At 71.6% G+C, this 107,795-nt stretch carries 112 protein-coding genes, 2 tRNA genes and 5 pseudogenes (1 of these 119 running past the window's edge); 65 read left to right on the top strand and 54 right to left on the bottom strand.

Features of this window, described 5'->3' with window-relative positions; all coding sequences use genetic code 11:
• Nucleotides 1-439, bottom strand: the 5' portion of a protein-coding gene (locus AC067A_RS07750) for a YdcF family protein (protein ID WP_478615950.1). 161 nt of this gene lie to the left of the window's left edge; 439 of the gene's 600 nt are visible here — the first part of the coding sequence; its start codon is at nt 437-439; the stop codon falls past the left edge of the window.
• A gap of 236 nt (nt 440-675) precedes the next feature.
• The gene (locus AC067A_RS07745) at nt 676-2,151 is read right to left on the bottom strand and encodes a TerD family protein (RefSeq protein ID WP_478615947.1); all 1,476 of its coding nucleotides are present in this window, start codon (nt 2,149-2,151) and stop codon (nt 676-678) included.
• Between the two features lie 400 nt (nt 2,152-2,551).
• On the opposite strand from AC067A_RS07745, the gene AC067A_RS07740 reads away from it, so the two are divergent.
• The 3 genes from AC067A_RS07740 to AC067A_RS07730 all read left to right on the top strand — a co-directional run bounded on the left by AC067A_RS07740 (nt 2,552) and on the right by AC067A_RS07730 (nt 8,805).
• A complete protein-coding gene (locus AC067A_RS07740; RefSeq protein WP_478615944.1) occupies nt 2,552-4,366 on the top strand; it encodes a ricin-type beta-trefoil lectin domain protein in 1,815 nt (604 codons plus the stop codon).
• A 41-nt stretch (nt 4,367-4,407) separates the two neighbouring features.
• Nucleotides 4,408-7,500, top strand: a complete 3,093-nt coding sequence (locus AC067A_RS07735) for a glycoside hydrolase family 3 protein (RefSeq protein ID WP_478615941.1) — start codon at nt 4,408-4,410, stop codon at nt 7,498-7,500.
• A gap of 405 nt (nt 7,501-7,905) precedes the next feature.
• The gene (locus AC067A_RS07730; protein WP_478615939.1) at nt 7,906-8,805 is read left to right on the top strand and encodes a GNAT family N-acetyltransferase; all 900 of its coding nucleotides are present in this window, start codon (nt 7,906-7,908) and stop codon (nt 8,803-8,805) included.
• Between the two features lie 121 nt (nt 8,806-8,926).
• Here the strand turns inward: AC067A_RS07730 and AC067A_RS07725 are convergent, their stop codons facing one another.
• Nucleotides 8,927-9,325 carry an NTP pyrophosphohydrolase gene (locus tag AC067A_RS07725; protein WP_478615936.1) on the bottom strand — a complete coding sequence of 133 codons (399 nt, stop codon included), beginning with the start codon at nt 9,323-9,325 and terminating at the stop codon, nt 8,927-8,929.
• Here AC067A_RS07725 and AC067A_RS07720 point away from each other — a divergent pair.
• Together AC067A_RS07720 and AC067A_RS07715 are read left to right on the top strand one after the other, a co-directional pair.
• Complete coding sequence (locus AC067A_RS07720) at nt 9,324-9,629, top strand: excalibur calcium-binding domain-containing protein (RefSeq protein ID WP_478615934.1); 306 nt, start codon at nt 9,324-9,326, stop codon at nt 9,627-9,629. The genes AC067A_RS07725 and AC067A_RS07720 overlap by 2 nt on opposite strands.
• Nucleotides 9,630-9,697: 68 nt before the next feature.
• On the top strand, nt 9,698-10,816 hold the full coding sequence (locus AC067A_RS07715) for an NADAR family protein (protein WP_478615932.1): 1,119 nt from the start codon (nt 9,698-9,700) through the stop codon (nt 10,814-10,816).
• A 119-nt stretch (nt 10,817-10,935) separates the two neighbouring features.
• Here AC067A_RS07715 and AC067A_RS07710 read toward each other — a convergent pair whose 3' ends face one another.
• A complete protein-coding gene (locus tag AC067A_RS07710) occupies nt 10,936-11,493 on the bottom strand; it encodes an SMI1/KNR4 family protein (protein WP_478615929.1) in 558 nt (185 codons plus the stop codon).
• Between the two features lie 113 nt (nt 11,494-11,606).
• Nucleotides 11,607-13,238: an amidase gene (locus AC067A_RS07705; RefSeq protein WP_478615926.1), complete on the bottom strand. Its 1,632-nt coding sequence runs from the start codon at nt 13,236-13,238 to the stop codon at nt 11,607-11,609.
• 272 nt (nt 13,239-13,510) lie between these two features.
• Here AC067A_RS07705 and AC067A_RS07700 point away from each other — a divergent pair, with 272 nt between their 5' ends.
• Entirely contained in the window at nt 13,511-14,056 is a 546-nt protein-coding gene (locus AC067A_RS07700; RefSeq protein ID WP_478615923.1) for an EF-hand domain-containing protein, read from the top strand.
• Between the two features lie 114 nt (nt 14,057-14,170).
• Here the strand turns inward: AC067A_RS07700 and AC067A_RS07695 are convergent, their stop codons facing one another.
• The 8 genes from AC067A_RS07695 to AC067A_RS07660 form a co-directional block, all read right to left on the bottom strand.
• Nucleotides 14,171-15,199, bottom strand: coding sequence for an aldo/keto reductase (locus AC067A_RS07695; protein WP_478615920.1), 1,029 nt, complete (start codon nt 15,197-15,199; stop codon nt 14,171-14,173).
• Nucleotides 15,196-16,167, bottom strand: a complete 972-nt coding sequence (locus AC067A_RS07690; protein WP_478615917.1) for a Gfo/Idh/MocA family oxidoreductase — start codon at nt 16,165-16,167, stop codon at nt 15,196-15,198. Before AC067A_RS07690 ends, AC067A_RS07695 begins: the two co-directional genes overlap by 4 nt.
• A 1-nt stretch (nt 16,168) precedes the next feature.
• Complete coding sequence (ligA, locus tag AC067A_RS07685) at nt 16,169-17,479, bottom strand: protocatechuate 4,5-dioxygenase subunit alpha (RefSeq protein WP_478615914.1); 1,311 nt, start codon at nt 17,477-17,479, stop codon at nt 16,169-16,171.
• Nucleotides 17,480-17,504: 25 nt separating this feature from the next.
• A complete protein-coding gene (locus AC067A_RS07680) occupies nt 17,505-18,506 on the bottom strand; it encodes an amidohydrolase family protein (protein WP_478615911.1) in 1,002 nt (333 codons plus the stop codon).
• A gap of 2 nt (nt 18,507-18,508) precedes the next feature.
• On the bottom strand, nt 18,509-19,198 hold the full coding sequence (ligK, locus tag AC067A_RS07675) for a 4-carboxy-4-hydroxy-2-oxoadipate aldolase/oxaloacetate decarboxylase (protein WP_478615908.1): 690 nt from the start codon (nt 19,196-19,198) through the stop codon (nt 18,509-18,511).
• A gap of 17 nt (nt 19,199-19,215) precedes the next feature.
• Nucleotides 19,216-20,241, bottom strand: coding sequence for an amidohydrolase family protein (locus AC067A_RS07670; protein ID WP_478615906.1), 1,026 nt, complete (start codon nt 20,239-20,241; stop codon nt 19,216-19,218).
• Between the two features lie 25 nt (nt 20,242-20,266).
• Nucleotides 20,267-21,478: a 4-hydroxybenzoate 3-monooxygenase gene (locus AC067A_RS07665; RefSeq protein ID WP_478615903.1), complete on the bottom strand. Its 1,212-nt coding sequence runs from the start codon at nt 21,476-21,478 to the stop codon at nt 20,267-20,269.
• 321 nt (nt 21,479-21,799) lie between these two features.
• Nucleotides 21,800-22,567, bottom strand: a complete 768-nt coding sequence (locus tag AC067A_RS07660; protein ID WP_478615901.1) for an IclR family transcriptional regulator — start codon at nt 22,565-22,567, stop codon at nt 21,800-21,802.
• Nucleotides 22,568-22,641: 74 nt separating this feature from the next.
• Here AC067A_RS07660 and AC067A_RS07655 point away from each other — a divergent pair, with 74 nt between their 5' ends.
• Nucleotides 22,642-23,340, top strand: a complete 699-nt coding sequence (locus AC067A_RS07655) for a substrate-binding domain-containing protein (protein ID WP_478615898.1) — start codon at nt 22,642-22,644, stop codon at nt 23,338-23,340.
• Nucleotides 23,341-23,492: 152 nt separating this feature from the next.
• Here AC067A_RS07655 and AC067A_RS07650 read toward each other — a convergent pair whose 3' ends face one another.
• The 3 genes from AC067A_RS07650 to AC067A_RS07640 form a co-directional block, all read right to left on the bottom strand.
• On the bottom strand, nt 23,493-24,149 hold the full coding sequence (locus tag AC067A_RS07650) for a DUF1326 domain-containing protein (RefSeq protein ID WP_478615895.1): 657 nt from the start codon (nt 24,147-24,149) through the stop codon (nt 23,493-23,495).
• A 201-nt stretch (nt 24,150-24,350) separates the two neighbouring features.
• Nucleotides 24,351-25,187 carry a DUF2182 domain-containing protein gene (locus AC067A_RS07645; protein ID WP_478615892.1) on the bottom strand — a complete coding sequence of 279 codons (837 nt, stop codon included), beginning with the start codon at nt 25,185-25,187 and terminating at the stop codon, nt 24,351-24,353.
• Between the two features lie 220 nt (nt 25,188-25,407).
• A complete protein-coding gene (locus AC067A_RS07640; protein ID WP_478615889.1) occupies nt 25,408-26,124 on the bottom strand; it encodes a TetR/AcrR family transcriptional regulator in 717 nt (238 codons plus the stop codon).
• A gap of 117 nt (nt 26,125-26,241) precedes the next feature.
• Between AC067A_RS07640 and AC067A_RS07635 the strand changes: the two genes are divergently transcribed.
• Nucleotides 26,242-27,462: a saccharopine dehydrogenase family protein gene (locus tag AC067A_RS07635; RefSeq protein WP_478615887.1), complete on the top strand. Its 1,221-nt coding sequence runs from the start codon at nt 26,242-26,244 to the stop codon at nt 27,460-27,462.
• 326 nt (nt 27,463-27,788) lie between these two features.
• Here the strand turns inward: AC067A_RS07635 and AC067A_RS07630 are convergent, their stop codons facing one another.
• Nucleotides 27,789-29,177: a glycosyltransferase 87 family protein gene (locus AC067A_RS07630; RefSeq protein ID WP_478615884.1), complete on the bottom strand. Its 1,389-nt coding sequence runs from the start codon at nt 29,175-29,177 to the stop codon at nt 27,789-27,791.
• Nucleotides 29,178-29,290: 113 nt separating this feature from the next.
• On the opposite strand from AC067A_RS07630, the gene AC067A_RS07625 reads away from it, so the two are divergent.
• Together AC067A_RS07625 and AC067A_RS07620 are read left to right on the top strand one after the other, a co-directional pair.
• Nucleotides 29,291-30,481, top strand: a complete 1,191-nt coding sequence (locus AC067A_RS07625) for a molybdopterin-dependent oxidoreductase (RefSeq protein WP_478615881.1) — start codon at nt 29,291-29,293, stop codon at nt 30,479-30,481.
• 11 nt (nt 30,482-30,492) lie between these two features.
• Nucleotides 30,493-30,900, top strand: a complete 408-nt coding sequence (locus AC067A_RS07620; RefSeq protein WP_478615878.1) for a hypothetical protein — start codon at nt 30,493-30,495, stop codon at nt 30,898-30,900.
• Here the strand turns inward: AC067A_RS07620 and AC067A_RS07615 are convergent.
• From AC067A_RS07615 to AC067A_RS07605, 3 genes are read right to left on the bottom strand one after another with little or no spacing between them, the layout of a single operon-like run.
• Complete coding sequence (locus tag AC067A_RS07615) at nt 30,873-31,535, bottom strand: class I SAM-dependent methyltransferase (RefSeq protein ID WP_478615875.1); 663 nt, start codon at nt 31,533-31,535, stop codon at nt 30,873-30,875. The two genes, AC067A_RS07620 and AC067A_RS07615, sit on opposite strands and share 28 nt — an antisense overlap.
• Nucleotides 31,532-32,164, bottom strand: coding sequence for a TIGR04282 family arsenosugar biosynthesis glycosyltransferase (locus AC067A_RS07610; protein ID WP_478615872.1), 633 nt, complete (start codon nt 32,162-32,164; stop codon nt 31,532-31,534). The genes AC067A_RS07615 and AC067A_RS07610 overlap by 4 nt, the downstream gene beginning before the upstream one ends.
• Nucleotides 32,161-32,838 (bottom strand): glycosyltransferase family 2 protein, encoded by a 678-nt coding sequence (locus tag AC067A_RS07605; protein ID WP_478616693.1) that lies wholly within the window; start codon nt 32,836-32,838, stop codon nt 32,161-32,163. Before AC067A_RS07605 ends, AC067A_RS07610 begins: the two co-directional genes overlap by 4 nt.
• Before the next feature lie 134 nt (nt 32,839-32,972).
• Between AC067A_RS07605 and AC067A_RS07600 the strand changes: the two genes are divergently transcribed.
• Nucleotides 32,973-33,701: a response regulator transcription factor gene (locus AC067A_RS07600; RefSeq protein ID WP_478615869.1), complete on the top strand. Its 729-nt coding sequence runs from the start codon at nt 32,973-32,975 to the stop codon at nt 33,699-33,701.
• On the top strand, nt 33,698-34,810 hold the full coding sequence (locus AC067A_RS07595) for a sensor histidine kinase (protein WP_478615866.1): 1,113 nt from the start codon (nt 33,698-33,700) through the stop codon (nt 34,808-34,810). The genes AC067A_RS07600 and AC067A_RS07595 overlap by 4 nt, the downstream gene beginning before the upstream one ends.
• 86 nt (nt 34,811-34,896) lie before the next feature.
• On the opposite strand, the gene AC067A_RS07590 is transcribed toward AC067A_RS07595, so the two are convergent.
• Entirely contained in the window at nt 34,897-35,988 is a 1,092-nt protein-coding gene (locus AC067A_RS07590; protein ID WP_478615863.1) for an NAD-dependent epimerase/dehydratase family protein, read from the bottom strand.
• Nucleotides 35,989-36,144: 156 nt separating this feature from the next.
• On the opposite strand from AC067A_RS07590, the gene AC067A_RS07585 reads away from it, so the two are divergent.
• Nucleotides 36,145-36,561 carry an alpha/beta hydrolase gene (locus AC067A_RS07585; protein WP_478615860.1) on the top strand — a complete coding sequence of 139 codons (417 nt, stop codon included), beginning with the start codon at nt 36,145-36,147 and terminating at the stop codon, nt 36,559-36,561.
• A gap of 219 nt (nt 36,562-36,780) precedes the next feature.
• On the opposite strand, the gene AC067A_RS07580 is transcribed toward AC067A_RS07585, so the two are convergent.
• Nucleotides 36,781-37,692, bottom strand: a complete 912-nt coding sequence (locus AC067A_RS07580; RefSeq protein ID WP_478615857.1) for an ADP-ribosylglycohydrolase family protein — start codon at nt 37,690-37,692, stop codon at nt 36,781-36,783.
• 151 nt (nt 37,693-37,843) lie between these two features.
• Here AC067A_RS07580 and AC067A_RS07575 point away from each other — a divergent pair.
• Nucleotides 37,844-37,920: transfer RNA gene (locus AC067A_RS07575), tRNA-Trp, on the top strand.
• Between the two features lie 386 nt (nt 37,921-38,306).
• Nucleotides 38,307-38,966: an HAD family hydrolase gene (locus AC067A_RS07570; RefSeq protein ID WP_478615855.1), complete on the top strand. Its 660-nt coding sequence runs from the start codon at nt 38,307-38,309 to the stop codon at nt 38,964-38,966.
• A 99-nt stretch (nt 38,967-39,065) separates the two neighbouring features.
• Here the strand turns inward: AC067A_RS07570 and AC067A_RS07565 are convergent, their stop codons facing one another.
• Nucleotides 39,066-39,539 (bottom strand): HEAT repeat domain-containing protein, encoded by a 474-nt coding sequence (locus tag AC067A_RS07565; RefSeq protein ID WP_478615852.1) that lies wholly within the window; start codon nt 39,537-39,539, stop codon nt 39,066-39,068.
• A 470-nt stretch (nt 39,540-40,009) separates the two neighbouring features.
• Here AC067A_RS07565 and AC067A_RS07560 point away from each other — a divergent pair, with 470 nt between their 5' ends.
• Nucleotides 40,010-40,243 carry a hypothetical protein gene (locus AC067A_RS07560; RefSeq protein WP_478615849.1) on the top strand — a complete coding sequence of 78 codons (234 nt, stop codon included), beginning with the start codon at nt 40,010-40,012 and terminating at the stop codon, nt 40,241-40,243.
• 389 nt (nt 40,244-40,632) lie between these two features.
• On the opposite strand, the gene AC067A_RS07555 is transcribed toward AC067A_RS07560, so the two are convergent.
• Nucleotides 40,633-41,148, bottom strand: coding sequence for an N-acetyltransferase family protein (locus AC067A_RS07555; protein WP_478615847.1), 516 nt, complete (start codon nt 41,146-41,148; stop codon nt 40,633-40,635).
• Nucleotides 41,149-41,477: 329 nt separating this feature from the next.
• Between AC067A_RS07555 and AC067A_RS07550 the strand changes: the two genes are divergently transcribed.
• The 3 genes from AC067A_RS07550 (at nt 41,478) to AC067A_RS07540 (ending at nt 42,925) form a co-directional block, all read left to right on the top strand.
• Nucleotides 41,478-41,996: a hypothetical protein gene (locus AC067A_RS07550; protein WP_478615844.1), complete on the top strand. Its 519-nt coding sequence runs from the start codon at nt 41,478-41,480 to the stop codon at nt 41,994-41,996.
• A gap of 417 nt (nt 41,997-42,413) precedes the next feature.
• Nucleotides 42,414-42,647, top strand: a complete 234-nt coding sequence (locus AC067A_RS07545) for a hypothetical protein (protein WP_478615841.1) — start codon at nt 42,414-42,416, stop codon at nt 42,645-42,647.
• On the top strand, nt 42,647-42,925 hold the full coding sequence (locus tag AC067A_RS07540) for a hypothetical protein (RefSeq protein ID WP_478615838.1): 279 nt from the start codon (nt 42,647-42,649) through the stop codon (nt 42,923-42,925). Before AC067A_RS07545 ends, AC067A_RS07540 begins: the two co-directional genes overlap by 1 nt.
• Here AC067A_RS07540 and AC067A_RS07535 read toward each other — a convergent pair.
• The gene (locus tag AC067A_RS07535) at nt 42,922-43,425 is read right to left on the bottom strand and encodes an HIT family protein (protein WP_478615835.1); all 504 of its coding nucleotides are present in this window, start codon (nt 43,423-43,425) and stop codon (nt 42,922-42,924) included. The two genes, AC067A_RS07540 and AC067A_RS07535, sit on opposite strands and share 4 nt — an antisense overlap.
• A 238-nt stretch (nt 43,426-43,663) precedes the next feature.
• Here AC067A_RS07535 and AC067A_RS07530 point away from each other — a divergent pair, with 238 nt between their 5' ends.
• Nucleotides 43,664-44,035: a VOC family protein gene (locus AC067A_RS07530; protein ID WP_478615832.1), complete on the top strand. Its 372-nt coding sequence runs from the start codon at nt 43,664-43,666 to the stop codon at nt 44,033-44,035.
• Between the two features lie 940 nt (nt 44,036-44,975).
• Here the strand turns inward: AC067A_RS07530 and AC067A_RS07525 are convergent.
• Nucleotides 44,976-45,743 carry an SDR family NAD(P)-dependent oxidoreductase gene (locus AC067A_RS07525; protein ID WP_478615830.1) on the bottom strand — a complete coding sequence of 256 codons (768 nt, stop codon included), beginning with the start codon at nt 45,741-45,743 and terminating at the stop codon, nt 44,976-44,978.
• A 395-nt stretch (nt 45,744-46,138) separates the two neighbouring features.
• Between AC067A_RS07525 and AC067A_RS07520 the strand changes: the two genes are divergently transcribed.
• Both AC067A_RS07520 and AC067A_RS07515 read left to right on the top strand, forming a co-directional pair.
• Complete coding sequence (locus tag AC067A_RS07520) at nt 46,139-46,603, top strand: hypothetical protein (RefSeq protein WP_478615827.1); 465 nt, start codon at nt 46,139-46,141, stop codon at nt 46,601-46,603.
• Nucleotides 46,600-47,304 (top strand): NAD-dependent epimerase/dehydratase family protein, encoded by a 705-nt coding sequence (locus AC067A_RS07515; protein WP_478615825.1) that lies wholly within the window; start codon nt 46,600-46,602, stop codon nt 47,302-47,304. Before AC067A_RS07520 ends, AC067A_RS07515 begins: the two co-directional genes overlap by 4 nt.
• Nucleotides 47,305-47,454: 150 nt before the next feature.
• Here AC067A_RS07515 and AC067A_RS07510 read toward each other — a convergent pair whose 3' ends face one another.
• Nucleotides 47,455-47,913: a group II truncated hemoglobin gene (locus tag AC067A_RS07510; RefSeq protein ID WP_478615822.1), complete on the bottom strand. Its 459-nt coding sequence runs from the start codon at nt 47,911-47,913 to the stop codon at nt 47,455-47,457.
• Between the two features lie 736 nt (nt 47,914-48,649).
• On the opposite strand from AC067A_RS07510, the gene AC067A_RS07505 reads away from it, so the two are divergent.
• From AC067A_RS07505 to AC067A_RS07495, 3 genes are all read left to right on the top strand, one after another.
• Entirely contained in the window at nt 48,650-48,874 is a 225-nt protein-coding gene (locus AC067A_RS07505) for a DUF6479 family protein (RefSeq protein ID WP_478615819.1), read from the top strand.
• 37 nt (nt 48,875-48,911) lie between these two features.
• Nucleotides 48,912-49,151 carry a hypothetical protein gene (locus AC067A_RS07500; RefSeq protein ID WP_478615817.1) on the top strand — a complete coding sequence of 80 codons (240 nt, stop codon included), beginning with the start codon at nt 48,912-48,914 and terminating at the stop codon, nt 49,149-49,151.
• Between the two features lie 132 nt (nt 49,152-49,283).
• A complete protein-coding gene (locus AC067A_RS07495; protein WP_478615815.1) occupies nt 49,284-49,457 on the top strand; it encodes a CsbD family protein in 174 nt (57 codons plus the stop codon).
• A gap of 217 nt (nt 49,458-49,674) precedes the next feature.
• Here AC067A_RS07495 and AC067A_RS07490 read toward each other — a convergent pair whose 3' ends face one another.
• Complete coding sequence (locus AC067A_RS07490) at nt 49,675-50,730, bottom strand: SRPBCC family protein (RefSeq protein WP_478615812.1); 1,056 nt, start codon at nt 50,728-50,730, stop codon at nt 49,675-49,677.
• A 3-nt stretch (nt 50,731-50,733) separates the two neighbouring features.
• Nucleotides 50,734-51,735: a histone protein gene (locus AC067A_RS07485; protein ID WP_478615809.1), complete on the bottom strand. Its 1,002-nt coding sequence runs from the start codon at nt 51,733-51,735 to the stop codon at nt 50,734-50,736.
• A gap of 241 nt (nt 51,736-51,976) precedes the next feature.
• Between AC067A_RS07485 and AC067A_RS07480 the strand changes: the two genes are divergently transcribed.
• From AC067A_RS07480 to AC067A_RS07445, 8 genes are read left to right on the top strand one after another with little or no spacing between them, the layout of a single operon-like run.
• Nucleotides 51,977-52,411 carry a gas vesicle protein GvpO gene (locus tag AC067A_RS07480; RefSeq protein ID WP_478615807.1) on the top strand — a complete coding sequence of 145 codons (435 nt, stop codon included), beginning with the start codon at nt 51,977-51,979 and terminating at the stop codon, nt 52,409-52,411.
• Between the two features lie 29 nt (nt 52,412-52,440).
• Nucleotides 52,441-52,899, top strand: a complete 459-nt coding sequence (gvpJ, locus tag AC067A_RS07475; protein ID WP_478615804.1) for a gas vesicle protein GvpJ — start codon at nt 52,441-52,443, stop codon at nt 52,897-52,899.
• A gap of 3 nt (nt 52,900-52,902) precedes the next feature.
• Complete coding sequence (locus AC067A_RS07470) at nt 52,903-53,613, top strand: GvpL/GvpF family gas vesicle protein (RefSeq protein ID WP_478615801.1); 711 nt, start codon at nt 52,903-52,905, stop codon at nt 53,611-53,613.
• Nucleotides 53,614-53,669: 56 nt separating this feature from the next.
• Nucleotides 53,670-53,936, top strand: a complete 267-nt coding sequence (locus AC067A_RS07465; RefSeq protein WP_478615798.1) for a gas vesicle protein GvpG — start codon at nt 53,670-53,672, stop codon at nt 53,934-53,936.
• Nucleotides 53,933-54,409 carry a gas vesicle protein gene (locus AC067A_RS07460; protein ID WP_478615795.1) on the top strand — a complete coding sequence of 159 codons (477 nt, stop codon included), beginning with the start codon at nt 53,933-53,935 and terminating at the stop codon, nt 54,407-54,409. The genes AC067A_RS07465 and AC067A_RS07460 overlap by 4 nt, the downstream gene beginning before the upstream one ends.
• On the top strand, nt 54,406-55,290 hold the full coding sequence (locus AC067A_RS07455; protein WP_478615792.1) for a GvpL/GvpF family gas vesicle protein: 885 nt from the start codon (nt 54,406-54,408) through the stop codon (nt 55,288-55,290). The genes AC067A_RS07460 and AC067A_RS07455 overlap by 4 nt, the downstream gene beginning before the upstream one ends.
• Nucleotides 55,287-55,499 carry a gas vesicle protein gene (locus tag AC067A_RS07450; protein ID WP_478615790.1) on the top strand — a complete coding sequence of 71 codons (213 nt, stop codon included), beginning with the start codon at nt 55,287-55,289 and terminating at the stop codon, nt 55,497-55,499. The genes AC067A_RS07455 and AC067A_RS07450 overlap by 4 nt, the downstream gene beginning before the upstream one ends.
• Nucleotides 55,496-55,894: a gas vesicle protein K gene (locus AC067A_RS07445; RefSeq protein WP_478615787.1), complete on the top strand. Its 399-nt coding sequence runs from the start codon at nt 55,496-55,498 to the stop codon at nt 55,892-55,894. The genes AC067A_RS07450 and AC067A_RS07445 overlap by 4 nt, the downstream gene beginning before the upstream one ends.
• A 100-nt stretch (nt 55,895-55,994) precedes the next feature.
• Here the strand turns inward: AC067A_RS07445 and AC067A_RS07440 are convergent, their stop codons facing one another.
• From AC067A_RS07440 to AC067A_RS07430, 3 genes are all read right to left on the bottom strand, one after another.
• Nucleotides 55,995-56,255, bottom strand: a complete 261-nt coding sequence (locus AC067A_RS07440) for a GlsB/YeaQ/YmgE family stress response membrane protein (protein ID WP_478615784.1) — start codon at nt 56,253-56,255, stop codon at nt 55,995-55,997.
• 89 nt (nt 56,256-56,344) lie between these two features.
• A complete protein-coding gene (locus AC067A_RS07435) occupies nt 56,345-56,761 on the bottom strand; it encodes a hypothetical protein (protein WP_478615781.1) in 417 nt (138 codons plus the stop codon).
• Nucleotides 56,762-56,903: 142 nt separating this feature from the next.
• Entirely contained in the window at nt 56,904-57,539 is a 636-nt protein-coding gene (locus tag AC067A_RS07430; protein WP_478615779.1) for a TIGR03086 family metal-binding protein, read from the bottom strand.
• Between the two features lie 561 nt (nt 57,540-58,100).
• Here AC067A_RS07430 and AC067A_RS07425 point away from each other — a divergent pair.
• Together AC067A_RS07425 and AC067A_RS07420 are read left to right on the top strand one after the other, a co-directional pair.
• Nucleotides 58,101-58,496, top strand: coding sequence for a GNAT family N-acetyltransferase (locus tag AC067A_RS07425; protein WP_478615777.1), 396 nt, complete (start codon nt 58,101-58,103; stop codon nt 58,494-58,496).
• A 370-nt stretch (nt 58,497-58,866) separates the two neighbouring features.
• Nucleotides 58,867-59,187, top strand: a complete 321-nt coding sequence (locus AC067A_RS07420; protein ID WP_478615775.1) for a hypothetical protein — start codon at nt 58,867-58,869, stop codon at nt 59,185-59,187.
• A gap of 15 nt (nt 59,188-59,202) precedes the next feature.
• Here the strand turns inward: AC067A_RS07420 and AC067A_RS07415 are convergent, their stop codons facing one another.
• Entirely contained in the window at nt 59,203-59,598 is a 396-nt protein-coding gene (locus AC067A_RS07415) for a hypothetical protein (RefSeq protein WP_478615773.1), read from the bottom strand.
• 81 nt (nt 59,599-59,679) lie between these two features.
• Nucleotides 59,680-60,075 carry a cupin domain-containing protein gene (locus AC067A_RS07410; RefSeq protein ID WP_478615770.1) on the bottom strand — a complete coding sequence of 132 codons (396 nt, stop codon included), beginning with the start codon at nt 60,073-60,075 and terminating at the stop codon, nt 59,680-59,682.
• A 52-nt stretch (nt 60,076-60,127) separates the two neighbouring features.
• Between AC067A_RS07410 and AC067A_RS07405 the strand changes: the two genes are divergently transcribed.
• Nucleotides 60,128-61,135 carry a GlxA family transcriptional regulator gene (locus AC067A_RS07405; RefSeq protein ID WP_478615767.1) on the top strand — a complete coding sequence of 336 codons (1,008 nt, stop codon included), beginning with the start codon at nt 60,128-60,130 and terminating at the stop codon, nt 61,133-61,135.
• Here the strand turns inward: AC067A_RS07405 and AC067A_RS07400 are convergent.
• Nucleotides 61,077-61,979 (bottom strand): oxygenase MpaB family protein, encoded by a 903-nt coding sequence (locus tag AC067A_RS07400; RefSeq protein WP_478615764.1) that lies wholly within the window; start codon nt 61,977-61,979, stop codon nt 61,077-61,079. The two genes, AC067A_RS07405 and AC067A_RS07400, sit on opposite strands and share 59 nt — an antisense overlap.
• Nucleotides 61,980-62,085: 106 nt before the next feature.
• Between AC067A_RS07400 and AC067A_RS07395 the strand changes: the two genes are divergently transcribed.
• The 5 genes from AC067A_RS07395 to AC067A_RS07375 all read left to right on the top strand — a co-directional run bounded on the left by AC067A_RS07395 (nt 62,086) and on the right by AC067A_RS07375 (nt 66,998).
• On the top strand, nt 62,086-62,652 hold the full coding sequence (locus AC067A_RS07395) for a Chromate resistance protein ChrB (protein WP_478615761.1): 567 nt from the start codon (nt 62,086-62,088) through the stop codon (nt 62,650-62,652).
• A 41-nt stretch (nt 62,653-62,693) separates the two neighbouring features.
• Entirely contained in the window at nt 62,694-63,839 is a 1,146-nt protein-coding gene (locus tag AC067A_RS07390; protein ID WP_478616691.1) for an MFS transporter, read from the top strand.
• 67 nt (nt 63,840-63,906) lie between these two features.
• A complete protein-coding gene (locus AC067A_RS07385) occupies nt 63,907-64,965 on the top strand; it encodes an SDR family NAD(P)-dependent oxidoreductase (protein ID WP_478615758.1) in 1,059 nt (352 codons plus the stop codon).
• A gap of 13 nt (nt 64,966-64,978) precedes the next feature.
• Nucleotides 64,979-65,425, top strand: coding sequence for an SRPBCC family protein (locus AC067A_RS07380; RefSeq protein ID WP_478615755.1), 447 nt, complete (start codon nt 64,979-64,981; stop codon nt 65,423-65,425).
• On the top strand, nt 65,418-66,998 hold the full coding sequence (locus tag AC067A_RS07375; RefSeq protein WP_478615751.1) for a phytoene desaturase family protein: 1,581 nt from the start codon (nt 65,418-65,420) through the stop codon (nt 66,996-66,998). Before AC067A_RS07380 ends, AC067A_RS07375 begins: the two co-directional genes overlap by 8 nt.
• Before the next feature lie 71 nt (nt 66,999-67,069).
• On the opposite strand, the gene AC067A_RS07370 is transcribed toward AC067A_RS07375, so the two are convergent.
• Together AC067A_RS07370 and AC067A_RS07365 are read right to left on the bottom strand one after the other, a co-directional pair.
• Nucleotides 67,070-67,576: a DinB family protein gene (locus AC067A_RS07370; protein ID WP_478615749.1), complete on the bottom strand. Its 507-nt coding sequence runs from the start codon at nt 67,574-67,576 to the stop codon at nt 67,070-67,072.
• Nucleotides 67,577-67,845: 269 nt separating this feature from the next.
• Nucleotides 67,846-68,724: an AraC family transcriptional regulator gene (locus AC067A_RS07365; protein ID WP_478615747.1), complete on the bottom strand. Its 879-nt coding sequence runs from the start codon at nt 68,722-68,724 to the stop codon at nt 67,846-67,848.
• A gap of 296 nt (nt 68,725-69,020) precedes the next feature.
• Here AC067A_RS07365 and AC067A_RS07360 point away from each other — a divergent pair, with 296 nt between their 5' ends.
• The gene (locus AC067A_RS07360) at nt 69,021-69,749 is read left to right on the top strand and encodes a dienelactone hydrolase family protein (protein ID WP_478615744.1); all 729 of its coding nucleotides are present in this window, start codon (nt 69,021-69,023) and stop codon (nt 69,747-69,749) included.
• A gap of 219 nt (nt 69,750-69,968) precedes the next feature.
• A tRNA-Ala gene (locus AC067A_RS07355) sits at nt 69,969-70,042 on the top strand.
• A 325-nt stretch (nt 70,043-70,367) separates the two neighbouring features.
• Here AC067A_RS07355 and AC067A_RS07350 read toward each other — a convergent pair.
• Both AC067A_RS07350 and AC067A_RS07345 read right to left on the bottom strand, forming a co-directional pair.
• Nucleotides 70,368-70,802, bottom strand: a complete 435-nt coding sequence (locus tag AC067A_RS07350; RefSeq protein ID WP_478616728.1) for a hypothetical protein — start codon at nt 70,800-70,802, stop codon at nt 70,368-70,370.
• Nucleotides 70,803-70,983: 181 nt separating this feature from the next.
• Nucleotides 70,984-71,103, bottom strand: a pseudogene (locus tag AC067A_RS07345) (IS5/IS1182 family transposase); the annotation flags it as partial.
• Nucleotides 71,104-71,198: 95 nt separating this feature from the next.
• On the opposite strand from AC067A_RS07345, the gene AC067A_RS07340 reads away from it, so the two are divergent.
• From AC067A_RS07340 to AC067A_RS07325, 4 genes are all read left to right on the top strand, one after another.
• The gene (locus AC067A_RS07340) at nt 71,199-71,579 is read left to right on the top strand and encodes a DUF6221 family protein (RefSeq protein WP_478615741.1); all 381 of its coding nucleotides are present in this window, start codon (nt 71,199-71,201) and stop codon (nt 71,577-71,579) included.
• A gap of 121 nt (nt 71,580-71,700) precedes the next feature.
• On the top strand, nt 71,701-72,660 hold the full coding sequence (locus tag AC067A_RS07335; RefSeq protein ID WP_478615738.1) for an MBL fold metallo-hydrolase: 960 nt from the start codon (nt 71,701-71,703) through the stop codon (nt 72,658-72,660).
• Nucleotides 72,661-72,883: 223 nt separating this feature from the next.
• Nucleotides 72,884-73,324 carry a nuclear transport factor 2 family protein gene (locus AC067A_RS07330; protein ID WP_478615735.1) on the top strand — a complete coding sequence of 147 codons (441 nt, stop codon included), beginning with the start codon at nt 72,884-72,886 and terminating at the stop codon, nt 73,322-73,324.
• 238 nt (nt 73,325-73,562) lie between these two features.
• The gene (locus AC067A_RS07325) at nt 73,563-75,017 is read left to right on the top strand and encodes a hypothetical protein (RefSeq protein ID WP_478615732.1); all 1,455 of its coding nucleotides are present in this window, start codon (nt 73,563-73,565) and stop codon (nt 75,015-75,017) included.
• Nucleotides 75,018-75,096: 79 nt separating this feature from the next.
• On the opposite strand, the gene AC067A_RS07320 is transcribed toward AC067A_RS07325, so the two are convergent.
• Entirely contained in the window at nt 75,097-76,224 is a 1,128-nt protein-coding gene (locus tag AC067A_RS07320) for an NADH:flavin oxidoreductase (protein WP_478615729.1), read from the bottom strand.
• Nucleotides 76,225-76,340: 116 nt separating this feature from the next.
• Between AC067A_RS07320 and AC067A_RS07315 the strand changes: the two genes are divergently transcribed.
• Complete coding sequence (locus AC067A_RS07315; RefSeq protein ID WP_478615726.1) at nt 76,341-76,775, top strand: MarR family winged helix-turn-helix transcriptional regulator; 435 nt, start codon at nt 76,341-76,343, stop codon at nt 76,773-76,775.
• Between the two features lie 143 nt (nt 76,776-76,918).
• On the opposite strand, the gene AC067A_RS07310 is transcribed toward AC067A_RS07315, so the two are convergent.
• Nucleotides 76,919-77,539, bottom strand: a complete 621-nt coding sequence (locus tag AC067A_RS07310; RefSeq protein ID WP_478615724.1) for a TetR/AcrR family transcriptional regulator — start codon at nt 77,537-77,539, stop codon at nt 76,919-76,921.
• An 83-nt stretch (nt 77,540-77,622) separates the two neighbouring features.
• On the opposite strand from AC067A_RS07310, the gene AC067A_RS07305 reads away from it, so the two are divergent.
• Nucleotides 77,623-78,060, top strand: coding sequence for a DUF4345 domain-containing protein (locus tag AC067A_RS07305; RefSeq protein WP_478615721.1), 438 nt, complete (start codon nt 77,623-77,625; stop codon nt 78,058-78,060).
• Between the two features lie 135 nt (nt 78,061-78,195).
• On the opposite strand, the gene AC067A_RS07300 is transcribed toward AC067A_RS07305, so the two are convergent.
• Nucleotides 78,196-78,576: an FKBP-type peptidyl-prolyl cis-trans isomerase gene (locus AC067A_RS07300; protein ID WP_478615719.1), complete on the bottom strand. Its 381-nt coding sequence runs from the start codon at nt 78,574-78,576 to the stop codon at nt 78,196-78,198.
• Between the two features lie 184 nt (nt 78,577-78,760).
• On the opposite strand from AC067A_RS07300, the gene AC067A_RS07295 reads away from it, so the two are divergent.
• On the top strand, nt 78,761-79,495 hold the full coding sequence (locus AC067A_RS07295; RefSeq protein ID WP_478615717.1) for an SOS response-associated peptidase: 735 nt from the start codon (nt 78,761-78,763) through the stop codon (nt 79,493-79,495).
• Nucleotides 79,496-79,584: 89 nt separating this feature from the next.
• Here the strand turns inward: AC067A_RS07295 and AC067A_RS07290 are convergent, their stop codons facing one another.
• Nucleotides 79,585-81,909 carry a SpoIIE family protein phosphatase gene (locus AC067A_RS07290; protein ID WP_478615714.1) on the bottom strand — a complete coding sequence of 775 codons (2,325 nt, stop codon included), beginning with the start codon at nt 81,907-81,909 and terminating at the stop codon, nt 79,585-79,587.
• A gap of 385 nt (nt 81,910-82,294) precedes the next feature.
• On the opposite strand from AC067A_RS07290, the gene AC067A_RS07285 reads away from it, so the two are divergent.
• Nucleotides 82,295-82,777 carry a DedA family protein gene (locus AC067A_RS07285; protein WP_478615711.1) on the top strand — a complete coding sequence of 161 codons (483 nt, stop codon included), beginning with the start codon at nt 82,295-82,297 and terminating at the stop codon, nt 82,775-82,777.
• Between the two features lie 165 nt (nt 82,778-82,942).
• On the opposite strand, the pseudogene AC067A_RS07280 reads toward AC067A_RS07285, so the two are convergent.
• The 3 genes and pseudogenes from AC067A_RS07280 to AC067A_RS07270 form a co-directional block, all read right to left on the bottom strand.
• Nucleotides 82,943-83,367: pseudogene (locus tag AC067A_RS07280) on the bottom strand (RICIN domain-containing protein); the annotation flags it as partial.
• A 381-nt stretch (nt 83,368-83,748) separates the two neighbouring features.
• Complete coding sequence (locus AC067A_RS07275; RefSeq protein WP_478615709.1) at nt 83,749-85,113, bottom strand: ricin-type beta-trefoil lectin domain protein; 1,365 nt, start codon at nt 85,111-85,113, stop codon at nt 83,749-83,751.
• 561 nt (nt 85,114-85,674) lie between these two features.
• A complete protein-coding gene (locus AC067A_RS07270; RefSeq protein ID WP_478615706.1) occupies nt 85,675-86,241 on the bottom strand; it encodes a TetR/AcrR family transcriptional regulator in 567 nt (188 codons plus the stop codon).
• A 99-nt stretch (nt 86,242-86,340) separates the two neighbouring features.
• Between AC067A_RS07270 and AC067A_RS07265 the strand changes: the two are divergent.
• The 4 genes and pseudogenes from AC067A_RS07265 to AC067A_RS07250 form a co-directional block, all read left to right on the top strand.
• Nucleotides 86,341-87,501: pseudogene (locus tag AC067A_RS07265) on the top strand (CocE/NonD family hydrolase); the annotation flags it as partial.
• Nucleotides 87,502-87,523: 22 nt separating this feature from the next.
• A complete protein-coding gene (locus AC067A_RS07260; RefSeq protein WP_478616689.1) occupies nt 87,524-88,270 on the top strand; it encodes an ABC transporter permease in 747 nt (248 codons plus the stop codon).
• Nucleotides 88,267-89,262 carry an ABC transporter ATP-binding protein gene (locus tag AC067A_RS07255; RefSeq protein ID WP_478616686.1) on the top strand — a complete coding sequence of 332 codons (996 nt, stop codon included), beginning with the start codon at nt 88,267-88,269 and terminating at the stop codon, nt 89,260-89,262. Before AC067A_RS07260 ends, AC067A_RS07255 begins: the two co-directional genes overlap by 4 nt.
• On the top strand, nt 89,255-90,043 hold the full coding sequence (locus AC067A_RS07250; RefSeq protein WP_478615704.1) for an ABC transporter ATP-binding protein: 789 nt from the start codon (nt 89,255-89,257) through the stop codon (nt 90,041-90,043). The genes AC067A_RS07255 and AC067A_RS07250 overlap by 8 nt, the downstream gene beginning before the upstream one ends.
• A gap of 60 nt (nt 90,044-90,103) precedes the next feature.
• On the opposite strand, the gene AC067A_RS07245 is transcribed toward AC067A_RS07250, so the two are convergent.
• The 3 genes and pseudogenes from AC067A_RS07245 to AC067A_RS07235 all read right to left on the bottom strand — a co-directional run bounded on the left by AC067A_RS07245 (nt 90,104) and on the right by AC067A_RS07235 (nt 93,879).
• Nucleotides 90,104-90,520: a hypothetical protein gene (locus AC067A_RS07245; RefSeq protein WP_478615701.1), complete on the bottom strand. Its 417-nt coding sequence runs from the start codon at nt 90,518-90,520 to the stop codon at nt 90,104-90,106.
• Nucleotides 90,521-90,758: 238 nt separating this feature from the next.
• Nucleotides 90,759-92,194 (bottom strand): annotated as a pseudogene (locus tag AC067A_RS07240) (amidase).
• 44 nt (nt 92,195-92,238) lie between these two features.
• Entirely contained in the window at nt 92,239-93,879 is a 1,641-nt protein-coding gene (locus tag AC067A_RS07235) for an ABC transporter substrate-binding protein (RefSeq protein WP_478615699.1), read from the bottom strand.
• 170 nt (nt 93,880-94,049) lie between these two features.
• Between AC067A_RS07235 and AC067A_RS07230 the strand changes: the two genes are divergently transcribed.
• From AC067A_RS07230 to AC067A_RS07220, 3 genes are all read left to right on the top strand, one after another.
• Nucleotides 94,050-94,553 carry a DUF3237 domain-containing protein gene (locus AC067A_RS07230; protein ID WP_478615697.1) on the top strand — a complete coding sequence of 168 codons (504 nt, stop codon included), beginning with the start codon at nt 94,050-94,052 and terminating at the stop codon, nt 94,551-94,553.
• A 136-nt stretch (nt 94,554-94,689) separates the two neighbouring features.
• Complete coding sequence (locus AC067A_RS07225) at nt 94,690-95,190, top strand: hypothetical protein (protein WP_478615694.1); 501 nt, start codon at nt 94,690-94,692, stop codon at nt 95,188-95,190.
• Nucleotides 95,191-95,379: 189 nt separating this feature from the next.
• Nucleotides 95,380-96,147, top strand: a complete 768-nt coding sequence (locus tag AC067A_RS07220; protein WP_478615692.1) for a class I SAM-dependent methyltransferase — start codon at nt 95,380-95,382, stop codon at nt 96,145-96,147.
• A 128-nt stretch (nt 96,148-96,275) separates the two neighbouring features.
• On the opposite strand, the gene AC067A_RS07215 is transcribed toward AC067A_RS07220, so the two are convergent.
• Nucleotides 96,276-96,851 carry a TetR/AcrR family transcriptional regulator C-terminal domain-containing protein gene (locus tag AC067A_RS07215; protein ID WP_478615690.1) on the bottom strand — a complete coding sequence of 192 codons (576 nt, stop codon included), beginning with the start codon at nt 96,849-96,851 and terminating at the stop codon, nt 96,276-96,278.
• On the opposite strand from AC067A_RS07215, the gene AC067A_RS07210 reads away from it, so the two are divergent.
• On the top strand, nt 96,823-97,929 hold the full coding sequence (locus tag AC067A_RS07210; RefSeq protein WP_478616684.1) for a serine hydrolase domain-containing protein: 1,107 nt from the start codon (nt 96,823-96,825) through the stop codon (nt 97,927-97,929). The two genes, AC067A_RS07215 and AC067A_RS07210, sit on opposite strands and share 29 nt — an antisense overlap.
• 185 nt (nt 97,930-98,114) lie before the next feature.
• Here AC067A_RS07210 and AC067A_RS07205 read toward each other — a convergent pair whose 3' ends face one another.
• Entirely contained in the window at nt 98,115-98,855 is a 741-nt protein-coding gene (locus AC067A_RS07205; RefSeq protein ID WP_478615687.1) for a class I SAM-dependent DNA methyltransferase, read from the bottom strand.
• Nucleotides 98,856-99,221: 366 nt separating this feature from the next.
• Between AC067A_RS07205 and AC067A_RS07200 the strand changes: the two genes are divergently transcribed.
• A complete protein-coding gene (locus tag AC067A_RS07200; RefSeq protein ID WP_478615684.1) occupies nt 99,222-100,439 on the top strand; it encodes an alpha/beta hydrolase family protein in 1,218 nt (405 codons plus the stop codon).
• Between the two features lie 443 nt (nt 100,440-100,882).
• A complete protein-coding gene (locus tag AC067A_RS07195; protein ID WP_478615681.1) occupies nt 100,883-102,334 on the top strand; it encodes an RNB domain-containing ribonuclease in 1,452 nt (483 codons plus the stop codon).
• A 70-nt stretch (nt 102,335-102,404) separates the two neighbouring features.
• On the opposite strand, the gene AC067A_RS07190 is transcribed toward AC067A_RS07195, so the two are convergent.
• The gene (locus AC067A_RS07190) at nt 102,405-102,779 is read right to left on the bottom strand and encodes an FKBP-type peptidyl-prolyl cis-trans isomerase (protein ID WP_478615679.1); all 375 of its coding nucleotides are present in this window, start codon (nt 102,777-102,779) and stop codon (nt 102,405-102,407) included.
• Nucleotides 102,780-103,548: 769 nt separating this feature from the next.
• Here AC067A_RS07190 and AC067A_RS07185 point away from each other — a divergent pair.
• Entirely contained in the window at nt 103,549-104,085 is a 537-nt protein-coding gene (locus AC067A_RS07185) for an N-acetyltransferase family protein (RefSeq protein WP_478615676.1), read from the top strand.
• 310 nt (nt 104,086-104,395) lie between these two features.
• Entirely contained in the window at nt 104,396-104,845 is a 450-nt protein-coding gene (locus tag AC067A_RS07180) for a GNAT family N-acetyltransferase (RefSeq protein ID WP_478616682.1), read from the top strand.
• A gap of 402 nt (nt 104,846-105,247) precedes the next feature.
• Here the strand turns inward: AC067A_RS07180 and AC067A_RS07175 are convergent, their stop codons facing one another.
• Nucleotides 105,248-105,688 (bottom strand): VOC family protein, encoded by a 441-nt coding sequence (locus AC067A_RS07175; protein WP_478615674.1) that lies wholly within the window; start codon nt 105,686-105,688, stop codon nt 105,248-105,250.
• Nucleotides 105,689-106,141: 453 nt separating this feature from the next.
• Here AC067A_RS07175 and AC067A_RS07170 point away from each other — a divergent pair, with 453 nt between their 5' ends.
• Complete coding sequence (locus tag AC067A_RS07170; RefSeq protein ID WP_478615671.1) at nt 106,142-106,879, top strand: VOC family protein; 738 nt, start codon at nt 106,142-106,144, stop codon at nt 106,877-106,879.
• A 148-nt stretch (nt 106,880-107,027) separates the two neighbouring features.
• On the opposite strand, the gene AC067A_RS07165 is transcribed toward AC067A_RS07170, so the two are convergent.
• Nucleotides 107,028-107,450 (bottom strand): MerR family transcriptional regulator, encoded by a 423-nt coding sequence (locus tag AC067A_RS07165; protein WP_478615668.1) that lies wholly within the window; start codon nt 107,448-107,450, stop codon nt 107,028-107,030.
• A gap of 127 nt (nt 107,451-107,577) precedes the next feature.
• Between AC067A_RS07165 and AC067A_RS07160 the strand changes: the two are divergent.
• Nucleotides 107,578-107,703: pseudogene (locus AC067A_RS07160) on the top strand (oxidoreductase); the annotation flags it as partial.
• Between the last annotated feature and the right edge of the window lie 92 nt (nt 107,704-107,795).

Raw genomic sequence — 107,795 nt, 5'->3', positions numbered from 1 at the left:
GAGCCTTGAGCGCATGAGCCGGCTGAGAGACGATCTTGATGCGATCGGCGTCCTCGATCAGCGGGATCACGTTCGAGACGTTCTCCCACGTCGTCGTGCTCTCCTCCTCGAGGACCACGACCCCCTCGAACCCGAGCACCGCCCTCGCATGGTCGGCCATCACCCGGGCCTCCGTCACGCCACCCCCGACCGCACCGCCGCTGAAGACCACCCGAGCCCCCCGCACCCCCTCCGCCGAGATCGACCTGATCCCCGCGCGCACCCTCCACCGGTTGACGACGTTCGCCGTCTCCCGACGATTCCGGTACCCCAGCACGACCACCACCTCGTCACCGCCCACCCGCCTCCCCACAACCGCCCGCGACCACCCCCGGTTCACCCACTCGCCCCAGACCAGGACCGCCGCCCCAGCCACCACCACCTTCGTCCTTCGCCGCATCCGGCGACTCTAGGGCGTTCACCGACGCTCCCGCAGAAGCCACGGACGACGCGGGGCCGCCGGCACCGGCCTCTCCGGCGCCGCAGCCCGCGGCTCCCCGTGCGATGACCACGGCTGCCGCGGCGGCCCACGTCGTACGGTGCACAGTCCGTTCGTGTCCTTGCGGATTACGGGTGCCTTGTGGAGGCTCCCGTGCCGTTGCTTGCCCTGCCCATCATGTCCCTGCTCCGTGGGGGTCAGCGAAGGGGGAGTGGGGCGAGGGTGAACTCCCACTGGTGTCGGCCCTTGTCGATGACGAGGAGGAGGGGGCCGTCGGGGATGCGGACCTTCTCCTTGACGCGGCGGCCGTTCCAGGCGTGGACGAGCTCTTCGTCGGGGCGGCGGAGTTCGTCGGGGGTTTCGCCCCGGTACTGGTTGAGCTGGAACCAGCCGTTGTGGCGGTCGCTCGCGCGGACCTTGAGGTCGGCCGCGGTGCCCGTGTGGACGAAGATCTCACGGCCGCTGCCCTGGATCGTGCCGGGGCCGATCGGGCGGGCCGCCGTCAGGGGGAGGACGGTGAGTTCCCACTTTCCGGTCTGCCGCACCTTGAGTTTCAGGGGGCCGCCCTTGCGAGGCGGTACGAGCAGGGCGCGGCCGTAGAAGTCGGGCAGGTCGGTGCAGAAGACGTCCTCGGAGCGGCCGGGGACGGCGACATGGAGGAAGTGGTACTGGTCGACGCGTGCTTCCAGGATCACCGGTGCCGAGTCCTGGGGGAACGGCAGGTCCACGGTGATCGTCTTCTCACCCTTGCCGCTGTAGGTGAGCGGTTCGAATTCGAAGAGGCCGGCTCCCCAGGAGGGGGCGGCCGGGGTGCTGACGAAGACGGGTGCGCCGGTGTGGGACCAGCCCGGTCCCGCAGGAACGGGTATGCCCGCGGCCACGCCGGGCCCCGCGAGGGGAGCGGCAGCCGTCACGGCCGGCCCTTGCATCGGAGGTGCGATCGCTTTCCCGGGCACCGAACCGGACTTGGCCACGCCCGTCAATGCCGACGGCCCCGACGCAGGCACACTCGCCGGAGCAGCCGGAGCAGCCGGAGCAGCCGGAGCAGCCGGAGCAGCCGGAGCAGCCGGAGCAGCCGGAGCAGCCGGAGCAGCCGGAGCAGCCGGAGCCGCCGCCTCCCCGTCCTTCGCCACCACGACGCCGAAGTCCGTCGCCAGCCCCGCGAGGCCTGACTCGTAGCCCTGGCCCACGGCGCGGAACTTCCAGGCGGCGTCGCGGCGGTAGAACTCCCCGAGGACGAAGGCGGTCTCGCTGGAGGCGTCCGTGATGTCGTAGTGCGTGACGATGGAGCCGTCGACCGACGCGATCTGTACGTACAGGCCGGGGACCTGGCCGAAGGAGCCGTCGTCGCAGGACGCGGCGAGCAGGACCCGTTGGACGGCCGGTTCGATGCGCAGGAGGTCCAGTTCGAGCCATTCGGCGAGTTGGCCGGCGCCTTCTCCCGGGCCGACGTGGCGCACGGCGCCGGACGGGTGGGCGGGTTGGCCGTGGAAGACGATGTCGGCGTCGCCGCGGACCTTTCCGGTGGCGTCGAGGAGGACGGCGGAGGCGTCCACGGCAGGTGCCCCCGGGGTCAGGTGCCGGCCTACGGCGATGCGCAGGGGGGCGGTGGGGACAGGGGTGTTGGCGCCTTTGGTGAGGTGCGTCATGCGGCACATGGTGACAGTGGACATGGTGTGAAGGAAAGATCGTCAGAGTGGATCAGGACGGGCGAGAGGCTTCCGTGGCCCTTGGCGATCGCGCTCCTTCAGGTCTCCTGGGACTGCCCCGTGGTGCCTCCAGTGAACCGTCCCCGGCTCTGAACCCGTAAGTCGTGTTCAGGAGTTGAAGCGCTGGAGGGGTTGACGGTCGTCTTCCGCCTCCATAACTTCACACCTTGATGTAAGCCTTGCCGTCCTGTGGTGTGTCCGGCGGTCCGGATGTGCCGGTCCGAGGTGTCGGTGGGGCGGAGTCCTCTGATGAAGGGTCTGTCAGGTGCACTACAAAGCTTGGTTGTCCGGGCGGCACGGAAGGTCGCGACGGCGACGCCTGGCCGCGTTCGTGAGCGGGGTTCTCGTGGCGGGCGGACTGGTCATGACCGGTCCTGGCGTCGCGCAGGCCGCCGGGGAACGGGTCGACGTCTGGCTGACGACGACGTCCGATGCCGGTGGGCGTACCGTGACCAGGGGCCTCGCCCCGCAGCCGGCGATCGCGTTCGGGGCCGGAGGGGGCAGCGCGGGGCACACCATCGCGGTCGACGATGCCACCACCTACCAGCAGTTCGAGGGCGGCGGGGCGTCGATCACGGACACGACCGCTCATCTCCTGCGGGGCGGGGCGGTCAGCGCCGCCACCCGTGACGAGGTCATGCGCAAGCTGTTCTCGCCGACGGAGGGCATCGGGCTCTCGTTCGTCCGTAACCCGATCGGCGCCTCCGACCTGTCCAGGCCCGGGAACGTCTCCCTCGACGACACGTGTTGCGATCTCGCCGACTTCGGAGCGAACGGCTACGACGCGAACGTGCGGCTGCTGACGGTCCAGGCCAAGCAGCTCAACCCGGCACTGCGGGTGAAGGGGGTGCCGTGGAGTGCGCCCGGATGGATGAAGGACAACGGCCGGATGGACCAGATGGGCTGGCTGAAGTGGGAGTACTACCCGCTCTACGCCCAGTACCTGGTCAAGTACGTCCAGAGTTATCAGGCGGCCGGGGTGAAGGTCGACTACCTGTCCGTCCAGAACGAACCGAACTGCTGCCAGGCCGGCAACCCCACCGCCATGAACTACCCGGGGATGAGCTGGAACCCCGCCGGGCTGGTCGAGTTCACCAAGAACCACGTCTATCCCGCCTTCCGGGCGGCCGGCATCACCACCAAGGTCCTCGTGCACGACTGGAACTACGGCGACTACGCGAACTTCGGCGCGGCCGTCCTCGACGACGCGGGGGTGCGCAACGACCCCCTGTTCGGCGGGATCGCCTGGCACGGCTACTTCGGTGATCCGGCCGTCGGCAGCCAGGTCCACACCCAGTACCCGTCGGTACGGCAGTTCAGCACCGAGCACTCCGGCGGTACGTGGATCGGCAACCAGCACAACGAGGACCTGAAGGACATCGTCGGCTACGCCCGCAACTGGAGCAGCAGCCTGGTGAAATGGAGCCTGGCCCTCAACCAGGACATGGGCCCGCACAACGGAGGCTGCGGCACCTGTACGGGTCTGGTCACCGTGCAGGAGGGCGGCGCGCGCGCAGGACAGGTCGACTACACGATCGAGTACTACACGACCGGGCACCTCACGAAGTTCGTCCGGCCCGGCGCGTACCGCATCGCCTCGACCGACGACGCCGGCCTCCCCAACGTCGCCTGGCGCAACCCGGACGGCTCCAAGGCCCTCATCGCCCACAACGGCGGCGCGTCGGCCCAGTCCGTCCGCGTCGACTGGGGCGGCCAGTCCTTCACGTACACCCTGCCGGCCCGTACCACCGCCACCTTCACCTGGTCGGGCACGACGGGCGGCACCGCCCCCACCGGCGTGCTGACCGGGCTGGCCGGCAAGTGCCTCGACGTCGCCGGGGCGGCCACCGCCGACGGCACCCCGGTCCAGCTCTACACCTGCAACGGGACCGCGGCACAGCGCTGGACGCTCGGCACCGACGGCACCGTCCGGGCCCTCGGCAAGTGCCTCGACGTCACCGGAGCCGCGACCGCCGACGGCACGAAGGTGCAGCTCCACACCTGCAACGGGACGGGCGCACAACGCTGGACGTACGACCCGGGGACGCACGACGTCGTGAACACGGCCGCGAACAAGTGCCTGGACGTCACAGGCAACTCCTCGGCCGACGGCACCCGCGCCCAGATCTGGACCTGCACGGGAGCCGCCAACCAGAAGTGGACCCACCAGCCGTCCTGAACCAGCCACCATCTCCCGCAACCCCCGTCCGAGGAGCCCGCATGCCGCACCCGTACCACCGGAGAAGGGCGAGCGCCGCCGCGCTCGCCGCCACCGCAGTCCTCGCCGGACTGCTCGCCGGAGCCGTGCCCAGCGTCGCCGCGCCCGGGGCGGAAGGCGACCCGGCGCCCCGGGCCGTCGACCGCTTCGAAGGAGAGGTCCCCTTCACCGGACCTCCCGCCGAAGGCCTCTTCACCTGGGGCAGCGACACCGACGACCACCCCGCCCTCACCCTCGCCGAGCGCGCCGACGCACCCGAGGGCACGAAGGTCCTCGAAGGCCGCTACGACATCAGCGGCTGGGGCGGATTCACCCACGACTTCGCCTTCGACCGGCCCGCCCAGGACTGGACGGCCCACAAGGGCATCCGCTTCTGGTGGTACGGCCAGAACACCGCCCCGCTGCCCCCCGGCTCCGGAAAGCGCGTCAACTTCGAGATCAAGGACGGCGGAGCCAACGGCGAGGCGTCCGAACTCTGGACGACCTCCTTCACCGACGACTGGGAGGGCTGGCACCTCGTCGAGATCCCCTTCTCCGAGTTCCACTACCGCGCCGACTACCAGCCGGTCGGCGGCATCGACCAGGTCCTCGGCCTCGACCGCATGTGGGGGTACGCGCTCACGCTGCCGACCGGCGCGCCCGGCCGCTTCGCCCTCGACGGCGTCGAGCTGTACGGCAAGGCGGAACCCGCGCTCAACACCCGGGTCGTCACCGGCGCCGTGGTCCACCCCGTCGACGAGGGCGGCACCGCCCGCATCGACGTCTCCGTGACCACCACCGGCTCCGCACCGACCGGGGAACCCGTCACCGTCACGTACACGACGGACGACAGCGGCCCCGCCGAGCCGGGGAAGGACTACGCGCCGGTGTCCGGAAGCCTGGAGTTCCCGGCCGGGACGCCGTCCGGAACGACCCGCTCGATCACCGTACCGACCCTGAAGGACCGGGTCGCCGAGGAGGCCGAGACAATCCCGGTCAAGCTGACCGTCGACGGCGCGAAGGCCCCCGCCGAGACACCGGCCGTCGTCGTCGACGCGCACGGACTGCCCTACCTCGACCCGCGCCTGCCCGTGAAGAAGCGGGTCGCCGACCTCCTCTCCCGCATGACGCTCGCCGAGAAGGCCGGCCAGATGACCCAGGCCGAGCGCAACGCCCTGCGCTCACCCGGCGACATCGCGGGCTACGCCCTGGGCTCCCTGCTCTCCGGCGGCGGCTCGGTCCCCACCCCCAACACCCCGGAGGCGTGGGCCCGGATGGTCGACGCGTACCAGCTGCGCGCCCAGGCCACCCGGCTGCAGATCCCCCTGATCTACGGCGTGGACGCCGTGCACGGGCACAACAACGTCATCGGTTCGACGATCATGCCCCACAACATCGGGATCGGCGCCGGACGCGACCCCGGCCTCGCCGCCCGGACCGGCGCCGTCACCGCGAAGGAGGTCCGCGCCACCGGGGTCCCCTGGGACTTCGCGCCCTGTGTGTGCGTGACCCGGGACGAACGCTGGGGCCGCTCGTACGAGTCCTTCGGCGAGGACCCCGCCCTCGTCACCGCCATGGAGACCGTGATCGACGGAATGCAGGGCGCGCGCGACGGCCGCGACCTCGACCGGAACGACAAGGTGCTCACCACCGCCAAGCACTTCGTCGGCGACGGCGGCACCGCCTTCGGTTCCTCCACCACCGGTTCGTACACGATCGACCAGGGCGTCACCCGCGTCACCCGTGAGGAACTGGAGGCCGTCCACCTCGCCCCCTTCACCGAGGCCGTGAAGCACGGCGTCGGCACGGTCATGCCCTCGTACTCCTCGCTCGACGTCCTCGGCGACGACCAGGGCCCCGTGAAGATGCACGCGCACGCCGAGATGATCAACGGCGTGCTCAAGGACCGGATGGGCTTCGAGGGCTTCGTCATCAGCGACTGGCAGGCCATCGACCAGATCCCCGGCGACTACCCGAGCGACGTACGGACCTCCGTCAACGCCGGCCTCGACATGATCATGGTGCCGACGAACTACCAGGAGTTCACCCGCACGCTCGTCGCCGAGACGGAGGCCGGCCGCATCCCCACCGCCCGCGTCGACGACGCCGTCGCCCGCATCCTCACCCAGAAGTTCCGCCTGGGCCTCTTCGAGAAGCCCTACGCGGACCCCACCCACCTCTCCACCGTCGGCTCACCCGAACACCGCGCGGTGGCACGCGAAGCCGCCGCCGCCTCCCAGGTGCTGCTCAAGAACGACGGCGCCGTGCTGCCCCTCAAGCCCACCCAGAGCGTGTACGTCGCCGGCTCCAACGCGGACGACCTCGGCAACCAGGCCGGCGGCTGGACCGTCACCTGGCAGGGCGCCTCCGGCCCCACGACCACCGGCACCACCATCCTGGAGGCCATGCGGAAGTCCGCCGACCCCGGCACCACGCTCACCTACTCACAGGACGCCTCCGCACCCACCACGGGACACGACGTCGGTGTCGTCGTCGTCGGCGAGAAGCCGTACGCCGAAGGCATGGGCGACGTCGGCAACGGCCACGACCTGGAACTGACCGCCGCCGACAAGGCCGCCGTCGACCGCGTCTGCGCCGCCATGCCCTGCGCCGTCCTCGTCGTCTCCGGCCGCCCGCAACTCATCGGCGACCGCCTGCCCGCCATCGACGCCCTCGTGGCCTCCTGGCTCCCCGGCACGGAAGGCGACGGCGTCGCGGACGTCCTCTACGGACGCCGCCCCTTCACCGGCCAACTCCCCGTCAGCTGGCCCAAGTCCGAGACCCAGCTCCCGCTGAACGTGGGCGACACCCGGTACGACCCCCAGTTCCCGTACGGCTGGGGCCTCACCACGCTCCGCGGCACCCCCCAGGGCGGCGAGCCCGCCCTGCGCGCCATCGGCCTCGCCGCCCGCGCCCTCCAGAAAGCCGGGCTCGGCGACTCCGCCGCCTCCCGGCGACTCGTCGGCCGGGCCCGGCTCATCGTCCAGGACCGCATCGGCCACGACATCACGCAGAACACGGCCAAGCCCTTCGCCGAGGCGGACCACCTCCTCCTCAGCGGTGACCCCACCGCAGCCGTCGCCAAGCTGACCGACGCCTTCCGCGCCGCCGGCTGACCTCCCGTCACGGTCCCGCCCCCCACCACCCGTGGGGGCGGGACCGTGACGGCCCCCTGGAACGAGTCAGTAGCGATGACCGGGCCGGTACGGACTCCGGAACCGCTGGGCTCCCGCCTCCGAAGATCACCCGCTCACCCGCCTCGTCCGGATCGTCCAGCGCTCCCGCCGGTCGCTCCCGCACGTTCTCCGGCGACAATGTCCCCCCGCGAACCCGCCTTCGCGGAAATCCGTGGACGGTCCCGTGCAAGACCACGTACTGTGTGGCTCCACGCCTTGAGACGAACGGAAGGAGGCGAGTGCCGTGCAGTCCACACCTTTCCAGCGCTCCCTCTTCCGCTGCCCCGGCGTGGCTCGTCAGTTCTGACCGGGAGCGCTCCAAGCAGCCGTATCCCGGAGGAATCCATGACCGATCCGGTCATTCGCACGCTCTCCCCGAGCGACGCTCATCTCTTCGACGCACTCCCCGACCCCCTGGGCGCTCGTGAAGGCCATCGGCGCACCCGGTTCCGCCCCGAGTGGAAGCGCGTCGCCCTGCGCGACGGCGAGGTCGTCGCACGCGGCGCCTGGTGGGGCGGTCCCGACGACTCGGAGCCCGTCAACATCAACTGGTTCGACGTCGCCGAGGGCGAGGAGGGAGCGGGGACCGAACTCCTGCGGTCCGCTCCCTGGCAGGTCGAACTCGAGATCAACCTGCCTGGCGGTTGGCGGGAGAAGGCCGGCCTCCGTGCCTGCGCCGAGGCCCGCTTCTCCGCCGCACGAGCCGCAGGGTACGAACTCCTCGTCGAACGCTTCCAGTACCGCTGGACCCCGGAGCGAGGCCTCCCCGAGCGGCCCGGCCGCCTGCGCTTCAGCCCCGAACCCGACGACGGCGTGTTCTTCGACGCGCTCCGCCGCATCCACTCCGTCACCCTGGACGCCCACGCGCTCAAGGCCATCGAGACGGGCGGCCTCGACCAGGCCGCCCAGGAGGAACTCGACTTCTTCCACTGGTGCCCCTCCCCGCGCGAGTGGTGGCAGACCGCCCACACGCCCGAAGGCGACCTTGTCGGCATCCACATCCCGGCCCACAACCCCTCCGGTCCCACCATCGGCTTCATCGGCGTCCTCCCGGAACAGCGCGGTCACGGCTACGCCTACGACCTCCTCGCGGAGTGCACCCACTTCCTTGCCGAGCAAGGCGCCGAGTTCATCGGCGCTTCCACGGACCAGGGCAACTTCCCCATGGCCGCGAACTTCGCCAAAGCCGGCTTCCCCGTCGTCACCGAACGCATCAACTTCCACCCGGCGAGCGCATCGGCCTAGCGAGAAGTAGCACGCAGCGAGCGGCCTGATCCGGTCCGGCCCCGGTCCGGCCCCGGCCCCGGCCCCGGCCTGAGGCCAGGGCCGGGGCCGGTCACCGGTCGTACCTGCCGGACACAACGGCTCAGCCGGGTGCAAGAGGGAGGCTGCGGGGGCCCAGGCACTGGGCGCCCGTCTCCTCCACGCGCCCGCGTAGCTCGCGGTCCGCCGTGACGACGAGGCAAGGGCGACCGCTCGCGCTCCGGGCCAGCTCGACGATGGTGTCGTCGCCGTTGCCGGGAGCGTCCTCGACCCGTACGCCGGGCACTGAGGCGACGCCACGAGCGCGGCCCTCGACGACCAGGACGATCTCGTACGGCCCCGCATACGGGCCGGCGGCCGGCCCTCCGGCGGCCGCGAGCCGATCCCTCAGGCGTTCAGCCGCCCCGCGCCGGTCCCGCCACCAGCCGTCCGGCACCGATCCCACGACGTTGGCCCCGTCGACGACGAGAAGGGGAAGCGTGGGGTGGTCCTCCGGAGTCATGGCCTCAGGATGTCAGCCGGGCCGAGATACGGCGCCCCCGCCCACACCGGAGGAGCTCACGCTCGAGGAGCCGACACCGCAGGAGCCCACGATCGAGGAACCCGTCCCGGAGGCCGGCCCGTCCGACGAGACCGAGCCGGTTCCCGAACCCGAGCAGACGACCGGCGGCTGGACCTACTACGACAACTGCGACGCGGCCCGCGCGGCCGGTGTGGCACCGCTCCACCGAGGGGACCCGGGATACCACGACGGTCTCGACCGTGACGGCGACGGCACCGCGTGCGAGCCGTACCCAGGGCAGTGAGGTCGGGGAAAGATCAGTTCCGAGGGAAGGACGAGGCCCACGGCCGGTCTCTGCGGCACAATCACCGGATGATCGGCAGACGGATCACCTATCGCACCGTGGACGGCGTCCGCATACCCGGAACCTGGCGGCACGCCTTCATCCGGAACGGCCGCTACTTCCTGACGGACCTCTTCATCTACGCCGACGGTCTCATCGACTGCTGGGGCCTCGTCACGGTCGAGGAGTTCGAGGAGAAGCTCAGGACCGGCTGGGTGGCCACGACCTTCCCGGAGGGCGCGGAGGCGTCCGCGCACGATCTGGCGCGGTGGAAGTTCAGCGCGCCGCGGAGTCGGCTGACTCCCGAACTGGTGGTCGCGGAGGTCCGGGACACGATCGACCGGCTGAATCAGCGGCCGGATTCGACCGGGCGGTGTCTGGCCGCCGTGGAGACCTTCCTCGCCGATCGGACGGAAGAGAACCGGGCCGCGGCACGCGCCGCGTTCCTGGCCATCCCGTCGTCACGGCGCCGCTACGCGCTGGGCGACATGGACAGCAAGGACGGGCCGCTGCGGGTCCTGGTGGCGGGGCCCGGAGGCCGGACCTACCTTCCGAACGACCCGCCGGTCTCACAGGCGCGCTACGACAGGGCCCTCGCCTATTTCGAGGAGAACTCCCACTGGCGGGCGGAGCACGACGCAGGCCCGCCGGCAGACGGGCCGACGGTCCCGCACGCCGCGTTGGTCCATCTTCACCACGCGCAAGCGGGCGAGCCGGTGGCCCATCCCGGCCGCCGGGGACTGCGCAACGACTACCCCGCTCCCCTCACCGTCGGGGAGGTCGTCTACCCCTCCGTCACCCACGCCTACTGGGCCCTGTCGGTCACCCAGCCGGAGGCCCGCAAGGCCATCACGGCGGCGGACACCGCCGCCGCGGCGCTCGAACTCGCGGCCGCGGCGTCTCGCCGCGAGGGCTGGGAACATGTGCGCACCGCCGTCATGACCAGTCTGCTGCGCGCCAAGTACGACCAGCATCCCGAGCTGGCCGAGATCCTGCTGGCGACGGGCGACGCCACCTTGGTGTACCAGGATCTGAACTCGACCTTCTGGGGTGACGGCGCCGGCCACGGCCGCAACTGGGCCGGCCGTCTGCTCGAACTCGTCCGCTCTGAACTGCACGTGCGGCGACACGGGATCCCAGGTCTGTAAGCGGCGCAGCGGTGTGACCTCCTGCGGGGCCGGTGCGACCCGGAGCCGATGGTGAGGAAGGGCCCGGCCGGGGCCGATCACGAGGTGAAGGAGGTCACCTCGGAATGGCTCGGCACGCCCTACGCGGCGGAGGCCAGTCGGTCTGTCGCCCCGGTCCAGGGCTGTGGTTCGGCGACGTCGTCCCGGTACGCGGCGTCTTCGTCGAACCAGCCCGTTCCCGAGAGCCAGGTCTCCAGCCAGGCCGCGAGACTGGTGGAGTCGAGGAACCAGCAGGGGGCCCACGAGCCGCCGTCGTAGGGGTTCGGCTCGAAGAGCAGGACCTGGCCGTCCTCGTCCAGGCAGTCGACGCCGGCGTACATGCCGCAGCCCCAGGTGAGGATCGGTACGACGCCGTCCGGCCACTCCGGGTGTTCCGTACCGGTGGAGGCCGCACGGCGGGCGAGGAACTCGGTGACGACCGAACCGCCGGGTCCGAGCAGGGGCAGGAGCCGGTAGTCCGGGCCGAAGCCGCCATCGGCGATCTCGCGGTACAGGCGGGTGAGGAGGGGGTGGAGGGAGAAGCCCAGTCGTGCCTCGGCCTGGGTGAGGAGGTCTTCGCTGACAGGCGTGGGCAGGTCCGCGTTGTCGGCGGCGGCCCGTGGGGCGATGCGTCGGAGGAGGTCGTCGGTGTCCGTCATGAGCGTGAGGATGGCAGAGGCCACTGACATCGCGGGGACGACGGCCGGGGGAGGGGGGAACGGCCCCCGCAAGCGACTCCCCGCCCGGCCCCGCCTCCCGGCGCTCCCTTCGATCAGTCGGTCGTGTCGAGCGGCATCGACGGCAGGTAGCGCGGTGCGCGCCACGCGTGCAGTCGTTGCTCGATGGCCGCGCCCAGGGACAGGAGTCGGGCGTCCTGGCGGTTGCCGGCCATGAGGAGGAGGCCGACGGGGAGTTCGCCGACGGAGCCGGCGGGGAGGGAGAGGGAGGGGTATCCGGAGACGGCGGCGGGAGTGGAGGAGGGGATGACGTCGTTGTCCCCGCGGGAGCAGTCGGTGGTCCAGGCGGGCGGGTTGGTGGGGGAGGCGATGGCGTCGAGGTGGTGGGTGGCCATGGTCTCGTCGATGGAGCGACGGGAGAGGTCGTCGAGTTCGGCGCGCATGGCCTGGTAGCGCGGGTCGGCGGTGGAGGGCGCGTCGAGGGCCGTCTCGAAGAGTTCCTGGCCGGCGAAGCAGGTCTGTTCGGCGGGGTGGGTGCGGTTGAACTCGACGAGGGCGGCGAGGTCGCGGGGGCCGTTGCGGGTGGAGAGGTAGGCGTCGATGTCGCGGTGGAACTCGCTGAGGAGGGCCGGGAACTCCAGTTCGGCGAGCCTGGCCTGGTAGGGCGGGGTGACCTCGACGACCGTGGCGCCGGCCGCACGGAGTCGGGAGGCGGTGCGGGTCATCAGGGCGTCGACGTCGGGGCCGAGGGAAGGGAGCCGCCACAGGCCGATGCGCTTGCCGTGCAGGCCGCCGGGGTGTGTGGCCGCCGCTGTGAGGGCGGAGGCGGCAGGGGCGCCCGCGGTGTCGGTTCCGCTGATCACCGAGAGGGTGAGGGCGGTGTCGACGACGTTGCGGGCCATGGGGCCGGCGGTGTCCTGCGCGGCGGAGATCGGGACGACGCCGGACTGGCTGACGAGCCCGAGGCTGGGCTTGTGGCCGACGACGCCGTTCATGCCGGCCGGGCACACGATGGAGCCGTCCGTCTCGGTGCCGATCGCCACCTGTGCGAGGGACGCGGCGAGCGCGGCGGCCGAACCGGCGGAGGAGCCGCAGGGGTTGCGGTCGAGGACGTACGGGTTGTGGGTCTGTCCGCCGACCGCCGACCAGCCCGATGTCGGCTTGGCGGCACGGAAGTTGGCCCATTCGGACATGTTGGCCTTGCCGAGGATCACGGCCCCGGCCGCGCGCAGCCTCGCGACGAGGTCGGCGTCCGTGCCCGGTGGATTCCCGGCCAGAGCCAGTGAGCCGGCGGTCGTCGGCATGTCGCGGGTGTTCACGTTGTCCTTCAGCAGGACGGGAATGCCGTCGAGCGGCCCGCGGACCTTTCCGAGGCGGTGCCGGACGTCGCTGGCGAGTGCCTGGCTCAGCGCCGTGGGGCTGGTGCGAAGGACGGCGTTGATCTTCGGGTCGACGGTTCTGATCCGCTGGAGGTACGCGAGGGTCAGCTGCGAGGAGGTCAGGTCGCCGTGCTTCATGCGTGCCTGAAGCTCGGGGATCGTCACCGTGTCCAGGTCGACCCCGCGCAGGACCGCCGATCCGGCGCGGGGGAGGGAACTGCCGGCACGGGGGAGGGAACTGCCGGCGCCGGATTCGGCGGCGATGGCGTGCGTATCCGGTACGCCGGCTGCCAGAAGGGGTGCCACGGCCAGGGCCGCAGTCAGTGCCGCAACACTTCTCTTCTTCATGGCGGACAGCCCACTGCAGGAGGACGGCGGGACACAAGACACTTCTCCGCCTCTCTCCACGTCTCTCCGAACCTCCGTCCAGCACCGGAACGTGCCCGTCCCCGCGGGGTTGCCGACGACGCCGGACGGGTGAACCGCGCCCGCCAAACCGGGGCGCGCGAGGCGTCGGGTGCACGGAAGGCTGCCGGGGGCGCCGTTGCGTGCTGTCAGGCGCCGTTGGAGCGCGGGTGGCCACGGGCAGGATCGCCGGGATCCCGACAGAAGGGCCGACCATGGCCAGTGAGTTCCAGCGCGACAAACTCGTGAACATGTTCAGGGCGTTCGACGCCGACGGAAACGGCTACCTGGACCAGAGCGACTTCCAGGCCCTCGCCGAACGCTGGAGAGGTCTGCCTCGCGTGCGACCGGGGTCCGAACTGGCCGCACGCGTGGACGCGGTCATGCTCGGCTGGTGGGACCTCCTCGCGGCCCATGTGGACACGGACGGCGACGGCATGGTCGATCTGGACGAGCTGCTCGCCATGGTGGACCTCCTCCCCACCATGCGCGAGGCCGTCGCCGCCACCGCCGAGACCGTCTTCGACGCCGTGGACGAGAACGGCGACGGCCGCATCTCGCCCACCGAGCACCGCAGGCTGGTCGACACGTGGCACGGCGGGACGGTCGACATCACCGGCGTCTTCGAGCACCTCGACGGGGACGGGGACGGATACCTGGACCGCCCCGAGTTCACCGACCTCTGGATCCAGTTCTGGACCAGCGACGATCCGACCGAACCGGGCAACCAGCTGTGCGGTCCCGTGCCGACCCCACGGTGACGCTGGAGGCCGGACCCTCCGTCCCGTCGTCGGCCCCGCTGTCGCCGCGAGACTCCATGGGGCCGGTGCCGACCCCGGCGCCGAGCCCGGGGCCGGCACCGGACCGGGCTCGGTTCAGCCCGCGGGCCCGCAGCGCTCGGTGTCGATCTCGGCGAGGGTGGCGTCGTTGTATCGGGGCCCGTGCACGGTCGAGGCGTTCAGGACGCGGCCCGCCGCGTCGAGGACGTCGGCGGGCACGGAGGCGTCCAGCGCCGCCAGGTTCTCCCGCAGGTGGGCCACCGACCGTGTCCCGGGGATGGCGACGACGTGCGGACCGCGGGAGACGACCCACGCCAGCGCCAGCTGTGCGAGGGTGACGCCGGCCTTGCCGGCGATCCGCTCCAGCTCGCGCCGCAGGACGAGGTTGGCGGGGTAGTGGCGGTCGTCGAAGCGGGGCATGCCCCGCCGGATGTCGCCGGCGGGAAGCCCGCCGGGGTCCGGAGGGGCCGAGGTGAGGAAGCCGCGGCCCAACGGGCTGAAGGCCACCAGGGCGACGCCCAGCTCGCGGGCCGTGGCCAGGGTGCCCTGCTCGGGATTGCGTGACCAGAGGCTGTACTCGTTCTGCAGCGCTGCGATCGGATGCACGGCGTGCGCACGGCGCAGCGTCGGGGCGGACACTTCGGAGAGGCCCAGTGCGCGCACCTTGCCGGCCGTCACGAGGTCGGCCATCGCCCCGACGCTCTCCTCGACCGGGACCGCCCGGTCGAGACGGTGGAGGTAGTAGAGGTCGATGACATCGGTGCGCAGTCGTGCCAGCGCCTCGTCGGCGGTACGCCGGATGGTCTCCGGCCGCCCGTCGATCACGCGCCGGCCGTCGACGCCCGTCATGCCGCACTTGCTGGCCAGCACGATCCGCTCGCGGTGGGCGGCGAGCACCCGGCCGACCAGCTCCTCGTTGGCGCCGAAGCCGTAGAGCGCGGCCGTGTCGAAGTGGGTGACGCCCTCCTCCAGCGCCGTCCGGAGGAGGTGCTCGGCCGCCTCCGGAGTCGCGGGGACGCCGTAGGCGTGGCTGACGTTCATGCAGCCAAGGCCGATCGCCGGGACCTCGAAGGGTCCGATCCGGCGCGGTGTACGGCCCGGGCCCGCCGTCGGGGCCGTGCTCATGAGCCCGAGGCGGCGGTGAGCTGTTCCTCCAGGGCCGCCAGCGTCCGGTAGCAGGGGAGGACCTGGGCGATCGAGGAGTTCGGCTCACGGCCCTCGCGGATCGCCGCGACGAACTCGCGGTCCTGGAGCTCGATGCCGTCCATCGAGACGTCGACGCCGCTGACGTCGATCGGCTCGTCCTTGCCGGTGAACAGGTCGTCGTAGCGGGCGATGTAGGTGCCGGTGTCGCCGATGTAGCGGAAGAACGTGCCGAGCGGTCCGTCGTTGTTGAACGACAGCGACAACGTGCACAGGGCGCCGCTCTCCGCCCGCAGCTGGATCGACATGTCCATCGCGATGCCGAGCTCGGGGTGGATCGGACCCTGCATCGCGTGGGCCTGCACGATCGGCGAGCCCGTCTGGTACGCGAACAGGTCGACGGTGTGCGCCGCGTGGTGCCACAGCAGGTGGTCCGTCCACGAGCGCGGCCGGCCCAGCGCGTTGAGGTTGGTGCGGCGGAAGAAGTACGTCTGCACGTCCATCTGCTGGATGCCGTACTCACCGGCCTGGATCCGGCGCCGCACCCACTGGTGGCTCGGGTTGAAGCGCCGCGTGTGTCCCACCATCGCGACGAGCCCGGTGCGCTCCTGCGCGGCCTGGCAGGCCTCCGCGTCGGCGAGGGAGTCGGCCAGCGGGATCTCGACCTGGACGTGCTTGCCGGCGTCGAGACAGGCGAGCGTCTGCTCGGCGTGCATCTGCGTCGGCGTGGCGAGGATGACGGCGTCGACGTCGTCCATCGCGAGCACCTCGTCCAGGGACGCCACGCCGCGGCCGACGCCCTGCTCCGCGGCGAACTTCTGGGCCCGCTCCAGGGTGCTGCTCACGACGGCGGTCACCTCGACGCCGTCGATCCGCCGGAGCGCGGCCGCGTGCTTCGCGCCGAAGGCTCCGCCGCCGGCCAGGGCGACCCGCAGGGTTCGGTCGGTCATGTCAGTTCACTCCTTCGGCGGGCGGCTCGGCCCGCGGGTGGTTTTCGAGGATCAGGTGGCCGACGGCCGTGTTGGAAGCGGGCACATGGTAGAAGCGGTGCTTGACCTCGACGCGGCCGGAGCCGTCGACGTCGCTCATCGCGCCGCGGGCGATCAGCCACATGACCAGCTCGATGCCCTCCGAACCGGCCTCCTCGACGTACTCCAGGTGCGGCACGCGCGCCAGACCGGCCGGATCCTCGACCAACCGGTCGAGGAACGCGTTGTCCCACTCGCGGTTGATCAGGCCCGCGCGCGGTCCCTGCAGCTGGTGACTCATGCCTCCGGTGCCCCAGACCTGGACCTTCAGCGGCCGGTCGTACGACTCGATCGCCTTCCGCAGTGCCTGGCCGAGGGCGAAGCACCGGGCGCCCGACGGCACCGGGTACTGCACCACGTTGACGTGGAACGGGATCACCTTGCACGGCCACTTCTCGACGTCGCCGAACATCAGCGACAGCGGCACGGTCAGACCGTGGTCGACGGTCATCTCGTTGGCGAGCGTCAGGTCGAAGTCGTCCCTGATGAGCGAGTGCGCGATGTGCGCGGCGAGGTCCGGGTCGCCCTCGACGCCGGGGACGGGGCGGGGGCCGTACCCCTCGTCGGCGGTCGGGTACGCCGCGCCCGTACCGAGCACGAACGTCGGTATCAGGGACAGGTCGAACGAGGAGGCGTGGTCGTTGTACACCAGGAAGATCACATCGGGGAGGTTGTCCCTCTCCCACTCCTTGGAGAAGTCGTACCCCTCGAACAGCGGCTTCCAGTACGGCTCGTCGGTCTTGTCGTGGTCCATCGCCGCGCCGATCGCCGGCACGTGCGAGGTGAAGACGGCACCGGTGATCGTGGCGTGCTCAACCGGGGGCCTCCGGTCCGCGTGGGCGGCGTCCAGTACGGCGTGGTCGATCCGGTTCCCCTCGACCGAACGGCCGCCGCCGACCATCATGTCGCGGTACTCCTGTTCGGTCATCCCGGTCATCGAGCCCGCCATCTGCTGGAAGGAGAAACCCAGCGTCGCACCCCACTTGGCGAGGAAGTAGATGTTCCCCCCCTCGCGCATCGCGGCGTTGAGGTCGCGGTCGAGCAGCGCCTGCTTCTGCTCCTCCCGCAGCGGCCACGCGTCCAGGTAGCCGCGCTCGTCGGCGAGGTAGGCCGCGCGGTTCTCCGCCGTCATCAGCGACATGCAGAACTGGTTGAGGTGGTAGCCCTTGGCGGACTGCTCGGCGTCGAAGACGGTCGTCCCCGGAACCAGCCGGTAGGTCTTGTCCAGTGACATGGTCAGGTTCCGATCGTGAGGGGGGTCATCCGGCGTCCGGCCAGTACAGGCGCATCGGGTTGTCGACGAGCAGCTTGCGCTGGAGCTCCGGCGTCGGCGCGATGTGCGGGACGAAGTCGACGAGCAGCCCGTCGTCGGGCATGTGGTCGGTGAGGTTGGGGTGCGGCCAGTCGGTGCCCCACAGCACCCGGTCGGGGAACTCCTCGACCACGCGCCGGGCGAAGGGGACGACGTCGCGGTAGGCCCGCTGCTCCCCGTCGAGGGCCGGTGGGCCGCTCACCGAGAGGCGTTCCGGGCACGTCACCTTGCACCGGATGTCGGGCCGGGCCCGCATGAAGTCCAGGAACGCCTCGAAGTCGGGGCCGTCCGGGTCCTTCGCGGTGTCCGGCCGGCCCATGTGGTCGATGACCAGCGGGACCGGGACCGAGAGGAGGAAGTCCCGCAGGTCGGGGAGGTCGGCCGCCTCGAAGTAGACGACGACGTGCCAGCCGTACGGCGCGATCTTCTCGGCGATGTCCAGCAGGTCCTGCTTCGGCGCCGCGTCCACCAGCCGCTTGACGAAGTTGAACCGCACCCCGCGGACGCCCGCCTCGTGCAGCTCCCGCACCTCGGCGTCGGTGACCTCGGGCCGCAGCGTCGCCACGCCCCGGGCAAGACCGCCGGAGGCCCGCAGGGCGTCGACCATGGCGGAGTTGTCCGAGCCGTGGCAGGTGGCCTGCACCACGACGTTGCGGGCGAAGCCGAGGTGGTCGCGGAGCGCGAAGAGCCGCTCCTTGGACGCGTCGCACGGCGTGTACTTGCGCTCGGGCGCGTACGGGAACTCGGCGCCCGGCCCGAAGACGTGACAGTGCGCGTCGACGGCACCGTCGGGGAGCCGGAACCGCGGCCTGCTCGGATCCGCGTACCAGTCCAGCCAGCCGGAGGTCTTCTCGAAGCCCGCCGGACCGGGGGCCTCCCCGGGGCTCGCGGAGCCGGGGCGCGCCTCGGAGCCCGTGGCGCCCAGGGCCTTCTCGGAACTCGTCGTCATCGTCAGTCCTCGTACCGCAGTCCGAGCTCGGCCAGCGGGCCGCGCATGCCGTAGACGTCCAGGCCGAGCGTGCCCGCCCGGAACTGCGCGCGCTTGCCCTCCTCCTTGGCCTCGCGCGCGGCGGAGGCGGCCGCCACCTCGGCGGCCCGCTCGCGCGGCACCACGACGACACCGTCGGCGTCCGCGACGACCACGTCACCGGGCCGTACCAGGGCGTTGCCGCAGACCACCGGCACGTTGACGGAACCGAGGGTGGCCTTGACCGTGCCCCTGGCGTTGACCGCACGGGAGAAGACCGGGAAGTCCATCCCCTCCAGGTCGGTGACGTCGCGGACACCGCCGTCGATGACCAGGCCCCGGCAGCCCCGGGCGCGGAACGACGTGGCGAGCAGCTCGCCGAAGAAGCCGTCCTCGCTCTCGGTGGTGCAGGCGGCGACGACGACGTCCCCGTCCTGGATCTGCTCGGCGGCGACGTGGAGCATCCAGTTGTCGCCGGGCTGGAGCAGTACGGTCACGGCCGTCCCGCACATCCGGGCCTTCGGGTAGACCGGACGCAGGTAGGGGCGCATCAGCCCGACCCGGCCCATGGCCTCGTGGATCGTGGCGACGCCGAACTTCGACAGCGCGGCCACGGCCTGCGGATCGGCGCGTTCGGTCCTGGTGCGGACGATGCCGAGCTCGGTGTGTTCCATGCGTACTCCTCCTGGGTTCAGCGGCCGGCCGCGGCGAGGCGGGCGGCGAGGCGGGGGTAGACGCGCAGGGCGTTGCCGGAGTAGACGGCGGTGCGCTCCTCGTCCGACAGGTGCGGGGTGGCGTCGACGTACCGCTTCGTGTCGTCGAAGTGGTGGCCGGTGCGCGGGTCGACGTCGCGGACCGCGCCGATCATCTCGCTGGCGAACAGCACGGACCGGCTGGGGACCACCCGGGTCAGCAGGTCGATTCCCGGCTGGTGGTAGACGCAGGTGTCGAAGAAGACGTTGTCGAGGAGCGCCTCGGGATCCGGCTTGCCCAGCGCCATCGCCAGGCCGCGGAACCGGCCCCAGTGGTACGGCACCGCGCCGCCGCCGTGCGGGATGACGAACCGCAGCGTCGGGAAGTCGGCGAACAGGTCGCCCTGGACCAGCTGCATGAACGCCGTCGTGTCGGCGTTGAGGTAGTGGGCGCCGGTGGTGTGGAAGGCGGGATTGCAGGAGGTGCTGACGTGGATCATGGCCGGGATGTCGTATTCGACCATCGCCTCGTAGACCGGGTACCAGCTGCGGTCGGTCAGCGGTGGCGCGGTCCAACCGCCGCCTGACGGATCGGGGTTGAGGTTGACCGTCACCGCGCCGAGCTCCTCGACCGCGCGGCGCAGCTCGGGCACGCAGGTCGCGGGGTCGACACCCGGGGACTGCGGCAGCATCGCGCCCATCGCGAAGCGGTCGGGGTACAGCGTGCTGACCCGGTGGACCAGGTCGTTGCAGATCCGCGCCCAGGTCGAGGAGACCCGGAAGTCGCCGATGTGGTGGGCCATGAAGCTGGCCCGCGGCGAAAAGATTGTCAGGTCGCTGCCGCGCTCGTTCATGAGCCGCAGCTGGTTGCCCTCGATCGCCCGGCGCAGGTCGTCGTCGGTGATGACCAGGTCGCCGGGGTCCGGCGCGTCCGCGGGCGACCCGACGGCCGCCACCTGCCGGTCCCGCCACCGCTCCAGCTGCGGCGGCGCCGTCGTGAAGTGACCGTGACAGTCGATGATCATGGGTTGTCTCCTGAGGTCGTCGAGATCAGGCCCGTGCGCTGACGGGCCAGCCGGTGTACTGCTCGGCAAGATAGGCGCGTCCGGAGCGCGTGCCGACGACGTTGTCGAGCTCGCCGAGCTGGCGGCGCAGGTCGAACGCCGAACCGCCGGGCGCCGTGTGCAGCAACTGCGTCATCCAGTGGGAGAAGTTCTGCGCCCGCCACACCCGCTGCAACGCGCGCGGCTGGTAGTCGTCGAGCGCCGCCTCGCCCTCTGCCCCGAGCGCCCGCAGCAGTACGTCGGCCAGCACCTTCACGTCGTGCAGCGCGAGGTTGAGCCCGCGCGCACCCGTCGGCGGCACCGTGTGCGCGGCGTCTCCGGCGAGCAGCATCGAACCCCAGCGCATCGGCTCCTGCACGAACGACCGGAACCGCAGCACCGACTTCTCGAGGATCGCGCCCTCCTTGAGGCGGAAGCCGTCCTCGCCCGCGACCCGCGCCTGCAGCGTCTCCCACACGCGGTCGTCCGGCCAGGCGTCGACGGACGCGTCGGGGGAGCACTGGAAGTACATCCGCTGCACGCTCTCGGTGCGCCGGCTGATCAGCGCGAAACCGTGCTCCGAGTGGGCGTACACCAGCTCGGGCGCGCTCATCGGCGCCTCGGCCATGATGCCGAACCACGCGAACGGGTAGTCCTTGCCGTAGCGCACCCGCCGGTCCTCGGGCACCAGGTTGCGGCACATGCTGCGCGAACCGTCCGCACCGACCACGTACCGTGCGCGGATCTCGTGCCGGGAGCCGTCCGCCGCGGTGTGACGCACCCGGGGAGCGCTGCTCGTGACGTCGAGGACCTCGGTGTCCCTGACACCGAATCGCACCGTCCCGCCGTCCCGGTCCCGCGCGTTCGCCAGGTCGACGAACACGTCGGTCTGCGGGTACAGCCACACCGACTCGCCGACCAGCGCCTTGAAGTGGATTCGGTGCGCCCGCCCGCCGAACCGCAGTTCGGTGCCTTCGTGCTCGTGCCCCTCGCGCAGAATCCGGTCGGATACGCCGGTCTCCACCAGGTCCCGGGCCGCGTCGGCCTCCAGGATGCCCGCGCGCTGCGTCGTCTCGATCTCCCGCCGGGTGCGGGTGTCGACCACGATCGTGTCGACACCCGCGCGCCCCAGCCGGTGCGCCAGCATCAGCCCCGCGGGGCCGGCACCGACGACAGCGACGGGAACCGAGGCAACGGTGTCGACGACGGCATCAGCCATGGCATCTCCTGAGCAACTGTGAACGTTCCGAACACGTCGAACGTTGACACCCAGGGCCGCCACCGGTCGCCCACGTTTCCGTCAGGCGGAAGCCGCCCCGATACGGGCGGGACTTCCCGCGGCCCGGCGCGTACGCGCACCTGTCGCTCCCGCGGCGCCGCACGTACGCCCGCCAGGGACCCCGCCGGCCGTCAGACGTGGTGCGCGTACGCCCGCCGGAGGCCGCCGGCACGTCAGGCGGTCGTGCGCGTACGCCCGCCGGGAGCCTGCCGGCACGTCAGGCAGTCGTCCGCGTAGGCCCGTCAGGGCCCCGCCGGCACGTCAGGCAGCCGTGCGCGTACGCCGCCCGAGCTCGTCGGAGATTCCGTGCGCGGCCCTCAGGAGCGGCTCCCGCAGTCGGCGCGCGCGGCTCGCGCCGTCCGCCGTGATCACGATGCCCAGCGAGGCGCTGACGGGGCCCGTCCGGCCGATCCGCACAGGCGTGGCCACCGCGACCGTGCTCTCCGAGAGCTGGCGGTTGCTGACGAAGACCTGCTCGCGACGGATCCGGTCCAGCTGGGTGCGCAGCGCCTTCGGGTCGACGACGGTGTGGGGAGTCCAGGCCCTCAGGGGCGCGTCGAGAACCTCCTCCTGGATCTCCCGCGGCGCGTGCGCCAGCAACACCCGTCCCATCCCGGTGGAGGCGATCGGAAAACGGGTCCCGACCATGGTCATCAGCTCCACCGACCGGTGCCCGGCGATCCGTTCGACGAACACCAGCTCCGTGCCCTCGCGCACCGCGAGCTGGACGTTCTCGTGGGTCACCTCGTAGAGGTCCTGCATGAAGGGCAGCGCCACATCGCGCAGGATCTGCGTGCGCGGGCACCCCGAGGCGATCTCCCAGAGCCGCAGCCCGACGTGCCACGCCCCGTCCTCGCCGCGCTCCAGGACGCCCCAGCTCGCGAGCTCCGCCACCACCCTGTGCGTGGTGCTCAGCGCGAGGCCCGTACGCTGAGCGACCTCCGACAGGGTCTGCGAGGGATGCTCACGGTCGAAGGCCGAGAGGACCTTGAGGACTTTTCCTGCCGCCGAGATCTGGGTCGCGCTCACGCGGCCAGTCTCGCAGACCGGCGCCGAGCAGCCCGACTGCCGCCGGACCACCCGCCGCACTCCAGGGAGGCTTTGTGAACCGAGAGATCTCCGGACTCTCCTCGATGGCGACCCGACCGATCCTCGCCGAGCTGTCCGAGCACATCCGGAACGCCCACGGCATCCCCGTACGGTTCGAGGCCGCCGGCGGCGTCGAGACCGCACGCCGCGTACGCGAGGGTGCGCAGGCCGACCTCCTCGTCCTCGCCGACGGGGCCCTGGCCGCCCTGGCCGGGGAGGGACACCTCCTGCCGGACACCGTGCGCCCCCTGTGGGTCTCCCAGGTCGTCGCCGCCGTGCCGGAGGGAACCCCGGTGCCGGCCCTCGACACCGCGTCCGACCTGCGCGCCGCCCTCGTCTCGGCACGGAGGATCGCCTACTCCACGGGTCCCAGCGGCACCGCCCTCGTCGACCTGATCAGCCGCCTCGACCTCACCGACACCCTCGCGGGCCGCCTCGTCCAGGCGCCGCCGGGCGTGCCCGCCGGCAGCCTGCTGTCCTCGGGACAGGCCGACCTCGCCTTCCAGCAGCACAGCGAACTGATGGACCTCCCGGGCGTCGCCGTCATCGGCCCCCTCCCCGGCGACACCGCCATCAGCTCCCTCTTCAGCGCGGGCGTCCTCACCGCCTCCACCCAGCCCGCCCGGGCCCTCGACGTGCTCGGACTCCTCGCCTCCGACGCGGCGACGAAGACCGCCCGGGGCCGCGGCATGCGGGCGCCGGGAGACGGGTGACCCGGACGCGCCCCACGTCGCATCAGAGCCCGGCACGTCCGTCGGGCCCGCCCGGGTGACGGCGCCTCGGTCGGGGCAGGAGCCGCATGACGTCGGCTTCGACCAGGGCCCCCTGAGACCGGCGTCAGCGACGGGGCCTCCCGGGGCCGGCGTCAGCCGGGGCCGCTCCAGTCGAACGGGAAGTACTTGCTCGACTTCCCGGAGCGGTCCCAGGAGAAGCCGAACGCGTCCGCGCGGTCGACGGTGGCCCGTCCCCACGTGGCGACCTGGCCCGGCCCGACCTCGGCGCCCGGGGCGTTGTGCACCTGGACGCGGGCGCCGTCCGGGGTGGTCGGCCCGGTGAGGGCCTCGGCGGTCGCGGTGACACGGCCGGGGATCTCGGCGCGCCAGTTGGCGAGGTCCTCGTCGATCTCCACGTGGATGGGAGCGACGTCCATGCCCCTCATCTCCGGGTGGAACATCTGGCCGAACTCCGCCGGCCACCCGCCCGCCTCACCTCCGAACACCGCCCCGAGCGCGGCTCGCTGCTCCTCGTCGGCGCGTTCGTCGAGGAAGACCGCGGCGTAAGGCTCGGTGTGCGTACCGGCCCACGGGTTGCCCTCGAAGGAGCCGAGCATCAGGACGTTGAGGTCGTCGAGCCGTACGTCACCGAAGCTGCCCTCCCGGATGTGCCACACCAGGACGCCCTCGCAGTCGCCGTAGGTCGGGGGCTGCGCGAACGTGCACGGGCAGGGAATGGCGCACTTGCACACGTCGAACCAGTCTCCGACCAGGTGCCAGCGCGGGCCGCCGGTGGCCTGCTCAGTCATCTCGCTTCCCTCCAGCCGAGCTCGGAGGAGCTCACTCGGAGTGGCGAGACCGCGTGCCCCGAGCCCGTTCCCGGGATCGGCGAACGGTCTCCCTACCAGCTTGCACCCACGGAACGGCCCGCGGAACCGTCACCCCGCACCCGCTTGCCCGGACGACACGCACGGGCACGAGCGGTCACGCACCGGCACGCCCCCGGCGCCTCACATGTCGCCCATGGACGGCATCGAGCCCTGCAGCCCCGGCAGCATCCAGTCCTGGAACGGGGCGAGCACCGCCAGGACGAGGAAGGCGACGCCCACGACCGTGCCGAGCAGCGCGCCCCGGGACCACAGCTTCTCCACGAAGATCACCAGCGCCAGTCCGGCCATCGCCGCGACGTTCATCATGCCGAGCGGGACGAAGACGACCATCAGCCCCGCACAGCATCCGACGCAGTACGCGCCGTGATGGAGGCCCACCCGGAGGTCACGGGCCGGCCGCCGGAAGCCCGCGTACCGCACCAGATGTCCCAGCGGGTCCCGGCAGTGCCGCAGGCAGACGTGCTTGAGGGGACCCAACTGGTACAGGCCCGCGAGCAGGAAGGCAACCGAACCGATCCAGCGCCCGGCGGTGGGACGGTCCTCCACCAGACCGCCGGTGAACGCCAGGGCCGCGTAGGCGAGCAGTCCGAACGCGGTCCACACCAGCAGGTACCCGCCCACGAACTCCGCGGTCCGCACGGCCCGCGCCCAGCCCGACGACCGCCTGCCGATTCCCCGTACCCACGTGATCGCCACCGGCGCCATGGACGGCAGCATCATCGCCGCCATCATCGTCACCCAGAGCAACAGGAACAGGGGCAGCGCCATTCCCATCGTGCCGGGCTCGATCCCCATGCCCCGGGCCTGCCCGATCGTCAGCACCCACGCGGGCACGGCGATGAGGACGACCAGCAGCCAGGCGCCCGCGAGGTCCCGCGCGGGCAGCAGCCCCCCGCCGACTCCGGTCGGGGCGGGCGGCCGGGCGGTGACGAAGGCGGAGATCCGGCTGCGAAGCATCGGCGTGCCTTCCTGCTGCTGTTTCCAGCACAGCACACGGCCCCTCGCCACGCGACCCGGCCCCGAGGGCACCCGAGGAACGTCACCGTCGCCGGCCTCGTCGGCGCCCTCGACGTGTCCTGACCCGCCCTCACCACGGAGCCCCGGACACGAAATCGGTCGTCCTCAGCCCCGTCTCCCTGACGCGATCCGGCCGTGACCACGCGGGTCCGCCGGACGGTCACCGGCGCAGGCCGCGCGTCGCGGTCAGGCGGGCGTCCGCCCCGTTCAGGAGGGTGTCGAGGAGGACCGGGTAGGCGCTGTGGTTCATGCGGTCGGCCAGAAGGGGAGCGGTGGCGGCGATGTGGGGATGGGTGGTCGCGGGGAGGTGCGCGTAGGTGGAGGTCCACATGTGTTCGTCGGCCTCGCGGACCTCGTCCTTGATGGCGAGTGCGCCGGCGTCGAGAGCGGCGAAGGCCAGGGCGAGGTCGATGAAGGCGTGGTAGACGCCGACGGCGTCGGTGTCGCTGAAGCCGGCGTCGCGCAGGATGCCGAGGATGGTCTCGTCGACCTCGATCTCGCGGGGGCGGCCGGTGACGCGGCTGGCGGTCAGGACGGCGGCCTGCGGGTGGGCGAGGTAGGACGCGTGGATCGCGAGGCCCAGCGAGCGGAGGTCGGCGCGCCAGGCGCCGGTGGCCGTCCAGCTGTCCAGGGCGCGGCCCATGAGCTCTTCGCCGATGGCCCGGGTGAGGCCGTCCAGGCCGGCGAAGTACCGGTAGACGGTGCTGGGGTCGGCGCCGAGAGCGGCGCCCAGTCGGCGGGCGCTGAGTCCGGCGGCGCCGTGCTCGTGCAGCATGCGCAGCGCCGTCCGCACGATCAGTCCCTCCGACAGCACGGTGCCCTGGCGCGTGGGGCGCCGCCTGCGCCGTTCCGCCTCCGTGACGACCTTCTTCGGCATGACGCCACCGCCTCCCCGGTCCTTATGCCAACGCCGTAGACCTTAACGCGGGGTGTCGTGTTGCATCGGGACGTCCCCGGCCGCCGCCGGGGCCGCCTCGACGAAAGGGTGTGTGACATGCGTGTGCTTCTGGTGGGTGCGGGCGGCGTCGGAACGGCCGTCACCCGTATCGCGGCCCGGCGTGACTTCCTGACCCGCATGGTCGTCGCCGACTACGACCTGGCCCGCGCGGAGGCCGCCGTGGCGGCGCTCGGTGACGGGGAGGACCGGTTCAGCGCCCGCCGCGTGGACGCCTCCGACGAGACGGCGGTCCGCCGCCTGCTCGTCGAGGAAGGCTGCGACGTCCTGCTGAACGCGACCGACCCCAGGTTCGTGATGCCCCTGTTCAACAGCGCGCTCGCCGCCGGCGTGCACTACCTCGACATGGCGATGTCACTGTCCGTGCCGCACCCCACCGCTCCGTACGAACAGTGCGGGGTCAAGCTCGGCGACGAGCAGTTCGCGCTGGCGGTGGCCTGGGAGAGCGCCGACCGCCTCGCCCTGGTCGGCATGGGCGTGGAGCCGGGCCTCTCGGACGTCTTCGCCCGGTACGCGGCCGACGAACTCTTCGACGAGATCGAGGAGCTCGGCGTCCGCGACGGCGCGAACCTCACCGTCGAGGGCTACGACTTCGCGCCGTCCTTCAGCATCTGGACCACCATCGAGGAGTGTCTCAACCCGCCCGTCGTCTACGAGGAGGGCCGCGGCTGGTTCACCACGGCACCCTTCAGCGAACCGGAGGTCTTCGAGTTCCCCGAGGGCATCGGCCCCGTCGAGTGCGTGAACGTCGAACACGAGGAGGTCCTCCTCATGCCCCGGTGGCTCGACGCCCGCCGGGTGACGTTCAAGTACGGCCTCGGCGACGACTTCATCACCAAGCTCAAGACCCTCCACGAACTGGGCCTCGACTCCACTGCCGGGGTCACCGTCCCCGGCGCGGACGGACCGGTCCAGGTCTCCCCGCGCGACGTGGTCGCCGCCTGCCTGCCCGACCCCGCCACCCTCGGCGACCGCATGAAGGGCAAGACCTGCGCGGGCACCTGGGTCAAGGGAACCAAGGACGGATCACCGCGCGAGGTGTACCTCTACCACGTCGTCGACAACGAGTGGACCATGCGCGAGTACGGTTCCCAGGCCGTGGTCTGGCAGACCGCCCTCAACCCCGTCGTCGCCCTGGAGCTGATCGCCACCGGCGCCTGGAAGGCGAGCGGCGTCCTCGGCCCCGAGGCCCTCCCGCCCCGGCCGTTCCTCGACCTCCTCGGCGTGTACGGGTCCCCCTGGGGCATGCGCGAGGACTGACCCCCGCCCCACTCCGCCAGGGCCGCCGACGACACCACGTACGGGCCCGCCGGCGGCAACGACCGCATCGAGGGCGACCCCGGCGACGACCGCCTCGACGACGGCGGCGCCCTCGCCCACCGGATCGTCCACGACCGGCGTGCCCAAGGGGTCGCCGAACGCCCGCCCTTCCAGCACGGCGTGGCCGACCGTGGAGCCACCGGGCCGCAGGACCAGGGTCATCGACCCCGGTTTCCACGTCGTCCGGGGCGCCGGCCGATTCCACCCCTCGTGCCGTACGTGCGTCCAGGGCCGTCGGCCGTGCGCGGTGTCGTACAGGCGGACCATCATCGTCCGAGGGCCGCTCGCGGAGAAGCCGTGGACGCCCGGGACCGCCGCCCCGGAGACCTCGCCCACCGCCGCCTGGCCCACCACATCGCGCAGACCACGCCCCCCGCCACCCCGTACGCGACGGTCACCCCCGTGGTGCCCACGACCGGACCGGCCAGGTACGCCACCGCACCGGCCGCGGCGACGCCGAGCCACTCCCAGCGGCCGTCCAGGGCGACGAGGGCGATCAGCAGCAGGGCGTACCAGGAGTAGCCGGGAGTCAGGAGGAGGAACGCGGTGCCGGTGGTCGACAGGGCGCCCTGCCAAGGGCGTTCGGGGTCGCCGCGCCACCACACCGCGGCCGATGCCGCGGCGATGCCGAGGACGGCCGCGGGCAGCGCCCACGTGTCGGGCAGGACGAGACGGAGCAGGGCGTAGCGGCCGCCGGCGTCCGGGTCGTCGTAGCCCTCCTCCCGGGCGTAGCCGCCGAGGTAGCCGAGGACCGAGGAGTGGGAGACGAGGACGTACGGGAGGTAGAGGAGCCCGACCGTGGCGGCGACGGGGCCGAGCACCGGCAGGGCGGCGCGGGGCCGCCGCCTGCCGGCCAGGGCGCCCGGCAGCAGTACGGCCGGCAGGAGTTTCGCCGCGATCGCCGACCCCAGCAGCACGCCGCCCGCCACCGGCCGGCGTGCCACGGTGAGGAGGGCGGCGACGGAGAGGAGGACGGCGAGGGCGTCGACATGGGCGTTGTCGACGGCCTCGACGGGCACGGCCGGGCACCAGGCCCAGTACGCGGCCCGGCGGGGATCTCCACGGCGGCGCAGGCCCACGAGCAGCACGCCGGTGACGGCCAGGGAGAGCAGGGCGCCGCCGAGCTGGAGGGCCTTGTGGCGGGCACCGGCCGGTGAGAACGCGTGGACGAGGACGAACCAGCCCTCGGCGACCGGCGGGTAGACGGTGTGCACGGCGGGCCGGTTGATGCGGGTGCAGCCGCCGCCGGGAAGGGGGGACAGCAGCGGATCCGGTCGTGAGCACGTCTCCGGTCCGGGGAACAGCCAGCCGTCGCGCAGGGCGTCGAGCTCCGCGTCGGCGGGAGCGTGGTCGTACGGCGAGATGCCGGCGGCCTGCACCCGGCCGTCCCACGCGTACCGGTAGGAGTCGGTGCTCGTGCGGGGCGCCGCGAGCAACCCCGTCGCGGTGACGGCGACCGCCCCGGCCAGGACCAGCGGGACCACCGCCCGGCCGGGGACGCGGCGCAGGGCGACGACCGCGACCGCGAACAGGGCCCAGGCCGACGCGTAGCCGGTGAGGAATGCCGTGCCGGTCGCGTCCCCGCGGACCAGGACCGCGAGGGACACGGCCAGCAGAGCGACGGCCGGACAGGTGACGACGAGGACGCGGGTCATGGGCGCAGCCTGCCAGCGCGTCCCGCACCCCTGAGGGCGACCCGTCGGGGCGTTCGGGTTTCGTAAGGTGTCGGACCGCCCACGGCGACGGCCGCGGCGGTGTCATGGACGGCATGACCTCTCGCCCGCCCGAGCCCCCTCCGCACCCGGCCGCCCCGGCCTCCCGGTGGCGCCCGCCCCTCGGCCCGCCCGCCTTCACGGGGCGGCTGCACGACGCCAGAACGGCGACCGCCGTCGGCCGGTGGCTGGGCGCGGCCTTCGCCGTGTGCCTCGCGACCGGGCTCGTCAGCCACTACCTCCAGCGCCCCCCGGAGTGGCTGGCCGACCGCCTGCCCACCCGACCGGTGTGGGGCTACGCGTTCACCCAGGGCCTGCACGTCGCCACCGGGCTGGTCGCGATCGTGCTGCTGCTGGTCAAACTGTGGGCGGTGTACCCCCGGTTGTTCGTGTGGCCGCCGGTCCGGTCCGCGCGGCACGCGCTGGAGCGGCTGTCCGTGGCCGTCCTCGTGGCCTCCGCGGTCTTCGAGGTGCTCACCGGGTTGCTCAACATCGCCGAGTGGTACCCGTGGCCCTTCGCCTTCGTCCCCGTCCACTTCGCCGTCGCCTGGGTGGCGACCGGCTCGATCCTGCTGCACATCGCCGTCAAGGCCCCCGAGATCAGGGACCACTGGGGCCGGCGCTCGCCCGGGACCCGGACCCTGCCGGCCCAGGACGCGGTGGACCGCCGCTCCCTGCTCCTCGCCACCGGCGCCGCCGCCGGCGTCGTGACGCTGACGACCGTCGGCCAGTCCTTCACTCCGCTGAAGGCCTTCGACCTGCTCGCGCCCCGGCACCCCGACCACGGCCCCCAGGCCCTGCCCGTGAACCGCACCGCCGCGGCGGCGGGCGTGACCGCGGGCAGCCTGGCGGGCTGGAGCCTCGAGGTCACCGGGCCCCGGCCGTACGACCTCGCCCTCGACGCCCTGCGGGCGATGCCCCGGACCGGCGCCCGGCTGCCCATCGCCTGCGTGGAAGGGTGGAGCGTCGACGCCGACTGGGGCGGGGTACGGATCCGCGACCTGGTCGCGCGCGCCGGCGGGCGTCCCGGCCGGGACGCCGTGCGGGTGACGTCGCTGGAGGCGAGCGGGGCCTACCGGGTCATGGACATGGGCGCGGAGTACGCGGACGATCCGCTGACCCTCCTCGCCCTGACCCTGAACGGGCGGCCGCTCGACCTCGACCACGGATTCCCGGCGCGGATCATCGCCCCCAACCGCCCCGGAGTCCTGCAGACCAAGTGGGTGCACCGGTTGGAGGTGCTGTGAGGACGACGAGCGTGCTGCGATACGCCGTCGGGGCGCTCGGTGTCGCCCTCGTAGGGCTCGGCGCGTGGCTGGTGTCCGCCGGGCCCGATCCGCTCGGAGTGCTGGTGTGGCTGGCGGGCGCGCTCGTCCTGCACGACGGGATCATCGCCCCGCTGGTGCTCGCCGTGGGGCTGCTGCTCGTCGGCCGCCGCCTGCGGGGCCCGCTGCGCGGAGCCCTGCTGGTCGCGGGCAGCGCGGTCCTCGTGACGCTCCCCCTCCTCGTACGACCGGGTGAGCCCCCCAACCCCTCGGCGCTGCCCCTCCCGTACGGCCGGAACCTCGCGATCGTGCTGGCGGCCGTCGCCGTGGCGACCGGAGCGCTCATCGCCGTACGACGACGACGGGAGCACCGTCAGCGGCGGGCGACGGCGGACGACTGAGGGACGAACGCCAGGAAGGCACGCCCGTCCAGGGCCCATTGCCCGGAGACCTCCCAGCCCGCGCCCCGCGCGTGCGCGACCAGGGCGCGGGCGCCGACCCGGGCCCAGGGGAACGGCGCGCCGTGGCCGCCCCGCCCGTCGTCGACGCGGACCTCGCAGGTCTCGTCGACGTCCACGGGCGCGCATTCCGCGAGGAGGCGCCCGGCACGCGACACGACACGCCGGAGCCGGCGCAGCAGCGCGGCCGGGTCTCCGCCGATCCCCACGTTGCCGTCGATCAGCAGTGCCGTGTCCCAACGGCCCTCGGCCGGCAGCGGCTCGAACACCGACCGGCACAGAGCCGCCCCGCCCAGCCGTACGGTACGGGCGACGGCCTCCCGGCTGATGTCGATGCCCAGCGCGCGCCGCCCGTCGGCGGCCAGCGCGGCGACGAACCGCCCCGGCCCGCAGCCGACGTCGAGGACCGTGCCACGGCAGCGTGCGAGGACGGACCGGTCCGCGCGGTCCGGCGCCTCGCACCAGCGCTCGATCTCCAACGGCAGCAGCCGGCCGTCGTGCCGGCGCAGGAACAGCGGCCCCCTGCCCGTCCGCAGGGCGCAGTCGTACGGGCCGGCCCGCCATGCCGTCGTGGTCAACGCCCCGCTCCCGTCGTCGTGGCGGTCAGCTCGGCGTACCGGGCGGCGAAGAGCGTGCCGGGCGCGGCCTCCGCGACCCGCCGCGCGTCCGACGCGGTGTCCACATCCCTCAGCACGGGCAGTTCACCCACCCGCAGCCCGGCCGCCCGCAGCCGCCCGTACTGCACCGCGCCCGTCTCCGGCCTGGACATGGGGACCCCGAGCAGGAGGCACGGGTCGGGACGGCACAGGCCGAGCGCCCAGAAGCCCCCGTCGGCGGCCGCGCCGAACCAGGCGTCGTACGCGTCCCAGCACAGCGCGGGAGCCAGGAGCGCCGGCGTGACGTGGGGGGTGTCCATGCCGATGAGCAGGGCCGGTCCCGAGCAGGCGGCGAACGCGGCGGCCAGCCGCGCGTCGAGTCCGCCGCTCGCCTGCGGGACCACCTCGAAACCCGGAGGCAACCACGGGCCGGGCCGCCCGTCGAGCACGAGGACGTGCCGGTCCGCGGGGACACGGGCGGCGGCGCACAGCGTGTCGGCGAGGGCCGCCTCGGCGAGCACGGCCGCCTCCTCCGGGGTGAACGGGGGAGTGAGCCGGGTCTTCACCCGGCCCGGCCGGGGCTCCTTCGCGATGACGAGCAGGGCGGTCACGGGCGGCCACCGCCCACCGGCGCCGGCTCGTCGAGCACCTTGCGCATGTCGTGGACCGCCTGCCACGTGCCCCTCCACGTGCCCGTGACCTTCGACCGGCCCGCCCGCGGCAGATACGGCACGTCGACCTCGCGCACCCGCCACCCGGCATCCGCGGCCCGCACGACCATCTGCAGCGGATAGCCGCTGCGCCGGTCGTCGAGCGCCAGACCGAGCAGCGCCTCGCGGCGGGCCGCCCGCATGGGCCCGAGATCACGCAACCGCAACCCGGTGCGCCGACGCAGCAACCAGGACAGGGCGACGTTGCCGGCCCTGGCGTGAGCCGGCCACGCGCCCCGCTCGGTCGGGCGACGGCGGCCAAGGAGGAGATCGGCGGAACCCTCGGCCACCGCACCGACGAGACCCGGCAGCAGCCCCGGGTCGAGAGAGGCGTCGCAGTCGCAGAAACAGACGAACTCGGCCTCGGAGGCGAGCAGTCCGGCATGGCAGGCGGCGCCGAAACCGCGCCTCGGCTCGCGCACGACGGTCGCGCCGAGACCCTCGGCGATCCCGGCGGACCCGTCGGTCGAACCGTTGTCGACGACGATCGCACGCCAGCCGGCGGGCACCCGGGCCAGCACCCAGGGCAAGGCCTCGGCCTCGTCGAGGCAGGGAAGGACGACATCTACGCTCATGGCTGTCACATGACCCACCGTAGGAACCGCACGGCCTCCCGAGGCCGTTCCACTCCTTACGAAACGCGGACGTCCACCTCCGTCCCCCCAGCCGGCCGTGACCGCCGGCCCCGACGGATGCCACCCTGTGCGGCATGACCGAGCACAGCGCCCCGCCGCTCCCGGCCCGCGTCCTCGTCGTGGACGACGACCCCACCGTCGCCGAGGTGGTCACCGGCTACCTCGACCGGTCCGGCTTCACCGTGGACCACGCGGCCGACGGCCCCGACGCCCTGCTCCGCGCCGCGGAACGACGTCCCGACCTCGTCGTCCTCGACCTGATGCTGCCGGGCCTCGACGGCCTCGAGGTGTGCCGGCGGCTGCGGGCCACCGGCCCCGTACCGGTCATCATGCTGACCGCGCGGGGTGACGAGGAGGACCGGATCACGGGCCTGGAGGTGGGCGCCGACGACTACGTCACGAAGCCGTTCAGTCCGCGCGAGCTCGTCCTGCGCGTCGAGTCCGTCCTGCGCCGCAGCCGCGCCGCCACCCTCGCGACGCCCACCCGGATCCTGCGCGACGCGGGCCTCACCATCGACCCGACCACCCGCAGAGCCACCCGACGAGGCACCGAACTCGCCCTCACGCTCAGGGAGTTCGACCTCCTCGCCTACTTCCTCGAACACCCCCGCGCCGCACACACCCGAGAGGAACTGATGCGGCGCGTGTGGGGCTGGGACTTCGGCGACCTGTCCACCGTCACCGTCCACGTCCGCCGCCTCCGCGCCAAGATCGAGGACGACCCGGCACAACCGAGACTCATCCGCACGGTCTGGGGCGTCGGATACCGCTTCGAGCCCCACCGGGAAGAGGAGACGGCATGAAGGACGTCCTGCTCATCGCGGGCTTCGCCCTGGCGGGAGCCGTCTGCGCCGGCATCGCCGGAGCGATCGTCCTCCGTCTCGTACGACACCGCTCGGTCGCCGTGTCCCTGACCGTCGTCGCCGCCGTCACCGTCACGGCGATGCTCGCCGGAACACTCGCCGTCGCCCAGGCGATGTTCCTGTCCTCCCACGACCTGTGGGTGGTCACGGTCGTCGCCGCCATGGCCGCCCTCGTCTCCCTCGGCACCGCCGTCGTCCTGGGCCGCTGGGTGGTGGCCCGCAGCAGGGCCCTCGCCCGCGCCGCACGCGACTTCGGCGACGGCGGCAGCTTCTCCGCCCCCGACGGTGCCGCCACCGCCGAACTCGCCGCCCTCAGCCACGCCCTGGCCGCCACCAGCGCCACCCTCGACGCCTCCCGCAAGCGCGAGCGCTCCCTGGAGGCCTCACGCCGCGAGCTCGTCGCCTGGATCTCCCACGACCTGCGCACCCCACTGGCCGGACTGCGGGCCATGGCCGAGGCCCTGGAGGACGGCATGGCCCCCGACCCCGCCCGCTACCACCGCCAGATCCGCACCGAGGTCGACCGCCTGACCACCATGGTCACCGACCTCTTCGAACTCTCCCGCATCCACGCCGGCGCCCTGACCCTCAGCCCGAGCCGCATGTCCGTGTACGACCTCGTCGGCGACGCCCTCAGCGGCGCCGACCCCCTCGCCCGCGAGCACGGCGTCCACCTCGTCGGCGACCGGGTCGCCGCCGTACCCGTCGAAGTCGACGGCAAGGAGATGACCCGGGTCCTCGCCAACCTCCTCGTCAACGCCATCCGCCACACCCCCGCCGACGGCACCGTCGCCGTCGCCGCCGAACACCGCCGCGACGCCGTCGTCCTCTCCGTCACCGACGGCTGCGGCGGCATCCCCGACGCCGACCTCACCCGCGTCTTCGACACCGGCTGGCGCGGCACCGAGGCCCGCACCCCACCCGCCGGCGCCGGCCTCGGCCTCGCCATCGTCCGCGGCATCGTCGAGGCCCACGCGGGTCGTGCCGAAGTCCGCAACGTCCCCGGCGGCTGCCGCTTCGAGGTCACTCTGCCGACGGCGGCACACTGACACCGACACCGGCACCGGCACCGGCACCGGCACCCATGCGGGTCGTGCCGAAGTCCGCAACGTCCCCGGCGGCTGCCGCTTCGAGGTCACTTCGCCGACGGCGGCACACCGACACCGACGCCCACCGACGCCCGCTGCTCGGCGAGGGCGAACTCCGCCATCCCCTCCTCGAACCCGACCACCGGCCGCCACCCCGACTCCTTCCGCAGGCGGGTCGAGTCCGCCGTGATGTGCCGCACGTCCCCCAGCCGGTACTCGCCCGTCACCACCGGTTCCGGACCACCGCACGCCCGCGCCAGAGCGGTCGCCATCTCGCCGACCGTCCGAGGGTCACCACTGCCGGTGTTGTACGCGGTCACCCCGCCGCTCGCCGGCCCGCCCGTCGCCTCCAACGCGACGACGTTCGCCGCCGCCACATCCCGTACGTGCACGAAATCCCGACGCTGACCACCGTCCTCGAACACGCGCGGCGCCTCACCCCGCGCCAAGGCCGAGCGGAAGAGGGACGCCACCCCGGCATAGGGCGTATCGCGCGGCATCCCCGGCCCGTACACGTTGTGATACCGCAACGAGACCGCCGTGCCACCCACCGCACGAGCCCACGCCGCCGTCAGGTACTCCTGGGCGAGCTTCGTCGTCGCGTACACGTTGCGCGGGTCGACCGGCGCGTCCTCGCCGACCAGGCCCGAAGCGAGCTCGGCACCGCACGCGGGGCAGCGCGGTTCGAAGCGTCCCGCGTCGAGATCCCCCGGCACGCGGGCCCCCGGTCGTACGACCCCGTGCGCGCGACACTCGTACCGCCCCTCCCCGTACACCACCATCGACCCCGCGAGGACGAGCCGCCGCACACCGGCCTCCGCCATCGCGGCCAACAGGACCGCCGTGCCGAGGTCATTGCACCCCACGTACTCCGGCGCGTCCGCGAACTCCTTCCCCAGACCGACCATGGCCGCCTGATGACACACCGCGTCGACCCCCCGCAGCGCCGCCCTGACCGCCACCGCGTCCCTCACGTCCGCGTGCAACCACTCCCCGTCGGGGCCCTCGGGCGGCGCCGCCACCCCGTGCGCGCTCGGCAGCAGCGCGTCGAGCACCACCGGCTCGTGCCCGGCCCTCCTGAGGGCGACGACGATGTGCGAGCCGATGAACCCGGCTCCTCCAGTCACCAGTACACGCATGACCACGACGCTACGGGCCCCTGCCCTCCCCGCACCGCGCCCACGCCGCCCCGTAAGACTTCCGTCATCCCGCCGGGGTTTTCTCGGGGGAGGCCCTGAGCCGTTTCGGGGGTTTCCCGGAGTGAACGGACACCGCCGCCGACCTAGCGTGATGGCATGTCAACTTCCCGACGAATCACGTTGTTCGCGGCATGCGCGGTGGTGCTCGCCGCCACAGCGACGACCACGGCCGCCGGCGCCACCACGACCCCCGACACGACCTCCCTTCTCACCGGACCCCTGGCCAACAACATCACCCCCTGCGAGTTCTGGGACCGCCCCGCCGAGGCCCCGACCCGACTCGACAACGACACCCCAGCCCTCTTCGTCAACGCCACCGGCGACCCCCGCACCCTCTACTCAGGCGCCACCGCCGTGCGCCACCAATGGCAGAGCTCCCGCCTCCTCACCGTCCAGGGCGCCCGCCGGCACGGCCTGTACGGCGAGTACGGCAACACCTGCGTCGACGACCGCGTCGACGCCTACCTGCGCACGGGACGACTCCCTGCCCACGACATGACCTGCCAGTGGTAGCCCTCGCCACAGGAACCACCTGACGACGACGGCACCGCGAACGACACCGACGAGGGCCTCATGGGGTGAGTCGTGCCACCGGACCACCCGCCGCTGCCCACCACCGGGTAGGCGCAGGAACTTCGGTGACTCCGGCCTCCGGTCACCCCGACAATTACTCCCGCCCTAGCTCGTCCCTGACCTCGCCCTCGCCCCTCACCACTGCCACCGTCCTCGCCCTCATCCGGACACGATCGGTGGGAGCGGCTCGCGGGCCGCGTGCCATTCCGGAGGAAGGTCGGCCACACCGGTACGTGCAGCGATCACACCGCCCGCGATGGCGCAGGTGGTGTCGATGTCACCACGTCCGGCCACCGTGAACCACAGGCCCTCGTGCAGGTCGTCGAGGTGCCCGGCGGCGCACCACAGGGCAAACGGAACGGTGTCGGGTCCGGACATGCGGTACCCGGACCCGAGTACCTCCGCGGCGTGCCGGACCGAGGCGCGTTCCGGCATCCGAGCCGCGATCCGCACTCCCGACCGGACATCACTGTCGGGCAGCTGCGCGGCCACGGCCCAGAGGAAGTCCTCCCGCGCCGGAGCGTTACCTCCCCGGCTACGGGCCGCCAACGCCGCACCCACGGCGACAGCCACCGCCCCGGCGACGGCTTCCGGATGGTGATGCGACACCGCACTCTGACGCGCGGCCTGTTCCGCCGCCTCCGCCAGGTCGTCGGCATGCCACGCACCGAGCGGAGCCACCCGCATGGCTGCCCCGTTCCCCCAGGAACCCTGACCCTCGAACTGCCCGGCGACCACTCTCCGCCATGGCTCACCCGCCCCGATCCGCCGCAGCACGTCGTGCATCGACGCCCCGTACCCACGGTGCGTGTCCTCGGCATACGCCCCAGCCAGACCTACGGCGAAGCGATCAAGGTCCACGATCCCGTCGCCCTCGGCGAGCTCCCGCACGAGAACCAGCGCCTGCGCCGTGTCGTCGCTCCACCTCCACAACGCCTCCGTCGGCAACGCCCGCCCCTCCAGCCGCTCCACGCCCTCCCGGCGCAGAATGCCGAACCAGCGGTCACCGAACGCGTCCCCGAAGGCAAGCCCGTTCAGCGAATCCCCTACAGCGAGTGGCAAGTCGATCATCGGATCAGTATCACCACTCGGCCCCACCCCGGACACTTCATTCCGCCGCGAACCGGCCTCTGGCAAGAACAACCCACGTGCCCCGCGCCGGCCGGCCGACATATCAACTGGCATCCGAAGCCGCCGCTGTGTGAAGCTGTCCCCACACCAAAGGGGTGTAGCTCAGATGGCCAGAGCGCCGGTCTCCAAAACCGGATGTCGCAGGTTCGACTCCTGTCACCCCTGCCAAGCACCATCACTTGCCGCACACCCAGCAGCGGCCGCGCCCACAGCCGCGGAGGCCCCGGATTCGGCCTTGCCGCGCCGCCCGGGCTCCCACGCCCGGCTCCTCCCACGCACTCTCGCTCCCAGGTGGGCGACCTCGCCGATCGCCTTCATCCGGCCGAGACGACTGCCCACCCCAGCCCATCGGCTCGTCGAGCCAGCCGAGCCAGCCGAGCCAGCCGAGCCAGCCGAGCCAGTCGAGGCATCGAGGCATCGAGTTTCGACAGGCCTGTCACAAGCCTCCAAGATCGCTTGACCTCGCCACCGGGGGAGAGACGACAGTGTCTCCGCCGACCACACCACCGCGGGACCACGCTCGCCGGTCGGCCGGACGAAGAGGGGGGAGTTCGATGACCACGACCACGACCACGACCACGACCTGCGTCATTCTCGACATCGGCGGCGTACTGGAGTTCACACCGGACACAGGTTGGGTGCAACGCTGGGAAGAAAGGCTGCAGTTGCCATCCGGCACCGTGAACGCGCGCATGCACGACGTGTGGCGTGCCGGAAGCCTCGGAAACATCAGCGAGCACGAGGTGCAGGAGCAGGTAGCGGCTCGCCTGGGTCTGGACGCCCACGACACCGACGCCTTCATGGCCGACCTCTGGTCGGAGTACCTGGGGACGCCCAACGACGAGCTCATCGCCTATGTCCGCGGACTGCACGGCCGCTGCCGACTCGGCATCCTCAGCAACAGCTTCGTCGGTGCCCGAGAGCGCGAGGAAACGCTCTACCACTTCGACGACCTCGTCGAGAAGATCGTCTACTCACACGAGATCGGCATAGAGAAGCCCGACCCCCGCGCCTTCGAAACCGTCTGCTCCACCTTGGACGTACTCCCGCAGCACTGCCTGTTCATCGACGACATCCCCGTCAACGTCGCCGCCGCCCAATCCGCAGGCATGCACGCCCACCTCTTCGAGGACACCCCCAGCACCATCAGCCGCATCGCAGCTCACCTAGCGTCCGGGAACGTGGCTCCAGGGCATGCGTCGGCAGTGCACTAGGTTCCTGCCGTGCATACGCAGGGCGCGGGCACCTAGGTTCTTCCCCGAGGCGCAAGCCCTGTCGGCCCGCACGCGGTCGAGGCGAACGCGTGCGGGTGGCTACGTGGGGCCCCTTTCCCCTGCGGACTCGCGGCTCCAAGTCAGCTCGTGCACGGCGTCCTTCGCCGCCCTGTGCACGTCATCGTCAGGATGCTGCAGAAACCGCTCGACGATCGGCATGGCCGCCTGGTCGTAGGTCGCGCTCAGGATGGCCAGTACGTATTCCAGGAGTACCGGTTCGCAGATGCCTGAGGCGTCTGCGAGCGGCTCCACCATGCTGGTGGAGAGTCTGTACGGCGTGGAGGCGGTGCAGATCGCGTTCAGTGCTGACTCGCGCACCTCGAAACTGCCATCGTCGAGAGCGACTGCGACAAGAAGTTCGACGATCCGCTCGGCATCGCTCTGCGCCGGACGGCCCGCCTCGAGTACGTCGCTGACGCCATCGAGGCGTTGGTCCCGGCTGTCCGTGTCGAATCCGTGCTGCTTGCCCCAGGCCGATTCGACGTACGTCATCAGTCGCTGGTATCCGTCCACGACACGAGCATAGGGGTACGGCCGGCGGCCGGGCACAGGGATAAAGGCATTCGGAACTGGTTGGCGAACCAGTGGTGCCGGCCGTCGGGCACGTCAGACAACTCCCCGTCGCCACCTGTCGTTGAAGCCCGGCCCTGAGAGAGAACGACGACGTGGGGTCGCGAATCCGATGCTTCGAGTGCGCGTACCCCCCTCTGATCACGCCAATGGCGTAGTCACAAATTCTGGCCCAGCAGTGTGTGCAAAGAGGGGCAGGCGCAAGGTGGTAGCGGCACGGGGAAAGGTGACCGACTCGCCGAGGCGGGGAAAATCACAACGCGCAATTGAAGAGCATCGTTTCTGCAGGTCGGCGGCTGAGTAATCCCTTGTCCGGCATTGGGGTGAGATGCCGTATCTCGTTGCCCGCTGTCGCGTTTGACCGCGCGACGGGCACTATCCGGCACGTCATTCGGAGATTCTGAGGAGTGGTTATGCGTTCTCTCGTCGCGTCTGTCCTGGCCGTGGGCATCGTGTTGGTCGGCGCCGGCGGCGCTCTCGCCCACGACGGTGTCGGAATCGGCAGCTACGACGGTGGCGGCGCCGGCTTCACCTCCCACTGTTCGGCGACCGGTGTTCCGTCCGTTTACGGAACCATCTTCACCGGTTCCTGCTCGGACAGCGGCTGGGAGAAGGGCGAGGAGTTCACCTTCCTCGGTGCCCACTGACCTCCGACGCCCACTGACCTTCGGCCCGCAAGGCAGTAGGTATCGCTGAGCAGGTCTCACCCCGTGCTCGCGCACGGCCTGCGGCAACGGCCCGTCCTCGCACGCGAGGGCGGGCCCGATCATTTCGACGGACGCGGGCCCGATCATTTCGACGGACGCGGCCACGTCTCAGGCGGGCCATCGGTTAGTCGGTCCAGCCGGCCGCGATCGACGAGTCCGACCAGTTCCGCGTACTGCGCCGGGCTTCCTTCCGGCAGCTCCGGATCCAGTACGCATCGGATCCTGGGACGCGGCCCGGGCACCGTGGAGGCATACCGGCAGGCTGTTCCTGGAGCGAGAGAGGGCGGTCGGTCCTCGAACCGGAAAAACTGCTTCAAGCGTGGCTCGAGTCAAAGCATGCGGTGGTAGCGGAGCTCCGTGAGCGTGATCTGGTCGTAGACATCGTCCTGAGCCGTACCGTCGGCCTGGTAGCCGGCCTGTTCGTAGAAATGTTGGGCTCGTTCGTTGTCGCGTAGAACCCACAAGGCTGACGCCTCGAAGCCCTGGTCCTTCATCTGGGCATGAGCCTCATCCAGGAGGATCCGGCCGATGCCCTGGCCGAGCAGATCCGGTGAGATGTACAGGGCGTGGATCTCGCCGACCCGTCCCGGAGCGGGCGCCTCGCTTCGACACGGGCCGAAGCAGATCCACCCCACCGGGCCGCGGTCAGCGAGCGCCACGAGATCGTGGGACTTTCGTCCGGGTTGCGAGAACCGCTGCCGCAGCCGCAGCGCACCATCTTCCACCGTCATGGCATCCAAATACGTCTGGGGAACGACGCCGGCGTACGCCGCCTGCCACCCTCGGACTCGGATCGTCGAAACGGCCTCGATGTCGGCCGCATCCATCTCCCGCACGTACACCATCGCGCCACCGTAATGGCGCAGGGACCTCTGGACGAACTGCTTTACCCCGCCGCCGGCGCCTCCTCGTACGCAAGTGGTTCCTGGTGAACGATCTTTCCGTAGGCTGCCGCCCACGACCTGGGTGAGCCCGATCAACGGCATCACGACGCTGGGGAGCCGGTGCAGGGCGCTGAAGTACGCACCGCTGATCTACCCGACGGGCGAGCGCGCCGCCGACCACGCCGACGAGTACGCCGCCGGGCCGGTCGCTCGATGGCGCTCTCACTGTTCGGAGAGCGGCCCCTGTGAGCCTCTTCCCTTGTGTGGCAAGGGCGTTGGAAGATCCATGCATGAACGCACATGGGTCCAAGCCGTCCGCCGACGCGGCGACCACGTATCTCGCGGCACTCCACCGACGGCTCGCGGCCGATGGCTGCACAGTCACCTCGCCGACTTGGAACGACTACCAGGTCGTGGCCGCCGCCCGGGGCGACCGCAAGGCCCGATGGTTCGGGACGAAGGTGGAGCTCTTCGTCTTCGCGGCAGCCGTACCGGAGGTCGACGTGGCCACCCTGGGGGAGTTCACCGCGTGGGCCATGCGCTACGCGAAGAGCCTGCGCGGGGGCATACCCGGTGCACGTAACGCGGCGACGGTGCTCCCCGCGCTGGTGAGCGCGCGCGTCCGGCCCGAAGCGGCACAGTGGGCCGCTCAGGACGCACGGATCCTCGGCACGACGCTGATGAGCCGCCCCCTCACGGTCGAGGTCGCCCCGGCTGCGGTGCGGACCACGATGTACCGGGGGCAAGTGGTCTGGGGCGGCATGTTCACGGGTCACGTACTGGAGAAGGCCGCCCTGTACTTCCGCTGACCTGAGCTTCTCCTGATTGGACCTTCCCCTGATTGGAGCTTCCCCTGATTGGAGCTTCCCTTGATCTGAGTCGCGGGTTCCTGCGGGTGCCCCTGCCGAGTGCCAGGGCAGGGATCCTCGGGGGAGGCGTCCTGGGGGTGCGCGGCAGGTGGAGGCATAGCAGGGGAGGAGGGCCCAGTCGTGGCGGAGATCGTGGCCTTCCCCCTCACGACGAGGCCATTCGTCCCGCAGGCCCATTCCTCAGCGGGCTGCGCCCGCCTCCACAAGGTTTGACGGCTGTCTCACAAGGCAGACCTCGTCTCACAGGCGCCCGCGAGGCCTCCGGAGAGCCCAGGGATTTCGGAGAGTGGTCCCGGCCCCGCGGGTACGGCGATACCGTGTCGGAAGACGACCGTTCCGCATCCCAGGGAGCCCGCGATGAGCGACCCGCAGGCCTTCGCCGAGCCGATCCGGCAGCAACTTCCTTCCGAAGCGGCCGACGGACTGCGTGCGTACGCCGCCCGCACCCGCGCCCAGGCGGACCAGCTCGCCGCGATCCTGGAGGACATCGCCACCAACGGCCTGCCCGCAGCCGACGACTGCACGCCGTGGGAGGACCTGCGGGATACCCACCTCGCGCGCCTCACCGCCCATCGTCCGGCCGTGGTCTGATGGCTCCGCAGCACGACCCTCACCGTCGCCGCGCGCGTATCGCGTTCTCCGATGCCGCCGCCAAGCAGCTTGAGGAGATCACCAGCGAGGCCGAACTCCACGCCCTCGACCGTGCCTTGGTCGTCATCTCCGTCGACCCCGAAGCCGGTGACCCGCTGCCCGGCACCACCGACGGCGTCCCCCTGCGCCAGTACACCGACGACGTCGAGCAGGTCCGCGTCCTCTACTTCGTCACCGCGCTGCGCACCGTCGTGGTCGTCGCCTACATCGAGGTCTAGAGCTCCCGGGCAGGATCGGGGAGCGGCGCCACTGGCAGCCGGTCCAGCTCGCCGCCGATCGCCTGACGCAGCCCGTCGTGGTGCGGACCGAGTCCGAACCGCTCGGCACGCCACCGTTCACGCGGATACAGCCACACGGGACGACCCACCATGTCTTCCGGCTCCCACTCGAACCGAGGCCAGACGTGCGCGTGCAAGAAAGGGTCCGAGTTCCCCAGAATCTCGAGGTTGACCCGCCGGAAAGCCGGATCCAGCCGCTGACACGCGCGCTCGACCGCCTCACCGAGCCGGTCCATGTCCGACAGGAACGAGAGGCGCTTCGCCCTGGGTAGATCGGACAACCGCTGCACATGCGGTTCGTCGACGAGGAGAACCGAGTATCCCGGGAGGAACTGCACATCCCCGATCACCGCGAACCCCGACGTCATGCGTCGCAGCACCGTCGGGTTCTCGCCCCTCAGCGCGCTCCCGATCCGATCCGTCCGCCAGCTGCCAGTCACAGTCGGAACCTACAGTCTCGTGAACAGGGATCGGTGGGTGTTGCGGGCCCCGTCCTGAAGAGAACGGTCGGCGTCAGTGGGTCGGAGGCGTGACCCGTTCCGTAGTGCTCGTGGTCGTGCGGTTGTGGCTGCGTGGGCCGTCCGGGCGGCAATGTCAGGGAGGGCGACCGGCCGACCGATGAGTTCGCCGCATGCGGACGGTCCACCTACGGACGCGACCGTTTCCGACAGGAGTGCCATGTCGACCATCCAGCCAGTGATCCTCACCGCCCACTACGACGTGCTGCTTGGCTTCTATACGAAATTGTTCGGTGCCGAAGAAATCTTCCGGGTGCCGGAGGAGGGCCCGCCGTTCTACCTCGGCTTGCGCATCGGTGACACCGACCTCGGCTTGGTCGCCAAGGCGGATTCGGGGGGAGACGAGGCGCCACCGCGGATCCTGCTGAGCATCGGTGTCGACGACGTCGACGAGACCCTCGGCCGGGTGACGGCGCTGGGTGGCTCGGTCACCGGCGGTCCCAGCGATATGCCGTGGGGACAGCGTGTCGCCCACATCCAGGACCCCGACGGCAACCCGGTGAACCTCACCCAGCCGATCCCGGCCGGATGACTTGGGTTCGAGCCTGTGGGGCGGAGCCGTTTCAGAGCTTGGTGGTGATCTACCCATCACATCAGGCACAGAAGCGGCGTGAGCCCGTACGCCAAGTGTCGCGGCCTGTAGCACGTGATACGCCGACGGCAGTCCCAGGCCCAGCCGCGCGGCAGGAGCGCGACCTCAGTCGAGGAAGTCCTTCCGGAAAGGCATGGAGGCCACCGGCGCCCAGGGGGTCTCCTTCTCCGCTTGGGGGAACTCGCGGTCGATGTAGTCGGTCAGACCCTGGCCGTAACAGACGATGTCGGTTCCCCCAGCGACAGGACGGGATGTCCCCAGCTGTCGCTGCCGGCCGGCAGGAAACGATGTGCGTGGAGGGGAACGAGGCGGGCCGGCGCGGTGGTCCTCGAGTCACCGGCCGGCCGGCGTGGAGCCGAGAAAACGCTGGAGCAGCTCGTGGGCCGGGGCGCTCTCCGCGTCGATGCTGTGGATGCGGTTCAGCTTGCCGTGTACGCCAGGTCCCCAGAGCCGGGTGCCATTGCATCGGAAGCAGAAGGCGATCTGGAAGAGCAGGTCGGTGGAGCTGTGACACGGATGCCCCAGCCGGGAAGAAAGCGGCGGGGCGGGTCGCCGTCGGGCAGCGAGCGGATCAGTCCGAGGGCGTCGTCGGCCTCAGTCGCCTCCCGGATCGCGATGTCGTCACCTGCCAAGTCAAGGGCGCTGCGATGCCACAAGGGATCGGTGATGCGGACGACTTCGATGCGGCGGGCGAGCGGGCTCCCGGGGTGACGGCATCAGTCGACCTCCGCGCCCATGCCTCCGCCACGGTGGGGTGAGCTGAGCAAGACCGGCTCCCCGCACCCCTGGAGGTTGTCTTTTCGGGGCGGGAGCCGGGAGCCGGTCGGGTCTTGTCGGGGGTGTCGGGGAGACGCGCAGAATGCACTCGTGTGAGTGATCGTCAACTTCGGAGGTGAGAAGCACCGTTGAGGTCGAGGATGGTGCCGGAGGACCATTCGGCGGCGGGGGAGGCGAGCCAGAGGACGGATGCGGCGATCTCTTCGGCGGTGCCGACTCGGCCGAAGGGGCTTTGCTCGCGGATCGAGTCGCCTTCGGGGCCTTGGAGGCGGGGGGCGACGCGTTCGGTGGCGAAGAAGCCGGGGGCGACGGAGGCGACGCCGATGCCGTAGGGGGCGAGGGAGACGGCGAGGGACTGGCCGAGAGAGTGGACGGCGGCCTTGGTGGCCCCGTAGGCGGGGTGGTCGGGTTCTCCGCGGAAGGCGCCTCGGGAGCCGATGTTGACGATCCTGCCTCCCGTGCCCTGCTTGATCATGTGGCGGGCGGCGAGATGGCTCAGGTTCGCTGTGGCGAGCAGATTCACTGTCACGTGCTGCTGCCATGCCTCGACCCATTCCTCGTACGAGGTCTCCGGGAGAGGGTGGCGGATGTTCACTGCCGCGTTGTTCACCAGGACGTCGATCCCGTCGAGTGCTTCGGTGACCATGTCCATCACGACGGCGGCCCCCGACGGGTTGGCGAGGTCGCCGCCGACCAGTACGTGTCCCGTGCCGGCAAGGGACTCGAAGGTCGCGCGCGCCTCGTCGGCGCGCGAGCCGAAGTGGACGGCGACCCGGTCGCCGTTGGCGGCGAACGCCAGGGCCACCGCGCGCCCGAGACCACGTGACGCGCCACTGACCAGGACGCGCCTGCCTGCGGCAGGCAGATTCATGGGAGTTCCTTTCGAACGGTCACGGAGGACAGGGACCTTGAGGTCCCTGTCCTTGCCGTCACAGCGGTCGTTGATCTCCAAGCCTAGAAGATCCGCAGGGCGTGCTCGGCACCGTCGGAGTCGTCGGAGGTACTGGTGACGGCGCGGGTGAGCCGTGATGAGGGTGGCCGGTCGTGGCGTCAGCGGTGTGCTGCTTCGTCGGCCCGTGCTGCTCCGTCCGTCAGCCTGGGCCCGTGCTTCAGGGTTTCGCTTGCCCCTCGATGCCGTCCAGGACCCGGTCGAGCCCCCACGCGTACTGCTCGTCCGAGATGAACTGCGCGATCGTGTCCGCCGCTTCTGCCGTACGGGGGTAGGGGGCTGCGGGGACGGCGCGGAGCTGTTCGCGGCGGGCGGCGATGCGTTCGGCGAGCGGTGTGACGGGGGCGGTGATCGGCGCCGGTCAGGCGCTGGTGTCCTCCGGCCGGCTGAGCGTGCCGCGCTGGTCCGCCGCCACGGCGGCAGGCGGCGGGGTCGGGCTCCTGCTCGGTGCCGTGCTGGTCGGCTATCGCACCGATCTCGGTTCACTGGCGGTCATGGGCGCGGTCGAAGGCGTCCTGCTCGGCGTGGCGCAGGTCCGTGCGCTTCCACGTGCGGCGCGCCTGCCGTGGCTCTGGGCGGCCGCGATGCCCGTCCTGTGGGCGGCGGGCTGGACCGTGACCACCCTCGCCGGCGTCGGGGTGGACGTACGCTTCACCGTCTTCGGTGCCACCGGCGCGCTCACCTTCTCCGCCCTCTCCGGCGTCCTGCTCCACAGACTCCTGCCACCCGCCGTCTCCGGCCGAGCCGCCCGCTCGGCCTCCCCCGGCGAGGTCGACGCATGAAGCGCACCACCACCCCCCGTCACGTGGTCTTCGGCTCCGGCGCCGTGGGCACGGCCATCGCCGAGGCACTGGTACGTCAGGGGGAGTCCGTCAGGATCGTCAACCGGTCCGGTCGCGGCGATGCCCCGGAAGGCGTGGAGATCGTGGCCGGCGACGCGGCCGATCCCGCTTTCACCACCGCCGTGGCGGACGGCGCGGCCGTCGTCTACCAGGCGCTCAACCCGCCGTACCACCGCTGGCAGCAGGAGTTCCCCGCGCTTCAGGCGGGAGTGCTCGCCGCGGCCGAGGCGGCCGGCGCCCGCATGGTCTCGATGGACAACGTCTACAGCTACGGCCCGCCAGGGGGCCGGCCGTTCACCGAGGAGACCCCCGACGCCGCGACCACCCGCAAGGGCCGGCTTCGCGGCCGGATGGCCCGGGACCTGCTCGCCGCGCACGAGGCCGGGCGCGTGGAGGTGGCGATCGGGCGCGCCTCCGACTACTTCGGGCCGCGCGGCGGCGCCCAGTCCAACCTCGGCGACCTGGTCTTCCCCGCCCTCCTGGCCGGCCGCACCGCCACCGTCCTCGGCGATCCGGACCAGCCGCACACGTACACCTACATCCCCGACATCGGAGAGACCCTCGCCCTCCTCGGCCGCCACCCCGACGCCCCCGGCATCCTCCTCCTCGGCCTACTCCGACTGCCGGCCGCCCGGCGCTGAGAGGCCGGTGGCCTGGCCCACACGGCTGCTTCCTGTCCTGCGTGCCGCCGGCGCGGCAGCAGCCGTTCCCGAGTGCCGTCCGCCGGCCACGGCCGATGGCGCTCGTGGGCCTCTTCCGTGACCGTCTTCCACGGCCCGGTTCCCGGCAAGTCAGGCGAGGCCGTCCCAGCCCCAGCGAGGGGTGGGGCCGGGCTCGCCGAGATCCGTCCCCGGGGCGGACGCCGACACGTCCTTGGCGATGCGCGTGCCCCAGTCGAAGTACTCCAGGACCCGGCGGCGCAGCAGGGCGTCGTCCGGCAGTTCCTTGTCCACGGCTGCCGACATCAGCTCCATCCAGCGCGAACGCTGTTCCTCCGTGATGCCGAGCCCGAGGTGGGCACGGAGCAGCGCCTGGTGGCCGCCGAGCTCCGCCGTGAAGTCGGCCGGCCCCGAGAAGACCTCGGCCAGCCATACGGCGACGTGCTCCACATGGGTGGCCGTGAAGTCGGCGAAGACGGGTGCGAGGAGGGGGTCGGCCAGCACCCCCTGGTAGAACGTCTCGGAGAGCCGGCGCAGCGCGTCGGCGCCGCCCACGGCCTCGTAGAGTGTGTTCGTGTGTTCGGCGCTCACGGGGGCCTCCGGGATCCGGGGTGTGTTCGCCCAGCTTTCCCGCAACACGCTCTGAAGCCAAGGATGTTCGCTGTCGGCGGGGCGGCGGGGCGGCGGGGCGGCGGGGCGGCGGGGCGGCGGGGCGGCGGGGCGGCGGGGCGGCGGGGCAGCGCGGCGGCGCGGCGGCGCGGCGGGGCAGGCCAGTGGCCGCGGTCGCTCCGGGGGCCGTGCGCGGTCCGGTGGCTTCGGGATCAGCGCCTGGGGGAGATGGGATGAGGTTCGAGGAGAACGAACCACCGTCTGTTCGCGAGGAGCGCTTCGCCGCAGAACGGGCAGCGAGCAGTGAGGCGCGAAAGGCCGTCTCGCTGGACTTGCGGGGAGCATATGTCGGGGCGTCCGTCGTGACCATCGCCCTGGTCCTCCTCGGCTGGTTCGGCAAGCCGGTGGCCCTCGGCGTCGTCAGTGGCGTCTTTCTCCCCTGGTTCGTGGCGGCCCTTGTGGGGGTCCACGTCGACAAGGATCACGGTCGGCATGCTCTTCAGCGCGCGTACAGCGTCACATGTGGATGGGGCGACGGCTTCCGAGTGCGGGTCTCTCGGTCGTCCTGTTCCGCCGCGCGCTGGTGCCGATCCCTGAGTCCGCTGGGCAATGAATTCGGCGGGGAGCCGGAGTGCTCTCTGATTGGCTTGGCTGAGTCGGGGTAGCAGTCGAATCGCAACGATATGCACCACTTCCGATCCGGAGGGAAGGTTGATTCATGCCTCTCTCGAGTGTGACCGCTTCAGATCTGGCCGCGAGCGGTTCCTCCTCGCTTCTCCTCATCCTGGTGGGGGTGGTGCTGGTGGCGGTGCTGATCGCGGCGTTCTGGTGGGGTACCCGGCGTGTCGCCCGGGGCCGAAGGACCGCGCGCGTCGCCCAGCCACCGGCTGCGGAAGCCAGGCGGGACTCATGGAAGGCGCCGGAAGAGCGGCCGGACCGATGACGAGTGCTCCGCTACGGCGCCTCGCGAAGGAGGAAGCATGAACGAGAAGCGGCACGACGACGGGCGCGGAAGCGGTGCGCGGGGCCGGCAGGCCCGTACCACTCCGGCGCAGGCCGAGGGCGAGAGCGGCGACGAGGCGGCCCGCGAGGAGGCGCGCGATGCCGTTTCCGGCCGGGCGGGCGACGCCGATCCCCAGGGCGCTCACGGTCATACCGCCAAGCGCCAGCGCCCCGGCATAGGCCGGGAGGAGCAGACGGAGGAGCGGGAGCGCCACTGACGTGCTCCGGTGTTCTCCGGGCCGCCCGGGAGGCCTTTCGTCTCCCGAAATACCAGGAGAGACGTCATTCTGTGTGCTTTATTCCGTTATCTGTGGGTAACGAACCCATAGCTCTCTTTGGAGGTGACTGAGATGGCCACTGGGAAGAAGGCCAAGAACATGGGCAAGTCCGTCAAGGGCAAGGCGAAGGAGGCCACCGGCAAGGCCGTCGGGAACGAAAGCCTGGAGGCGAAGGGCCGCGCCGAGCAGATCGCGGGCGATGCGAAGCAGACCGCGCAGAAGGCGAAGGACACCCTCAAGCACTGATCGTCGACAGGCTACGGCGAAGGACACCCTCAAGCACTGATCATCGACGAGCTACGGCTCGGAACGGCCGGCGGCGGGAGCCGTCGGCCTCTCCGTGTCCGGGGCGCCTTTCCCGGCTGGAGCGGTGGACGGGCGGGCGGACCGGGCGGACCTGGGCGCACGCGACAGCGGCCGTGCCGGGGAGGCACGGCCGCGCGTCCCGGCGGCCCGGGGAGCCTCAGCGCCGGCGTCCTGCCAGGCTGGGTTCCTCGTCCTCGTCCTCGTCCTCGTCCTCGTCGTAATCCTCCTCTTCGTACTCTTCTTCCTCCTCGCCGCGGGGTTCCTCCTCCTGCTCCTCCTCCTGCTCCTCGCCCTCCTCCTCGTCGCCGTCCTCGGCTTCCTCGTCCCACTCCTCCTCGGGGGATTCGTCGTCCTCGGTCGCTCCCTCCCCTTCCTCGCCCTCGTCGCCCTGCTCGGCCTCTTCCTCTTCGAGAGCCTCCTCGTGGGTGACGACGACCTCGCCGTCCTGGATCTCGCCGCGCCAGCCGTCCGGCTCGTCGTTTGTGAGGGTGACGTAGCGATCGAAGTTCTTCAGGTCCAGGCGCATGCGCCTGCCCTGGGCGCGCCACACGTTGCCGGTCTTCTCGAAGAGTCCGGCCGGGTAGTACTCGACGACCAGGAGGATCCGTGTGAGGGAGGGTGCGAGTTCGTGGAAGCTGACGCATCCGCGTGTCGATCCCTTGGGTCCCTGTGAGGACCAGACGATCCTCTCGTCCGGTATCTGCTCCTCGACGTTGGCTTTCCAGCCGCGGGTGGACGGACCGACCTTGACTTTCCAGTCGGTGGTCGTGTCGTCACTCTGCGAGACGCTCCGCACTCCCTTGGCGAAGCTGCTGAAGTTCTCGTACTGCGTCCAGTGGTCGTAGGCCGTACGGAGAGGCACGCCGACGTCGATGGTCTCGATGATGTTGATCGCCTTGCCGCCGCCCTTGCGGTTCTTCTTGCCGCCGCCGAGCAGTCCGGATCCCACGTCTTTCACCTTGTCCTTGAGGCCGCCGAGAGTCTGGCCGACAACGGCCTTCACCGGGGAGTCGCCCTTGAGCAGGCGGCCACCGATGTCCCCGAGACGGCCGCCGTTCTCGGCGACGTCCTGGAGGCCGTCGGTCAGGTCGCCCAGCTTGTCCACGGCCTTGTCGGCGATCTTGTCGGCGCGAGCGGTCAGATACGAGGAGGCTTCCTCCATCAGCCGGTCGAACCCGGACTGGGCGCCGTCGGCTGCACGATTGGTGGCCATGGTTCACCTCCGCGCGGTGGACTTGCGGCGGGCCGTCTTGGTGGCGGCGGTCTTCTTCGCCGCGGGCTTGGACGCCGGAGAGCGCCCCGAACTCGCCGACTTCTTCGCCGTGGTCTTCTTCGCCGCCGTCTTCTTCGCGGCCGGCTTCGCCGCGGTCTTCTTGGCAGCGGTCTTCTTGGCCGGGGCGTTCCGTCCGCTCGTGGTCGAAGCACGCTTGCCCGCGTCGGCGCCTCCCTTCCGCGACGATGCCTTCGTCGCTGTGCTCGAGGTCTTCTTGGCCGGAGCGGCCTTCTTGGCGGGTGCCGACTTCTTGGCGGGTGCCCTCTTCTTCGCCGGGGCGGCCTTCTTCGCCGGGGCGGACTTGCGGGCCGGTGATCGGCGCTCGGCGGCCTTGGTCGAAGAAGCGGGGGCGGAACGGCGGGCAGGGCGACGGCGGGCGGGCGGCTCCTCCTCTTCCCCTTCCTCCTCCTCTTCCTCTTCCTCTTCCGGTTCGTCCTCGGCCGTGGGCTCCTCGGGACCTGGCTCTTCGCCCTCCTCCTCTTCGGGTTCCGCCTCTGCTTCCTCCCCCTCCTCCTCGCTCTCGTCCTCGTACGGCTCCTCGTCCTCCTCGGGCTCTTCCTCGGGCTCTTCCTCTTCGGGCTCCTCCTCGTAGTCGCCTTCCTCGTCCTCGTACTCCTCCTCGTCCTCGCCGCTCTTTCCGAGGGAGAGTGTGCGCTCGCGCAGGGAGTCGGCGAGGCCGGCCATCCGGCGGTTCGCGGTGGCTACCAGGGCCTTGCGCCCCGCGTCGAGCGCCTCGCCCTTGATCTGCTCGCCGAGCTCCGCCACCTGCGGCATCTCGCTCAGCCTCTTGAGGCCCTCGGTCGCCAGTTGTTTCGGGTCGAGGCCGAGACGGCGGCCCGCGGCGTACGTGATCAGGCTGAAGGCCAAGCGTCCCTTCTTCGCTCGCCCGAGTACGTAGCCTCCGGCGACCGCGGCCGCCAAGGCGATCTTGGTCGTGTCCTCCATGAGCCCTTCCCTTTCACCAGGTGCCGACGGCCCGCCGCTGCCCTGGCAGGTCCACGCGCCGTTGCGGACGCACGGGCTGGGCGACGGGATGACACCGCTCGCACGGTTACTACGGGACTGCTCGATCGAGTGCCTGATATGCATGGAATGCGAAGAGAGTAGAAATGTTGCGACAATCATGGTGTTTGTCGCGTATGTGGCGGGGCAGGCGTACGGGTCAGTTCCCGAGGGGAGCAGGTCCATGACCGCAGCAGAGCCGGCTCGGGGGCGACGCCCTCCGCCGGACGACGAGGAGGTTCAGGACCGTGAGGTACGGACCGGCAGGCCCGCCCGTAAGTCCGCGGCTCGCAAGACGCCGACGCGCAAGGCCTCGGCCCGCAAGGCCCCGCCCCGCAAGGTCGCGGCGGAGGGCCGGGTGACCGGCGCGGCCGCGGCGATGCGCGCGGCGGCGGAGCAGCTCGCCGAGCTGCTGGGACGCGCCCCGGAATCGGTTTCCTCCCTCCGACCGAGCGAGGACGGCTGGGAGGCTCAGGTGGAGGTCCTCGAACTCGAGCGGATCCCGGACACCACCAGCATCCTGGCGAGCTACAAGGTCACCATCGATGCGGAGGGCGAGTTGATCTCGTACGAGCGCACCCGGCGCTACAGCAGGGGCATGATCGACCGGCCGACCTGACCGGGCCGGCCCTGTGAAGGGAAGCGGCCATGACCGTGGTGCCGCAGGGTGGAAGTAACGTCAGCAGAAGTTCCGGTGGTGGAGGCACGAGTCTCTATGACGTCCTGGAGTTGATCCTCGACCGCGGTCTCGTGATCGACGTGTTCGTGCGTGTCTCCCTCGTCGGCATCGAGATCCTGAAGATCGACGCACGGATCGTCGTGGCCAGTGTCGACACCTACCTGCGCTTCGCCGAGGCCTGCAACCGCCTCGACCTGGAAACGGGCCGGAAGGCCCCGGCCCAGTTGACCGACGTCGTCGGCGACGCGGTGGAGAGCGGAGCGCACGGCAAGTCCAAGGGCGCCATCGGCGGCGTCGTGGACGCCGTGACACAGTCGATCACCGGCAAGTCCGACGACGAGGAAGAGCCGGAAGAAGAGGCGGAAGAGGAAGAGGCTCCCCGCCGCCGCCGGCCCGCACGGCGCCCCGCGCGCCGAGAGAGGGAGTAGACGATGCCTGTCTACGTGTACTCCATCACCCCCGCCGCACACCCGTGCCGCCTGGAAGGGCTGAACGGCGTCGGCGCCGAGCCCGCCCCCGTACGGGCCGTCACCGCAGGGCAGCTGCGCGCGATCGTCTCGGACATCGACGAGGAGATCCGCCCCAAGCGCCGAGACCTGACCGCCCACCAGGCGGTGCAGGACCGGCTCATGAGCGATGGAACGATCCTTCCCCTGCAGTTCGGATACACGGCCCCCGACGACGAGGCGGTCACCCAGGTGCTCCAGGAGCGTGCGGACGGTTACCTGGACGCGCTGGACCGGCTGCGTGGCTGCGCCGAGTACCACGTCAAGGCCTCGCAGGACGAAGACCACCTCCTTCGGGAGATCCTCCAGGACTCGGACCGGGCCCGGCTGCTCAACGACCGGATCCGGGCGGGCGACGCCGATCCGCGGCTGCCGCTGGAGCTGGGGGAGATCGTCGCCGGCGAGGTACAGGAGAGGCAGGAAGGGCTGGCCGCCGAACTGGTCAACTCCCTGGTCTCCCTCGCGGAGGACCACAGCGTCCACCCTCCCGCCGCCGGTGACCTCCTCAGCATCTCCCTGCTGGTCCAGGACGACAAGAAGGACACCTTCCTGAAGGCGGAAGACCGCCTCGCCGAGCAAATGGAGGGCGTCCGTCTCCGCTTCAGCGGGCCACTGCCCCCTTACAGCTTCGTCTAGCAGGGCCCCGGTTTCAGGAGCTCGGCCCAGGAAGCGCCAAGGGAGGAGCCATGGGGATGCTGACCAAACTGCTGACCGCACCGCTGATGCCCGTGCGGCTCGTCGTGTGGGCCGCGGAGCGAGCCCTGGACCAGGCCACGGACGAGTACTACGACCCGGCACCCGTCTATGCCGCCCTGGGCGAGCTCGAACGCATGCTCCGGGACGGCGAGATCGACCAGGCCACCTTCGACCAGCAGGAAGACGAACTTCTCGATCGCCTCGACGAGATCGCGCAGTTCCGACAGGACCCCCGCCGCGACCCAGGAGGTCAGACACCGTGACCGACCCACTGGCCCATCGGGTCGCCCCGGTGCCGTCCCGGGCGACGCCCGCCTCCTACCCGCCGTCCTCGTCGGCGAGCCTGGCCGACATCCTCGAACGTGTCCTGGACAAGGGAATAGTGATTGCCGGCGACATCCGCATCAACCTCCTCGACATCGAGCTCCTGACCATCAAGCTGCGGATCCTGATCGCGTCGGTGGACAAGGCCAAGGAGATGGGCATCGACTGGTGGGAACACGACCCGTCGCTGTCCTCCCGCCACAGCGGAGACCCGCTCGCGGAGGAGAACCGCCGCCTGCGCGCCGAGCTGGACGCCCTACGTCGCGACCGGGCGGAAGCCGTCGAGCCCGGCCGTGCCGAGGGCACCCCGGAACGCCACGGCACGACCCCACACGGCCGTGCCGAGGAGAGCGCGGAGCGACAGGGCACGACCCGGGCCGGGCGCCAGAAGCGGGAGAGGCCCGAACCGTGAACGGCGAGCCGAACCTCATCTACGTGTACGCCGTGACCCTCCCCACCACGGAACTCCACGGGCGTCTGGCCGACGTCCACGGAGTCGGCGACGCGCCGGTGAGCCTCCTGCCCTCCGCCGCCGCCCCGGCCGGTCCGTCGTTCGTCGTCAGCCGGGTCCCCACCGGCCAGTGGGCCGAGGAGGCCCTCAGGTCCCGCTTCGAAGACCTCGCCTGGCTCGAGGACACCGCCCGGGCACACCACCACGTCATCCAGTTCCTCACCGAGTACGCGACCGTCCTGCCGCTGCGGCTGGCGACCCTCTACCAGGACGCCGACCGCGCCCTGGAAGCCCTGCGCGAGCAACAGGACACCTTCGCGGCCCGGCTGGCCCTCCTCGCCCACCACACCGAGTACGGCGTCAAGGTCTACCTCGCCACCGACACGGCACCGGCCGACGCCTCCGCCGCCGGAAGTCGTACGCAGCCCGCGTCCTCCGTCCCCGCATCCACGCCCGCGACCAGTCCCGGCAAGGCCTACCTGCAGGCCCGCCGAGCCCAGCACCACGCCCAGGAGGACCGCTACCTGCAAGCAGGAGAAGCGGCGGACCGCATCGCCGCCGTAGCGGCCCGGCACGCCACCCACACCGTCCGCCACCCCGTGCAGACCGGACCGCTCACCCGCGGCGAGAACGGAGAGAACCTCCTCAACGACGCCCACCTCGTGCCCGACGACCAGGCCGAGGCATTCCGCGCCGCGCTCCAGCAGGCCGGCCAGGACCTGCCTGGCATCCGTATCGAGGTCACCGGCCCCTGGGCGCCCTACTCCTTCGCGATGCCACAGACTCCGCCGGCGGACTCGGAGGCGGATACGGACACGGACGCCCCTGGCGCACGATCATGACCCCCGCCGAACGACACGAACGTCCCCTGCCCGGCCGACAGGTCGCCCTCGTCGACCTCCTCGACCGGCTCCTTGCCGGCGGCGTCGTCATCACCGGCGACGTGGTCCTGTCCATCGCCGACATCGACCTCGTACGCATCTCCCTGCGCGCCCTCATCACCTCCGTCACGGCCTCCGACGACCCCTTCGTCCCCCGGAGCAGGCCATGACCGAGGAACCCACGCCGCAGGAGTCGCGCCCCGAGCTCGAAGGACTCGGCGCTCCTCTCGCCCATGCCTTCCGGCTGCTCCAGGCACCGCCGGAGACACCCGGCGCGACCGCCTCCCCGGCCCACCGCATGCGCACCGACCCGGAGACCGTCGGCGAGGACCTTCTGAAGCTCGTCCTCACCGTCGTCGAGCTTCTGCGCCAGCTCATCGAACGCCAGGCGCTGCGCCGGGTCGACGCGGGCGACCTGACCGACGCGCAGGAGGAGGAGCTCGGCGCCACCCTCCTCGCCCTGCACGAGCGCATGACCGACCTGTGTGCCGAGCACGGCTACCGTCTCGAAGACCTCAACCTGGACCTCGGCCCGCTCGGTCACCTCCTTCCGCCCGCGCACTGACTCGGTGCTTGGACCGGGTGTCACGGCCCCGCGGGCGCAGACGGGAGTGGCTCCCCCTCGTACTTGAGGGGGAGCCACTCGTCCGTACGTGCTCGGCCTGTCACCTGCGGCGCGTGAACAGGCGATAGACCGCGAGGAGGATGATCGACCCGACGATGGCGGCGATCCAGGTGGAGAGTTCGAAGAACCCGTCGACGGAGTCGACGCCGAAGATGACCTTGCCGAGCCATCCGCCGAGCAGGCCGCCCGCGATACCGATGAGCGTGGTGAGGATGATGCCGCCCGGGTCCTTCCCGGGCATCAACATCTTGGCGATGATGCCCGCGAGAAGCCCGAGGAGGATCCAAGCAAGTATGCCCATGATTCCTTCCTGTCTCCTGCTGTGGAATGTTCGTCCGTGCAGCGTGTTTACCGCCGCGGCGTTCGTAAACCCCCGTCTTCGCCGTCAACTCAGGAAAGCTTGTCTTTCGCCTTCTCCTTCAGGTGCCGGGCCTTGCCACGCGTTTCCAGCGCCCCGCCCTTGACCGCCAGCTTCTCCTTGCCCATCGCGTGCGCGGACTTCCTGACGGCCTTCCCGGCCACTTCCTCCAACTGGGCCTTCGCCTTCTCCCACGTACCCATCTCGCGTCCTTTCCCGAGGCCTGGTCGATCGGTCACGTCGCCGCCCTCCACCACGTACGGGAGAACTGTCGGCATCATCGCGCGCAGCGCCCGGCGGAGGGCGTGGCGCACTCCCCACACCATCAACCGAAGCCCCCACTTGCTCAGACGGACCAGGGCCCGGTGCATGAGCGCTTTGGGCGTCCAGCGGGCGAGCGCCCGGCGTCTGCCCCAACGGTGCCGGTGACGCCCCACTCCGAGCTTCACGCACATCTCCTGCCGCCGGCAGGGCATCGAGGCACACGCGGCCCGGAAGGGAGATCCCTGCGGCTTTCCATGTCCATCTGTGCGTCTTCGCCATAGATTCGATTTCAAACATCGAAGGCGCTGCGGGAGCCCGTGTGCGTGGTCAGCGCATCCGTGCCGGCCGCCAGTCGGGCCGACGACCGCTGAGGCCGATCACGCGGTCGAGGAGGGGCGCGCCGTCCGGTACCGCGACGACGGGGCCGAAGAATCCTCCGCCGGCGTCGTCGGTCGGTGTCAACAGGGCCTCGGACACCCGCAGTTCCTCGTCGCTCGCGCCGTACGCCTGACCGGTCGCCCGTGCCAGGTCCCAGCCGTGGATCAGCAGCTCGTCGAGCGCGACCCGGCCCATGACGGCGGCCGGCAGGTCGATGCCGCCCGCCTGCGTGTCCCCCTCCCAGGCACCCGGCTCACGCCAGGCGGCGGCCAGCTCGTCCAGCACCTCCGGCAGGGCGGTCCGCCAGTCGTCGGCCAGTACCGGACGGGACGAGCCGGGCGGCGTGCCGGTCGTCGGCCCGAACCGCTTGCGGGCCGCGTCGCGAAAGGCGACGCTCAGCCCGGCGAGATGAGCGAGCACCTCCCGCACCGCGTACTCGGGGCAGGGCGTCGGGTCGCCCAGCCACTCGTCCTCGATGCCCTCCGCCAGCCGGGCGACGCGCTCCGCGGCCGCACCCAGGTCGACCGGCTCCATGCCTGAAGTGTTCTCCATGCAGGGCAGACCGCCGAGCCACCCGGAACTCATCGCTCCCCGGTGGGTTCGGTTCTCCCGCCGGTCCGCGCCGGGGTAGGGCTGCGCGCGCTTGAAGGCGACGGCGAAGGCGCGCCCGGAGGCCGGTGTCGGCCGGGAGGCCGTCTGTTGTCCCGCCCTTTACCGGCACCGCCTCGTCGGGACTTCGTGTGGCTGCGCCCGCCGGAGCCCCCGAGGAACGCGTCGCGCAGCGCGGCCCGGGTGGTGATCAGCAGCAGGGCCCGGAGTTCGTGTTCCCCGGCGTACGCGTACTGCTCGACGACCGCTTCGGTCACGGCCTCGGCGAGGCGCGTCCCCACCGCCCGGACGGCGACCCCAGGGACGATCTGGATCGGCCGGCCTCGGCGTCGTCAAACTCCTGGAAGGGCGACACGGGCACACGTACCCCGACATGCAGTGGGAACCCAAGGCCGCCTTCGGGGCGGTGGCGGGGCGGTATGGGAGGTGACGGGCCAGGTGCGCCTGACCGGTGCCGGAGCGACTCTGATCGGGACCGTCCGGGACCTCGCTCCACCATCCGACGGCCAGGCCTTGTCCGGCCCCTACGATCGACGGATGACGATCACGTACGAGTGGCGCGGCGAGTTCGACAACGCCGCCCTGAACGCGCTGCACGCCGACGGCTTCGGCCACCCGGTCGGTCGGACGGACTGGCGAGCACGACTCGAACGTCACAGCCTCGGCTGGGTCTGCGCGTGGGAGGACGGTTCGCTGGTCGGTTTCGTCAACGTCGTCTGGGACGGCGGAGTCCACGCGTTCCTTCTGGACACGGTGGTCGCCCGGAAGCGGCAAGGGGCGGGCATCGGCGGCGCCCTGGTCGCGGCGGCGGCTCGTGAGGCCCGCGCCGCGAACTGCGTATGGCTGCATGTCGACTTCGAGGAACACCTGAGTTCCTTCTACTTCGAAGCCTGCGGCTTCAAGGAGACGACTGCCGGTCTGATCGCTCTGTGACCGAGCGCCAAGCCGTTCGCCGGGGCCGCCCACGCCCTTCGCCTCAGATCATCGGATCACTCGTCCGGCGCGTCGTCGACCGACGCCGAGTGGGCTCGCCTCAGAACGCACCACCCCTTGTTCCACTCTCTGCCGGGCGCACCCCGAAAACAAGACCGCAATTTCTTTCCGCGAACGAGCACACTCACTCCCGGGTGGCCGTGCGCGCCGCCTGCTCGCAGGAGGACTCATGGCCCGAGGAGGTCTGGACGGAGCGAAGCCCAGAGGAGATGGCGGCCGAGACACTGGCCGGTTTCCCGTTGCGGTTCGAGTGGGCCCTGGACGACCTGCGCGCCCTCCCGGCCGGCCGGCGATCGCCGAGGGATGGGGGTTGCGGCCCGAGCTCGTGGCTCCGCTGCTCGACTCCGTCCGGCGGATGGTCGTCCTCGTGCCCACTGAGGACTTCCGGCAGCACCGAATCCGCACCCTCCCGCGCGCGGGCGCCCTGGGCGTGCCGGTCGGCGACCCGGCACGTGCCCAGGCCGACCGGATCGCCCGCGACCGTCTGGTCGCCGCGGACGCGGTGCGCGGCGCCCGGCGGCTGGGCGTCCGCGTGATCGAGGTCGACGGGACACGGGACGCCGCGGCCGTGACCTCGCTGGTCGCCGAGCAGTTCGCCCCCTGGCTGGGTGCGCCGGTTCAGGCCGGGTGAGGCCTGCCCTTCGGATCAGGCCAGGCTCGCGGCGTCTGATCCGGAAGGCACGACCTGTCCCAGCGGATCCACCCGCCCGAGCATCTCCGCGAGCGGTGTGCCGGTCCGCGCGGCCGCGATGCGCCGGGCACGGAGCTGTGCGCGCGTGCGCGGCCGGAACTTCGGTTCCCGTCCGCAACCGCACCCTTCGAAGCCCTCGTAACGCAGCCCGGCGTCGAGGACGGCGGCGACGACTGTCCACGCCTTGCGATTGCTCCGGCGCGGCGCGGCGAAGTCGTGCCCGGCGCACAGCAACGGCGCGGCGCAGCGCGGGCAGGTGTGCCGGGTGCTCGCGGGATGCCGCTTGAAGCTGATCCGGCACGATACGCACGCGTAGTGCAGCTTGTAGTGGACGAACGCGTAGGTGCACATGGACCGACCGTACCGAGAGGGCCTCGTCGCAGACCAGCGGATTCCACGGTGGGGCGGAGGTCTGCGGAGAGGAGCGGCCGCTCACACGTCGAGCGTGAGTCCCGTCGTCGCGTCCACGTGGCCCGGGATCTCGTCGTGACGGTCGCCCACGGTCGAGGTTCCGGTCGGTTCGAACATGAGGATCGAGGCTCCGGAAGGTGCGTACGGCTTGTGTTCCGTACCTGCCGGGACGGTGAAGACCGCGCCTCGGTGCAGGACGACCGTGCGCTCGCCGTCGGACTCGCGCAAGGAGATGTGCAGCTCGCCGTCGATCACCAGGAAGAACTCGTCGGTGTCGTCGTGGGCGTGCCAGACGTGTTCGCCGTCGACCTTGGCGATGCGGACGTCGTAGTCGTTGACGCGCGTGAGGATGCGCGGACTCCACAAGGCGTCGAAGGAGGCCAGGGCGTCGTGGAGGGAGATCGGTTGGTTGTTCATGGCCTCATCCTCGGAGGTTTCGCGGGGGAGGAGTGAGTGCTAGGAATCGCACATGGCGAAAGAATCCTCGCACCGGGGTACCCGTACCGCCGGCGTGCACCGGGTCGTCGTGATCGTGGACGAGAACTCGAACCCGTTCGAACTGGGGTGTGCGACCGAGGTCTTCGGCTTGCGCAGGCCGGAGACAGGTCGTGAGCTCTACGATTTCCGGCTCTGCTCCCCGCAGGCGTCCACCGCCATGCGGGACGGGTTCTTCACCCTCGCGGGGGTCGCCGGCTTGGAGGCGGCCGATGCGGCGGACACCTTGATCGTCCCGAACCGGCCCGACGTCGAGGTGCCCCGCCGCCCCGCGGTGCTCGACGCCGTCCGGCGGGCCCACGCGCGCGGTGCACGCCTGATCGGTTTCTGCAGCGGCGCCTTCACCCTGGCCGAGGCGGGTGTCCTCGACGGGCGCCGGGCCACGGCGCATTGGCAGTGGGCGGGCGACTTCCGGGCCCGCTTTCCCGCTGTCCGTCTCGAATCGGACGTGCTGTTCGTGGACGACGGCGACATCCTCACCTCGGCGGGAAGCGCCGCCGCGCTCGACCTCGGGCTGCACGTGGTGCGCCGTGACCACGGTGCCGAGGTCGCCAACTCCGTCAGCCGGCGCCTGGTCTTCGCGGCGCATCGCGACGGCGGGCAGCGGCAGTTCGTGGAGCGCCCGATGCCCGACGTGCCCGACGAGTCCCTGGCGCCCGTCCTGGCCTGGGCGCAGGAACGGCTCGACTCGCCGCTCACCGTCTTGGACCTCGCGGGGAAGGCGGGGGTCAGTCCGGCCACGCTGCACCGCCGTTTCCGGGCGCAGTTGGGGACGACCCCGTTGGTGTGGCTCACGGGGGAACGGCTCGCCCTGGCCTGTCGGCTGATCGAGCGTGGCGAGTCGCGGTTCGAGGTGGTCGCACGGCGCAGCGGGCTGGGCACCGCGGCCCACCTGCGGACGTTGATGCGCCGCGAGACGGGCATCACTCCGTCGGCGTACCAGCGGCGGTTCGGGCCCGGGGCGGGGGAGTGGCGAGGATGATCCACCGGATCGCCGCGACGACCGTGTGCCCGCCGGGGCGGGCGAGGGGCAGCAGCAGGCGGGTGGCGTACGGCAGGTCGAGGCGGGCCCGGATCCACGCGGGCAGCAGTTCGACCGCGGCGGCGGCCAGGAACGCGTAGGGCAGTCGAGCGGGCCAGGGCAGCGGCGGGTGGGCCAGCAGGTAGCGCGCGGCGGCGCGCGACTGGGCGGTGGCCCGCAGCTCCGGGCGGTACTCGGCGAGGCGCGACTGCAACCCCGCGGTGGTCTCCGGCGGCTCCACCACCCCGAGCCGGAGCGCGACGCGGGCCATGTCGGCGACGTAGCCGTCCGCGGCCCGCGGAGCCAGCGGGCGCCTTCCGTACCGTTGATGGGCCTTGAGGAAACAGGCGGTCTCGGCCGCGTGCACCCAGGCGAGCAGATGCGGATCGGAAGCCCGGTACGGTACGCCGTCCGGTGTCCGTCCCCGCACGGCGTCGTGCACCTGGCGCACACGGCGTACGGCCTGCTCCGCGTCCCGCGCCGTACCGAACGTCGTGACCGCCAGGAAGGTGCTGGTGCGCTGAAGACGTCCCCAGGGGTCGCTCTCGAAGCCGGAGTGCGCGGCGACCGCAGCCATCGCGGCGGGGTGGAGGGACTGCAGGAGCAGGGCGGCGAGCCCGCCGACGTACATCGCCGCGTCGGCGTGCACGGTCCGCACCGGCCGGTCGGGACCGAACCAGCGAGGACCCGGTGTCTCGTGGATGCGGGCCCGCTTCTCGTGCGCGGTGGGTCCGGCGACCCGGTGCAGCAGCGCCTCACCGGCCCGCTCCCGCAGCCGACCGAGACACGGAGGGATCCAGAGCACCCCTCCAGTGTGCGTCAGGAGGCCGTGCGGACGGCGGTTTCCCGGGTACGCCGCAGGACGAGCGGCCCCCTACCGGTCTGGTGTAACGCCTGCTACATTTTCCGATGTGACGATCATCGAACCCGCTGCCCGCTGGTTGATCCTGGTGATCAAGCTGCCCGCGGACCCGTCCCGGCACCGCGTCGCGGTCTGGCGGGAGCTCCGCAAGATCGGGGCCCTCTCCCTGGGCCAGGGAATCTGGGCGGTGCCGCAGGTGCCCGTGTTCGCCGACGGAGTGCGGCGTGCCCTCGAACTCACCGACACCGCGGGCGGTCAAGGCGTGACGCTGGAGGCGAACGGCCGCTCCGAGCAGGACGCCGGTCGTCTCCAGGACATGTTCACGGCCGCCCGCTCGGCCGACTGGACGGAGTTCCTCGCGGACTGCGGCAAGTTCGAGGACGAGATCGCCAAGGAGACCCGCCTCGCGAAGTTCACCCTGGCCGAGCTGGGGGAAGAGGAGCAGAGCCTCGAACGGCTGCGTCGCCGGCACCGTGACCTGACCGCCCGGGACGTCTTCGGCGCCCCGGAAGCGGCCGCGGCGGGGGAGCGCCTCAAGCAGTGCGCCGCCGTCTGCGAGGACTACTCCGAGCGCGTGTTCGGCGCGCTCCACGCCGGCGACCAGGACGCGTCGTGACGACCCCGCCCATAGCCCCGGCCGCAGCCCCGAAGCGGGCCATGTGGCCCCTGTACGCCGCCGGGTTCACCACCGCCTTCGGCGCCCACGGCATCGCCGCCAACCTCGGCGGGTTCTCCGGGGACGCCGTCACCTCCCTCCTCGTCCTGGGCGGACTGCTCGCCCTGTACGACGGCGCCGAGGTGCTGCTCAAGCCGGTCTTCGGCTCGCTCGCCGACCGGATCGGCGGCAAACCCGTACTCCTCGGGGGTCTCGTCGCCTTCGCCTTCGCCTCCGCGCTGTACGCGGTCGCCGACAGCCCGGGCTGGCTGTGGGCCGCCCGCCTCGGCCAGGGCGCGGCGGCCTCCGCCTTCTCCCCCTCGGCCTCCGCCATGGTCGCCCGCCTCAACCCGGCCGCCAAGCGCGGACGCGCGTTCGGCAGCTACGGCTTCTACAAGTCCATCGGCTACACCCTCGGCCCGCTTCTCGGCGGAGTCCTGGTGTGGGCCGGCGGCCTGCGTCTGCTGTTCACGGTGATGGCCGTGTGCGCGGCGGCCGTCGCCGTGTGGGCCGCCGCAGCCGTGCCCGTCGTACCCCCGCTGCCCCGCGAGCGGCAGACCGTGGCCGACCTCGCCCGGCGCCTGGCCGACCGGTCCTTCCTCGCCCCGACCTCCGCGCTCGCCGCGGCCACCGCCGCCCTCTCCGTCGGAGTGGGGTTCCTGCCCGTCTCCGGGGCCGCGGCCGGTCTCGGCACGATGGCGACCGGTGCCGCGGTGTCGGTCCTGGCGGCCACGGCCGCGGTCGTCCAGCCCAAGGCCGGCCGTGCACTGGACGCCGGGCGCCTGACCACGCGGACGGGACTGCTCACCGGTCTTCTCCTCTCGGCCGCCGGGATCGCCGCCGCCACACTGCCGGGGGTGTTCGGTGTCCTGTCGGCCGCCGCTCTCATCGGCACCGGCACCGGCCTGATCACCCCGCTCGGCTTCGCCGCCCTGGCCGCCTCCACGCCGCAGGAGCGCATGGGCCAGACCATGGGATCGGCCGAACTGGGCCGCGAACTCGGCGACGCGGGCGGCCCTCTGCTCGTAGCCGGAGTCGCCACCCTCTCGACGCTCACTCTCGGTTATCTCACCCTCGCCGCCCTGCTGGCGGCGGTCCCGCTGCTCGCTCTGGCACGCCGGCCCCGCACCGCCCGAGCGCCGGAGTAGCGCAAAGACGTGCGCGTTCCGGCGGCGAGAACGAATGAATCCGCCGAGAACGGTCACCCGCAGGGCTATGGACAGGAACCGCCGCGCGATCGCGCCAGGAACCGTGGTCGTGATCACGGGCGCGTCGAGCGGCATCGGCCGCGCTGTCGCCCTCGCCTTCGCATGCCGGGGCGCACGGCTCGTCCTCTCCGCCCGCAGTGCCGACGCGCTCGGCCACGTGGCCGGCGAGTGCGCGGCCGCGCACCCGCGGGCCGAGGCGGTGGCCGTGCCCGCCGACGTCACCGACGCGGACGCGATGACCGGGCTGGCGGACACGGCGCTCGACCGGTTCGGCCGTGTCGACGTGTGGGTGAACGCGGCCGGAGTGGGAGTCCTCGGCCGCCTCGACACGGTGCCACCGGCCGACGTCCGCCGCTCGTGGGAGGTCAACGTGCAGGGGGTCCTCCACGGAGCCCGGGCCGCCCTCCCGGTGATGCGCCGCCAGGGCCACGGCGTGCTCATCGACCTGTCATCCGTCCTCGGAGGCGCCGTCACGGCGCCCTACATGGGCGCGTACGCCGCCACCAAGGCCGCGCTGGTCGTGCTCGACGAGGTGATGCGGCAGGAGCTGATCCTCAGCGGCGACCACGGCGTCGCCGTCTGCACCGTGCTCCCCACCGGCGTCGACACCCCGTTCTTCCAGCACTCCGCCAACCACACGGGCCGCCGCCTGCGCACCCTGCCCGCCGTCGCGACTCCCGAACGCGTCGCACGCGCCGTGCTGCACACGGCGGCCCGCCCCCGAAAGCGCGTCGTCGTCGGCCCCGGCGCGCGGCTCCTCCCGTGGGCCCACGCCCTGGCGCCGGCCCTGGTACGCGGCCTGGTACGGCGCCGTACCGAGCACGGCTACCTGGACGCCCCGGGCACCGCGCCGGTCACCACCGGCACCCTGTACGACCCGTCCGGGACCACGGCAGCGGTCTCCGGGGGCCGCCACGCCGGGGCCCGCACCGCCGCACGCCGGGCATCGGCCCTGGCCGCGGCCGCGGCAGCCTGCCTCATCGGCACCCGCTCACGGGCCGGCGTACGCACCGCCCCGCACACGGGCTCACGCACCCCCGCACGCCTTCACCCACGCCGCCGCTAAGGAGACCGCGATCATGGCTCAGTGGAACCGGCTCATCGAAGCCCCTCCCGACGCCGTCTGGGCAGTCCTGAGCGACGGCCGGTCGTACGCGCGGTTCGTGGTGGGCACGCACGAGTCCTGGGAGGAGGACGGGCAGTGGCCCGTACCGGGCGCGGAACTCGGCTACACCCTCAAACTCGGACCGTGGTCGTACCGCGGACGGACCCTCTCCCGACTCTGCGAACCCACCCACCGCCTCGAACTGGAGGCGCAGACGGACATGGGCAGCGCGCGCGTCGCCTTCCGCATCGAGCCCTGGGGCGACGGAACCCTCGTGCTCGTCGACGAGCACCCGCTGACCGGGCCGGCCGCACGCTGGCACAACTCCGCCGTCGACGTGCTCACGCGCTGGCGTCACCGCAAGATGCTCGACCGACTGGCCCACGTCGTGGCGTCGAAGAGGGAGAGCACCCATGGGTGACCCTGACGCGGTGGTCATCGGCTCCGGCCCCAACGGCCTGGTGGCCGCCAACATCCTCGCGGACGCCGGGTGGCAGGTCGTCGTGGTGGAGGCCCGCGAGGAGCCGGGCGGCGCGGTGCGCAGCGACCGGGGCGTCCACCCGGACTACGTGCACGACGTGTTCAGCTCCTTCTACCCGCTGGCCGCCGCCTCTCCCGTCATCCGGGACCTCCGGCTCGACCGGTACGGTCTGCGCTGGAGTCACGCCCCCGCGGTCGTGGCCCACCCCCTGGCCGACGGCCGCTGCGCGGTCCTCAGCCGCGATCCGGGGCGGACCGCCGCCTCGCTGGCCGCCTTCGCGACCGCCGACGGCGCCGCCTGGGAGCGCCTGTACCGCCTGTGGCGACGCGTCGGCGACGACCTCGTCGCATGCCTCTTCACGCCGTTCCCACCCGCCCGCGCGGGTCTTCGGCTCGTAGGGCGCACCGGACCCGAGGAGGGTCTCCGGCTGCTGCGGACCATGCTGCTGCCCGCCCGCCGGTTCGGCGAGGAGCACTTCGCCGGCGTCGGAGGCAGACTGCTGATCGCCGGAAACGCGCTCCACGCCGACCTGGCCCCCGAGTCCGCCCTCGGCGGAGGCATGGGCTGGCTGATGTGCATGCTCGGCCAGGAGTACGGCTTCCCCGTCCCCGCCGGCGGCGCCGGCCGGCTCACCGACGCCCTCGTCGCACGGCTGCGCGACCGTGGGGGAGTGCTGCTGTGCGACCGTACGGTGACCCGCGTCGTCATCCGCGACGGCCGGGCCGTCGGTGTCCGCACCGACGACGGCACCGAGGTCTCCGCGCGACGGGCGGTCCTCGCCGACATCCCCGCTCCGCTCCTGTACGAGCGCCTCGTCGACGAGGAGCACGTGCCCGCGCGGCTCCGCGCCGACCTGCGGCGCTTCCAGTGGGACTTCGCCACGGTGAAGGTGGACTGGGCCCTCTCCGGCCCGATCCCCTGGAAGTGCGCGGACGCCCGCGACGCCGGAACCGTCCACGTCGCGGACGGCCTCGACACACTCACCCGCTTCGCCGCCCAACTCGCGATGGAGCAGGTACCGGACATCCCCTTCACCGTGCTCGGTCAGATGACCACGGCCGATCCCGACCGCTCACCGGACGGGACCGAATCGGCCTGGGGCTACACCCACGTACCGCAGCACATCCGCCGCGATGCGGGAGACCAGGACATCACCGGCCGCTGGGACGAGCGGGAGAAGGAGGCCGTCGCCGGGCGGGTCGAAGCCGGCATCGAGCGCCTCGCCCCCGGCTTCCGCGCCTTGATACGCGCCCGGCGCATCCTCGCCCCGACCGACCTGGAGCGGCTCAACCCCGCCCTCGTAGGCGGCGCCATCAACCAGGGCACCACCAACCTGCACCAGCAACTCGTCTTCCGCCCCCTCCCCGGCACCGGCCGCCCCCGCACCCCGATCCGCGCCCTCTACCTCTGCTCCGCCACCGCCCACCCCGGCGGCGGCGTCCACGGCGCACCGGGCGCCAACGCGGCCCGCGCCGCCCTCAGAACATTCCACATGCCACGCCGGCGCCACTGAGACACGTCGTGGGTACGCCGGCCGCGTGGCGGTCGGAGAGGCCGAGAGTCCGCCCGCGCAAGCGGGGCGCACTACCTGCCGACGGAACCGTCAGCCTGCTCACGGAGGATGTCGGCGTGACCGGCGTGACGAGCCGTCTCCTCGATCATGTGCACCAGCACCCACCGCATCGATCGCACGATGCCCGCCTTGCCCGCCGCCCGCGCGCACAGGTCGTTCAGGTCGTCACAGCGCCCGACGATCTCGTCGGACCGCTCGACCACCTTGCGGTAGGCGGCGAGAAGGCCGTCCGCGGTCTCGTCCTCGGAGAGTTCCATCCCGAACTCCGGATGCTCGACATCCGCACCCTCGAAGGCCCAGGCGAACCAGTAGACCTCCGCCGCCGTCAGGTGCTTGACCAGGCCGAGCACGCTGGTTCCGGAGGGCACGCCGGGTGTCCGACCCCGCACGTCGTCCAGCCCCTCCGCCTTCGCGGCCACGGCTTCGCGCAGGTAGTTCAGGAACGCCAGCAAGGTCGACTTCTCGTCGGAGTTGCTGTCCGGAGGTCCGACGTCACGGCGTCGTCGCGTCTCTGTCACCGGGGCACACTAACCCGATCTGCCTTGGAAACGAACCGAGTTCGGGCCGCAGCGCCGCCGCGCAGGTCCTGGGCCCGCCCCACCGGCGCGGGCGACCGAGAGCGCGACCGGTCCGGAGCCACCACCGCGCACCGGGACGGCCCGGACGCCGTCTTCCAGGAGGAAGACGATGCCCGGGCCCCGTTTTCCAGGTGCCGGTACCGGTTCCCAGGCGCCGGTACCGGCCCTCATCCTCCGGCCCTCATCCTCCGGCCCTCATCCTCCGGCCTTCAGCCGACCCGCTCGACGGGGATCCACAGTTGGGAGTCCGTCTCCGCGCCGATCTCCACCGGCTGCGTCCGCAGCAACTCCGGACCCGGCCGGCTCGCGTACGGGTTCGAGGGGAACCACTGCGTGAACACGTCCCGCCACAGCTCCTGGAGGGCGCTCGGGTACGGCCCGTGATTGTCGAAGACCGCCCAGGTGCCGGCCGGTACGTCGAGGGCGTCAAGCTCGTCCGCGGCGGCCCCCGGGTCGGCGACCACGCCGATCCAGTAGTCCACCTCCGCGCCCTCCTCCCGGCTGTCGGTCAGATGCACCACCGCCGACAGAACCCCCTCCGGTTCTCCGTCGGCCAGCTCCTTCATCCGTACGATCGCCTGGCCGTCCAGGCTCTCCACGTGTGCCGCGGCCGCCGCGTTCACCCCCTCGTGCACGAGAGGAACCCGCGCCTTCCGGCCGAGGACCCGGAACGCTTCCTTCTCCACGATCCGATACCGCATGGTCGTACTCCCTTCGACGACGACACGGAAGGACATGCGCGGCTGCGCCGTGAGCGTCGCACCCGTACGCCGGGCCTCACCCGGCCCGATGCCGTGCACCGACCGGAACGCCCGCGCGAACGCCTCGCCCGACCCGTACCCGTACCGCACGGCCACGTCGAGCAGCGTCCGCTCCCCACCCAGCACCTCGGCCCCGGCGAGCGTCATGCGCCGGCGCCGTACGTACACGGAGAGCGGCATCCCGGCGAGGGCCGAGAACAGGCGCCGGAAGTGGTACTCCGACGTCATCGCGATCCGGGCGACCCCGGCTACGTCGACCTCCCGGCCCGCCTCCGCCTCGAGGCAGCGCTCGATGTGGTCGAGGGCCTGGTTGAGCTGCTCCAACACGGGGTGCGTGTCCTTCCTTCTGATGTCCTCACCGTAGGAACCACCACCCTCCCAGGACCCGACGATCCATGCCCGGAACGATCGGGTGCCCGAACGCTTCCGTGACGTCCGGTCGCGGCCCGGGGGAAATCGTTTGTCGGACCACGACGGCCACTGCTACGTTGCCGACGGCCGTGCGAGAGAACAAGGAGGTGGTACCCGTGAACGTATCGACGTGGGTGCTCTCCTCCGGGGTCACGGTCGGGCGGTAGGTCGTCCGGGAGCGCCGTTCCGCAGCACTCCCGAAAGGCACGACCATGGCCCTTCAGTTCACCCGCGAACAGCGCCTCGACGACGGCGTCCTCGAGCGCGAGTTCACCCTCGGCGAGATCCCCGGCACCCTCTGGACACCCGCATCCGCCGCACCGGTCCCGCTCATCCTGATGGCCCACAACAACGGCCTGCCCAAGGCGGCGGCCCGGCTCGTGGCCCGGGCCCGGCACACCGCGGCATCCGGCTACGCGGTGGCCGCCATCGACGCCGCCGGATGCGGTGACCGGCCCCGTTCCGCCGCCGACGAGCAGGCTCGCGCCGACCTCCGCCAGGCGATGCAGGCCGGCGAGCCCCTCGACGAGATCCTCGAACCCCTCGTCGGCTCGCTGGTGGAGAAAGCGGTCCCCGAATGGCGCACGACCCTGGACGCCCTCCTCTCACTCCCCGGCATCGACGGCCCGGTCGGCTACTCGGGGTGGACCGCCGTGGGCATCCACCTCGCGGCGGTCGACGCACGCATCGCGGCCGCCGGCCTCTTCGCCGGCGGTCACGTCCCCCGCGCCCAGCGCGAGGAAGCCCGGCAGATCACCCTCCCGCTGCTCTTCCTGCTCCAGTGGGACGACGAGGGAAACCCCCGGCAGCGTGCCCTCGACCTGTTCGACGCCTTCGGCAGCAAGGAGAAGACACTCCACGCCAATCTCGGCGGACACGTCGGCACGCCATGGTTCGAGGTGGAGGACGGCAGCCGCTTCTTCGACCGCCACCTGAAGTGAGACCGGCCGGCCAGGCCGCCGGCAGACGGTGAGCAGGGGCCGAGACCCTCCTCAGGGAGACGTCTCGGCCCCTCGGGTGCGGGTCCTGCCACCGGTTGTCGCGCGCACGCGTCCAGGCGGCCGGCCGCACGCGTGGGGCTGTCACGTCCGGTGCCGGGCCGCCGACCTCGAAAATGCGCGGCGGCCGGGTGCGGCGCTCCGTATGATCCCTGGCGGGATGGGGCTCGTAGCGCAGTGGTTGTCGCGCCTTCACGGCATGTAGGAGGACACCGGTTCGAATCCGGTCAGCCTCATCCTGCTCGCTCTCGAAGAGCCTCGTCAGAGGCCTCGCGTACGGTCTGCGCATGGTCGGGCAGAGGATTCCGGCGGGATCGATGGACGACTTCGCCACCTGGGAGCCGGTGCTGCGGCTCCTGCCGGCGGAGCAGTCGCGGAAACAGGGCGGCGGGACCGCCCGCGTGGCGGGACGTATCGGCAGGAGCAGCTGGAGTCCGGCTTTGAGGCGGCGCATGCCCCCGCCAGGGCGGGCCGCTCAAGTGGAGGACACGCAGGAGGAGTTCGAAGCGGTGGGGCGGGTACAGGGCGCGCTTGCCGCTGCCGGGGTGGAGGACGTGTCGTTCACGGCGGAGATCCAGCCGACGGGAAGGACAGTGATGCGCCTTCTGGGACCGCCCCCAGATCATCCAGACCGTCCTCGAAGGGAACCTCGCCCCTGTGGCGTAGAGGGGACCTTGCCTCGAACTCGTCGCGCATGCGTGCCCCCGGGGCCCGGAGGGCCGGCCGCCTCAGGGAGTCAGTGGCCGCCGATGCCCCATGCGTCGAGTCCGCCATAGATATGGGCTTCCAGGCAGTGGGGGCCGCGAAGCCCTCGGCCATGCCGCGGTAGATGACGATGAGCGAATCCCTGCCCCGCCACCAGTTGTCGGCGAGGCCCCGAACTTCAGGCACCGGTCCGAATCCGTCGAGGTCCACCTGCTCGACGGCGTCGCCGCGGATCTTCGTGACGCTCTTGGCCCAGTAGCCCGCGTGGTGGGCCCGCGCCAGGGCTTCCACCCACCCCTCCGTGGTCGCGTGCAGAGGTGTCCATTGGTCGGCGTCGATGCCGAACCTTCCCCCGGGCCCGATCATGAATCCATGGGCCATGGGCCATGGGCCATGGACACGCGGCCGTCGCCGGCCGGGAAGCGCCATCCTTCCGAGGCGCTGCCCTCGGGGGCATCGGCCTGGAGAATGCGCGGACCGCGTCCGCACCTTCATGCCGCGGAACCGTCACCAGCTTCCCGGAGAGCCGAGGGCTGAGCCCGGGGAACGGGGCTGTCCAGGACGGCTCCGACGCCGTGATCACACCAACCACATCAAGACCATCCCAGTGACCGACCGACCGGCCAGAGCTGGCTGCACCATGAAAAATCGGCGACCGGACCCCGATGCGTCATCCAGGATGACCCCATGACTCAAGATCTGGTGACGTTCCTCAACGCACGGCTGGACGAGGAGGCCGACCTGGCCCGACGCTGCGACGGTGACGGAGGTGGGCAGTGGGCCGCTCAGGGGCGCACCGTCGACTTCTGTCAAGGAGAACTTGCCGGATTCCATCCCACGATCGCCCTGCACGTGGCGCTGCACGACCCGGCTCGCGTTCTCCGAGAGGTCGAGGCCAAGCGGCGCGTCCTCGCCCGCCATGAGTTCAGTCCGGCCATAGGCGACCCGGAACTACCGTGGGACAACCGCGACGACTGCCAGTACGACGGCGAGCCCTGGCCGTGCGACGACTTGCTCGACCTCGCCCTACCGTATGCCGATCATCCCGACTGTCCCAGATACCCCTGAGCGGAGATCGTTTACGGGACGGCCCTGAGGTATCAGTCCTAAATCACTTCTTCCTGCATCGAGTTCACCAAGGCATGGGTCGAGTCACCGCCCACCGGCTCTGCATGGCACCCTCACGGCCATGTCCCTCAGTGTTCCTCGCCTGCGGCTCGGCTCGACCGAGATCATCGCCCTCGCCGATGCGGAGGGGCCGTTCTTCTCTCCGCGCGCCGACGCGTTCCCGGAGGCCACCGCCGCTCAGTGGGCCGAGGCCGACCGGTTCGACCCGGGCGCGGTCGACGCCGACGGGAGATGGCGGCTTCAGTTCCGGGCGTACGCGATCCGCAGCGACAAGGGCCTCACCGTCGTGGACGCAGGAATCGGTCCGGCGGACAGTCCCGCCGGCTCGTGGGCGCCGGTGCCCGGTGTGCTCCCGGAGTCGCTGGCTGCCGCGGGCATCGACCCGGCCGAAGTGGACACCGTGGTGCTCACGCATCTGCACACCGACCACGTGGGGTGGGCGGTCGTGACCGAGGCGGCCGTCCCGTCAGCGGGCGGAGCCGGGGGCGGCACCGCTTCGACGGGCGGCGCGGTGGGCGGAATCGCTTCGACCGGCGGCGCGGTGACCGGAAGCGCGACGAACAGCGGCGCGGTGGGCGGCAACGCTTCGACCAGTGGAGTTCCCCGCGGCCGCCGACCCTACTTCGCGAACGCCGAGTACCTGCTCCAGCGGGCCGAGTTCGACGCCATCGACGCGCTCAACCCGCAGCTTCGCGAGACCCTCACCGACCCGCTCGAGGCCGCCGGCCGACTCCGGCTCCTCGACGGGGACACGCCGCTGCGCGTCGGGCGCGCGGTCGCCACGCCCGGGCATACGCCCGGGCACCAGAGCGTACTGGTCGCGGACGGTCGCGAACTGGCGCTCATCACCGGCGACCTCCTGGTGCACGCGCTCCAACTGCTCCACCCGGGGCTCGCCTACGCGCACGAGGCCGACCCCGAAACGGCCGGACATTCAAGGCAGCGGATGCTCGCCCGCGATCCCGCCACCTCGCTGCACCTGGCAACGCCTCACTTGACGGAGCCGTTCCTTTCGACGTGACCGAGGCCGCTCGGTGACGCGGACCGAGGCGCGAGGCATGGGTACCAGGAGGTAGTCCCTACGAGACCGGGGTGGTCGGGATGCAACGGGGGAGTGACGTGCCCTCGTCCTCTGCCTGCTCATGACCCCCGAGGTAATCGACCGCTCTTTCCTCCACCGGCAGGATCAAGGGCATCGACGGGACCCGCCGTCGGTATCCCGCTGTTGCTGCGAGGAGCGCGCCATGGGCATCAAGAGCACCGCCGTCGAAGTGAGTTCCGCTGCCGAGACCACCAGGGCGGTCGTGGAGGAGTTCCTCGCCGCCCGCCTGGCCGGTGATACGGGTCGGCTCGCCGCGCTGTTCGCCGACGAGGTCGACTGGCTGCTGGCCGAGAACCCCGCCGTGCCGTGGATTCGCCCGCGGTCCACCGCCGCCGAATGCGCGGCCCAGTTCACGGAGCTGATGGAGCACACCGTGCCTGCGGAGGCGAGAGCCTCGATCGACACCCTCCTCGTTGACGGCGCCGACGCCGTCCTGATGGGGCACGTGTCGGGGACCGTGCGCGCGACGGGGAAGTCCTTCGAGGGGCCGTTCGCGCTGCGACTCACCGTCGAGGGTGGGAAGATCACTCGGCACCACCTCTACGAGAACAGCCTGTCGATAGCCGAGGCCTGCGCGCCGTGACCCGGTGACGGCACGGAAGCCGGCTAGGTCTCCTCGCGCCGCGCGCCCCACACACCACCCCTTCGTGACGTAATCCATGCGGACGGGGCCCGGACTGCTTCGTCCGATTGCGTGCTGTTGCGTGGCAAAAGAGGAGGTCAGAGGGGGCGGAATTCAGGTTGACCGGAATTCCGGTAGGGGTGATAGTGGCGCTCGCGGCCGCGTTTCGTCCGGCCTGCTGCACCAGGGGTGGGGACTCTTGAACGACAACGATCAGGATGTGCGTGGCGACGTGCGGGGACGGGTCGACGCGCTTGTCGCCGTCGGTCGGGCGGCTGAGGCGAGGGACGTCGGGCGGAGCGCGCTTGACGCGCAGGGGCCGGACGCGGGGCTGCTGCTGGCGCTCGCCCTCGCGCATATGGCGGAGGACGACGATGAGCACGACGACGCCGCCGAGCGGGTCTTCCGTGAGGGGTTGGACGCGTTTCCCGACGATGTAGGTCTGCTCGCGGGGTACGCGGAACTCTGCGCCCGTTCCGACGCCTTGGACCGGCCGGGGCGGTACGCCAGGGGGCCGGTTCTTCTGGAACGGTTGCGTGAAATCGCCCCGTACTCACCGGAGTTGTCGCGGGTCGAGGCCGCGGGAAGTTCCGTTTCCACGACCGTCAGGAACAGTGTCTCGGTGCGGCGGGTGCAGTCGTACGACGCGGCCCGCGCCTTCGCCGACGCGCCCTCGCCTCAGGCTGCCGCCGCTCAGGCGTCGCAGTGGGCCGACGCGGCTCCGCGCGATCTGCGGCTGGCCGTGCTGGCGGAGACGACCGGGGCCCTCGCCGCCCCGGGCCGGGCCTGGTGGCGCCTGCTGCTGTGCCGGGGTGTCGAGTACCGCTTCGCCGTCGGCGTGCTCGTGACCGTGCTGGTGGTCGCGCGTGTCACCGTGCTGCCTGCGGTGCCGTACGGCGTGGCGACGGGGCTGGCGTTGCTGTCGGGGCTGCCGTTCCTCGGTCTCCGCAGGCAGCTGCGGGCCGCGCGGGAGCGGGCGCAGGAGCGGGTGGCCGCAGCCGTCGCGGAGGACGTGACCGGCGGCGAAACGGGTGTCGGGGGTGAGGGGTTCGGGTCGCCGGAACTGCGGCCCGTGCCGCGCGTCACTTCTCGTGAGTACGCGTTCGCCGGGGCGGGGATCGCGCTCATGGTGGTCATCGGAGTCACGGCGTACGCCAGCTCCCTCGCCTATCCCCGCTACGACATCGTTGCCCACGACACCTTCCGGGGCTTGGAGGGCTACGACCTGCGCGAGGAGTTCGACCCGTTCGGTGCCGTGCCCGACAGCGATACGGAGGCCTCGACGGCCCGGGTGTACGTCGCCGAGGACGCCGCTCCGGATGCCGCCGCCGACTACCTGGTGGCCGTCACGACCGGGGACTTCCACGAGATGCGGGAGTCGTACGTGTACGACGGCCGGATCATCCCCATGGACATGGGCGGAGCCGGCACCACCCGGGACAGCTGGGAGGCCGGGGCCGGCCCGTACGGGGGTTGGATGCGGTGCCTGCGATACACCGAGGCGCCCACCGGCACGCTGCGGGCGATGTGCGGATGGGGTGACAAGGGCAGCATCGGCATGGTCCTGTTCACGGCGTCGGACAAGGGCCGCGACGCGGTCGAGGAGACGGCCCGGTCCGTCGGCGCCGACTTCCTCCGTCCGGCGGGAGACTGAGCCGGTACGACGCGGCCGGGGCCGTGTGACGGTGCGCCGAATCCTCGGCGAACCGTCACACAGGCATCCGCGACCGGGGCTAGCTCAGCGTCTTGACCGCGGCGGCGTCGTACGGCTTCAGCTCGTCGGTGCGCCCCGCCAGGACCTTCGCCGCCCACTCCGGGTCCTGGAGCAGTGCCCGGCCGACGGCGACCATGTCGAACTCGTCGCGCTCCAGGCGGTCGAGGAGCTCGTCGATGCCCTGGACCGGAGCGCCCTGGCCTGCGAAGGCGTGGATGAAGTCGCCGTCGAGGCCGACCGAGCCGACGGTGATGGTGGGCTTGCCGGTGAGCTTCTTGGTCCAGCCCGCCAGGTTCAGGTCCGAGTCCTCGAACTCGGGTATCCAGTGGCGGCGGGTGGAGGCGTGGAAGACGTCGACGCCGGCCGCGGCGAGCGGGGAGAGGATCGCCTCCAGCTCCTGCGGGGTCTCGGCGAGCCGGGCGTCGTAGGCGTCCTGCTTCCACTGCGAGTAGCGGAAGATCACCGGGAAGTCGGACGAGACGCTCTCGCGGACCGCGGCGACGATCTCGGCCGCGAACTTCGTACGGGCCACGGCGTCGCCGCCGTAGGCGTCGGTACGGCGGTTCGTACCCGCCCACAGGAACTGGTCGAGGAGGTAGCCGTGGGCGCCGTGCAGCTCGATCCCGTCGAAACCGATGCGCTCGGCGGCCGCGGCGGCCTCGGCGAAGGCGCCGATGACGTCGTCCAGGTCACCCTGGGTCATCGCCTTGCCCGTGCCCTCGGTGCCGTCGGTGCGGATGCCGGAAGGCCCCATGGCGGGGGCGTCGGGGTAGGGGGCCTGGCCCTGCTGGCGCACCATGCCGATGTGCCACAGCTGCGGAACGATCGTGCCGCCCGCCGCGTGCACGGCCTCGGCGACCTTCGCCCATCCCGCCAGCTGCTCCTCGCCGTGGAACCGCGGCACCCGGTCGCTCTGCCCGGCCGACTCGTGCCCGACGTAGGTCCCCTCGGTGACGATCAGGCCCACACCGGCGGCCGCGCGCCGGGCGTAGTACGACCGCACGTCCTCGCCGGGGACGCCCCCGGGGGAGAACATGCGCGTCATCGGCGCCATCGCGATGCGGTTCGGGACGGTCAGTCCGTTCAGCGCGACGGGCCGGGACAGGATCTCGGCCGCGCGGGAGGCGGGGGACTCGGTGACGGTCACTGGGACGCTCCTCATGGCTACTGCTTGACAACCTTGATGCTTGAGAACTTCATGCAATAGGAGACCGTAGAGGTCGATGCTTGAGGTAGTCAAGCATTTCCGGATAGAGTGGCCCCATGACAGAAACGCCCCGCGTCGACACCGCCCAGCTCATGGAGCTCCTCTCCGTGTCGCTCGGCGCCTACTACGGCGACTTCACCGTCGCGGCGGCGAGCGAGAACCTCACGGCGAGCCAGGGCAAGGCCCTGACCGTCCTGCGCCGGGGGCCCGCCGCGATGCGCGCCCTCGCCGACACCATGACCTGCGACGCCTCCAACATGACCGGGATCATCGACCGCCTCGAAAAGCGTGGCCTCGTGCGCCGTGAGGCCGACGCCTCGGACCGGCGCGTCAAGAACGTCATCCTCACCGCCGAGGGCGAGCGCGTCACCGACGCGATCCGCGCCAAGATGCGCACCACCCAGGAGGGCCTGGACAGCCTCGACGACCAGGACCGCGCCTCTTTGTACGCGCTCCTGGAGCGGGTGTTCGCCTCCAAGCCCGCCGCCTGACGTCCCGCTCTCGCGCGGCATGGCCTGCGTCGGACCTGTCTGTTCCGGACCGGGCCCGACGGCGCCACTCCCGTCCGCTGGTCGCGCCCTCCGCCACCGCCCTCGTCGCCGTGCCTGCAAGGTCGACCGGCCCCGGGCCGGATTCAGTCGGGGAGGGCGGGCGGCCAGTCCGGAGCCGGATCCTCCGGCAGCAGGGGGCGCAAGGCGCCGACCGCCGCGCCGATGCAGCTGTCCCGCAGCTCGGCGCGTGTGCAGGTCTCGCGCGTGAGCCAGTCCACGCAGAGCACCTGGACGAACACGAGCCAGGCCTTCAGTGCCGCGGATACGGCGGCGTGCGTGCGCTCGTCGGCGAGCGGGAGCACGCCGAGCAGGCGTGAGCGCAGGGCGTCGAGCTCGTCCGTCATGATCGTCTGGATGACGGGGTCGCCCGCCAGTACCCGGTTCGCGGCCAGGACGGCGTGACGGTTGGCGACGAAGTAGTCGAGGTGGGCGTCCAGGCCCTGGGTGAGCTGCTCGACGAGGGTGGCGCCGGGGTCGAACTCGGTCGCCGCGAGCAGCCGGTCCGCCGCCTGCTGGTAGACCGCCGCGAACAGGGCGTGCTTGCTCGGGAAGTGCTGATAGAGCAGGGCGCGGGACACGTCGGCGTGTCGGGCGACGTCCTCCATCAGCACGTCGTCGTAGGGAGTGGCGGAGAAGAGCCGGGCGCCGACGGCGAGCAGTTGGGCCCGGCGGTCGGCAGGAGTCAGTCGTCGGCGGGGTGGCACACGTCCAGACTACTTGACACTCATCTAGTTAAGGGGGCTACGCTCAAGCTAACTAGACGTGCGTCAAGTAAGGGGGTGGAGTCATGGACAGGACACTCCGGGTTTCCGCGTGGGTCATGGGCCTTGCCTGCACGGCGATCGGCCTGTTCCACGTGGTCGGCGGCAACGCCGCCATTCCGGGGGAAGCCGACGCCGGCCCCACCCTGGACAGCCTGGGCCGGTTCTTCGGCGCGATCTTCGCCGGATACGGGCTGGCCTGGCTATGGGCGGCCCGGCAGGACCCCGTCCCCGCGAAGGCGGTGCGATGGCTCGCGGCGGTCTTCCTGCTGGGCGGCGTGGGGCGACTTCTGTCCCTGGCGGTGCACGGGTGGCCGCACTGGTTCCAGGTGGCGCTGACCGTGATCGAGCTGCTCTTCCCGCCCCTCTGGTTCTGGCTCGCCGACGCCGACGAGCGGGCGTCCGGCCGGCGGCGGTCTGAGGCTGCGCGGGCCGCCACGCCGTCCCCTCCGGGTCTGGCGTGACCTGTGACGCGCCTCCCTCCCGTACGGCGACCCGTCCCATGTCCTTCCCCCGTGCCGGCGGGGGCGCGCGAGACCACCGACCGGCGGGGGGCAACGGCACCCTCATCCGGCTCGCGGGTCGTTCGGCAACAGCCCTCAGGTGGCGACTGAGAGCAGGTCCACCACGAAAACGAGCGTCGAGCCCGCCGGGATCAACGGCGAAGGCGACTGGTTGCCGTAGCCGAGCCGCGGAGGAACGATGATCTCGCGCCGGCCACCGACCTTCATCCCCCTGATGCCCCTGTCCCAGCCCTTGATGACCCGGCCACCACCCACCGCGAACTTGAACGGCTCCCCCCGGTCCCAGGAGGCGTCGAACTCCTTGCCGGACGCGAAGGCGACCCCGACGTAGTGAACCCGGACGACGTTGCCCGGCTTCGCCTCGGGCCCGTCCCCGACCACGAGGTCACGAGTCGTCAGCTCGGTCGGAGCGTCCCCCTCGGGAAGGTCGATCTCGGGCTTCGTCGGTTCACTCATGGCAGCCTCGTCCACTCTCCGCCGCGCCCGCAGCCCTCGTACGGACGAGGCGGGCATATGGTCACTCCACGCAGTAGATCATCACACCGCCCCGAGCGCCGACCCGGGACGCCCCGAACCCCATAACCGGGGCTCTGCCGGGTTTGACACCTTCTCCGGCAGGGTGTCGTGGCACAGTGGCCTCATGTGCGGCCGGTACACCTCGACACGTAGCCCCGAAGACCTGACCCGTCTCTTCGAGGTCACCGACTGGCGCCCCGACGAGAGGCTGGCGCCGAGTTGGAACGTGGCGCCGACCAACGAGGTCTACGCGATCCTCGAACGCGCCGGGCGGGAGGAAGCCGGAGAGGTGCGCCGCGAACTGCGGGCGCTGAGGTGGGGTCTGGTGCCGTCGTGGGCGAAGGATCCGAAGGTGGGATCCCGGATGATCAACGCCCGGGTGGAGACCGTCCACGAGAAGCCCGCGTACCGGCGTGCCTTCGCCAAGCGCCGCTGTCTTCTGCCGGCGGACGGCTTCTACGAATGGGAGTCGTCGAAGGACGAGACGACGGGGAAGACCCGCAAGCAGCCGTACTTCATCCACCCTTCCGACGGCCAGGTGATGGCCATGGCGGGGCTGTACGAGTACTGGCGCAACCCCGACGTCAGCAGCGACGACGACCCCGACGCCTGGCTGACGACCTGCACGATCATCACCACCGAGGCCACCGACGCGGCGGGCCGCATCCACCCCCGCATGCCCCTCGCCCTCGCCCCCGACCACTACGACACGTGGCTCGACCCCCACCACCACGACACCGACGACCTCCGCGCCCTCCTCGCCCAGCCGGCGGACGGCCGACTCGACACCCGTCCCGTCTCCACGGCGGTCAACAACGTCCGCAACAACGGAGCACACCTGCTCGACGCGGCCACGTGACGGTCCGACGCCGCTTCGGCGTCAGCCGTATAACGCGACACACGAACACCCTCCTTCCGGCACCGCCTGTTACGCCCCAGAGGAGCGCCTCATCCGACCCGTCGTGAGTCCGGGAGAGGTGCCTGGTCAGTGGGTGGGCTTGCGGGTGGTGTGGTGCGCAGGAGGAGGAGGGCGGTGTCGTCGGTGTAGCGGGCGGTGGGCCAGGCGTGGCGGATGAGGTGGTCGATGAGGGTGTCGACGTCTTCGTGGGGGTGGCGGGCGAGGTGTTCGGCGAGGGCGGCGGCGGTGTGGTCGGGGTCGGTGCCGGGTACTTCCACGAGTCCGTCGGTGTAGAGGGCGAGGGTGCTTCCCGGGGGGAGGTGGAGGTCGGTGACGGGGTGGGGCGTGTCGATGTCGATGCCGAGCAGGGGGGCGGGGTCGAGGCCGACGACGAGGCCAGGCTGCCCCGGTCGGTGGAGGAGGGGCGGTGGGTGGCCGGCGCTGGCCAGGGTGACGTGCCCGTGGGCGAGGTCGATCCGGGCGTACAGGGTGGAGACCAGTAGGTCGGTACCCAGACCGATCAGGACACGGTTGGTGTGGGCGAGGACCTGGTCCGGCGGGGCGCCGGCGGTGGCGCGGATCGCGGTGCGTACCTGGCCCATGAGGGCGGCGGCGGAGACGTTGTGGCCTTGGACGTCGCCGATGACGGCGGCGACGGTGGTGGCGTCGAGGCGGATGACGTCGTAGAAGTCGCCGCCGATGTCCATGCCGCGGCTGGCGGGCAGGTAGCGGGCGGCCATCATGAGGCCGGGCACGGCGGGCAGGGTGTGCGGCAGGAGGGTTTCCTGGAGGCCGAGGGCGAGGCCGTGTACGGAGTCGTAGAGCTGGGCCCGGTCCAGCGCCTGGGCGATCAGGCCGGCGAGGGAGGTGAGGACCGCTCGTTCGTCGGCGGTGAACGCGTGGGGTTTGTCGTAGGAGAGGATGCAGCAGCCGACGGGCCGGCCTGAGATGAGCAGCGGCAGGAAGGCCCAGGCGCGTTTGCCGCTGATCAGCGGGGCGTGGGGGAATTCGTCGGCCAGCTCCTCGGCGCTGCCGAAGAACGACGGGACGCCGGTGGAGAGCACGTGCCCGGCCGGGGTGATGCCGGTGCTCAGGGGCAGGCCGTCGAGGCGTTCGATGGTCTGCGGGTCGTAGCCGTGCCAGCCGGTGATCTTCAGGCGGCCGGCCTCCGCCGCGGAGAGGACCAGGCCGTCGGCGCCGAAGGCGGGAAGGACCTGGCCGGCGACCAGCTCGACGACGTCGCTGACGGCCACGGTCTCCGTGAGGGCGGACGCCAGGTGCAGGAGCTGGTAGAGGCGACCGGTGTGGGTGGGCCGGGATGCGGCGGGCGGGGGCCGGGAGGACGCGGCTGCCGCCGGTCCGGGCACGGCGGACGCGGGCCGGGTCGCGTCCGATGACGGTGGGGATGCGGTGGACGCGCGGCCGGACGCGTGCGCGGACCCGGTCCGGTCGCCGGCGGACGCGGGGTGGCGGGACGGGCCGGCGGACTCGGCCCCGTCGCCGTCGCCTTCCCCGCCGGATGCGGGGGTGATGCGGACGCTGATGCCGCTGACGTCCGGGTAGAGCTGGAAGCGCAGCCGGCGGTCCGGAGGGTCGGGGGAAGTGAACTCGACGGGTTCGCGGCTGATGACGGCGGTGCGGTAGTGGTCCTCGACCGAGGGTTGGTCCAGCCAGGGCACGGACTGCCAGGGCCGCGTACCCAGCAGCCGGTCGGCGGGCCGGCCGAGCAGGGCGGCCGCCGCGCGGTTCACGAACGTGATCCGGCCCTCCAGGTCCAGGGCCAGCGCGCCCTCCGGCAGCCGCTCGGCGTAGTCCGCGGCCGCTTGCGGGGCCTGGCCCGCGTACGGATGGGGCTCGGTGAGTGACACCCGGAAGGGCTGCTCGGGCGTCTGCGGGGGGTCCGGGGTCCGGTCCAGGGCGTGTGCGATGCCACGGGCCTCGGCGGAGATGTGGCCCCGCTCGCGGCGGCTGGCGCGCTGCGGGTGGGAGGCCGGCCACAGCAGGACGAGACCGCCCCAGCAGCGGGAGCGACCGGGCAGCGGCGTGGCCGCGAGGGCGAAGCGGTACGGCAGGCTTACCGCGACCCGCGGATACGCGCGGACCATGTCCCCCTGCGAGCCGACCCACACCAGGCGGCCTTCCCGGACGGCCTCGCTGACCGGCGCGGCGGTCGCGAGCGGGATCCGGTGCCAGGGCCAGGCCACCTCCTCCGGCAACCCGCACAGCACCGCCAGGCCGAGCGTCTGCGTGGCCTCGTCCAGGAGGTAGAGCGCGCCGGCGGAGGCGCCGGTCCGCCGTACGGTGTCGACCAGTGCGGTGCCGAGCAACCCAGCCGCGCCGGGCTGCTCGCCGTGGCCCGGTACCGCAGCTCGCATACCAGGACCATACGCCGACAAATCGGACCGATCACCCTGGTCGAGGAGCGGGTGGCCGCGCGGGGCTCCAAGGCCACCGGTACGCCGGGGCGGGCGTACCGGGTCGCCCTCGGTCCTCGGTCCTCGTCCACTCCCCGCTCCCCGCCCGCGTGGGTGGCGGACGCCCGCGGCTCCCCACTCAGGTTCGGTTAGGCTAGCCTTGCTTGGAGTGCGGTCGGGTCGGGTTCCGGTGCCGCAGGTGGACACCCATGGGTCGCAACGGGCAGGGGCAGGGCACAGGTGAGAGACGGTTACCGGGCTTGTGAGCGTCGATCGCCCGAAGGGGCCGGGACGCCGATGCGGGTGACGGGCGGCCGCACGGGCCGGGAGCTCGGGGCGGGGCCCCGTGGGTAAGGTCCTGCTCACGGCCGGAGCCCTGTACGTCATCGTCCTGTTCCGCGCCGGCGGCACGTTCGCCGTCGGGTGGCTCGCGGGCGCCGGTGCACGGCGCAGCAGGTTCGCCGGGCGGATCTCCTCGGCGAAGTTCCAGCGTGCCGAGCGGGCGATCCAGCGGTGGGGCGCGCCGGTGGTGGCGGTCTCCTTCCTGACCGTCGGTTTCCAGACCGCCGCCAACCTCCTCGCGGGCAGCATGCGCATGCCGTTGACGCGCTACCTGCCCGCCCTGTTCGTGGGCGGAGCTGCCTGGGCGCTGATCTACGCGACCGCGGGGCTCGGCGTGCTCGAAGTGCTGGGAAGGCTCTTCGCCGAGCGGACGGCACTCGGCGTGGCCGCCGTGGCCGGCATCCTCTTCGCGGTGTGCGGGGTGGTGGTGTGGCGCAGGAGGAGGGCGGCGCTGTCTTCCGGCGACAGGATGGCCGAGCAGGCCTGAGCCCGTGCCGTGACGGCAGCTGCCGAGAGATCCCACGACATCCAGCTGCTACGGCCTTCCCCCGGCGGATCGTGTGGGCGGCCCCCGCAGCGGTGTCCGGCTCCGCCCCTCGACGGGGGCGGCCGTCGCCCGGACCTGGTACGGGGGCCGTCGGCTGTCCTTCTGTCAGGGCGCGGGGGCCGGTCGGAAGCTCTGCGAGAGGGTGCCGTCGCAGGTGCGCTGGACGAGCTGGACGCCGGTGGTGGCGGAGCCGCCGGCGGTAAGACACTTGCCGCTGTGGCGGGCGACGAAGTGGTAGCGGCCGGACGGTTCGGCCACCGGCAGCCACTGCTGGTTGGTGCCGCCTCCGTAGGCCACAGCTGGAGCGGCGCGCCGTCGGCCGGCGACCGGTCCACGACGTCGAGCACCTGCTGCGGGGCGTTGCGTACGCCGACGCGGCTGTAGCCGTCTGTCGTGGGCGTGAAACGGAACTGCTGCGCCGGGGTGCCGTTGCACGCGTACTGCTGGACGGCGGTGCCGTTGGCGGTCGCGGCGGCGCGGGCGTCGAGGCACTTGCCGCTGCCGGCGTTGACGACGGTGACCGTGCCGGTGGGGACGTCCGCCGCGACGGCCGAGGGCGCGGCGGAGGAGGCGGGGGAGACGGCGACGAGGGCCGACGACAGGGCGGCGCTCGCGACGAGGACCCCTCCCAGGCGGCGGGGGTGCCGCCCGGCGCGTGCGGGGCACGGACGCAGGGCGTTCCCCGGGTGGATGGCGGGCGGGGGCGCGGCGGGCATGCGCGCTCCTTGAGGGGGTGGGGAGGCGTGCCGGGCTGCCGGGCGCACCGGGGTGCCCCCTGGAATCTGCCGGGGCGCGCGGGGGCACCGGGACCGGACGTGGAAAGACCGGACGCGGGCGGAGTGGTCGCTGAGGGACCCGACGCGGGCGGAGTGGCCTCTGAGAGACCGGACGGGGAGGGGGCGGAGCGCGGGTCAGCCGTTGTAGGCCGCGAGGATCCGGGTGAACTCCCAGGCTTGCTGGCCGATGCCGGAGCACGTGTCGGCGCCGCCGCCGGAGCACGGACGGTCGCGGTTGACGGACCAGAAGGTCAACCGGGCGAGGTGACGCTGCTGCGCGTAGGCGAGGATCGTGCGGAAGTCGGCCTGGGTGATGGTCTCGCCCACGTCGGTGACACCGTTCATCGAGGAGATGCCGGTGTGGCGGTAGGCCTGGTCGTCGCTGTAGCCGTACGCGTTTTTCACGGCGGTCTTGAGCCCCTCGGCCGCCCGTACGGTGAGGGTGCCCATGTTCTGGCCGTTGCCGCCGAAGTCGAACGGCATGATGGTCCAGCTGTCGACCGTGAGGCCGGCCGCGGCGGCGCGGTTGATGAGACCGGTGTCCGGACCGTTCTGGCCGGTGCCGAAGGTGACGTACACCTTCAGCCCGGGGTTGGCGGCCTTGACGGTCTTCAGGGCGTTTACCGTGCGCTGCTGGACGGTGGGACTGTCGTAGGCGGCGGCCTCGATGTCGATGTCGACGGCCTTGAGGCCGTACGCGTCGATGACCTTCTGGTAGGCGGCGGCGAGCTCACCGGCACTGGAGCAGGAGCTCTCCAGCTTGTTGCCGCTCCATCCGCCGAAGGAGGGGATGACGTCGCCACCGGCCGCCCGGACGGTGGCGACCGTCTGCTGGTCGACGCCACCGAGGAGGGGGCGGCCGCCGTCCCACTGGGGGTTGCAGTAGCCGTTGCTGAGGACGAAGGCGAGGGTGAACCACTTGACGCCGGTGGCGTTCATGACCGTCGTCGGGCTCGGCGGGCTGCCCCAGCCGTTGTAGAGGTACGGAGCGACGGCCATGGTGCCGCCGGGCGGGGGCTCGGTCCCACCGGCCGGGGGCGCCGTCCACTTCTGGTTGGCCGCGCCGGTGCACGTCCAGATCTGCAACCGGGTGCCGTTGGCCGAGCTGTTGCCGGTGGCGTCCAGACACTTGTCCGCCTGCGGGTTGACGATGTCGCGGGCCGCGGTCACCGTCCAGCGTTGCGCCCCGGAGCCGTTGCACTCCCACAGTTGCACGGTCGAACCGCTGGCCGTTCCGCCCGAGGTGACGTCCAGACACTTGCCGAGGGCCTTGATGGTGCCGTCGGCGCCGACGTCCCAGTTCTGGGCGGCGGTGCCGTTGCAGTCGTAGAGCTGGACGGCGGTGCCGTTGGCGGGGTTGGCCCCCGCGACGTCGACGCACTTGCCGCCGAGTCCGGTGATCCGGCCGGCGGCGGCCTCGGCCGGGGTGGTGGCGACGGCGAGACCGCCGGCGGCGAGGGCGAGGGCCGTCAGGGTGATGGGCAGGCGGGTGCGGCGCATGGGGGTCCTCTCGGGTGGGGGCGGTTCGTCGCTGAGACGTGGTGCCGGAGGAACGCTGAGCCGGAGATGCAGTTCATGTACATGAACTGCGTTTTGCTTTCTGGGCGATGAAAGTAAAGGTCTGAACCATGCCAGTCAAGACGCCCGGCATTCATGCCTTGAACGCACAATGCCGTTGTGTGGTGGTGGAGTTGGGAATTGCTCAGTGTTGAGGTGAAGTCTTGGCGGCATGTGTGCGCGAGTCGGGGTCGCGCTCGGCTGGCCGCGAAGACGGGTTGCTCCTCGGTCGCCTTGCCGTGCCGTCCATGGACCAGAACGCAGGACGCCCCCACCGCCGGCGCGTGCGCGGCTCGGCGATGGGGTGGTGTCGGTGGTGGGTCCTCGTGTCGTGCGGGTCCCCTGGTGGTGCGGGTCCGGTGTGGTGTGGGTCCCCGGGTGGTGCGGGTCCCGGTGTGGTGCGGGTCCCGGTGTGATGTGGGACCGGGGCGCGACCCGTACGACCGCTTCAGCGGCGTGCTGTCGGGCCGTCGTCCCGGTGGTCCTCGTGTGCGAGCGGCCCGTTCACGGTTCGATGAGCGCGTCCACCACGGCCCGGGCGACGCGGGCGGCCCGTTCCGGCGTCCAGTAGGCCGGGTCTTCCAGGGTGGAGACGTAGTAGCCGCGGGTCAGCAGTGAGAGGAGGTCCGCGGCGAGTCCGGCGTCGGGCACTCCGGCGGCGAGGGAGGCGTCGAGGAACTCCTGGCGCGATTCGCGCGGCTCGTGGCGGTCGACGCCGTGAGGGTCGGAGTGGGCCGAGGACAGCATCTCGACCCAGAGGGTGCGGAGCAGGAGGTCTTCCGGGTCCGTGCTGAGGTGCCACGCCACCGTGGCGCGCAGCCGGTTCGCGCCGATCAGGTCGCCCAGGTGGGCTTCGAGGTCGGTCCGCCACCGGGATTCCGCCGCGCGCACCGCGTTGGTGATCAGCGCGCTCCGCGTGGGCACGTAGTTGGTGACCATCGCCGTGGATCCGCCGAGTTCCTTGGCCACCGCGCGGATCGTGATGGCGCGGGCGCCGTCCCGGGCGGCGACAGCGAGGGTCGCCTCGGCGATGGCCTTGAGGCGCTGGACTTCGTCGACGTCGATCGGCATGGAAGCAACCTAGCTCAGAGGGGGTTGACGTTGAACTCACCGTGATGCAACGCTGTTATATCACTTTGTTTTATCAAGGTTCACTTCCCTGGAGGGCTCATGACCCTTACCGTCCGACGCGTCACAGCGGAGCCTGTCCCTCCGCAAGCCCTGCAGCACATGGTGCGCATGCGCGACGGAGTGCTTCTGGCGACCGACGTCTACGGCGCCCGCGAGGAGACGCCGGCACCGACCGTCCTGGCGCGCGTCCCGTACGACAAGAACAGCCGGTACGTCTTCTTCGACAGGATCGCGGAGCGGTTCACGGCCCGCGGCTACGTCGTCGTGGTCCAGGACGTCCGCGGCAAGTTCCGCTCGCAGGGCGAGACCCTGGGCTGGACCGGAGAGGTCGACGACGGGTACGACACCCTGGAGTGGATCACCCGTCAGCCGTGGTCCGACGGGACCGTCGGCATGTTCGGCGACTCGTACTACGGCTTCACCCAGCGGTCGGCGGTCGCCGGCCAGCACCCCGCCCTGCGTGCCATCGTCCCCCGGGTGACCTGCACCAACAACGGCCCGGGCATCGCCAGTTACGACGCCGGATCCGGCCCGCAACCCCCGTGGCTGGAGGCGGCCGCCTACCAGGCGCAGATCTGGACGGACAACCACGGCTACGAGTTCGACGCCGACCTCACCGCGCGCCCGCTCGCCGCCGCGTACGAGGAGGCGTTCACCGCGATCGGGAAGCGCTCGCGAGGCTTCGACCTCATCCTCGGCGGCATCCCGCTCGCCCCCTACAACGGGCCGCATCCCTACGACGCCCGGCCGGTCCCCGTCCTGCACTGCGTGGGCTGGTTCGACAACCTCGGCATCGCCCACATGCGGGACCACGCCGAGCTGGCGCGGCGCCCCGGATGGGCCGCCGTGCAGTACCTCATCGCCGACGCGATCGACCACGAGAACTACCGCCTGGAGGACGCCCCGGTCGCGCCCGCCGACGACCACATGACCGACGCCGCCGCCCTGGAGCGCCTGCTCGACTCCACCACGGGTCCCGCCGCCGACTTCTTCGACGTCTTCCTCAAGGGCGTCGCCCGCCCCGAGTCGCTTCCCCGGGTGCGGTGGCAACTCGGCCATGTGGGCTGGCGCACCGCTTCGGCGTGGCCACTGCCGGAGGCGCAGACGACCGAGTGGTACCTGGCGGAGCCCGCGGCCGCGACCGGCGCGGTTCCCGGCGGCCGACTGGCGCCGCACCCCACCGCCGCCACGGAAGAGGCCCCATGGCGATACGACCCCCACGATCCGGTGCCGTCCGCCGCGCCCGACACCTTCCAACAGCTGCGCGAGCACGCCGACGAACGACGCACCCTCCGCCGCGCACCTGCTGGGAACGGACGACACCGGACGCGACCTGCTCTCCCGCCTCGTCGCCGGAACCCGGGCCAGCCTCACCGCCCCCGCCGTCGTCATCGCCGTCTCCACGACGCTCGGTACCCTTCTCGCCCTGGTCGCGGCCTGGTCCGGAGGTCCGCTCGACCGTTTCGTCTCCGGGGCCCTGGACATCGTCTTCGGCTTTCCGGGACTCATCCTGGCCGTCCTCGCCGCCGCGGTCTTCGGCGCGGGCCTCACCGCACCGATCGTCGCCCTGTCCATCGCCTACCTCCCCCTGATCACCCGCGTCGTCCGGTCCGCCGCGATCAAGGAGTGCCGACTGCCCTACGTCTCCGCGCTCCAGCTCCTGGGCGCTCCCACCGCCCGCATCTGGCTGCGTCACCTGCTGCCGAACCTGCTGCCGCTGGTCCTCGTGCAGGCCACCATCGGCTTCGGATACGCACTGCTCGACGTGGCCGCGATCTCGTTCCTCGGCCTCGGCAGCCGGCCGCCCGACCCCGAGTGGGGACTGATGGTCTCCAACGGAGCCCCCTCCATCCTCGCCGGCCAACCGCAACAGTCCCTGTACGCCGGCATCGCCATCCTGGCCGTGGTCGTCGCGTTCAACCTGCTGGGGGCGGGGCTGTCCCGACGCCTGCTCGGAGAGAACCCATGAACCCGAAACCCCTCCTCCGCATCGATACCCTGAGGATCGACCTGCCCCTGGAAGGGGCCCTGCGGACCGTCGTGCACCACGTCGACGTCAGCATCCCCGAGGGGGCGGCCGTCGCGCTGGTCGGCGAGTCCGGATCCGGCAAGTCCCTGACGGCCCGCTCCGTCCTCGGCCTGCTGCCCCCCGCCGCCCGCGTCCACGGCGAGGTGCTGTTCGCGGGGGAGCCCGTCCAGGCGATGAATCCCGCACGTCTACGGGCCTTCCGCGCCGCCGACGTCGCCATGGTGTTCCAGGACCCCAGGGCGCACATCAACCCCGCCCGCGGCATCGGCGACTTCCTCATCGAAGGACTGACCACCGCACGAGGCGTCCCGGCAGCCGAGGCGACCACGAAGGTGCTGGCGATCCTCAGGGAGGTCGGCATCGCCGACGCGGACCGGCGCATGCGACAGCGGCCCCACGAACTGTCCGGCGGACTGCTCCAGCGCGTCATGATCGCCGCCGCACTCGCCGCCGAGCCCCGCCTGCTGCTCGCCGACGAACCGACCACCGCCCTCGACGTCACCACACAGGAGGAGGTGATGGCCCTCGTCGGCGAGGCCCGCGAAGCGCGCGGGCTCGCCCTGCTGTTCATCACCCATGACCTGGAACTCGCGGCGGCCGTCTGCGACCGGGTCGCGGTCATGTACGCGGGAACCACCGTCGAGGACCTCCCCGCCGAACGTCTCCGCGGCCGTGCCGCCCACCCCTACACGCGCGCCCTGCTCGCCTCCCGCCCGTCGCTCGACGACGTCCACGCCGAACTGAGGTCCATCGCCGGCAGGCCCCTCTCCGGATTCGAGGCACCGGACGGATGCGCCTTCGGCGGCCGCTGTCCGCGCGTACAGGACCGGTGCCGGAGCGACCGTCCCCGCTCTGCCCCGGCAGGCGCCGGTACGGCGGCCTGTCACTTCCCCCACCCGCCCTCGCCCGAGGAGACCGGCAGCCATGCTTGAGGTACGCGACCTCCGCAAGGAGTTCGGCGGCTTCGTCGCCGTGGACGACGTGACCTTCTCCCTGGCCGAAGGAGGGTCCCTCGCCGTCGTCGGCGAGTCGGGATCGGGCAAGACGACCACGGCCCGCATGGTCGCAGGCCTCGAGACCCCGAGCGGCGGACACATCGTCGTCGCGGGTGAGGAACGCCGGCCGGGGCGGCTCGGGTCACGCGAGCGCCGTGCCCGCGGCCGCCGGATACAGGTGGTCTTCCAGGACCCGTACGCCTCGCTGGACCGCCGCCAGCGTGTGGGCGACGCCGTCGCGGAGGCGGTGGCCCTGCACAGGGACCAGCCCACCCACCGCCTCCGGGCCCGCGTCGCCGAACTGCTGGACATGGTGGGCCTGGACGACCGGCAGGCACGGTCCCTGCCGAAGGCCCTCTCGGGCGGACAGCGTCAGCGGGTCGCCATCGCCCGCGCGCTGGCGGCGGAGCCACGGGTCCTGATCCTCGACGAGGCCGTCGCCGCTTTGGACGTGTCGATCCAGGCCCAGATCCTCGGCCTGCTCGCCCGTGTCCGCGCGGACACCGGAACCGCCCTGCTGTTCATCACCCATGACCTCGGCGCCATCCGGCACATCAGCGACGACGTCCTGGTGGTGCGAGAGGGAAGGGTCGTCGAGCGCGGCCCCGTCGGGACGGTCCTCACCCAGCCACAGGACCCGTACACGCGCCGTCTCATCGACTCCGTCCCGAAGCCCGGCTGGACGCCGCGCGGCAGGGCGGGCCGAACCACCGCCTGACCCACGGGTTCTCGTACGCCCCTGCTGCGGGCCGGCGCGCCGGAGGCCCCCGCACACCCCTCAGTACGGCAGATCGGTCCACAGCGACGTACCGCTGTGGACCGATCCGTCTGTGCGCGTCCGCACTTCCTCTGCGGGTCGGACGGCGTGGCCGATCCAGCGCCGCAGCGCCACCAGGGTGGAGTCGCCCAGCCGGCACAGGTCCGCGATGGCGTCGAGGTCACCCGGAGCGGGTGCGACGCCCACGGCGGTGAGCGTGGCATGCAGCTCCAGGCGGCGACGGTCGGACGGCTCGAGGGTGGCGGACGGACGGTCGGACGGCTCGGGCGCGGGCGGAGGACAGTCGTCGGATTCCATGACGCCGCATGCCATCGGCGTCCATTCGGGCAGGTCGTGCACGAGCGCGGCGGGGAAGCGGTAGGGGTCGAGATCCCGCGGCCCGGTGGTGCCCGTGGGGAAAGCCTGATAACCAGTCACGTCTGCCTCCTCGGTCGTCATGCGCTTGCAGAGGACGACGGAAGGTGCGGCGGGGACAGTTGCGAAGTACCGCGGACACCACTCGAATGCCCTCTACGGCATCTCGTCACAAGAGCGATGAACCCACCGCCCCCGGTGACGGGCCCGGGGTCGTCCACGGCGGCCCGCCGCAGGCAGACGTGCCCCCGCCGGTCGTCCGACCGGTCGGGGGCACGTGCGTGCGAGGAGTCGGAGCCGGTCAGCCGGCCTGGGACAGGGAAAGGGAGGGCCGGGTGCGCGTCGTCCGCTGCTCGATCGCGGTGGCGACGTGGAGCAGCAGGTCTTCCTGGAAGCGGCCGCCGATCAGCTGGACGCCGGAGGGCAGCCCGTCGCGGATGCCGGTCGGGACGGACACGGCCGGGAAGCCGAGCACGGGGACCGCCTGCATCGGCCACTGAGCGGCCAGCAGCTCGCGCACCCGGGCGTCGCCGGCGAGGTCCGCGTCCTGCTCGAAGGGCGGCTCGGCGGAGACCGGCGTCAGCAGGATCCGGTCCCCGCCCAGATACCGCTGGAGGCGGCTGACGAGGGTGCCCCGGCGGGCGTACCCCCGGATGTAGTCGGTGAGCGCGGGCTGCTCGCCCCACGTCTCCGCGGCGGCGGCGAACGAGGAGGCGAGCGAGACGCGGACGGTCTCGTCGCCGAACAGCTCGATCTCGGACATCATCGTCTTCAGCTCCTGGTAGAGCAGGAGCGACCACAGCCGGGCGGCCTCGTCGAGCAGGGGGAGCTCGACCTCCTCGACCTCGTGGCCGGCCTCGGCGAGCCACCGGGCCGCGTCGTCGACGGCGGCGTCCACGACGGGGTGGGGCTTGACCTCCGCGGCGCGGACGACGGAGACCCCGACCCGGCCGGGCTCGCCCAGCGGAGGGCGCACCGGAAGACCGACGGGATCGGTGAGGTCCGGCGTCACCATGGCGTGCAGGCCGAGGCGGACGTCGTCGACGGTCCAGCCGAGCGGTCCGTGGACCGCCATCGTCTGGAAGGACAGCGGGCTGTCGAACTCCTCCGCGCCGCGGGGCTCCACGCCGGGCACCAGGCCCATGGTGGGGCGCAGGCCGACCGCGCCACAGCAGTAGGCGGGAAGCGGATGGACCCGCCGATGTCGTTGCCCTGGGCGATCGGCGTCATTCCGGCGGCGACGGCGGCGGCCGCGCCTCCGGAGGAGCCGCCGGGGGTGTGGCCGGGGTTGAGCGTCCTGCCGTGCAGGTCGTTGCCGGTGAACCAGCGGACGGCGAAGGCCGGGCTGTTGCTGCGTCCCGGCAGGGTCGCTCCGGCGCGGCGCAGACCGGCGACGCAGACGGCGTCGTCCTGGGCCACGGCGTGGGCCCAGGCGGGGACGCCGTGCGAGCTGGCGTATCCACGCTGAGAGGTGTTGATCTTCGTGGAGACCGGCACGCCGTGGAGCGGCGGAAGGTCGGCGCCGGCCGCGACCGCGGCGTCGGCTGCGGCCGCCTGGGCGAGCGCCTCCTCGGGCCGGACGTCCACCAGGGCGTTGAGCGCCGGGTTGGTCTCCTCGATGCGCGCGAGGAACGCCTGGGCGACCTCGGTCGCGGAGAAGGACTTCTCGCGGATTCCGGCGGCCAGCTCGGCGGCGGAGCGGTCCCACAGCGGCCTGTCGCCGGGGGTGTCGGTCATCGTCGTCTCCTGTGGTGTGGGGCGGGGTGGAGAGGGCCGGCAGGTCAGTCGTCCGTGCCGCCGAGGTGGGCGGCCCAGGACATGCCCATGTAGGCGAACGACGTCGGTGCGCCGCTGACGCGCTTGTTCATGAACATGCGTTCGTGTGTGGTGGCCAGGAAGACCGCGGGAGTGGTGGGCGTGAAGAGTGCCTGGGCCTCGGCGTAGGCCTCGGCCGACGCGGCCGGGTCGGACGAGGTGCGGGCCCGGTCGAGCAGGCGGGTCACGTCGGGATCGTCGTAACCGGTCCAGTTGAAGATGCCACGGGGGGTCACGCTCTCGGCCACGTACGACGCCGGGTCCGGCATGGTGACGTAGCCGAACGTCAGGACGAGGTCGAGGCCCTCGCGGACGGCGGGGTCGTAGAAGAGGGAGGACATCTCGGTCGGCTGGAGCTGCTCGATCTCGATGTCGACGCCGATCTTCCCGGCCGCCGCCTGGATGAACGTCATCGCCTGCAGCCCGCGCTGGTCACCGGCGGGAAGGGCGGCCACGAGGGGGCGGGAGACCGGTCCGGCCTGCGCGGCCAGCTTCCTGGCCTTGTCCACGTCGGGCTTCGGCACGGCGGGCAGTGCGGCGTAGGCCGCGTCGAACCGGGCGGCGGCCTTGTCCCCGTGCCAGGTCAGGGGCGGGACGAGCGACTTCAGGGTCGTGGCGTCGCCCCCGAAGACGTTCCTGATCAGCGCGTCGCGGTCGATGACCTGCGACAGGGCGTCCAGAAGACGGCGGTCGGCGGCGGGGGAGTCACCGCGTGCGGGGATCAGCAGCACGTTCTGCGTGGACGGGCCGAGGTGGATCGTGCCGCTGTCCGCCCGGCCGAGCACGGTGGCGCTGGTGGGCGGCAGCTCGTAGGTGCCGTCCACTTCCCCGGACAGGAGCGCGCCGGTCAGCGTGTTGCTGTCGGTGATGAACCGGAACTCGACCTGCTTGGCCTTCGGCTTCAGCCCGGGGTCCCAGTAGGAGGCGTTGCGCTCCAGGGTGATGGCGGCACCGGACTTCCACGGGCCCAGTCGGTACGGCCCCGTGCACATCAGGCCGCCCTTGGCGGTGCCGTACCCGGAACCCGCCTTCTCGACGTACGCCTTCCGGCTGACCGCGCTGAACGACGTGGCGAGCGCCTTGGGGAGCGTCTGGTCGTAGGTCCTGGTGGTGAGCGTGACCTGGTGCGGGCCGGTGGCCTTGATCGAGGTCACGGCGGCGAGGTAGTCGCCGTACAGCGCCTGGGTCTTCGGATCCCTCTGCCGTTCGAGACTGTGGATCACGTCATCGGGTGTCATCGGCGAGCCGTCCCAGAACCTGACGTCGGAGCGCAGGTCGAGCACCAGGGTGTGCCCGTCGGTCCAGGCGACCTTCCGGGCGAGTCCGGGACCCAGGGAGAAGTCGGCGTTCATCCGGGTGAGGGTGTCGCACAGGTTCGCCTCGACGGTCTGGGGCGAGTAGTCGCCGGTCTTCGCCGGGTCCAGCGTCGTCGGCTCGCCGTAGGGAAGCGCCCAGGTCACCCGGTCCACCTCGGCGGTGCCGCGAGGTGTGGTGGTGGTGAGTGCGGTCGTGCGGGGCCGGACGCCGCCGGGGTCGCCCGCGCAGGCGGTGACGGCGAGCAGGCCCACGCCCGTGAGTGCCGTCAGCATCGTTCTCTTCGCAGCCATGACCGATGTGCTCCTTGCCGAGAGGAGTGAGGGGGAGGGGTCCGACGCTCGCGAAGGGCGGCTCGGCCGGCGCAGCGTCGTAAATGAATGTCATATAACGCTGTTGCATGTCACGCTCGCATCTGGTGAGCTAAGGCGTCAAGAGCAAGTCCGCCGTCACCCCGCGCCGCGTGAACGAGCCACGCCGCCCCACGGAACCGGAGACCCGCACCATGTCCTTCACTCCCGCCCTCGACTTCGCCTTCGAGATCCGCGCCCAGGTGGCCGAGACGCTCCACATCGGCCACGGCGACGGAGAGGTCACCGAGTTCACGCCCATCGTCGGAGGCAGCGTGGACGGCCCCCTGCTGCGCGGCGAGGTCCTGCCCGGGGGAGGCGACTGGAGCAGCATGCGCGGCGAGGTCTGCGAACTGGAAGCCCGCTACCTCCTGCGCGCGGACGACGGTTCCGTCATCGACATCGTCAACCGCGGCTTCTACCGGCCCAAGGCCGACGGCCCGGACCAGTTCGACGGAGAACTCCAGGTCACGGAGGCCGGCCACTACTACCGGACGTCGCCGGTCTTCCGGACGGACGCCCCTGCCCACCGCTGGCTCGCGGAGACCGTCTTCGTCGGCCTCGCCCGCCCCGACGGCGACGACGCCGTGATCATCCGCATGTACGCCCTCCGGTAGGCGACGGCGCGGCCGGCGACCGGCCCACGCGGCCCCGCCCGGCCGCCTCCGGGGCCGTCGCCGGGCAACGGCGTGAACCTGCCCGACTGGCACACTGAGGCCGAAGCGCGCCACCGCACAGAGGACCCGGACGCCCATGCCGAACCCACTGGACACCCCGGACGCGGTGGCAGCCGCGGCCGAACCGCTCGAGGACCTGCTGGACGACCTCAACCACGTGCCGTCCCTATGCCTGTTCCCCGTGATTCCGGTGACCGGGGTGACGTTCGGGCACGACCGGATGAGAAGTCTCGCCCAAGCCGTGTACGACGCGGGGGCCGGCGGGCATCAGGTCAGGACGTCGGTCGTCCCGTTCGAGTCACCACAGGCCTGGCGGGGCATCCTCCGCCGACAGGTGACCGAAGGGTTCATGCAGCCCACCCGCAGGTACGCGGACCCCAGTCTGCGCACGCCCGCCGAGATCCGGCGGGCGGCCGAACTCGCCGACGGCCTCGCCGACGTCGTCGAAGCCCACCTGGGGCCCGTCCTGAGCTCCGGCGACGTCGACGGCCCGCACGCGGGCGACATCCGGTGGCGCAACCTGCTGCTGGTCACCGGCGACTGGGCCACCGTCCTGCACCTCGGAATTCGCGACTGACCGCACGCACCACCGGTAGACCGGGACCGCTCCTCAGCGGCCCGTGTCATCCGCGACCCCCGCCCGACTCGCCACATCCCGGCGGCCCCGATGCACGGCGGACGGCGGTGTCGCCGCCCGTGGCAGCGGTCGCTCCGGACGCCGGGGCGACCAGGGACTCGTCCGAACGCGGCGCGGTAACCTCGCGTCATGGCCGAGGCATCAGTGGCGCGGTTCTACGACGAACTGGCCGACGACTACCACCTGATCTACTCGGACTGGGACGCGAGCATGCGTCGCCAGGGCGACGCCTTGCACGCTCTCATCGGCCGGGATCGCACCGCCGTGCTCGACTGCTCCTGTGGAATCGGCACGCAGGCGATCGGCCTGGCGCTGCGTGGCCACCAGGTCACCGGGACCGACCTCAGCCCCCGCGCCGCCGCCCGCGCGGCCCGGGAGGCCGCCCGCCGGAGCACGACCCTGCGCACGGCCGCCGCCGACATGCGGCATCTCCCTTTCTCCGACGCCCGGTTCGATACCGTCGTCTGCGCCGACAACGCGCTGCCCCACCTGCTGACGGAGCGGGACGTGCGCGCAGCACTCGGCGAGATGCGCCGAGTGCTGCGTCCTGGCGGCCGGCTGCTGGTCAGCACACGCCCTTACGACGAGCTGCTCCGCGACCGCCCGGAGTCGACGCCTCCGCAAGTCCACCAGGCCGCCGACAGCACGGAACGAACCGTCACCTTCCAGCTCTGGCACTGGCGCGAGGACGGTGAGCACTACGACTTGGAGCACTTCCAGCTCCACCCGGCGGGCGGAGAGTGGCGCGTCCAGGTCCGGCGGAGCACCTACTGGGCACTCGGCCGGGACCGACTGTCCGGCCTCGCGACGGAGGCCGGATTCGCTGACGCCGCATGGCGGATGCCGCAGGAGACGGGCTTCTTCCAGCCGCTGCTCGTGGCCCGCGCCGACGCATAGCCCATTCCACGGGCCGGTGCGGGTCCGTCGGCGCAAGCCCCGAGCCCGCGTGGGGCGGCTCCCCCTCCCCGCGCCACCAGGGGGAGGTCCAGGCAGCCGGTCGTGCGCCGTCACTCGCGGCCGGTCGGCTACCTCGCGCGGACCGCGGCTTCGATGTCGGCGAGTCGGGCGGCGAGGATCTCCTCGAACGCGGCGGTGCGGTCCGCTCCGAGAGGACGGACATCGCGGGCGAAGTGGGCGAGGGCGGGGAAGCGTTCGGGGTCCGCGCCGGGTACGGCGACGCGGAACAGTTCCCTGCCCTGTTCGTACTCCTCCGGGGTCATGACGCCGACTCCGGCCTCGGAGGCGATCAGCGAGGCGATGAGGACCGCGAGCCGGTGGTAGCGCGTCGGGATCTCCTCGTCGGGCAGCCCCGACGCGCGCAGGGCCTGCAGCACCTCTTCCATGACCAGTCGGGAGCCGGCGCCCCCCGACGCGTACCGTCCCCAGACCGCGGCCAGCTGGGGCTGTGGGCCGAACGCCTCCCTCAGGCGCAGGGCCAGGGCGGTGAGGCGCTGCTTCCAGTCGCCCTCGGGCCGGTAGTCGTCTATGGAGGCTAGGAGGATCCGGTCGGCGACCGCGCGCAGTAGTTCGGTCTTGCTGCGGAAGTGCCGGCAGAGGCTGGAGGGGAACTCACTGGATTGCGCGGCGCTGGACGCCGCCATCGAGGACGTCCACCGTGCCGGGATGCCGGGCCTGTTCGCCGAGGTCCGAGACGGCGACCACGTCTGGCACGGCGCCGCCGGGGTCGCCGACGTGACCACCGGCCGCCCCGTCACCGTCGGCATGCGGCACCGCGTCGGCAGCCTCACCAAGACCTTCACGGCCGCAGCGGTTCTCCAGCAGGTCGAGAGCGGTCGAATCGGGCTCGACACGCCGATCGGCCGGTCCCTTCCGGAGCTGGTTCCCGGAGAACGCGGTGACGCGATCACGGTCCGCATGCTGATCAACCACACCAGCGGCCTTCCCGACTACCTGCCGTACGCCTACCCCTCCCTCAAGGCGTTCCCCGTCATCGCGGAGACCGGGCCCGAGAGCCTGGACGAGCTCCGACTCACGCGCTTCGACTCCGCCGAACTGATCGCGATGGGGGTCACCGCACCCGCGGTCGGCACCCCGGGCGGCACGCCGGGGGTGTACTCGAACACCCACTACCTGCTCCTCTGCAAGCTCCTGGAACAAGTGACCGGCACCACGGCCGAGCAGTGCATCACCCGGAACGTCATCGAGCGCGCAGGGCTCCGCCACACCGAACTCCCCTCCGGACCGTACGTCGAGGGGCCGCACTCGCACCTCTACGAGGCGTGGTTCGGCATGATCGACCCGCCGCGCGACTACAGCGTCCTCGACATGTCCTGGGTCGGGCCGTCGGCCTCGCTGATATCGACCGTCGCGGACCTCGACCGCTTCTACGGCCTGCTGCTCGCCGGGGAGATCGTCAGCCCGTCGTCACTGGAACAGATGCGGCGCACGGTCCCCGTCGTCTCCCTGGAAGGGAAGACGGGTGACTACGGCCTCGGCCTGCAACCGATGGAAGGCCCCGGCCAGGACACCTTCTGGGGCCATTCCGGCTCGGTCTGGGGCGGTGGGGCCCTGGCCATGACCCGCGCCGACGGCAAGCGGCAGCTGGCCATCGCGGTGAACATGCAGCGGTGGAACACACTCGACTCCACCGGCAAGCCGCAGCCACCCCCCATCGACGACGCGCTGGAGACCCTCTACCGCGTGGCGATGTACGGCTGACCGGGCAGGCGAGGCGGCCCCGGCACCGCCCGACGGGGTGCCGGGCGGTCGCGGTCGCGCCCACGACGACCACCCCCGATCCCGGCGTGAAGCCGCTCGTCGGCCGCAGCGGCAGCGAGGAGGGGACCCGACGGACGCGGCGCCCCACCCGCGGTGACCGACCTCAGATCGGCCTGCGCCACACCTCAGATCGGCCTGCGCCACACGGAGATGTGCTTCGCGGAGTCCTGGGCGAACGGGGCTCCGTCCCAGTCGGCGACACGACGTTCCAGCTCGAGCCCCGCGATCCGTGCCATCAGGTCGAGCTCCGCCGGCCAGGCGTAGCGGTGCCGGGAGTCGTCGCGGCGATAGCGGCCGTCGTCACCGTCGCGGGTGAAGTGGTGGGAGACGAGAATCTGCTCGACCGGGTCGACGGTGTCGAAACCGAGATGATGCTCGGAGACGTCGAACGGCACCGCGACCTGGCCGGGCGGCAGGAACCGCAGCGGTGGCACGCCCAACTCGATGACGAATCGCCCGCCGGGCGCCAGATGACGTGCGGCGTTGCGGAAGCACTCGACCTGCTCGTCCTGCGTGAGCAGGTTCGTGATCGTGTTGTAGACGAGATAGACCAGGGTGAACTCGCCGGGGACGACGGTGGTGGCCATGTCCCCGATGGTCACCGGGAGGAAGTCCTCGTCGATCTTGCGCCGCAGCACCGCTGCCATGTGCTCGGACAGTTCGATGCCCACCACCGGCACACCGCGTTCCCGGAGCGGAACGCCCACTCGCCCGGTCCCGATGGCGAACTCCAGCGCCCGGCCGTCTCCGGCGAGCTCGGCGAGGAAGTCGAGAGTCGGTCCGAGGAACGCGGCCGAGGACGCCTCCGCCTCCTCGGCGTCGTAGCGGTCGGCGGTCGCACGGGTCCACAGTTCACTACTCGTCACGGAAGCCACTGTGCCGGGCACCAGGGGCGCTGTCGACGCAATTACCTTCCATCGGCTCCGTACGACGTCCGGCGAAGACACCCTCGTCCGGGTCCGCACCGATCCGGGGCTCGTCCCTCTCACCGGGCGTGCGGCGCTCGGCGCCGACCGGCACGCTGACCTGGCAGGGGAGTACGCCGTCGCCGCCCGCATGCACCCCGGGTCGTCAACCCGTGGGTCAACGCCGGCGCGAGTGGTCAACCCGTGGGTCGATGTCAGGGAGCAGGGGCACCTGCCACCGTTCCCCCTGTGCCCACGGGCCGCCCGTGATCTGCCTGCCGGGCTTCCCGCGCAGGAACATGACGAGCCGTCACCACGAGAGGGACCATGACCACCACACCGTTCACCAGCCAGAACACCATGACGCGCCGCCGCATCCTGGGAGCCGCGCTCGCCGCCGGGTCCGCCGTGCCGCTCGCCGCCGTCGCCGGCCCCGCGCGGGCCGCGGATCCGGGAACGGCCGGCCCGACGCGACTCACGCTGCCCGCGCCCACCGGCCCGCACCCGGTGGGCACGGTGCACCTGCGTCTCGTCGACCGGTCGCGCCCGGACGACATAGCGGGACCCGGACGCTTCCGGGAGATGACGGCCACCGTCTGGTACCCCGCCCGGGACGTCGCGCGGTACCCGGTGGCGCCCTGGATGCCGGCGGGAGCCCTTCGGGCTTTCCTCACCGACGCGGGGTTCAGCGCGCTGGTCCCCTTGGCGCCGCTCACCTCCGGCCACGTGGGCGCCCCGGTGCGGCGGTCCGGCCGGCGGATGCCCGTCGTCGTGTTCTCGCACGGTGCGCACAGTCATCAGGGCGACCACACCGTCATGGTCCAGGAGCTCGCCAGCCACGGATACGCGGTGGTGACGGTGGCTCACCCGTACGACACCTACACCGATTTCCCCGACGGCAGGGTCGCCGTCCCGCTGTACGACCGGAAGGCTCCGACGCTGCCGGGGGACTTCGCCGCGGATCTGCGGTTCGTCCTCGACTGCGTCGAGCAGCTGGCCGCCGGCCGCAATCCGGACGCCGACCGACGACAGCTGCCGGTGGGACTGCTCGGCTCCCTCGACCCGCGGCGCATGGGTGCGTCGGGCTGGTCGAAGGGCGGGACGGCGACCGCCTGCGCGATGCTCGCGGACCCGCGCATCCGGGCCGGGTTGAGCCTGGACGGCCCGATGCAGATGAACCCGCCGCTGAGCGGCGACCTGGACCGGCCGTTCATGATGATGTCCGCCGTGTTCACCCGGGCCACGACCCCGCAGGCCGCCGCGTTCTGGTCGCAGCTGCGCGGCCGGCGGCGGAACATCGAGGCCCACGGCGCCGCCCACGTCTCGTACGGCGACAACGAGGCACTGTTCCCGCAGGTGGCGAAGGTTCTCGGATGGAGTGGGGAGCAGCTCCAGAGCGTGATCGGCACCCTCGACCCCGATCAGGCGGTGAGGATCCAGCAGGCGTACCCGCTCGCGTTCTTCGACGAGCACCTGCGCCACCGGCGAGGACATCTGCTCGACGGACCGTCCCCGGCCTTCCCGGCGGTGACGTTCCTGCCGTGAGCACCACCGGGCCCCGTCGCGTAAGGGCCCGTCACCGGCACATCGGCGCCGGACGGCAGGGCTCACGGGAACCGCCTGGCGATCGCCGACGCGATCTCGTCCGGTGCGTCCTCCTGGAGGAAGTGTCGCGCGCGGGTATCGCGACGACGTCGAGATCGGTGAACGAGGCGTGCATCCGCGGGATGCAGGCCCGGGGACGGAAGACCATGTCCTTCATTCCCCACACCGCCAGGACCGGCTTGTCACCGAGGAGGGCGGGCACGTACCGGGCGAGCCGTTCCAGTAGCGGGCGCGCGGCGCGGATCTCGTGGGGCACCCTCCTGACCCACGCCACCCGCACGCCGTGTCCGCGGAGGGCGACCATCCCCCCCGCCCACCGCTTCGTTCCCCCGCCTGGGCCTGCTCACGGCGCCGCTTCACGGTCGCCGTCCTAGGGTCGAGACATGCGACGCCCCCAGATGCACATGTCCAGTGAGGCCCAGGACGCTCTGCTCAAGGCACTGCAGCAGCTCCGGGCGGAGCTGAAGGCAACTCCGGAATTCCCCGCACACGTACTCGCGGCGGCGGAGGAGGCCAAAGCCGCGGTCCGCCTGCCGGACAAGGACGCCACTCACCTGCCGCTGTTCACGATCGACCCGCCGACCTCGAAGGACCTCGACCAGGCCATGTACCTGGAGCGGCGGCCCGGCGGCGGGTACCGCGTGCACTACGCCATCGCCGACGTGGCGGCCTTCGTCAAGGCCGGCAGCCCGCTGGACGCCGAGGCCCACGACCGGATCGAGACCCTGTACTTTCCCGACCTCAAGGTGCCGCTGTACCCGCCCTCGATCTCCGAGGGGCCGGCCAGCCTGCTTCCGGACCAGATCGTCCCCGCCCTCCTGTGGCAGCACGACCTCGACGCCGACGGCAACGTGACCGACTCGACCGTGAGCCGGGCCAAGGTACGCAGCCTGGCCAAGCTGAACTACGCGGCGGTGCAACACGACATCGACGCCGGCACGGCCGAGGAGCCCGTAACCCTGCTGCGCGAGATCGGCAAGCTCCGGGAAGCCGTCGAGGCCGCCCGCGGCGGCGTCTCGGTGAACCTGCCGGACCAGGAGGTCACCCTGGAGGACGGGTCGTTCCGGCTGAGCTACGCGGCGACACTGCCGGTGGAGGGCTGGAACGAGCAGATCTCCCTCATGACCGGAATGGCCGCCGCCCGGATCATGCTGGACAGCGGCACCGGGATCCTGCGCACCCAGAAGGAGCAGGACGACCAGGACGTGATCCGGCGCGTCCACGACATCGCGAAGCTCCTGGGCATCGACTGGAAGCCCGGCGTCCCGTACGCCGCCCTGGTCAACCGCCTCGATCCGGCTGACCGCAAGCACATGGCCTTCCTCAGCGAGGCCACCGCCATGCTGCTCAAGGCGGAGTACACCACCTTCCGCGACCACCACCTCCCCACGTACACGAAGCACGCGGCGATCGCGGCCCCGTACACCTACAGCACGGCCCCCCTGCGGCGCCTGGTCGACCGGTACACCGGCGCACTGTGCGTCGCCGCGTGCGCCGACCAGGCCCCGCCGACCTGGGTCCTCGACGCCCTGCACTGCCTGCCGTGCGACATGGCACGCGGGAAGGGGAAGGTGGCGGACCGCCGCGCCGTCGACCTGGTGGAGGCCGCGCTGCTCAAGGACCGGGTGGGCGAGGTCTTCACCGGCACGATCATCAACACCGACGCGGAGGACGACAAGCCGAAGGTGGGCATGGTGCACCTGGCGGACCCCGCCGTCATGGGCAAGATCACGTCCGGTGCCGAGCTCGGCCTGGGCGCGAGCGTCCAGGCCAAGCTCATGCGGGCCGACCCCCTCTTCTCCACCAACCAGAAGATCCTCTTCAACACGGTGTAGCGGCCCGTCACCCCCGCCGGGCCTGCCCACCCGCGCAGCACACCGCCGCGACGGGGGCCAGGGCCGGCGGCTACTTCACCGACAGAAGGTCGACGACGAAGATGAGCGTCTCGCCGGGGCGGATGGCGGCCCCGGCGCCGCGGTCCCCGTAACCGAGGTGCGGAGGGATGACGAGTTTGCGCCGCCCGCCGACCTTCATGCCCTCGACGCCCAGGTCCCAGCCCTTGATGACCCGGCCGCCGCCGAGGGGGAACTCGAACGTCTCACCCCGGTTCCAGCTCGCGTCGAACTCGTCGCCGGTGGAGTAGGCCACTCCCACGTAGTGGACCTCCACCTGGCTGCCGTTCGTCGCCTCGTCACCGTCTCCCACCTGAAGATCCGTGATGTCCAGGTGGTCGGGAGCGGGGCCTTCGGGCATGTCGATCTCAGGACGTTCCAGTGCCATCGCCATCTTCTCCGTCCGTGCTCCACCCCGAAACGGCGGGGGAGTCTGCTGTCGGCGCCAGACCTCCCGACGCGTCGAGCACCGACCCTAGTGACCACCCGGCCCGACGACACGGCAACAGGCCGGGACCGTGCCTCGCGCTTTCCGCGCCCCCGCGGCCCCAGCCCGGCGACGTCCTCCTGGCCGCCGGCATGCGAACGCCGTCGGCTCACGTGACGCGGCGGCCGACTCCGCCCGGATCCTCGGCGCCGACCGCCCGGGCACCCCTGCCACGGAGGACCACATCGTCCCCATGCGGGAGTCGCGCACCCGCACCGATACCGAACCAGGGCTGGACTGGCTCGTGCCGGGGAACAAGGACCGCAGCACCCGGGAGTTGCTCCAGGCCGAGGCCGAGGCCGTACGGGAGTGGCGCGGCGCGCTGTGCGGGTGGATAGCGCCGTGGGGATCACCGTCCAGGACATCGCGTGCTGCGAGGACAGCCCGGGATTCGTGGGGTCCGGGTACGCGGACGAGTACACCGTGGTTCCGGCCCGCCCCGGCGGCTGTCTCCGTCGGATCGCAGACGAGGAGTTCTTCGTCGACGCGAGCGGCCGTTACCCCACCCACCCACCCCGGCCGGGCGACGAATACCGGGTCGCTCACCCGATCGGCCCCGGCGCCAGGCCCTCCCGGGCCTCGCCGCACCGCCGTCAAAACTGCTTGCCGGTCTGCCAGGGGGCCGCCTATCGTCGGTCGGCCCGCACCGGTTCCGACCCGAAGGCCGTTGATGTCTGTCCGTCCCGCGGTCGCCCGCGACGCCGACTTCCTCTGGCGCATCCTGCTCGAGGCGTACAACTGGACCGGCGAGCAGCGGTTCACCGTCGAGCAGCTCGCCGCTGAGCCGCGCGCCGCGCGCTACCTCGTCGACTGGCCCCGCAGGGACGACTTCGGGCTCATCGCGGAGACCGACTCCGGCGCACCGATCGGTGCGGTCTGGGCCCGGCACCTCCCCGAAAGCGAGCCCGGATACGGGTTCGTCGCTCCGGACGTTCCCGAGCTGACCCTCGGCCTGCTGCCCGGCCACCGCGGCCGCGGACACGGCCGGGCCCTCATGGAGGCGCTGCTCCAGGCCGCCGCCGCCGAAGGCCCGGCTCCGGTCGCCCGCCTCAGTCTGAGCGTCGAGGACGGCAATCCCGCCGTACACCTCTACACCGCCCTCGGTTTCACCCGCGTCGGGCGTAACGGCGACTCGGACACCATGGTTCTGGACGTCGGGCCGGCCCTGAGGCAGATGACCCGTCGGAACGTGGTCCATGGGCGCTGACCTGGTCCGAGTCCGAGTCCAAGTCCGAGTCGAGAGTCGGCGCAGGGCGGTGGGGGCTGCGGCGATCACGCTCTTTGCCACGGAATGGTTGCGAACTGCGTCGTGCGGTCGGTCGTCGCAGACCAGCAGGAAGGATTCGCTCACTGTGTCCGATCCCCTTACGAGTTCGCCGAGGGGACGCCCCCGACCGCCTCGGGGTCATGTTCCGGAGGGGGTGGAGGCTGTCCGCCACGGGGTGGATGATGATGTGATGTCAGATGAGAGAACGGAACCGATGATGGAATTCACTGACCGGCAGGGTCGGTGTGTGATGCTCGACGACATCACGGACGAGAACTGGCGGAGTGTCGCCGATGTGGCCCCCGCTGACCACCAGCGCCGTTTCGTGGCTGCTCTCGGCGCGCGCTACCTGCTGCTCTCCCTGCGCGGCGGCGTGTGGAACTCCCTCGCCGTGCTGGCCGGCGAGGAGGTCGTGGGCCACGTCATGTGGGCCTATGACGACGAGGACGGCACCCACTGGATCGGTGGCATGATCGTCAACGCCGAAGAGCAGGGCAAGGGCGTCGGCCGTACCGCGGTGCGAGTGCTGTTGCGTCGCCTCGCGGCCCTCCCGGACTGCCGTGAGGTCCGCCTCTCCTACCACCCGGACAACGCTCCCGCGGCCGCCCTCTACAAGTCGCTGGGATTCGAGCCCACGGGCGACTTCGAGGACGAGGAGATCGTTGCCGCCCTGAGCGCCCCCTCGGCCGCCGCGGTCTGACGCTCACGCTCCCTGGGGGGCGACACGGCCTGTCGGAGGTCGGCAGCGACGGTGTTCACGATGCCGGCCTCCGACATCGGCGCGAATGAGGTCTGCGGGGGTTCCGCTGCCGACTCCGCGAGAGGGGACCATCGAGGAGCCGCTTGGGCCGGAACGCCAGAGTGGACCCACCAGCAACCCTGCCTGCCATCGCACCCCCTGCACCCACCTGGCGATGGGGGCAGCTCCTCCCGCATGACCCCACTGATTACATCCTCCGTGCTTCACCAGCGAGGCGAAACTCCACCAGCGAGGCAAAACTCCACCAGCAAGGCGAAGCTCCACCAGCGAGGCGAACGCTGCAGCCGCGCGACCCACCGGCCGTCGCCCGAGACCGTGGCCCTTCACCGCGCTCCGCGGCCGTCAGCCGATTTGCTCGGCCAGGGCGACGATGATGCCTGAGGGCCCACGAAGGTAACAGAGGAGGTAGACGTCCTCGTACCGTGCGACCTCACCGATGAGTTCGGCACCGTGCGGACGCAGGCGGGCGATGGTGTCGTGGATGTCGTCGACGGCGAACATCACCCGGTGCAGCCCCAGCGTGTTCGGCGGAGGGTTGTGCGACCCGTCCCGGATTACCGCGGGGGAGTGGTACTGAGCGAGCTCCAGCTTGCCGTGACCGTCCGGGGTCCGCATCATCGCGATGTCGCTGCGGACTCCGTCGAGTCCGACGGCCTGATCCGCGAAGAGGCCCTCGATCGGCGCCTTGCCTTCGAGTTCCATGCCCAGTTCGGTGAAGAAGGCGACGGCGGCGTCCAGGTCTTCGACGACGATGCCGACGTTGTCCATCCGTTGAAGCGCCATGACGGGTCTCCCTCTGTGTCGCGCGAGCCTTCGAGGCCACCGGTATACCGAAGGACGGCTGGCGGACCGTTCTCGACACCCGCGAAGCGGCTGAGTCACGGGGAAACGGCTCCCGGCCCGCATTGACCGTCGCCGTGCAAGCGCGCCCCCTCGACGTCGACTGGCGCCCGTCCTCGGCGCGGGCACGTCCTGCCCTCAGGTCGCGGCGCGGAAGACGTACGCCGTCATCGGGGCGGTGACCGGGCCCCAGGCGTGCCCTCATCGGGGCGATGACCGGTCCCAGGCCCAGACGTGCCGTCATCTCCTCGATGACGATCGCCCGGCCACTCGGCCTTCCGCCACGCCGCGCCTGGGCACGGCCAACCCGAAGGTGACCAAGGGCCTCGTGAGATCGGCGGCCGTCGCTCAGGATCGCGGCCGCCCGGGCCGGCGGCAGCTTCTAGGATCTACGGCATGGCAACAAGACTCGTGCAGATCAACATGAAGGCCGAGGACGACACCGCGCTCGGCCGGTTCTGGGCGGAGGCGCTCGGCTGGAGTGTCGACAGTGAGGGGCCCGGCGTCACCAATCTCGAACCCGTGGGTTTCTCCTATCCCGACCCCGTGGCCGTCTGCATCGACATCGTCGCCGACCCGGAACCCAAGACGGTGAAGAACCGGGTGCACCTTGACCTGGCCACCACTTCGGTCGCCCATCAGGCGGAGTTGGTCGGGCGCTTGCAGGATCTCGGCGCGACGCTCGCCGACGTGGGTCAGGGCGACGTCCCCTGGACGGTCATGGCAGACCCGGAGGGCAACGAGTTCTGCGTCCTGGAGCCCCGCCCGATCTACCAGGACGCCGGGCCGATCGCCGCCGTGGTGGTCGACTGTGCCGACCCGCGAGCGATGGCACGGTTCTGGAGCCAGGCGATGGACTGGACACTGCACGAGGTCACCGACGACCAGGCCGCCCTGCGATCCGCCAAAGGCGTCGGCCCCTACCTGGAGTTCATCCGCACTCCCGACACCAAGACCGTGTGGAACCGCGTCCACCTCGACGTCAGGCCGTACCCCGGTGACGACCTGGAAGCAGAGGTGGCCCGCCTGCGCGCCTTGGGAGCCACCGACCCCGGGATCGATCAGTCCGCCCTCCCGTGGACGATTCTGGTCGACCCGGAGGGGAACGAGTTCTGCGTCCTCACACCGCGCTGACCGCGGGTGGCGGCAGGGGCGGTTCGGGGCAGCGGGGGAAGACCGCGGGGTGGCAGGGACGGTTCAAGGCGGCGGAGGACGACCGCGCGGCGGCAGGACATGCCGCCGGAGACGGGGCGCCCCCAATGGCCATTCGCTTCGTGGCGCGTCAGACAGTGGGGTCCCAGAGGCCGGCGGCCTCACCGCGGGCGAGGTGTTCGGCGTAGACGCCGGCCTTCCAGGTGATGACGGAACGGCACTCCTCCAGCGCCTGGATCTGTGCGTCGACGCGTTGGCGATGGGCGTCGAGCAGGTCCAGGCGTTCGGTCTCGTTGCCGGGACCCTGCCGCACCAGTTCGGCGAACCGCTTGAGGTCGGCAAGCGGCATACCGGATTCCCGGAGCTTGACGCAGATCAGCAGCCAGTCCACGTTGGACGCGGTGTACTGCCGTCGGCCTCCCGGCGTGCGACGAACCGCTCCGATCAGCAGACCCTCGCGCTCGTAGAAGCGCAGGGCGTGCACGCTGAGCCCGGTCCGCGCGGCGACCTCGCCGATGCTCAGCGACTCCCCATGAGTCCCAGCGGATTTCATGCCACTCATGCCACTCATGCCGGTCCTGCCAGTCATCTCAGTCATGCCACCCATGCCACCCATGCCACCCATGCCGCTCAGCCCAGGACTTGATCTAGACCTTGCTCTAGATCGTAGCGTCAGCGACATGACCACTACTGATCAGCAGCCGCTCGGCTCGCCCTTCTCCGCTGCCACCACCACCGAAGACGTCACGGCCGGCCACAACCTCTCCGGCATGACAGCCCTGGTGACCGGGGGTTACTCCGGACTAGACGAGTAAGTCCGAAGTCTTCGGGCGCATGAAACGAGGGTCTCGTTGGTTCGTGTGTGACGACAAACCTCGAAACCCTCGCGACTGCACTG

The sequence above is a fragment of the Streptomyces sp. NPDC043176 genome (genome assembly GCF_056436715.1).
This window is presented reverse-complemented; position numbering and strand designations above follow the sequence as displayed.

What these genes read in the sequence shown, in the direction of transcription:
- AC067A_RS07745 (WP_478615947.1), bottom strand. Translation starts at nt 2,151, where the DNA reads ATGTCCACTGTCACCATGTGCCGCATGACGCACCTCACCAAAGGCGCC.
- AC067A_RS07740 (WP_478615944.1), top strand. Translation starts at nt 2,552, where the DNA reads ATGACCGGTCCTGGCGTCGCGCAGGCCGCCGGGGAACGGGTCGACGTC.
- AC067A_RS07735 (WP_478615941.1), top strand. Translation starts at nt 4,408, where the DNA reads ATGCCGCACCCGTACCACCGGAGAAGGGCGAGCGCCGCCGCGCTCGCC.
- AC067A_RS07730 (WP_478615939.1), top strand. Translation starts at nt 7,906, where the DNA reads ATGACCGATCCGGTCATTCGCACGCTCTCCCCGAGCGACGCTCATCTC.
- AC067A_RS07720 (WP_478615934.1), top strand. Translation starts at nt 9,324, where the DNA reads ATGGCCTCAGGATGTCAGCCGGGCCGAGATACGGCGCCCCCGCCCACA.
- AC067A_RS07725 (WP_478615936.1), bottom strand. Translation starts at nt 9,325, where the DNA reads ATGACTCCGGAGGACCACCCCACGCTTCCCCTTCTCGTCGTCGACGGG.
- AC067A_RS07715 (WP_478615932.1), top strand. Translation starts at nt 9,698, where the DNA reads ATGATCGGCAGACGGATCACCTATCGCACCGTGGACGGCGTCCGCATA.
- AC067A_RS07710 (WP_478615929.1), bottom strand. Translation starts at nt 11,493, where the DNA reads ATGACGGACACCGACGACCTCCTCCGACGCATCGCCCCACGGGCCGCC.
- AC067A_RS07705 (WP_478615926.1), bottom strand. Translation starts at nt 13,238, where the DNA reads ATGAAGAAGAGAAGTGTTGCGGCACTGACTGCGGCCCTGGCCGTGGCA.
- AC067A_RS07700 (WP_478615923.1), top strand. Translation starts at nt 13,511, where the DNA reads ATGGCCAGTGAGTTCCAGCGCGACAAACTCGTGAACATGTTCAGGGCG.
- AC067A_RS07695 (WP_478615920.1), bottom strand. Translation starts at nt 15,199, where the DNA reads ATGAGCACGGCCCCGACGGCGGGCCCGGGCCGTACACCGCGCCGGATC.
- AC067A_RS07690 (WP_478615917.1), bottom strand. Translation starts at nt 16,167, where the DNA reads ATGACCGACCGAACCCTGCGGGTCGCCCTGGCCGGCGGCGGAGCCTTC.
- ligA (WP_478615914.1), bottom strand. Translation starts at nt 17,479, where the DNA reads ATGTCACTGGACAAGACCTACCGGCTGGTTCCGGGGACGACCGTCTTC.
- AC067A_RS07680 (WP_478615911.1), bottom strand. Translation starts at nt 18,506, where the DNA reads ATGACGACGAGTTCCGAGAAGGCCCTGGGCGCCACGGGCTCCGAGGCG.
- ligK (WP_478615908.1), bottom strand. Translation starts at nt 19,198, where the DNA reads ATGGAACACACCGAGCTCGGCATCGTCCGCACCAGGACCGAACGCGCC.
- AC067A_RS07670 (WP_478615906.1), bottom strand. Translation starts at nt 20,241, where the DNA reads ATGATCATCGACTGTCACGGTCACTTCACGACGGCGCCGCCGCAGCTG.
- AC067A_RS07665 (WP_478615903.1), bottom strand. Translation starts at nt 21,478, where the DNA reads ATGGCTGATGCCGTCGTCGACACCGTTGCCTCGGTTCCCGTCGCTGTC.
- AC067A_RS07650 (WP_478615895.1), bottom strand. Translation starts at nt 24,149, where the DNA reads ATGACTGAGCAGGCCACCGGCGGCCCGCGCTGGCACCTGGTCGGAGAC.
- AC067A_RS07645 (WP_478615892.1), bottom strand. Translation starts at nt 25,187, where the DNA reads ATGCTTCGCAGCCGGATCTCCGCCTTCGTCACCGCCCGGCCGCCCGCC.
- AC067A_RS07640 (WP_478615889.1), bottom strand. Translation starts at nt 26,124, where the DNA reads ATGCCGAAGAAGGTCGTCACGGAGGCGGAACGGCGCAGGCGGCGCCCC.
- AC067A_RS07635 (WP_478615887.1), top strand. Translation starts at nt 26,242, where the DNA reads ATGCGTGTGCTTCTGGTGGGTGCGGGCGGCGTCGGAACGGCCGTCACC.
- AC067A_RS07630 (WP_478615884.1), bottom strand. Translation starts at nt 29,177, where the DNA reads ATGACCCGCGTCCTCGTCGTCACCTGTCCGGCCGTCGCTCTGCTGGCC.
- AC067A_RS07625 (WP_478615881.1), top strand. Translation starts at nt 29,291, where the DNA reads ATGACCTCTCGCCCGCCCGAGCCCCCTCCGCACCCGGCCGCCCCGGCC.
- AC067A_RS07605 (WP_478616693.1), bottom strand. Translation starts at nt 32,838, where the DNA reads ATGAGCGTAGATGTCGTCCTTCCCTGCCTCGACGAGGCCGAGGCCTTG.
- AC067A_RS07600 (WP_478615869.1), top strand. Translation starts at nt 32,973, where the DNA reads ATGACCGAGCACAGCGCCCCGCCGCTCCCGGCCCGCGTCCTCGTCGTG.
- AC067A_RS07595 (WP_478615866.1), top strand. Translation starts at nt 33,698, where the DNA reads ATGAAGGACGTCCTGCTCATCGCGGGCTTCGCCCTGGCGGGAGCCGTC.
- AC067A_RS07590 (WP_478615863.1), bottom strand. Translation starts at nt 35,988, where the DNA reads ATGCGTGTACTGGTGACTGGAGGAGCCGGGTTCATCGGCTCGCACATC.
- AC067A_RS07585 (WP_478615860.1), top strand. Translation starts at nt 36,145, where the DNA reads ATGTCAACTTCCCGACGAATCACGTTGTTCGCGGCATGCGCGGTGGTG.
- AC067A_RS07580 (WP_478615857.1), bottom strand. Translation starts at nt 37,692, where the DNA reads ATGATCGACTTGCCACTCGCTGTAGGGGATTCGCTGAACGGGCTTGCC.
- AC067A_RS07570 (WP_478615855.1), top strand. Translation starts at nt 38,307, where the DNA reads ATGACCACGACCACGACCACGACCACGACCTGCGTCATTCTCGACATC.
- AC067A_RS07560 (WP_478615849.1), top strand. Translation starts at nt 40,010, where the DNA reads ATGCGTTCTCTCGTCGCGTCTGTCCTGGCCGTGGGCATCGTGTTGGTC.
- AC067A_RS07555 (WP_478615847.1), bottom strand. Translation starts at nt 41,148, where the DNA reads ATGGTGTACGTGCGGGAGATGGATGCGGCCGACATCGAGGCCGTTTCG.
- AC067A_RS07550 (WP_478615844.1), top strand. Translation starts at nt 41,478, where the DNA reads ATGAACGCACATGGGTCCAAGCCGTCCGCCGACGCGGCGACCACGTAT.
- AC067A_RS07545 (WP_478615841.1), top strand. Translation starts at nt 42,414, where the DNA reads ATGAGCGACCCGCAGGCCTTCGCCGAGCCGATCCGGCAGCAACTTCCT.
- AC067A_RS07540 (WP_478615838.1), top strand. Translation starts at nt 42,647, where the DNA reads ATGGCTCCGCAGCACGACCCTCACCGTCGCCGCGCGCGTATCGCGTTC.
- AC067A_RS07530 (WP_478615832.1), top strand. Translation starts at nt 43,664, where the DNA reads ATGTCGACCATCCAGCCAGTGATCCTCACCGCCCACTACGACGTGCTG.
- AC067A_RS07525 (WP_478615830.1), bottom strand. Translation starts at nt 45,743, where the DNA reads ATGAATCTGCCTGCCGCAGGCAGGCGCGTCCTGGTCAGTGGCGCGTCA.
- AC067A_RS07520 (WP_478615827.1), top strand. Translation starts at nt 46,139, where the DNA reads ATGCGTTCGGCGAGCGGTGTGACGGGGGCGGTGATCGGCGCCGGTCAG.
- AC067A_RS07515 (WP_478615825.1), top strand. Translation starts at nt 46,600, where the DNA reads ATGAAGCGCACCACCACCCCCCGTCACGTGGTCTTCGGCTCCGGCGCC.
- AC067A_RS07505 (WP_478615819.1), top strand. Translation starts at nt 48,650, where the DNA reads ATGCCTCTCTCGAGTGTGACCGCTTCAGATCTGGCCGCGAGCGGTTCC.
- AC067A_RS07500 (WP_478615817.1), top strand. Translation starts at nt 48,912, where the DNA reads ATGAACGAGAAGCGGCACGACGACGGGCGCGGAAGCGGTGCGCGGGGC.
- AC067A_RS07495 (WP_478615815.1), top strand. Translation starts at nt 49,284, where the DNA reads ATGGCCACTGGGAAGAAGGCCAAGAACATGGGCAAGTCCGTCAAGGGC.
- AC067A_RS07490 (WP_478615812.1), bottom strand. Translation starts at nt 50,730, where the DNA reads ATGGCCACCAATCGTGCAGCCGACGGCGCCCAGTCCGGGTTCGACCGG.
- AC067A_RS07485 (WP_478615809.1), bottom strand. Translation starts at nt 51,735, where the DNA reads ATGGAGGACACGACCAAGATCGCCTTGGCGGCCGCGGTCGCCGGAGGC.
- AC067A_RS07480 (WP_478615807.1), top strand. Translation starts at nt 51,977, where the DNA reads ATGACCGCAGCAGAGCCGGCTCGGGGGCGACGCCCTCCGCCGGACGAC.
- gvpJ (WP_478615804.1), top strand. Translation starts at nt 52,441, where the DNA reads ATGACCGTGGTGCCGCAGGGTGGAAGTAACGTCAGCAGAAGTTCCGGT.
- AC067A_RS07470 (WP_478615801.1), top strand. Translation starts at nt 52,903, where the DNA reads ATGCCTGTCTACGTGTACTCCATCACCCCCGCCGCACACCCGTGCCGC.
- AC067A_RS07465 (WP_478615798.1), top strand. Translation starts at nt 53,670, where the DNA reads ATGCTGACCAAACTGCTGACCGCACCGCTGATGCCCGTGCGGCTCGTC.
- AC067A_RS07450 (WP_478615790.1), top strand. Translation starts at nt 55,287, where the DNA reads ATGACCCCCGCCGAACGACACGAACGTCCCCTGCCCGGCCGACAGGTC.
- AC067A_RS07445 (WP_478615787.1), top strand. Translation starts at nt 55,496, where the DNA reads ATGACCGAGGAACCCACGCCGCAGGAGTCGCGCCCCGAGCTCGAAGGA.
- AC067A_RS07440 (WP_478615784.1), bottom strand. Translation starts at nt 56,255, where the DNA reads ATGGGCATACTTGCTTGGATCCTCCTCGGGCTTCTCGCGGGCATCATC.
- AC067A_RS07430 (WP_478615779.1), bottom strand. Translation starts at nt 57,539, where the DNA reads ATGAGTTCCGGGTGGCTCGGCGGTCTGCCCTGCATGGAGAACACTTCA.
- AC067A_RS07425 (WP_478615777.1), top strand. Translation starts at nt 58,101, where the DNA reads ATGACGATCACGTACGAGTGGCGCGGCGAGTTCGACAACGCCGCCCTG.
- AC067A_RS07415 (WP_478615773.1), bottom strand. Translation starts at nt 59,598, where the DNA reads ATGTGCACCTACGCGTTCGTCCACTACAAGCTGCACTACGCGTGCGTA.
- AC067A_RS07410 (WP_478615770.1), bottom strand. Translation starts at nt 60,075, where the DNA reads ATGAACAACCAACCGATCTCCCTCCACGACGCCCTGGCCTCCTTCGAC.
- AC067A_RS07405 (WP_478615767.1), top strand. Translation starts at nt 60,128, where the DNA reads ATGGCGAAAGAATCCTCGCACCGGGGTACCCGTACCGCCGGCGTGCAC.
- AC067A_RS07390 (WP_478616691.1), top strand. Translation starts at nt 62,694, where the DNA reads ATGTGGCCCCTGTACGCCGCCGGGTTCACCACCGCCTTCGGCGCCCAC.
- AC067A_RS07385 (WP_478615758.1), top strand. Translation starts at nt 63,907, where the DNA reads ATGGACAGGAACCGCCGCGCGATCGCGCCAGGAACCGTGGTCGTGATC.
- AC067A_RS07380 (WP_478615755.1), top strand. Translation starts at nt 64,979, where the DNA reads ATGGCTCAGTGGAACCGGCTCATCGAAGCCCCTCCCGACGCCGTCTGG.
- AC067A_RS07375 (WP_478615751.1), top strand. Translation starts at nt 65,418, where the DNA reads ATGGGTGACCCTGACGCGGTGGTCATCGGCTCCGGCCCCAACGGCCTG.
- AC067A_RS07360 (WP_478615744.1), top strand. Translation starts at nt 69,021, where the DNA reads ATGGCCCTTCAGTTCACCCGCGAACAGCGCCTCGACGACGGCGTCCTC.
- AC067A_RS07340 (WP_478615741.1), top strand. Translation starts at nt 71,199, where the DNA reads ATGACTCAAGATCTGGTGACGTTCCTCAACGCACGGCTGGACGAGGAG.
- AC067A_RS07335 (WP_478615738.1), top strand. Translation starts at nt 71,701, where the DNA reads ATGTCCCTCAGTGTTCCTCGCCTGCGGCTCGGCTCGACCGAGATCATC.
- AC067A_RS07330 (WP_478615735.1), top strand. Translation starts at nt 72,884, where the DNA reads ATGGGCATCAAGAGCACCGCCGTCGAAGTGAGTTCCGCTGCCGAGACC.
- AC067A_RS07315 (WP_478615726.1), top strand. Translation starts at nt 76,341, where the DNA reads ATGACAGAAACGCCCCGCGTCGACACCGCCCAGCTCATGGAGCTCCTC.
- AC067A_RS07305 (WP_478615721.1), top strand. Translation starts at nt 77,623, where the DNA reads ATGGACAGGACACTCCGGGTTTCCGCGTGGGTCATGGGCCTTGCCTGC.
- AC067A_RS07300 (WP_478615719.1), bottom strand. Translation starts at nt 78,576, where the DNA reads ATGAGTGAACCGACGAAGCCCGAGATCGACCTTCCCGAGGGGGACGCT.
- AC067A_RS07295 (WP_478615717.1), top strand. Translation starts at nt 78,761, where the DNA reads ATGTGCGGCCGGTACACCTCGACACGTAGCCCCGAAGACCTGACCCGT.
- AC067A_RS07290 (WP_478615714.1), bottom strand. Translation starts at nt 81,909, where the DNA reads ATGCGAGCTGCGGTACCGGGCCACGGCGAGCAGCCCGGCGCGGCTGGG.
- AC067A_RS07275 (WP_478615709.1), bottom strand. Translation starts at nt 85,113, where the DNA reads ATGCGCCGCACCCGCCTGCCCATCACCCTGACGGCCCTCGCCCTCGCC.
- AC067A_RS07270 (WP_478615706.1), bottom strand. Translation starts at nt 86,241, where the DNA reads ATGCCGATCGACGTCGACGAAGTCCAGCGCCTCAAGGCCATCGCCGAG.
- AC067A_RS07255 (WP_478616686.1), top strand. Translation starts at nt 88,267, where the DNA reads ATGAACCCGAAACCCCTCCTCCGCATCGATACCCTGAGGATCGACCTG.
- AC067A_RS07250 (WP_478615704.1), top strand. Translation starts at nt 89,255, where the DNA reads ATGCTTGAGGTACGCGACCTCCGCAAGGAGTTCGGCGGCTTCGTCGCC.
- AC067A_RS07235 (WP_478615699.1), bottom strand. Translation starts at nt 93,879, where the DNA reads ATGGCTGCGAAGAGAACGATGCTGACGGCACTCACGGGCGTGGGCCTG.
- AC067A_RS07225 (WP_478615694.1), top strand. Translation starts at nt 94,690, where the DNA reads ATGCCGAACCCACTGGACACCCCGGACGCGGTGGCAGCCGCGGCCGAA.
- AC067A_RS07220 (WP_478615692.1), top strand. Translation starts at nt 95,380, where the DNA reads ATGGCCGAGGCATCAGTGGCGCGGTTCTACGACGAACTGGCCGACGAC.
- AC067A_RS07215 (WP_478615690.1), bottom strand. Translation starts at nt 96,851, where the DNA reads ATGGCGGCGTCCAGCGCCGCGCAATCCAGTGAGTTCCCCTCCAGCCTC.
- AC067A_RS07200 (WP_478615684.1), top strand. Translation starts at nt 99,222, where the DNA reads ATGACCACCACACCGTTCACCAGCCAGAACACCATGACGCGCCGCCGC.
- AC067A_RS07195 (WP_478615681.1), top strand. Translation starts at nt 100,883, where the DNA reads ATGCGACGCCCCCAGATGCACATGTCCAGTGAGGCCCAGGACGCTCTG.
- AC067A_RS07190 (WP_478615679.1), bottom strand. Translation starts at nt 102,779, where the DNA reads ATGGCACTGGAACGTCCTGAGATCGACATGCCCGAAGGCCCCGCTCCC.
- AC067A_RS07185 (WP_478615676.1), top strand. Translation starts at nt 103,549, where the DNA reads ATGTCTGTCCGTCCCGCGGTCGCCCGCGACGCCGACTTCCTCTGGCGC.
- AC067A_RS07180 (WP_478616682.1), top strand. Translation starts at nt 104,396, where the DNA reads ATGCTCGACGACATCACGGACGAGAACTGGCGGAGTGTCGCCGATGTG.
- AC067A_RS07175 (WP_478615674.1), bottom strand. Translation starts at nt 105,688, where the DNA reads ATGGCGCTTCAACGGATGGACAACGTCGGCATCGTCGTCGAAGACCTG.
- AC067A_RS07170 (WP_478615671.1), top strand. Translation starts at nt 106,142, where the DNA reads ATGGCAACAAGACTCGTGCAGATCAACATGAAGGCCGAGGACGACACC.
- AC067A_RS07165 (WP_478615668.1), bottom strand. Translation starts at nt 107,450, where the DNA reads ATGAAATCCGCTGGGACTCATGGGGAGTCGCTGAGCATCGGCGAGGTC.